This is a genomic window from Pseudomonas sp. LBUM1661 (assembly GCF_059695925.1).
The window spans coordinates 6,666,622-6,781,964 of record NZ_CP166794.1 but is presented as its reverse complement, the minus strand read 5'-3'; the positions used below and the strand labels follow the sequence as shown (position 1 = coordinate 6,781,964).

Here is a 115,343-nt window from a genome sequence, read left to right as displayed (position 1 = left end):
GGTACAGGGCGACCCGGACAACGTGCAGCGCTTCATGCGTGCCGTGCAAAATCAGCCGGACGAAGCGGCGCGGCAGATTCGCACCTTCGTCGGCTCGGCGCTGGAAACCACCGCCAGCAGTTTTGACCTGGCCAACCTGGTGAACACCGATGCCAATCAAGTGCATATCGCCGATTTCGAGGCGCAACTGCGTCAGCAAATTGATCGGCAGTTGCTGACCACTTACGGTGTGCGAGTGCTGCAAGTGGGGATCGAACGTCTAACCTTGCCTTCGGTAACCCTCACCGCGACGGTCGATCGTATGCGCGCCGAGCGTGAAACAATTGCCACGGAGCGCACGGCCATCGGTAAGCGTGAAGCCGCGCAAATCCGTTCCGCCGCCGAGCGTGATGCGCGGATCGTGCAAGCGGACGCGACGGTAAAAGCGGCTGACATTGAAGCGCAGTCTCGAGTCGAGGCGGCACAGATTTATGGCCGCGCTTACGCCGGCTCACCGCAGCTCTACAACTTGCTGCGTTCCCTGGACACCTTGGGCGCGATCGTCACGCCCGGCACGAAACTGATTTTGCGTACCGATGCCGCGCCGTTTCGGGTGTTGGTTGATGGTCCGCCGACGCTCGAAAACAAGTCCGGGTCGCAGCCATGAATGGGGTTCCACGTGGAACAAATGAGTTAAGCAGCCCTTGGATTCAGGCTGGGCGACTGGCGTTTCTTGCGCTTTATGCAGTGACGGTATTGGCTGCTTTGGCTTGGGCGTTTTCCAATGTGCGTCAAATCGATCCGCAGAATCGTGCGGTGGTTTTGCACTTTGGCGCGTTGGATCGTATTCAGAACGCCGGGTTGCTGTTGGCTTGGCCGCGTCCGTTTGAACAGGTGGTTTTGTTGCCCGCAGCGGATCGAGTGATCGAGCGTCGGGTGGACAATCTGCTGCGTTCGGATGCCGCGTTGCAGGCCGACCGAGTGGCGAGTTTCGCCACGCCAATCAGCGACGCACTCGCGGGCTCTGGCTATCTGTTGACCGGCGACGCGGGCGTGGTGCAACTCGATGTGCGGGTTTTCTACAAGGTGACCGAACCCTATGCCTTCGTTCTTCAGGGCGAGCACGTGTTGCCGGCGCTGGATCGGTTGGTCACCCGCAGCGCCGTGGCGCTGACTGCCGCGCGAGATCTGGACACCATTCTGGTCGCACGACCGGAGCTGATCGGCGCCGATAACAAGGCCGCCGAAAGACGCGAGCGCCTGCGCGGCGACCTGGTGCAAGGCATCAATCAACGCCTGGCCGAACTGACGTCGACCGGGCAGGGGCTCGGGATCGAAGTGGCGCGCGTGGACGTGCAATCGAGTTTGCCCGGCCCGGCGGTCAACGCCTTCAACGCCGTGCTGACGGCCAGCCAACAAGCCGACAAAGCCGTGGCCAACGCTCGCACCGAAGCCGAGAAACTCACTCAGACCGCTAACGAGCAAGCCGACCGCGCGCTGCAAGTGGCCCACGCTCAAGCGAGCGAACGCTTGGCCAAAGCCTCGGCCGACACGGCCACGGTGTTGAGCCTGGCGAAGGCGCAACAGCAGGGCACCGATCCGCAAATGCTGCTGCGCATTTACCGGGAACGGATGCCGAAGATTCTCGGTCAGGCCGGCTCGGTGACCACGGTCAACCCGAAAGACGATTCCCGCCTGATCATTCAGGGAGCTGCACAATGACCGCCCAAACTGCCGCCGCACCGAGCATGTTGTCCTCGGCTGAACAACGCAGCGCTGCACGCCAATTGACCTTGGCCATGCTCGCTCTGGGCCTTCTGGTGCTCGGCCTGATCTGGCGCTGGTGGTCGCCGGAGCAGACCGGTGTCAGCCAATTACTGCTCGGCTTTGCGTCTTTGCTGGTGGCCGTGCCGGTGATGCGTTCGGCCTGGTACAGCCTGCGTTATCCCAGCTTGCACGGGATCACCGATCAACTGATCGCCCTGGCCATGCTCGGAGCCTGGGCGACCGGCGATCTGCTGACGGCGGCGTTACTGCCGATCATCATGATCTTCGGCCATGTGCTGGAAGAGCGCAGCGTCATCGGTTCCCAGGAAGCGATTCATGCGCTGGGCAAACTGACGCGCAGTCACGCGCGCAAGGTTCAGGCGGACGGTTCCATCGTCGAAGTCGACAACGGCACACTCAAGGCCGGCGACCTCGTTGAAGTGCGCGCCGGTGATCGAGTGCCGGCGGACGGTCGGGTTTTGTCCGGCCAGGCCAGCCTGGACACCGCTTCGATTACCGGCGAGTCGGTGCCGATGGAGGCGGGCGTCGGCATGTCTGTATTTGGCGGTGCGATCAACCTCGACGGTTTGTTGCGCATTGAAGTGACCCGCACAGGCCATGAATCGACCTTGGGTAAAGTCATTGCCCTGATGCAAAGCGCTGAGCGTTCCAAACCACCCATAACGCGCTTACTGGAACGCTACGCCGGCAGCTACATGGTGCTGGTCTTGTTGCTGGCGGCAGTGACCTGGTTTGTCACCAATGATGCGCAGGCGATGCTCGCGGTATTGGTGGCGGCCTGTCCTTGTGCGTTGGTGTTGTCGGCGCCGGCCACGGCCATTGCCGGCGTGGCGGTGGCGGCACGTCACGGGATTTTGATTCGCAGTTCGGCGTTTCTGGAAGAGTTGGCGGACCTGACTTCGCTGGTGGTCGACAAGACCGGAACCCTGACCTTCGGCACGTTGCGCCTGCAGTCCATCGACAGTCCTCTAGAGGACCGCACTCGCGTTCTCAAACTGGCCGCCAGCCTCGGCTCTGCCAGCAGTCACCCGGTCAGCCGCGCACTCGCCGGGTTGGTTACGCAGGAACATTTTCTGCTGCTCTCGGACATTCACGAGCGCCAGGGTTTGGGCGTGGTGGCGATGACCGAGCAAGGCGAAGCAGCGCTCGGCCGGCCGGAGCTGTTCACCCAATTAGGCATCGCCACTTCCACCATTCCCGAGCACGACGGCCCGATTGCCGGGCTGGCACTCAACGGTGAATTTCTTGCGTGGCTGTTGCTGGCCGACACCGTTAAACCCGAAGCGCGTTTTGCACTGAGCGAGTTGCGTGAACTCGGATTGGGGCGTCAGTTGTTGCTCACCGGAGATCGGCAAAGCGTCGCCCACACACTGGCGCGTGATGTCGGGATCAGCGATGTTGAAGCGCAAGCGTTGCCCGAGGACAAACTCAATCGCGTGTTGAAAGAAATCGGTAATGGTTTCAGGCCTATGGTGGTAGGCGACGGTATTAACGATTCGCTGGCGCTCAAAGCGGGTGTGGTCGGCGTTGCCATGGGCGCGGGCGGGGCGGACATCGCGTTGGCCTCGGCCGATATCGTGCTGATCGGCAGCGATCTGCGACGGCTCGGTACCTGTGTGCGCTTGAGCCGCCAGTGCCGGCATACGTTGCAGGTCAATGTGATCATCGGTCTGGGCTGGACGCTGGCAATCGTCGCGTTCGCAGCCTTCGGCTGGCTCGGTGCGGCAGGGGCGATGATTGCGGCGTTGCTGCATAACCTGAGCACATTGCTGGTGCTGGGTAACGCCGGACGCCTACTGCGTTTTCAGGAGCCGCTACTCAAACTCAAGGACGACGTTGAGTAATCCAGTCGAATGCTCTAATTCGCGTGATCGGGGGCGAATTCAACTTTTTAGAACTGAACGCCGAATTTGTAGTCATCTAGGGTGAGGACCATCACTTTATGGGCTCACGACGGCTGGTTGGAGCGCCGCGAGTTATAGAAATCGGCTATTAAATCGATAGCCAGCTATATTTCTAAAGATGGTCTACCCTCACATCAGACGTCTGAAACAAGGGGGACTATCCATGCTCGCGCAACTTCCACCGGCCTTACAGAATCTGCAATTACCGCTTCGCTTGCGACTCTGGGACGGCCATGAATTCAATCTGGGGCCGACGCCCAGCGTCACAATTGTGGTCAAGGACCCACAAATGGTCACCCAGTTCACTCATCCAAGCCTGGACGCGCTAGGGGCAGCGTTTGTCGAGGGCAAACTGGAGCTCGAAGGTTCCATCAGCGATGTGATCCGCGTGTGCGATGAATGGACTCAGGCGTTATTGGACGAGGACGAAGGCAGTCAGCCGGTTCGTACCGTCCATGACAAGGAAACCGACGCGAAGGCGATTTCCTACCACTACGACCTTTCCAATGCGTTTTATCAACTGTGGCTCGACAGCGACATGGCGTATTCCTGCGCCTATTTCGAGACCGGCAGCGAAACACTGGAGCAAGCCCAACAAGCCAAATTCCGCCACCTGTGCCGCAAATTGCGTCTGCAACCTGGCGAATATCTGTTGGATGTCGGTTGCGGCTGGGGTGGGCTGGCGCGCTACGCCGCCCGTGAATTCGGCGCGAAAGTGTTCGGGATAACCCTGAGTAAAGAACAACTGGCCCTGGCCCGTGAGCGAGTGACCGAGGAAGGCCTCGACGATCTGGTTGAACTGCAACTGCTCGACTACCGCGATCTGCCCCAGGACGGGCGCTTCGACAAGGTGGTGAGCGTCGGCATGTTCGAGCACGTCGGCCACGCCAACCTGGCGGAGTACTGCAAGACCCTGTTCGGCGCGGTGAAAGAGGGCGGCCTGGTGATGAACCACGGGATCACCGCCAAGCACACCGATGGCCGGCCGGTGGGACGTGGTGCCGGTGACTTTATCGAGAAGTACGTGTTCCCCAATGGCGAGCTGCCGCACCTGTCGATGATCTCTGCCGAGATCAGCGAAGCAGGCCTGGAGATCGTCGATGTCGAAAGTCTGCGCCTGCACTACGCGCGTACCCTGGACCACTGGAGCGAGCGCCTGGAAGACAATCTGGAAGCCGCCTCCCGGCAGGTACCGGAGCAGGCATTGCGGATCTGGCGGCTGTACCTGGCAGGATGCGCTTATGCGTTTGCCAAGGGCTGGATCAACCTGCACCAGATCCTCGCGGTGAAAGCCCATCCCGATGGCAGCCATGAACTGCCATGGACCCGCGACGACATCTACAACCCTTAAAGAATCGGTGAAATAAGCCGGGCGATCCGCATCCCGACCTGTTGCAGGCGGTGGGTCTCCCGGCTTTCTTCTTTGGCGATTTCGTGGGCTTGGGCAAAGTCATCGTTGAGCATCTGTTCCACTTCGCCGGCAAACGCGCTGTCGACAGTCAGCAACATCACTTCGAAATTAAGCCGGAACGAACGGTTGTCCAGATTGGCGCTGCCGATGGCGCTGATTTCGCTGTCGATCAACACCACTTTCTGATGCAGAAACCCGGGCTCGTAGCGGAACACTCGCACACCGGCGCGTACCGCTTCGAAGGCGTACAGGCTGGACGCCGCGTAGACAATGCGATGATCGGGCCGTGAAGGCAGCAGCAATCGCACATCCACCCCGCGCAGTACCGCCAGCCGCAACGCCGCAAATACCGCTTCGTCGGGGATGAAATAAGGGCTGGTGATCCACACCCGTTCTGTCGCCGCATGGATAGCTTCAACAAAGAATAACGAACAGGTTTCATAGGAATCTGCCGGGCCGCTCGCCAGTAATTGGCAGAGCACGCCGTCGTCCGGGTACACGTCCGGCAAGATCAACGGGGGCAGTGTACGTGCAGCCCAGAACCAGTCTTCGGCAAAGGATTCCTGCATGCAGGCCACCACCGGTCCTCGCACTTGCACATGGGTATCGCGCCATGGCGCCAGCGGAGGTTTTTCGCCCATGTATTCGTCACCGACGTTGTGCCCGCCAACGAAACCCAACACACCGTCCACCACCACAATCTTGCGGTGGTTGCGGAAGTTCACCTGAAAGCGATTGAGCCAGCCGCTGCGCGTCGCGAAGGCTTTGACCGCTACGCCGGCATCGCGCAACGGTTGTACATAACTGTGGGGCAGGGAGTGGCTGCCGATGCGGTCGTACAATAAATAAACCGCCACGCCTTCGGCGGCTTTCTTCAGCAATAGAGTTTGCAGGCGTTGGCCAAGGCGGTCGTCGTGAATGATGAAGAACTGAATCAGTACGGCTTCTTTCGCGTTGCTGATGGCTTCAAAAATCACCTCGAAAGTGGCTTGGCCGTTGATCAGCAAACGCACTTCGTTGTTCGCCAGGCACGGCATGCGTCCGAGTTTCGGCATGGCTCTCAAGGAGGCGTAAGCGTTGGAGGCGCGGGCAGTCAGCGCTTCCTCTACCCACGGGCGCCAGTTCAGTTCGGAGATGGCCTTGCGCATTTCTTCGTTGGCTGTGCGTCGGGCCTTGATGTAACCATCGAACGTGCTGCGGCCGAACACCAGATAGGGGATGAGCGTGAGGTAGGGGATGAACAACAACGACAGGGCCCAGGCGATCGAGCCCTGAGCGGTCCGAACGGTCAACACGGCATGAACGGCGGCAATCATGCCTAACGAGTGCAGCAGTGCGATCAGATAACCGAAAACATGCGGTCCAAAATAATCCATGGGGCAGCCTTGCTCCTGAAGATTCAATGCTTAACAGACCATGTTCCGTGCAAAATGTCGCTATTTAATTGGCCCATGAACCGAAGCCCGTGGCTGACGTCTAACGGCCACTACTGATCAGGAGTTACTCGATGAACGTTCGTCTGCTGGGTTTGGCCGTGGCTTTTGGTTTGGCACTTCCTGTGGCCGCTCAGGCACAGATGCTGCAGCCAGGTTTGTGGGAATTGACCTCAAGCAACATGAAGGTCGATGACCAGAACATGCCGGATCTGCAATTGATCCTCGGCCAGCTAAAGAACCAGATGACGCCTGAACAGCGCGCGCAGCTGGAGAAGCAGGGCATCACTATGGGCGGCAAGGGGATTCGTGCGTGCCTGACGCCGGAACAGGTGAAGTCCGACAACATCCCGCTGACCGACCCGCAATCAGGCTGCAAACAGGAAATCACCGAGCGCACTGGCAACCAGTGGAAATTCCGTTTCAGCTGTCCGAAAGCGCAAGGTGCGGGCGTCGCCACTTTCCTCAGCGATCGTGAGTTCACCACCAAGGTCAACGGTACCTTCAACGCCACCGGCATCCAGCAGAAGGGTAGCCTTGATACTCGCGCTGTGTGGCTGGGGCAGGATTGCGGCACCGTTAAACCAAGAGCCTAAAAGCATCACAAGCAAGCCCGCTCCCACGCCGATCACATGTGGAAGCGGTCTTGCTCGCGAAGGCGTCCTGACAAATACCTGATGCCAGGCTGACTCCACGCTTACGGATCAAGGCTTGCTTAACGCCTCGTAAAGGGTGTTGAGGTTGTACTCGAACAGCCCGATAAAGGTGCTGGCCGGACCGCTGGTTGCAAGCGCGTCGGAGTACAACGTACCGCCAATGTGCGCGCCGCTTTCGTCGGCAATCTGCTTGAGCAAACGGGCGTCCTTGATGTTTTCCATGAACACCGCTTTGACCTTGGCCTGGCGTATCTGGGTGATCAGCGCCGCGACTTCAGCAGCCGAAGGTTCGCGTTCGGTGGAAAGCCCCTGGGGGGCCATGAAGTCAATGCCGTAGGCCTGGCCGAGATAGCCGAAGGCGTCATGGGACGTCACGATCTTGCGATTACCCGGTGGCAACGAACCGAGCTTGGCCTTGGCTTCGGCGAGCAGGGCGTAGATCTGTTTCAGGTAGGCCTGGCTGTTGCGTTCGTAGTCGCCTTTGTTCGTCGGGTCGGCGGCGATCAGCGCCTTGGTGATGTTGCCGATGTACAATTCGGCGTTGGCCAGGTTGTGCCAGGCGTGCGGGTCGGGAACGGTTTCTCCGTCCTCATCGAGGGCGCGTGGAATGACGCCGCGGCTTGCGCTGATCACCGGTGCTTTGGTCTCGGTGCTGGTCACCAATCGATCGAGCCATGGCTCAAAACCCAAGCCGTTCTTGATGATGAGCCTGGCCTTGAGCAAGGTTTTGGCATCGTCCGGAGTCGGTTCGTAGGTGTGGGCATCGGCATCCGGCCCGACCATGTTGGTGATCTGGATATGGTCGCCGCCGACCTGCCGGGTCATGTCGGCGAGGATGCTGAAGCTGGTGACCACTTGGAGTTTCTCTGCGGCAGACAATGACATCGACAGCATCAAACTGAACAGCACGAGTAAAGCGCGCATCGGGTAACACCTCATGGGGATGTGAGCAAAGGCGGGCGGCGCAACAAACCATGTACCGGCCCGAACACCACGGACAGCGCATACGAACCGCCAGCCACTAGCACGATGGCGGGGCCGCTGGGCAGCGAGTAGTAGAACGACAGCAGCAAACCGAACCACACCGAGAGGCAGCCGAGCGCAGCAGCGATGGCCATCAACACCGGCAAACGACGACTCCAGAAGCGAGAGGCGGCCGCCGGCAACATCATCAAGCCGACCACCATCAACGCGCCGATGGCTTGGAAACCGATCACCAGGTTCAGGACTACCAAGGTCAGGAATACGCCGTGCGCCAAAGGGCCGAGACGGCTGACGGTTTGCAGGAAGAGCGGGTCGAGGGTGTCCAGCAACAGCGGTCTGTAGATGAGTGCCATGGCGATCAGGCTGAACCCCGAGACCCAGAGCATGCCCGTCAGCGTCGGACCGTCGACGGCCAGCGCCGAGCCGAAGAGCAGATGAAGCAGGTCAAGACGTTTGCCGGCGATGCCCAGGATCAGCACGCCACTGGCCAGGGAAATCGGGTAGATCGCGGCGAGGCTGGCGTCTTCTCGAAGGCCAGTTCGACGGGTGATCCATGCGGCAAGTCCGGCCATGCTGAGGCCGGCACCCAGACCGCCGAGCGTCAGCGCGGGCAGGCTCAATCCGGCGAACCAGAAACCCAACGCGGCGCCGGGCAAGATGCCGTGAGCCACGGCATCGCCGATCAGACTCATGCGTCGCAGGATCAGAAACACGCCCAGTGGTGCCGTGCTGCACGCCAGGACCAATCCGCCAAGCAGTGCTCGGCGCATGAATACGAACTCGTGGAAAGGTTGCCAAAGCTGCGCGGCGGCGATCATCAGGCCACCCGCGTTTGCGGTTGTTGATGGATCAGATCGACGCTCGCCCCGAGCGTGCAGCCGCTGCTTTTGATCAGCAGGGTTTTTGGAATATGTTGGCGAACGGCAGCCAGGTCATGGCACACAATCACCAGGGTTCGGGCTTCGGCATGCCAGGCGTGGATGTGTTTCCACAACAAAGCCTGACCGAGTTCGTCGAGGGCGGCGTGGGGTTCGTCGAGCAGCAGCAACGGTGCTTCAGCAAGGCTCAAACGGGCGAGCAGGGCGCGTTGCAATTCTCCGCCAGAGAGCGCCATCAGTGGGCGATGTTCCAAGCCGTTCAGACACCAGTTTTCCAGGACTGCAGTGATGCGTTGACGGCGTACCTCTGGCGAGTGCTTGCTGCCCCAGAAACCGGCGGCCACCAATTCCTGGAGGCTGATCGGAAATTGCCGGTCGAGGTGTTGCTGCTGGGGCAAGAACGAGAGACCGCCCTTGCGTGGAACGTCCAGTATGACGCTTCCCGACAATGGCTTTTGCAGGCCGGCGATGACTTTCAACAGGCTGCTTTTACCGGAGCCGTTAGCGCCGATGACAGCCGTCAGGCTTCCTTCAGGGAGATCGAAATCCACGGCAGGTGTCAGCGGCTGGCCCGGCGCCCCCCAGCGCAATGCCTGGCAACGGATCATACGGCCTCCCAATTCCAGCGACTTTCGGCGACGGCGTCATGAGCGTGGAGGCTCTCGGCGTGGATGACTTTTAGGTGAAATGCGCTGATGCCAGGGGAGCGTTTCAGGGCGAGGTTCAAGCGTCGCGCGGCGTCTTCGCAGAACATCAGATTCTGCCCGTTGGCCAGTGCGAAGGCTTGCTCGTCGGCGCGTTTTACCGCGGTTTGAACGGCGGTGCCGAGGGCTGCTTCAGCGTCGTTGATGATCGCGATCAGCGGCAGGTCATCCAGATAATCGTCCAAGCGAACGCTTAATTTCGCGGTGCTGCGTTGGCTGTGCGGCGTCGCGACGATGCCTTTTGGCGATCCGAGCCAAGCTAAAACATCGGCGTGTTGCAGTGGCTGGTTGGCGAAGTCATCGATGAATTGCTGCTGAATCAGTTGCCGTGAGAGCGCGGCTGAACATGGGCACGTTGAGGAATAAGCGATGTCGATTTTTAGTTCCACGTGGAACATTGCGTTTTTCAGACGTGCTTCGATGCTCACTGGATAGGTCTTCCAGCCGGCCAACGGACTGATCAGTGCAGGTCTTTTAAGCAGTAAATCGACGTGAATTTTTAAGTAGGCACTGTGGGAGAGGCCGTCATGGGACTCGAGGAAATTTTGCAAAACACACCGCAACAGGGCGGGTGTCAGGTTTTCCTGTTCAAGCCTCTCCAGCGCCAGATAGAGCCGCGACATATGAATACCGCGCGCTTCTCCATCGTCGAGGCTAACGCCCGCATCGGCCTTGGCACTCAGACGTTGGCCATCGAATAAAACAGGAAGAGCAATGCCGCACATGCCCACCCACTCCAGTGGCAGGGCTTGGCGTGAGGCCTGCGCGGCGATATCCGGCAGAGTCAGCGCATTCATGAGCAGGTCCATCGTGGGAATTGATTTTACATGTTATGTTATTACATTAAAATCAACCATGCCTTTTTCATGAACGGTCTTTCATCAAGCCCGGCCCTCTGATCGGGCATCCCTTGTGAGGAACACCTGATGCCCAATCGTCTCCCCGTGACCGTCCTGTCGGGATTTCTCGGCGCCGGTAAAAGCACGCTACTCAACTATGTACTGCGCAATCGCGACAACCTGCGAGTCGCGGTAATCGTCAACGATATGAGCGAAATCAACATTGATGGCAGCGAGGTCCAGCGCGATGTCAGTTTGAATCGTGCCGAAGAAAAACTCGTGGAAATGAGCAACGGCTGTATCTGCTGCACCTTGCGCGAAGACTTGCTGGAAGAGGTCAGCAAGCTCGCCAGGGACGGTCGTTTTGATTACTTGTTGATCGAATCCACCGGCATTTCCGAACCGCTGCCTGTCGCGGAAACCTTTACCTTCCGCGACGAAGACGGGCAGAGCCTGGCGGACATAGCCCGGCTCGATACCATGGTCACTGTCGTCGACGGCATGAACTTCCTGCTCGACTACCAGGCCGCCGAGGGTCTCGCCTCCCGAGGTGAAACATTGGGCGAGGATGATGAGCGCTCGATCACTGACCTGCTGATCGAGCAAGTCGAATTTGCCGACGTGATCCTGGTCAGCAAGATCGACTTGATCAGCAGCAGTGAACGCCAGGAGCTGATTGCAATCCTCAAGCGGCTCAATGCCCAGGCGGAAATCATCCCGATGGTCATGGGCGAAATCCCTCTGGAAAAGATCCTCAATACCGGCCGTTTCGACTTCGACAAAGCCGCTCAGGCACCGGGATGGTTGCAGGAATTACGTGGCGAGCATGTAGCGGAAACCGATGCATACGGCATCGCCTCCACCGCTTACCGAGCACGCCGCCCGTTTCACCCGCAGCGCTTTTTCAGCTTCATCGACCGCCCGTGGGTGAACGGCAAACTGCTGCGCTCCAAAGGGTTTTTCTGGCTGGCGAGCAAGCACATGGATGCCGGTAGCTGGTCTCAGGCCGGCGGCTTGATGCGCCACGGATTCGCCGGGCGCTGGTGGCGTTTCGTGCCGAAAACACAGTGGCCGCAGGACGAGGAAAGCACCACCGGGATCATGGAAAACTGGACGGCCACGACCGGTGATTGCCGTCAGGAACTGGTGTTCATCGGGCAAAACATCGACTTTGCCCAACTCACCGCCGAACTCGACGATTGCCTGCTGACCGATGCTGAAATGGCGTTGGGTGTCGAGAGCTGGCGACTGCTGCCGGACCCGTTCGGCCCTTGGCATGAAGAGGCCGCCTGATGCTCATATTGAACCCTGTGAGAGCGGGCTTGCCCGCGAAGGCGTCCTTTCGAACAACACATCAACACCACGGCTCAACCCCCGAGGCGCTGGCCAAAATCCTCGAAGACGACATAAACCTGGCCGTCTGGAACCGCCAACTTCCGGTACACATCGCCGATTTCGGCAGCTTGCTGCTGTCCCTCAACGAACCATTGGCCGAAGCGCTGTCGCTGGACATGCGAAGCGACGAAGCCGAACCCAATCTCCAGGGATTGGCCTCAGGCTTCAGCGATCTTGAAGGCTACGAAGGCTTCATCGCCGACGTTTCCTGGCTAGTCAGCGCCTTCGCCTGCCTGCTGGGCGCCAAGCGCATAGGCCTGCGCCTGCGGGCTCTGGACAAGGCCATGTGCCCGCGCTTCCACGTCGATCACGTGCCGGTGCGCTTGATCACCACGTACGCCGGAATCGGCAGTCAGTGGCTGAAGGAGGGAGCCATGGCGCGTCGACAACTGGGCAAACCAGATGCCGAACCCCAGGACGATTCGCTGATCCAGCAGATCGCCAGCGGCGATGTAGCGCTGCTCAAGGGTGAGAAATGGCACGGCAACGAAGGGTTTGGCCTGATCCATCGCTCACCACACCTCGCGCCGGGTGAGCGCCGTTTAATCCTGACCCTCGACTGGCTCAGCTAGGCTCAAGGCTTGAGCCAGGTGCCCTGGCTCTGCGCTTCACAAAACGGCTTCAAATACGCCGCATCGGTGGCCACACCGTAATAGTGAATATCCTGACGGTAAGGCATATTGGCGACTTGGGCGTTGCTGCATACGCCGAACGCACCGCTTGGGCATTGGTCGACGTACTGCACCTCGACTTTCTGCCCTGGAAGGTTTGGCTGGCAAAAGCCGTCGGTGAAGAGTTTTTCCGGGATGTTGCGGTTCTGCTGGCAGACTTTTACGTCGATTCGCGCCCCCGTACTATGTACTACACACGCCTGTGCCAACGCTTCGCCGGAGCAGAGCGCCAAGAGCAACGGCAATCCCATCAACCGCATCCTTTACCTCCTCAGAAATCATCGACCATGTTGCAGAACATTCCCACTCACGTCATTGCTGGCCCATTGGGCTCCGGCAAGACCAGCCTGATCAAGAACTTGCTGATGCAGCGGCCGGTCGGCGAGCGCTGGGCGGTGCTGATCAACGAATTCGGCCAGATCGGCCTCGACGCTGCGCTGCTGACCCAGGACGCCGATGGTATCGCACTGGGTGAAGTGGCCGGAGGCTGCTTGTGCTGCGTCAACGGTGCGCCGTTTCAGATCGGCCTCGGACGGTTGCTGCGCAAAGCGCGGCCGGATCGGCTGTTCATCGAGCCTTCGGGGTTGGGACATCCGGCACAGTTGCTGAAACAGTTGAATGAAGCACCTTGGGTAGGCGTACTGGCAGTACAGCCCTGCGTATTAGTGCTGGATGCCCAAGCCCTCGCTGTCGGCAAAGCGCTGCCCGATTCGCAACAGGAAGCGTTGAGTAGCGCGGGTTTGTTGCTGCTGAACAAGGCGGAAGGTCTCGACGACAATGATCGACAGCGAATCGCCGCGCGGTTGCCTGCTTGTCCTCTGTTTTGGACGCAGCAGGCGCGGTTGCCGTTGAGCGAGTTACCGGGTCTTGGCGTTCAGGCAGTGGCGGGTGTGGATAACTTTATTGCGCCTAAGGGGGTGGCGCAGATGCCGGCCGTCTGGACTGATCCTGCACTGCCGATTTGCTTGAGCCAGGAGCAGGAGGGAGGCTGGAGCATTGGCTGGCGTTGGCATCCGAGCCAGACATTCGATACCGCGCTGATTGGGCGGTGGCTTGAAGGTCTTGCATGGCGGCGGGCGAAGCTGGTTATCCACAGCGCCGAGGGTTGGGTTTCGGCTAATGCGGTGGATAACTCGGAGTTGAGTTGGCAGGCGAGTGAGTGGCGGCGGGATTCGCGGGTTGAGCTGATCTTTAGTGAGCCGCAGGATGTTGAATTACTGCAGAAAGGCTTGGCGGGTTGCCGGAATTAAGAGAATTAGTGAGTTATCGTGTGGTTTTTGAGGGCCTTTTCGCGGGCAAGCCCGCGAAGGGTTCTAACTGGCTGACATCAACCTTACGGCCGCCACTTGGTATGTTCCTGCCGCCACTGGCTCAACTCGATCACCTCGGCGCGAGGCTTGGCCACGTCGACCACCGGCGGAGTGTCGTCGTGTGGCATTGGGTAGGGCGCCAGCTCGATTTGCGCACTGTGGGCGCCGAACTGGGTGATGGTGCCGGTGTGACGGGTTTCGCCGGTCACGGTAAATTCAAAGTTATACACACGGGCCAGGCGTCGCCGGCCACTGGCATCTTTGATAAACGCGATTTTTTTCAGCGCCACGTTGCCATCCAGCAACTCGATGCCAAGCTTGCTGCAATGCTGCTTGACCCGCTCCAGCGCGCGTTCGCGCAAGCCGTGGTTGTGCCATAGCCACGCGCCGCCCGTGGCGAACAGCATCAGCACGAAGATATTTCCGAGGGTCAGCATCAACAGGTTGCTCCAACAAGATAGTGTCAGCTTAACTGCGTCGCCGGTCTGTCGTACAGGCTGCGTTTAGTCGCATACTGCGCGGCTCGAATTTCAATCGTTTTACGGAAAACTCACCGCATGAAACGTACGCCCCATCTGCTCGCCATCCAGTCCCACGTGGTGTTCGGCCACGCCGGCAACAGCGCCGCGGTTTTCCCGATGCAGCGGGTCGGGGTGAATGTCTGGCCGCTCAACACCGTGCAGTTCTCCAACCACACCCAATACGGGCAGTGGGCCGGTGAGGTGCTGGCCCCGCACCAGATTCCCGAGCTGGTCGAAGGCATCGCTGCGATCGGCGAGCTGGGCAACTGCGATGCGGTACTGTCCGGTTACCTCGGCAGCGCAGCGCAGGGACGGGCAATTCTGTCGGGCGTGGCGCGGATCAAGTCGATGAATCCCAAAGCGCTCTATCTGTGTGACCCGGTGATGGGCCATCCGGAAAAAGGTTGCAGCGTGCCAGCGGAAGTCAGCGATTTCCTGTTGCAGGAAGCGGCTGCCGTGGCGGACTTCATGTGCCCGAACCAGTTGGAACTGGACAGCTTTTCCGGGCGCAAGCCGCAATCGCTGTTCGACTGCCTGGCCATGGCGCGAGCGCTGCTGGCGCGCGGTCCGAAGGCGGTGCTGGTCAAGCATCTGGACTATCCCGGCAAACCGTCGGACGTCTTCGAGATGTTGCTGGTGACGGCCGAGGAAAGCTGGCATTTGCGCCGTCCGCTGTTGGCGTTTCCGCGTCAGCCGGTGGGTGTCGGCGACCTGACCTCCGGACTGTTTCTGGCGCGTGTGCTGTTGGGCGACAGCTTGGTGGCAGCATTCGAGTTCGCCGCGTCGGCGGTGCATGAAGTGCTGCTGGAAACCCAGGCATGTTCCAGCTATGAGCTGGAACTGGTGCGGGCTCAGGACCGGATTGCCCATCCGCGGGTGCGGTTCGAGGCGACAGCGATCAGCCTCTGAGTCCCGGGTTGTACCCATTCGCGAGCAAGCCCGCTCCCACACTGGATCTCCTGTGAACACAAAATATGTGTACGACAGAGGCCTAATGTGGGAGCGGGCTTGCTCGCGAAGTCTATCTAACGAACGACATCAAGCTTACTGAACAGCTCAGGCGTCGCCCTTGATTTCCTGATAGCGCTTTTCCAGTTCCTGACGAATCTGCCGACGCTGCTGGGCCTGCATGAAACGGCGCTTGTCTTCGCTGTTCTGCGGTTGCAGGGGCGGTACGGCGGCGGGTTTGCGGCTGTCATCCACCGCGACCATGGTGAAGAAGCAGCTGTTGGTGTGGCGCACCGAGCGCTCGCGAATGTTCTCGGTCACCACCTTGATGCCCACCTCCATGGAGGTGTTGCCGGTGTAGTTGACCGAGGCCAGGAAGGTCACCAGTTCGCCGACATGAATCGGCTCGCGAAAAATCACCTGATCCACCGACAGGGTCACCACGTAGCGGCCGGCATAACGGCTGGCACAGGCATAGGCCACTTCGTCGAGGTACTTGAGCAGGGTACCGCCGTGGACATTGCCAGAGAAGTTGGCCATGTCGGGGGTCATCAATACCGTCATAGACAGCTGGGCATTTCCGGGTTCCATAGCATTCTCACGGTTCAAGGCAGGGTTTCGGGTACGCACCTCTGCGGATGCCTGGTCGGTTTTTTCAAACCACAGTTATCGGGACGCCGGGCGGGTGGTCGCCGTCACGCCGGATCGATCTGTTTCCATATATTGCACCGCCTTTCTGCCGGAAGTCGCGGTGTTACCCTTCAAAAGCCCACCTCAAGGTCAATTCCTACGCGGAAAGCGGATTTTTTACTTTGCTCGATCAGACCTTTCCCGCGTCTGCCACCTGAGCAATGTCACCCAAGGAGCCCACACCATGCATGCCATCAGTTTTATTCAGGATCTGGCGGTGATCATGTTGGTTGCGGGTGTGGTGACCGTGCTGTTTCATCGCTTCAAACAACCCGTGGTGCTGGGGTACATCGTCGCCGGCTTCATTATCGGCCCGCACACGCCGCCGTTCGGCCTGATTCACGACGAAGAAACCATCAAGACCCTCGCCGAACTCGGGGTGATTTTCCTGATGTTTTGCCTGGGCCTGGAATTCAGCTTGCGCAAACTGTTCAAGGTCGGCGCTACGGCGTTTATCGCGGCGTTCCTGGAAATCGTGCTGATGATCTGGATCGGCTACGAAATCGGCCGCTGGTTCGACTGGAACACCATGGACTCGCTGTTCCTCGGCGCGATCCTGGCGATTTCCTCGACCACCATCATCGTCAAGGCGCTCAACGACCTGAAGATGAAAAACGAGCGCTTTGCCCAGCTGATCTTCGGCGTGTTGATCGTCGAGGACATCCTCGGCATTGGCATCATCGCCTTGCTGTCGAGCATCGCAGTCAGTGGCACGGTGAGTTCCGGCGAAGTGTTTTCCACGGTCGGCAAGCTCTCGCTGTTCATGATCGTTGCACTGGTCATTGGCATTCTATTGGTGCCACGCCTGCTGGCCTACGTGGCCAAATTCGAAAGCAACGAGATGCTGCTGATCACCGTGTTGGGCCTGTGTTTTGGCTTCTGCCTGCTGGTGGTCAAACTTGAATACAGCATGGTCCTTGGCGCCTTCTTGATTGGCGCGATCATGGCCGAGTCCCGGCAATTGCTGAAGATCGAGCGATTGATCGAGCCGGTTCGCGACCTGTTCAGTGCGATCTTCTTCGTCGCTATCGGGCTGATGCTTGATCCGATGATCCTGCTGCAATACGCCTGGCCGATCGCGGTGATCACTGTGGCGGTAGTACTCGGCAAGATGTTTTCCTGCGGGCTCGGCGCCTTTATCGCTGGCAATGACGGACGCACTTCGCTGCGAGTCGGGATGGGTCTGTCGCAGATTGGTGAATTCTCTTTCATCATTGCGGCGCTGGGCATGACGCTGCAGGTCACCAGCAACTTCCTCTATCCGGTGGCCGTGGCCGTTTCCGTGATCACCACGCTGCTGACGCCCTATCTGATCCGCGCCGCTGACCCACTATCGATCAAACTGGCAGCGGTGATGCCGCAGCGGTTGGGGCGTGTGTTGGGCATGTACGGCGAATGGCTACGCAGCATCCAGCCGCAGGGCGAGGGCGCGCTGCTGGCGTCGATGATCCGGCGGATTTTGTTGCAAGTCGGGGTCAATCTGGCGCTGGTGATTGCGATTTTCTTTTCGGGCGCGTACTTCGCCGAGCGCATGTCCACGTACTTGCAGGGCTGGATCAGCGACCCGAGCTGGCAGAAAGCGTTGATCTGGGGTGGGGCGTTGCTGTTGTCGCTGCCGTTCCTGATCGCCGCCTATCGCAAGCTCAAGGCGCTGTCGATGCTGTTGGCGGAGATGGGCGTGAAGCCGGAGATGGCCGGCCGTCACACACAGCGAGTGCGCCGGGTGATCGCTGAAGTGATCCCGATTCTCTCGTTGTTGGTGATTTTCCTGCTGTTGGCAGCCTTGTCGGCCAGTATTCTGCCGACCAACAAGTTGCTGGTGCTGATCGTCGTGGTCGCGGCCGCCGTGGCAGCGCTGCTTTGGCGCTGGTTCATCCGTGTGCACACGCGGATGCAGGTGGCCTTGCTGGAAACCCTGGACAACCACAAGGATGCGTCCGGTCACTGACATAACACCTGTAGCAGCCTTCGGCAGCTGCTACAAAGTCGGGGATACGATAAATCAGCTTTCCAGCCAGACGTCCCGCGCCCAGTGCCATACCGATTCCCAGGTTTCTTCGGCAATCAGTTCTTCTTCGGCCAGCCACAGCACCACAGTGCCATCCTCTTCTACCAGGTAGTAGTTATCACCGTCCTGGCAGATCGGAATCATGCTGCGATCAACCCCGGCATCCCAGGCGTTGGCGGCAACTTCTGGCAGGTAGGTGTGAGATTGCGGGTCGGTGACGGTCACTGGTTCGAGGCTGCCGTAGACCACGTCGCTGACGGTCAGCAAAAATTCTCTGAAGACAAACGGGATGTCGATGAACAGCTGTTCTTCGATTTCCACCAGTTGATCTTCGTCAGGCAACTCCAAGGGGACCGGTACCGGTTCGTTGGCTTCACGCAGTTGTTCGATGATTTCTTCCACGTCCGGGATCCTCTTGCTTGATGGCGCGGTTTAGTTGGGGCGGTTTATACAGTAGCTCGCTATAGATGCAACCGCGAAATAGAAAACCCCGGCCGAGGCCGGGGTTTTTATTACAAGGTAACTTAGCGCAGAGGGGATCAGCCGTTCTGGCGGATACCGGCGACCAGCCAAGGCTGGTTTTCGCCTTGTGGGCGTTCCATGTTCCAGCTTTCGCTGAACACTTCGCCCTGATCGAAACGCGAGGTCTTCGACACGCCGCTGAAGGTCAGGGTGGCGATGGTCTTGTCGGCGCGATCATCCACACCGTCCAGTTGTACATTGAGGTTATCAATGTAGGTGGACTGGAAACCTTCGCCCAGGTCGGCACGTTCGCGCTTGAGGAACTCCAGAAGCTGTGGGGTCACGAACTCGGAGATTTTGTCCATTTCGTTGGCATCCCAGTGCTGCTGCAGGGACTGGAAGTGGTTGCGGGCCGCTTCAATGAAGTTCTTTTCATTGAACCAGGCCGGCGCATTGATCACCGGACGAGCGGCAGCCGGGGCTGCAGAACCACCGAAGATCGAACCCATGCCTGCTGGCTTCTGCTCGAACACTTCACGCTGCATCGGCGCGCCGGCTGGAGCCAGGTGCTCCTGCTGCTTGCGACGACGAGCGGCGATGAAACGGAAGACCAGGAAGGCGATGACCGCCATGATCAGGATGTCGAAGATCTGCATACCCTCGAAGCCGCCGCCCATGAACATGGAGGCCAACAGGCCACCGGCCGCGATACCGGCCAGAGGGCCGAGCCAGCGCGAAGCACCGCCGGCTTTTGCAGCAGTGCCAGCGGCACCGGCCGCACCCGCAGTGGCAGCAGCGCCGCCTGCGGCAGAAGAAGGAGCCATTTGGCTGGTCTGGTGAGTCGGCGCAGCGCCGGAGCTCTTGCCGCCACCAAAGCGCTTGGCGTTGGCGTCGAGGCTCATCGTCAGGCCGATGCACAACGCCATGGCGATGCTAAGAAAACGTTTCATAAAGGGAATTCCCATTTGTGGAAGGCACGCGCGCCATGTTGCACAGCTGAAGTGTTACTGGCTAGCGGCAGAGTGTTTCGGGCTTTTGCCTGACAGGTTGCGTTCAGCTTCAGTCAGCGCCAAAAGGCCTGTTAACTTTGGTCTGTAGGATGAATGAATAAGTTCTGTAGGAGGGCTGCCTAGCGGCGCAGCGCCAGCAGGACCACGCCGGCTGTGATCAGGCCGATTCCGCCCCATTGGCGCAGGTCGAGCCGTTCTCCCAGCAGGATCACGCCCAGTACCGCCACAAGCACCACGCTGAGCTTGTCGACTGGGGCGACAATCGAGGCCGGGCCAAGTTTCAGCGCCCGGAAATAGCAAATCCACGATGCACCGGTGGCAAGACCCGACAGCAGCAGGAATAAATAGCTCTTGGCGGAGATAGATCCTAATGACTGATATTGGCCCGTCGCGTACAAAATCAAGGCCAGGCTGACCAAAACCACCACGGTGCGCAGCAGGGTGGCAAAGTCGGAATTGACGTTTTCGATGCCGACTTTGGCAAAGATCGCGGTCATCGCGGCGAAAACCGCCGACATCAGGGCCCAGAATGTCCAGGAAGCAAAGAAGCCTGAGCCCATGATTTTTCCTTTGGTCAGCGCTTAACCCTGTGGGAGCGGGCTTTAGATCGCTTCCAGCTTCGCGTAGCCGAGCATCAGCCACTTGCTGCCTTCGCTGAAATTCACCTGCACCCGAGCCTGGGCCCCGGCGCCTTCGAAGTTCAGGATCACGCCGTCGCCGAACACCGAATGCCGCACGGCCTGGCCGAGGCTGAACCCGGTGTCCGGAATCTCGCTGCCGCCAAACAGGCTGCTGGAACTCTGCTGCTGGCCACCGCCGAACGGACGACTGACGCTGTTGGACAGCCGCACTTCCTGGATCAAGCCTTTCGGCACTTCCCGTACGAAACGCGACACCTTGTTGTAGGTTTCGCTGCCGTACAGGCGTCGGGTTTCAGCATAGGTCATCACCAGGTTTTGCATGGCGCGGGTGATGCCGACGTAGGCCAGGCGACGCTCTTCCTCGAGCCGGCCAGGTTCTTCCAGGCTCATCTTGTGCGGAAACAGGCCTTCTTCCATACCCACCAGGAACACGTACGGGAACTCCAGGCCCTTGGCGCTGTGCAGGGTCATCAGCTGAATGCTGTCTTCGTGCTCGTCGGCCTGAGTGTCCCCGGCCTCCAGCGACGCATGACCGAGGAAGGCTGCCAGCGGCGTCAGGTCTTCGTCTTCTTCAGCGTTTTCGAAGTTGCGCGCGGCGCTGACCAGTTCCTCAAGGTTTTCTACCCGGGCCTGGCCTTTCTCACCTTTTTCCGCTTCGTGGTAGGCGATCAGCCCGGACTGCTCGATGACGGTCTGGGTCATCAGGTGCAGCGGCATGTCCATGCACTTGGCGGCGAGGTTCTCGATCAACTCGATAAACGCCCCGAGCGCGCCGGCGGCACGGCCCGTCAGGCCTTTATTGGCCACCAGTTGACGCATCGCTTCCCACATCGACACATCGCTGTGGCGCGCGTGGTCGCGAATCGCTTCGACGGTTTTTTCACCGATGCCCCGGGCTGGAACGTTGATCACCCGCTCCAGCGCCGCATCATTGCCACGGCCTTCCAACAAACGCAGGTAGGCCATGGCGTTCTTGATTTCCGCCCGCTCGAAGAAGCGCTGGCCGCCATAGATGCGATACGGAATGCGCTCGCGCAACAAGGCTTCTTCCAGAACGCGCGATTGGGCGTTGGAGCGGTACAAAATCGCGATATCGCTGCGAGCCAAGCCCGTTTTCAGCGCGCTTTCGATGGTTTCGACAACATAACGCGCTTCATCGTGTTCATTGAACGCGGCGTACAGGTTGATCGCTTCGCCTTCGCCACCCTCGGTCCACAGCTCTTTGCCCATGCGCCCGGTGTTATTGGCGATCAAGGCGTTGGCGGCCTTGAGGATCCCGGCGGTGGAGCGATAGTTCTGCTCCAGGCGAATGGTTTCGGCGTCCGGGAAGTCGTCGGAGTACTGATAGATGTTTTCGATTTTCGCGCCACGCCAGCCGTAGATCGACTGATCGTCGTCGCCCACCACCATCAGGCTGTCGCCGCCCTTGGCCAGCAAACGCAACCAGGCGTACTGCACGGCGTTAGTGTCCTGGAACTCGTCCACCAGAATGTGCCGGAAGCGCTTTTGATAGTGCGCCAGCAGGCCCGGGTGATCGCGCCACAGGTCGAGCGCGCGCAACAGCAGCTCGGAGAAGTCGATGACGCCGGCGCGCAGGCACGCCGCCTCGTAGGCTTCATAGATGTTGCGCATGGTCGCCAGGAACAGGTCGCCGCTGGCTTGAATGTGTTTTGGACGCAGACCTTCGTCTTTCTGCCCATTAATGAACCATTGGGCCTGACGGGCCGGCCAGCGTTGCTCATCCAGGCCCAGCTCGCGGATCACCCGCTTGACCAGCCGTTGCTGGTCGTCACTGTCGAGAATCTGGAAGGTCTGGCTCAGGCCGGCTTCCTGCCAGTGCGCCCGCAGCAAGCGGTGCGCCAAGCCGTGGAAGGTGCCGACCCACATGCCGGCCGGGTTGATACCCATCAGCTGCTCGATGCGATGACGCATCTCCGCAGCGGCCTTGTTGGTGAAGGTCACCGACAGGATGGAGTGGGGCGAGGCGTTTTCGACCTGGATCAACCAGGCGATACGGTGCACCAGCACTCGGGTTTTACCGGAACCAGCACCGGCCAGGACCAACTGACGACCCACGGAGGCAGCTACGGCCTGGCGTTGGGCATCGTTGAGGGAGTTCAGCAGAAGGGAGAGATCATCGCGCATCGGGGCATTCTAGGGGGCGGCGCCACACCGGGCAAACCCCGCATCGCTTTAGCCGATGAAAGATAGTTGGAGGACGACCGGTCGGTCACTGGCTGCAAGCGTTGGCGGGCCTCACTTGGCTGCTTTTACACGGGCTGGGGTAGTCAAGACTTTCGTCTACTTTATGACTTGGGGCAGTTTGGTCCGGGCACTGGCTTGTGTATGCTCCGTCGACGTTTCGGGCTCATGCTCATCATTATAAGAACAAGAACATTGCCTATGACCCTCAGCTCCGACCTGTCGGGCCCCACTGTGGAGCCCCGGGTTATCCGTAAACAGTACGCTATGGAAATGGCGGTTGAACGCACGCGCCTGCTTTACCAGGGCTCGCTGCTGCCCACGCTCTTCATGTTGATCAATGGTCTGGTCTGCGCCGGGTTGCTCTGGAGTCCGCAGCGCTACTTCCTGGTCAGCGTCTGGCTGGTGTGGTTGTTATCGCTGGTGGCGCTGCGGGTGATTCAGGTGGCGGCCTTCGATTCCGCGATCCCCAACCGGCAGGCCCATCCGATCTGGCGTCGCATGTTTCTGCTCGGCTCAGGTCTCACCGGCCTGACCCTGGCCGGTGCCGGCATTGCGCTGGCCCCGGCAGACAACTTCATGCAGCAAGCCTGGGTGTTCGGCCTGATCGGCGCCGCGGCCCTCTCGGCCAGCGTTGCCTACGCCGTCAGCCTGCCAGCCTTCCTGTCCTTTACCTTGCCCTGTCTGTTGCCGGCCATTGGCTATCTGTTCTGGGGCGGCGATGAGCAGGGGCAGGGTTGGGGCTGGTTCGGCCTGATTCTGCTCGGCGCATTGAGCGTCGTCGCCTGGCAAGTCAACCGATTGATCGATAGCGGGCTGTTGCGGCGGTTCCAGAATCAGGCGCTGATCGAGCATTTGCAGCAAGCGCAAAACTGCAGCGACCAGCTCAATCAAAAGCTGGCCAAGGAAATCGACCAGCGTCGTCGTGCTGAAGACGAACTGCGTGAAATTCAGATCGGTCTGGAAAGCCGTGTCGCCCAGCGCAGCCTGGAACTGGACGCCGCTAATCAGGCGCTGAGCAAAAGTGAAGCGCGTCTGGCGCTGGCGTTGAAGGCCAGTGAACTGGGCTTGTGGGACTGGAACCTGCAAACCGATGAAGTCCATCACACTCAGCTTCAGGAGCTGTTCGGCCTGGAGCCGGACTACGTGACGGCGATGCTGCGCCACCTCAAACCACGCCTGCACCCCGAGGACTTGCCAGCACTGAAGCGCGCGCTGGTCGAGCATTTGAAGGGGCGCACCGAGGATTACCAGATCGAATACCGCGTGCGCCATGGTGACGGTCATTGGGTCTGGATTGAAGACCGCGGCCGAGCGGTTGAGCGCAGCGAAAATGGGCGGGTGATACGCATGGTCGGTACCCGCCGCGACATCAGTGCCAGCAAAAGCCTGGAAGCACAGCGGCAACTGGCGGCGACCGTTTTTGAAGCGGCCAGCGAAGGCATCGTGATTTTCGACCCCAACTACGCGCTGATCGCGGTCAATCAAGCCTTTAGCCGGGTCACTGGCTATGACATCGAAGACATGCTCGGGCGCAACGTGGTCGAGTTGCCGTGCAGTCGCGATGCCCGTCGACACTACGGGGCGATTCATCAGGCGCTGGAACAGCACGGCAGCTGGCAGGGCGAACTGGTGGAAACCCGCAAGAATGGCGAGTTGTATCCGCAGCTGTTGCAACTGAATATGGTGCGTGATGCTCGGGGAAACGTGAGCCATATCGTGGGCTTCTTCGCCGATCTGTCGGCTCGGCGCGAATCCGAAGAGCGCATGCGCTACTTGACTCATTACGACGAACTGACCGGCCTGGCCAACCGTTCGCTGTTCCGCGAACGGTTGAACGAGGCTCATCAGCGAGTGCGCCAGGGCGTCCACCGCAGCCTCGCGTTGCTGCACATCAATCTGGATCGCTTCAAACTGCTCAACGACAGCCTCGGCCATGAAATCGCCGACCAGCTGTTGCAGAAAATGGCCCGGCGGCTGGTCAACGCGCTGCCTGAGGCGGACACCATTGCACGGTTGTCCGGCGATGAGTTCGCGGTGTTGTTCAACGCCTACGGCAACCTCTCAAGCCTGGCGCGGGTGGCGACACGCTTGTCCAGCAAGCTGCGCTTGCCAGTGACCGTCGATGGCCATGAACTGGTGGTCAGTGCGTCCATGGGCATCAGCCTGTTGCCGGACAATGCGCGGGAGATTTCGGCGTTGGTCAGCCAGTCGAACATGGCCATGCAGCATGCCAAGCATTTGGGTGGCAACAATTTCCAGTTCTACACCGACAGCTTGCAAGCCAGCACGCTGGAGCGTTTGCAGCTGGAAAACCAGCTGCGCAAAGCCATCGAAGAGAAGCAGTTGAAGGTGTTTTACCAGCCGAAACTGTGCCTCGCCACGGGTCGGCTGAATGCCGCCGAGGCGCTGGTGCGCTGGGATCATCCGACCCTGGGCCAAGTGCCGCCGGGAGATTTCATCGGGCTGGCCGAGGAAACCGGGTTGATCGGCCCTATTGGCGAGTTCGTATTGCGTCAGGCCTGCTGGCAAGCGTGCGAATGGCAACGCCAAGGGCTGGCGCCGATTCGGGTGTCGGTCAATCTGTCTGTGCATCAACTGCGTCAGGGCAAACTGGTCAGTCTGGTACGCCAGGTGCTGGAAGAAACCGGCCTGGCGCCGCACTACCTTGAGCTGGAACTCACTGAAAGCCAGTTGCTGGACAGCGTCGAGCACATCATCGCGACGTTCCAGCAGTTGCGCGATCTGGGGGTAAAACTGGCCATCGATGATTTCGGCACCGGCTATTCGTCCCTGAGCTACCTCAAGCGTATTCCGGTGGATTACGTGAAGATTGACCAGGCGTTTATCCGCGGTCTGGGCGAGGGCAGCGTGGACACGGCCATCACTCGGGCGATAATTGCCATGGCGCATGGCCTGTCGTTGAAAGTGGTAGCGGAAGGGGTAGAGCGGGCAGAGCAGCTTGAGTTTCTGAAGGCCGAACACTGCGATGAGGTGCAGGGGTATTTGATCAGCCGGCCGATTGAGGCGGATGGGCTGGCAGCTCTGCTACGAGAGCAGGGCGCGGACTGAGCGCGGGGGAAACTTCCCGTCAGATTTTGTAGTGGTCTGACGGGAAGCCTTGAAGCGATATGCTGTTAGTTGGTAATCAGCACTTTATCAATATGGTGCAGCAACTTACCTTCGTAGAAAATACTGACGCCAGTGACGTTGGAGTCGCCCAGTACTTTATATTCAACCCGTTTGTCCGTTTCAACCTGCAACGAGATCTCATTGGAATTTTCAAGTTTCAACTCCAGACGCAGATCAAAGGATTTGTCTTGAATTGCACTCATTTCCAGTTTTGGCGTAAGGCCCGTGTGGGCTACGGTCACGGTGCCAAAGGTGCGGAAAGAAGGTGCAACGGGCATGCGGTCGATTTGTGCGGTCCAGTCTTTGGTTTTAATGCTCATAGTGTGTAACTCCTTTAAGTTAAGTGATGTTGCTTCCTGCCCGAGCAATATACCCAACTAAATTTATTTGTGGTGGGTGTATACGGTTTGCATTTGTAAAGTTGTATGTTTAATGTTGTTAATCGCTTGGCAACTAACAAGAGAAACTTAAAGTGATTCGCCAAGTTGCCGTTATTACCCTGAAGGGCGTGAATCGATGACTCGCCCTAGCACAGACAATGAGCGCTACATCGAGCGCGCGCACCTGTAGTCGAGGGATATGGTTACGCATTGAGCAGGCAAAAAGCCGATTCATGTAGTATAACTACAAGCTTGCTACATCCCCGGCACCTGCCAATAACAAAGAGTCCAGCCCCTTGAATCTGCTGCAACACATCGCCCAGTCACGCCACCTGTTACGCAAGTCGGAGCTCAAGGTCGCCGATCACGTGCTGCTTGACCCAGCGGCGGTGATGCACAGCTCCATGGCCGACCTGGCCCACAGCGTGGGCATCAGCGAGCCGACTATCGTGCGGTTTTGCCGTGCCATTGGTTGTTCCGGTTTCCAGGATTTGAAGTTGAAGCTGGCGCAGAGCCTTGCGGCTGGCGCGAGCTTCGGTCAGTTCGCGATCCATGAAGACGATTCGGTGGCTGACTACAGCCTGAAAATCTTCGACACCACTTTGCACACGCTGATGGAGGTTCGCGAGAAGCTCGATCCCGTGGAGTTGCAGCGGGCGGTGTCGCTCATGTCCCAGGCCCAGCGTGTCGAGTTCTATGGCTTTGGCGCCTCGGGCGCGGTGGCGGCGGACGCCCAGCATAAATTCTTCCGTTTGTTGCTGACCGCTGCGGCGTACTCCGATCCGCACATGCAGGCCATGTCGGCGGTAACGTTGAAGCCCACTGACGTGGCGATCTGTATTTCCCAGTCCGGGCGTTCCAAGGATTTGTTGATCACCGCGAATCTGGTGCGTGAAAGCGGCGCTTCGCTGATCACGCTGTGCCCGAGCCAGACGCCGTTGGCGGAGCTATCGACCGTCAACCTGGCGATCGATGTGCACGAAGACACTGAAATCTACACGCCGCTGACCTCGCGTATCGCCCACCTGGTGGTGATCGACGTGTTGGCGATGGGCGTGGCCATGGCGCGCGGGCCGAGCCTGGTCAATCACCTCAAGAGCGTCAAACGCAGCCTTCGCAGTTTGCGCTTGTCGCCCAAATCGGTGAAAGCGCTGGACGACTGACGTCGTCGTAAGGTCGTTCCGACCTTAATCGCGAGCAGGCTCGCCCCCACATTTGATCGCGTTCTCCTGTGGGAGCGAGCCTGCTCGCGAAGGCGTCTTCATCAGCGCCGAATATTCACATCCCTGTAACCCACCCGCCGCCAAACCGTCATCCCCGACGTTCATCGTGTAACTCCCGTACTCGCCTTGGGAGACTCGAAATGGCCCAGCCCTACGAAGAACGCAACAGCGCTGTCAGAACCCGCCGTCAGCAAGAAGACCAGCGCCGCATGGAATTTCGCCGCGCTATCGAAGATCGCTGCGAACGCCGTCAGCTTTTGGCCGAGATTGGTGATTTTCCTGAGTTGGAACTCAATTACTGGCAGGCAGCGCCGGCAACTTCCCGTCGAAACGCTCAACCAGCGCGCTGATCTGCACCCGTTCGCTGCGAATAAACGCAAGGAACGCGTGCGCCACCGGTGACAGCCGTTTAGCCTTGGCCTGCACCAGGCACCAGCTGCGGTACAGCGGCAGCTCTTCGACCGGCAGTTCGATCAGCCCACCGGTCGCCAATTCAAGGTTCAGGGCGTGGCGTGTCAACAGCGCCACGCCCAGACCCGCCACCACACATTCACGCTGAGCTTCGGCAGACGAGACTTCCTGGGTCTGGTTGAAGTGCACGCGTTTCTCTTTGAAGTACTCTTCACACGCCAACCGCGTCCCGGAGCCGAGTTCACGCATCAGCAGTGTGTACGGTTCAAGATCCTGCAAGCGCAGCGGGCCCATGTGGCACAGCGGATGATCGGGCGGCGCCACGGCAACGATCGGGTTGTTGAGGAATGGCAAGAACTCCAGCCCCATGTCCTGCGGCACCATGGACATGATCACCAGGTCATCACGGTTGTCCGACAGGCGTCGAATCACTTGCCCGCGATTGACCACCGTCAGTTGCAGGTTCACTTCCGGGTGCTGGCGCTTGAACGCGGCAAACAGGTGCGGCACGAAATACTTGGCGCTGGATTCCACCGCCAGTTTCAGCTGACCCTGCAACGATCCCTGCATGTCCGAGAGCTGCATATCAAGGTTTTCCAGGCGCCCGAAAATGTCCCGGCTGGCGCGCTGAAGTGCTTCGGCCGCTTCCGTCATGTAGAGTTTTTTGCCGACGTAATCGAACAAAGGCTGACCAATCAGCTCCTCAAGTTGACGAATCTGTAGGCTGACAGCCGGTTGTGTGAGCGACATTTCGTCAGCCGCACGGCTGTAGGAGCGCAAATCACAGACTTCGTTGAAAATCTGCAATTGACGCAATGTCATACGCATCAAGGACTTACGCATTTTTAAGAAGCTCTCGCCGCAAGCTGAAGCATCAACTATAAGTCTTTACTTATGCCTGACCCAATAATTAATCATTTTTGTTAATCCCTTGTGGGGGCTAGTGTGGAGCTGCGACTAAATCGAAACATTTGGTCACGCGTCGACCTGGTCTAGCAGGTCGTGGGTACCACCGGCTCAAGGGAACCTCCAAGTGATAAAAAAGATCCTGATCGCCAACCGTGGTGAGATTGCCGTACGAATCGTGCGTGCCTGCGCCGAGATGGGCATTCGCTCGGTCGCGATCTATTCCGACGCCGACCGCCATGCCTTGCATGTGAAGCGCGCGGACGAGGCTCACAGCATCGGTGCCGAGCCACTGGCGGGTTACCTGAATGCGCGCAAGCTGGTGAACCTGGCGGTGGAAACCGGTTGTGATGCCTTGCATCCCGGCTACGGTTTCCTCTCGGAAAACGCCGAACTGGCGGACATCTGCGCCGAACGCGGCATCAAATTCATCGGTCCATCGGCTGAAGTGATTCGCCGCATGGGCGACAAGACGGAAGCCCGTCGCAGCATGATCAAGGCGGGCGTGCCCGTCACCCCAGGCACTGAAGGCAATGTCGCGGACATCGCCGAAGCCTTGGTTGAAGGCGACCGCATCGGTTATCCGGTCATGCTCAAGGCTACCTCCGGTGGTGGCGGCCGCGGTATCCGTCGCTGCGACAGCCGCGAAGAACTTGAACAAGCGTTCCCTCGGGTCATTTCCGAAGCCACCAAGGCCTTCGGTTCTGCGGAAGTGTTCCTGGAAAAATGCATCGTCAATCCAAAGCACATCGAAGCGCAGATTCTTGGCGACAGCTTTGGCAACGTGGTGCACCTGTTCGAGCGTGATTGCTCGATCCAGCGTCGCAACCAGAAGCTGATCGAAATCGCCCCGAGCCCGCAACTGACCCCGGAACAGCGCGCCTACATCGGCGACCTGTCGGTGCGTGCGGCCAAGGCTGTGGGTTACGAGAACGCCGGCACCGTGGAGTTCCTGCTCGCCGAGGGCGAGGTGTACTTCATGGAGATGAACACTCGGGTGCAGGTGGAACACACCATCACCGAAGAAATTACCGGCATCGACATCGTTCGTGAGCAGATCCGCATCGCCTCCGGCCTGCCGCTTTCGGTGAAACAGGAAGACATCCAGCACCGCGGTTTCGCGTTGCAGTTCCGGATCAACGCCGAAGACCCGAAAAACAACTTCCTGCCGAGCTTCGGCAAGATCACTCGTTACTACGCCCCCGGCGGCCCCGGCGTGCGCACGGACACGGCGATCTATACCGGCTACACCATTCCGCCGTTCTACGACTCCATGTGCCTGAAACTGGTGGTGTGGGCGTTGACCTGGGAAGAGGCGATGGACCGTGGCTTGCGCGCCCTCGACGACATGCGTCTGCAAGGGGTCAAGACCACCGCCGCGTACTACCAGGAAATCCTGCGCAACCCGGAATTCCGTAGCGGCCAGTTCAATACCAGCTTCGTTGAAAGCCACCCTGAACTGACCAACTACTCGATCAAGCGCAAACCCGAAGAGCTGGCCCTGGCCATCGCCGCCGCCATCGCCGCCCACGCAGGCCTGTGAGGAATAAAACAATGTCCAAGAAGATCCATGTAACCGACACCATCCTGCGCGACGCCCACCAATCGCTGCTCGCCACGCGCATGCGCACCGAAGACATGCTGCCGATCTGCGACAAGCTCGACAAAGTCGGCTACTGGTCGCTGGAATGCTGGGGCGGCGCGACCTTCGACGCCTGCGTACGCTTCCTCAAAGAAGACCCGTGGGAGCGTCTGCGCCAACTGCGCGCCGCACTGCCTAACACGCGCCTGCAAATGCTCCTGCGCGGCCAGAACCTGCTGGGCTACCGTCATTACAGCGATGACGTGGTCAGGGCGTTCGTCGCCAAGGCCGCGGTCAATGGCATCGACGTGTTCCGCATTTTCGACGCAATGAACGACGTGCGTAACCTGCGCGTGGCCATCGAAGCGGTGAAAGCAGCGGGCAAACACGCCCAGGGCACCATCGCCTACACCACCAGCCCGGTGCACACCATTGACGCGTTCGTGGCGCAAGCCAAGCAAATGGAAGCCATGGGTTGCGACTCGGTGGCGATCAAGGACATGGCCGGCCTGCTAACCCCGTACGCCACTGGCGAGCTGGTCAGGGCGCTGAAAAGCGAGCAGTCGCTGCCCGTGTTCATTCACTCGCACGACACCGCTGGCCTGGCCACCATGTGCCAACTCAAGGCCATCGAAAACGGCGCCGACCATATCGATACCGCGATCTCCAGCTTCGCTTCGGGTACGAGCCACCCAGGCACCGAGTCGATGGTCGCCGCCCTTAAAGGCACCGAGTTCGACACCGGCCTGAACCTGGAACTGCTGCAAGAGATCGGCCTGTACTTCTACGCCGTGCGCAAGAAGTACCACCAGTTCGAAAGCGAATTCACCGCCGTCGACACCCGCGTTCAAGTCAACCAGGTACCGGGCGGGATGATTTCCAACCTGGCCAACCAGCTCAAAGAGCAGGGCGCCCTGAACCGCATGAGCGAAGTGCTGGCAGAGATCCCGCGCGTTCGTGAAGACCTCGGCTTCCCGCCGCTGGTGACCCCGACCTCGCAGATCGTAGGCACCCAGGCGTTCTTCAACGTGCTGGCCGGCGAGCGCTACAAGACCATCACCAACGAAGTGAAGCTCTACCTGCAAGGCGGCTACGGCAAGGCGCCGGGCACCGTGAACGAGAAGCTGCGCCGCCAGGCGATCGGCAGCGAAGACGTGATCGACGTGCGTCCGGCCGATCTGCTCAAGCCTGAAATGACCAAGCTGCGTGCCGAAATCGGCGCCGTGGCCAAGTCCGAAGAAGACGTGCTGACCTACGCCATGTTCCCGGACATCGGCCGCAAGTTCCTCGAGGAACGTGCCGCCGGCACCCTGACGCCTGAAGTGCTGTTGCCGATTCCTGAAGCCGGTGGCGTGACCTCGGCCGGTGGCGAAGGCGTGCCGACCGAGTTCGTCATCGACGTCCACGGTGAAACCTACCGCGTCGACATCACCGGTGTTGGCGTCAAGGCTGAAGGCAAGCGTCACTTCTACCTGTCCATCGACGGCATGCCGGAAGAAGTGGTGTTCGAGCCGCTCAACGAGTTCGTCAGCGGCGGCAGCAGCAAGCGCAAGCAAGCCACTGCACCGGGCCATGTCAGCACCACCATGCCGGGCAACATCGTCGACGTGCTGGTCAAGGAAGGCGACACCGTCAAGGCTGGCCAGGCCGTACTGATCACCGAAGCGATGAAGATGGAAACCGAAGTCCAGGCCGCCATCGCCGGCAAAGTTACTGCCATTCATGTGGCGAAGGGCGACCGGGTGAATCCGGGCGAAATCCTGATCGAGATCGAAGGCTGAGTTAACCGCCGCGATCACACCGTTTTAAACCTCGGGGGGGCATGTGCTCCCCTTTTTTTTGTGCGGTGTTTGGGGGATCGCTTTCCCGAACACCTCGACTCTAATGTGGGAGCGAGCAAGCCCGCTCCCACAGGTATCGAGTCGAATCAGTGAGAGAGGTGTGGCTTCATCAGAACGCTATCCGCCACTGTCCCATTACGCCGTAGCTGCGGCTGTCACTGCCCGCCTCACCGGTTAGGCCAACCCCCACGCTGTGATTTGCCGAGACCCCAAGATCCAGGCCGGCATCCACTAACAGGCTGTTGCGATCCAGTTCCGCACCGTAAACGGTGTAGTTGTTGCCACCAGTAACCAACCGTTGGCGGGTGTGGGTGTAAAGCTCGCCGTAAGTGTGTTTCCAGCCGGCGCTTAACCTCGGCGTCAGTCGCATGCCGTTATCCAGGGTCTCGACCTTCGCCAGGCGCAAACCAAACGTACTGTTCATGTTGCTTTGGGCTTGCTCATGAACCTTCAACGCCGCGGCCCCACCTTTTTCGGTGTAGCCATCGCGCTGATAGCGTTGGTAACCGATGCTGGCGAACGGTTCGAAGCTGACATTGTAGCGGCCAAGGTTGTAACCCACCTCCGCGAAGGCTTGTTGAGTACTGGCATCGTAGCTGCCTTTTGGGCGATCGCTGAAACCGCTGAAGGCGACCCGGCGTGCAGTGCTTCCGTCGTGGCTGCTGTAAGTCGCGCCCAGCCGAAGTGACATCGGACCGTTCTGCCTCAATGCGTAAGCGCCGAGATGCCAGCTATCGAGATTGCCGTCGAGTTCGCGGCTATCCAATCGTGTACCGGACTTACCGCCCATGACCCCCAGGCGCCATTCCTCGTCGATGTTCCAATCCGCTCCCAGCAACAGTCCCTTGGTCGAATGTTGCAAGGGCTCAATGTCACGATCCAGTTTCCCGCCGTGTCCCAGTGCTTGCAGCCAGACCCTGCCATTGTCTTCGCTGCCGGCAGCCAGGCGTGGTGCATTGTTTCGCGTGCTCTGGTTGTCGGTACCCAATTGGCGCATGGCCGAAAGCAGGCTGCCGCTGACCGGATCGACGCTGCTCAAGGTCGCTTTGGCCAGGTTGGCGTTGCTGGAACCGGCCAGTTGTTCGAGGGCGTATGAGGCCGTTTCTTTGTTGGAAGCGAGGAGGGTGGTGACGGCAGCGTTCGATACTGGTTTTTGGGTTGTAGCGGAAGCGCTTGCGGCAGTCGAAGGCTGCGACGCTGCGGGCGGTGTGTCAGTGCTGGTGGTTGGCGTCGCTTCGACGACGACAGTGTTTTCACTGTCCGAGGGTAATTGAACTTCCGGGCTATTGTGAGGTGGCTCGATGACGCTATTGCCGAACTCCCGTCCGTTGTCAGTATCGGCAAGACTCTCGATAGGCACTTCATTTCGGGCATAGGTCAGGCCGACGTTCTTTTCGTTGTACTGCAGGGTTGGCGTCATGAAAGCCAAATCACTAATGACCTTGCCGAATTCGCCTTCAACGTTGTTGGCTTCAATGATTGTGTACTGGCTGCTCTGCGGAAATTCGCCCTCTGTCGTGACGACTTTCAGCGTTGCGCTATCGAGTTTGGCAGTGCCATCGACTTTGATGGTTTCGCTGGAACCGTCGGGATTGACCTCATAGGACAAGACCGCCGTTTTGGACAGGCTCATGTCGCCTTTCACCGTCGGTGCGCCTTGCAATCGGTTGACCGTCATGAGGCCCTGAACGTGGAGGGCACCCACGCTGCCGTTGCCACTGAACGCCGCTTTTTCGAAGACGTCGACGCGGCCATCGATATCACCCTTATTGATCAGAGTGCCCTGGACCCACGCATCGCCGGCGATTCGTCCTGCATTGGCAAGGGTCGCTTTCGGACGAACCAGGGCACCCGTACTGAAGTCTCCTTCACCGGTCAGTGCCCAGGAACCCTGCTTGACGTCCAATCGCTGGAATTGGCGGGTCTCACCGAGACTGCCACCTTTTGCGGCATCGAGTTGTACGGCGTTCTCACCGCTGCCGCCATCCAGCAGTCCGGTGATACTTCCGCGAGTCCCAATGGTGATCAAGTCATTGCGATCATCCAGTTGCAGGGTGCTGCCGTCCGTTGCTTTCTTGATCGTTTGGGAGAGGGTGTCGGTCGCTTTAAGGAAAGTATCAAAGTCGGCGATCTGTGCCTCCGACATTTTAACCGTGGGAGACGCAATCTCGGCCGTGGTCTGCTGAGCAATCGCAAAATCAGCGCCACCCAAGGCAAGCGCAATCGCCAAGGCGAGATGTTGTGGTCGGTAAGTGTGTTGAGCGGACATCTGAGTCTGGCCTCTTTTGACAGGAGGCCAAACTCTAAAAGGCAGCCACAAATACCGATGTCAGGCGCGTCCGCAGGTGCTGCGGCTGATGTCGGCGTATGGCGCGGAAAAGGGACAGCCGCTTAAAGGCGGCTGACTTTATCGGAGAGAGAAGACGATTTTTCTTACAAAAAATCGAGATCGGCGTCGCTATCGCTCTGTCAGAAACTCATCTGCCATTGCCCGATCACCCCATGATTGCGGCTGTTGCTGCCGATCTCTCCGCTATAGCCAACACCGACGCTATGCCGCGCCGAGATGCCCACGTCCAGCCCGGCTTCCAGCACCAGGCTGTCACGGTCCAGTGAGCTGCCATCGACACTGAACGCCGTGCCACCGACCACGAAGGCCTGGCGCGTCGAATTGCTGACATCGCCGTAGGTGTGTTTCCAGCCGGCCGTCATGCGCGGGGTCAGGCTCATGCCGTTGTCCAGGCTGCTCAGGTGCGCAAGGCGCAGGCCGAAGGTGGTGCTGAAGTTGTCCTGGGTTTGACCGTCGACCTGCAGGGCCGCGGTGCCGCCTTTTTCCTGGTAACTGTCGCGGTGATAGCGCTGGTAGCCAAGGTTGGCGAACGGCTCGGCGCTGAGGCGACCGCTGCCCATGGCGTAACCGAGTTCGGCGAAGGCCTGTTGGCTATCGGCGTCGTAATCGCCTTTGGGCCGGTCGCTGAAACCGTTGAAGGCCACGGTACGTTTGCTTTCACCCTGATGACCGCTGTACGCCGCGCCGAGGCGCACGGCCAACGGGCCGCTTTGGCGCAGGGCGTAGACGCCGGCGTGCCAGCTCTCGACATTGCCATCGACGCCGGTGGCATCCAGATCGGTCTTCGAGTAACCGCCAAGCACGCCCAGCCTCCATTGCGGATCGAGTGACCAGTCGACGCCCAGCACCGTGCCTTTGCTGCGTTGCTCCAGGCCGTTGCTGCCGTGTTCGCCGTCGAGCTTGCCGTAGCCGCCGATGGCTTGCAGCCAAAGTCGGCCCTGGGCATTCGGATCGTTGAGGTCGCGTGCTGCGTTGGGGACGCCATTAGCGGCGAGGACCGGCGTGTCCCGTTGTTCGAGGCCCACCAGCAACGCGGAACCACTGCCCATCTGTTGCATCGCCGACAGCATGCTGCCACCGATCTGGTTGCTGACACCCAGGGTCGCGCTGGTCAGGTCGGCGTTGCTGGCGCCGCTGAGCTGCTCGATGGCCGCGCCGGCCGTGGCGCTGGTGGTATTGAGCAGGACGTTGTACAGCGCATTGTTTTGACCGAGGGAGGCCAGGCTGTTGGCGGCGCGGCTGCCGTTGCCAGTGACGGCGAATTCGTTGAAGGCGACATCATTGCGGGTGTACGTCAGGTCGACCTGGGTCGGGGTGTAAGCCAAGGTTGGCGTGATGAAGGCGTAGTCGCTGGTGACTTTGCCGAAGGTGCCGTTCACGCTCGTCGCCTGCAACACGGTGTAGTGGCTTTGCCACGGATAAGTGCCGGCGCTTGGGTTCACCGCCAGCGTCGCGCCATTGAGATTAGCCGTGCCGCCGACCTGGATCGGCGCGCTGCTGCCATCGGCATTGACGCCATAGACCAGGGTCGAGCCGCTGCCCATGGTCAAGTCGCGGGCGATGGTCGCGGTGCCGAGTCGGGTGTTGGTCCGCAAGGTGCCATTGACCAACAGATTGCCCACCGAACCACCGCCGGCATACACGCCGCCCGCGTCGACCGTCAGGCTGCCGGCAATGCCGCCCTGGTTGATCAACGTCGCACCATTGCGCACTGCGCCGCCGTCACTGAAATCGCCGCTCCCCGTCAGCGTCCAGGCGCCTTGCTTGACCTCCAGCCATTCGAAGTGGCGACTGGCGCCAAAGCTGCCGCCCGCCGCGTCATCCATCACTACACGGTCGACGCCGCTGCCGCCGTCGACTACGCCGATGAAGCGACTACCGTTGCGCAAAGTCAGGTTGTCGTTGCCACCGCCAAGGTCCAGCGCCAGGCCGTCGCTGCCGCTGAGGGTCCCGCCGTTGATCACGCTGTCGGCAAACTCGCCGACGAACTTCACGCCAAAACCATCGAGGCCTTGAATGACGCCGAAGTTTTCCAGCGTCGTCGCCGCCACGCCGGAACCACCGCTGCCGTCGTCGACCAAAATGGCACTGTTGGCGCCGCTGATCAGCGCGTCCTTGGCGTTCAGCACATAGCCACCGCCGAGCGCGATGCCTTCGCTGCCATTGGCGAAGCCGTTCTTATCGACGCCACCCGCACCGATGCCTTGGATGGTGCCGTAGTTTTCGATGTGGGCGAGCTTGTCGATGTCCACGCCGTCGCCGTCACCGTTGGGCTGCAACCCGGAATAGGCACCGGTGATGATGCCGTGGTTGATCACGGTGCCATCGCCGTCGGAGCCGAAACCCGAGCCGTTGCGCCCGGTGATTTGTCCATAGTTGGTCAGCGTCGCGCCAAGATCGGTGGTGATGCCGTGGCGGCCACCGGAGATCGTGCCGTAGTTGGTCACCGACACGCCGATTGCCGAATCGATATCGATGCCGTCGAATTTCTCGTCAGCGTTGTGGGCATCGCCCGTGGAGATCTCGCCATAGTTAGTAATGGTCGCGTTGGCACCGGTTTTCATGCCGTCGCTGGCATCGCCGCGAATCAACCCGCCCGCGCGGTTGATAATGGTGGTCGTGGCCCCGGCGCTGCGTAGTGAATCGAGGTCCAGGCCCTGGCCAGTGGTGGAGCGGATGATGCCGCTGTTATCGATCAACAGACTGCCGCTTGCGAAATTGCTGTCGATGCGCAGGGCGTCGTTGAACCCGAGAATCTGCCCGCCGGCCCGGTTGTAAATGCTGTAGTTGCGCGCCTGGGTCAGGTCGCCGCTGCTGTCGATCGCCCGCCCGCCAGTGGAAATGATCTTCCCGGCGTTATCGATCTTCACCCCGACACCGGCGGTAGCGTCCTTGAGGCTGACCGTCTTGCCGGCGCTGGTAATGCTGCCCGGCGCCGAAATCGTCAGCGTGTCCGCCCCGCCGAGGGTTTGAGCGGCGGTGGTCGCGGTGTCGATCTGCACGTTTTTGTACGGCGCGGCGCTGACGCCAGTGCTGATCAACAAAGCGATGCTGAGCGCCAGGCGCTGGGGCGAGAAGGGCATGGGTGGACGTCCGTGTTGTTATAAGCGGGGCGTCCTGTATAGCGAAGGGTTTTTACAGAATGATGTCGTTTGAGATATGCCCTCGCTACAGATACTGCATTTGATCTGGTGTGTAGGACGGATCTGAAGTTGTGGGTCGGGGTTTAAATCGAGTTGATGCCTGCCTATAGTCAAGCTGTCACCGCCAATTCGATGACCGATCTTAGCCGGTCGAAACAAAGGAGAGTCCTCACTTCAGTAACCGGAGTTTGACCCATGGCTAAGTATCATCCCTTGCACGGCAGTTTCAGCGCTGGCGACACGCTGTACATTGACACCGAAGCCCGCGCTGCCGATCTTCTTGAAACCGCCGTCCACCGAATAAAAGCCGCGCGCAATCTACTCAATAGCGTCGCCTGCCTGTGCGTCAAAGAAGCCGAGGGACACGACCTTGAGCATTTCGCCAATGCAGCGCACATCCTGATCCAGGATGGGTGTGATGCGTTGGGTTGGAAGCTTGATAAATCCATACGTTAACGAAAAGCATCGCGGGCAAGCCCGCTCCCACAGTTTCTGAGGCGAACTCGGCATTGGTGTTCGCTGAAAATCCCTGTGGGAGCGGGCTTGCCCGCGAAGGCGTCCGTCCAGGCGCTGAAGATCAGCCGCGGCACTCCGCCAACGTCTTCACCTGCCCCGAATCCGTCTGGTTCTCGTCGCTCAACCACTTCTCGAACCCAGCGCCAATCGCCGGCCATTCCGAATCCAGAATCGAATACCACGCCGTATCGCGGTTCTGGCCCTTGACCACCATGTGCTGGCGGAACACCCCTTCAAAACTGAAGCCCAATCGCTCGGCTGCATACTTGGAGCGCGCGTTGCCGTTGTTGCACTTCCATTCCAGGCGCCGGTAACCCAGGGCAAACGACTCCTTGGCCAGTAGATAAACCGCTTCGGTACTTTTTGGCGAACGCTGCATCGGTGCGCCGAAGGTGACGTGGCCAATCTCGATGCGGCCCTGGGCCGGGACGATCGACATCAGGCTGAGGATGCCTTGCACGTCGCCGCTGGCACGGTCGATGACGCTGAAGAAGTACGGGTCGCTGTTGGCCGCGTGGTTGTTCAGCCAATCGTTGAAGGCGCTGCGCTCGGGAAAGGGCCCGTAAGGCAAATAGTCCCACAGCTTGGGATCGGAACCGGGGCCTTGCAGGGCTTTCCACAAGCCGTCGGCGTGGCGTGCCGGGTCGAGTTTTTCCAGGCGGATGAAACGCCCTTCGAGCGTTTGCACCGACGGTGCCTGGACGCCTTTCCAGTCGGCGAGTGAAGTCGACATGTTGTTCTCCTTGAACCTTAAATGGCTTTGCGAAACTGGATGAAACCGGGACGTTCGGCGATGCGCTCGTAGAGCTGGATCGCGGTGGCGTTGCTTTCGTGGGTCAGCCAGTGGACCTTGCAGCAACCGTCTTCTTTGGCGGTGGCGTAGACGAATTCGATCAACTTGCGGCCGACACCGGTGCCACGGGTTTCGGGCGTCACCAGCAAGTCTTGCAGGTAGCAGGAGTTTTCGATGCTCCAGTTCGAGCGATGGTAGATGAAATGCACCAGGCCCAGAGCTTTGCCGTCGGCCCAGGCGAGGGCGGCGTGGGTGGGTTCGCTCGGGTCGAGCATACGCTGCCAGGTGCTTTGGGTAACGGCCTCAGGCAGTTCGGTGTTGTAGAAGCGCAGGTAGGCTTGCCACAGCGGCAGCCACGCGGCGTAGTCGTCGGCGTTGACCTGGCGAATCTCGATCTGACTCATGTTCATTCCTTAAGCATCAAGTGGGCGAGGGCCTGGTCGTGCGCATCCGGGCTGGCGGCGAGCCCTTCACGCACACCGGCGATGTCTGTGGCATTGCGGTTCTGGCTGAGCTTGCGTTTGCCTTCCAGGCGCTGGATCGGCAAGGCAAAACCGACGATAGCCCTGAGCATCCCGTCGATGTAATCAGCGGGGGCATCGGCGACTTTCCACGGCTGGGCGCGGCCGGTTTCATGGCGATCGGTCAAGGCGCTGACCAGCGTGAGCAGGCGATCAGCGTCGGTGAAAACGTCAGCAGTACCGTAAGCGTGAACGGCGACGTAGTTCCAGGTCGGCACGACTTTGCCGTGCTCAGCTTTGCTCGGGTAAAACCCGGGGCTGACGTAAGCATCGGCGCCGGCAAAAATCACCAGGGCTTCGGCGCCGTTCTGCAATTCCTTCCACTGCGGATTGGCCTTGGCAAAGTGGCCATAGAGGGTGCCGTTCGGCCCTTCTTCAGGGTTCAGCAGCAACGGCAGATGACTGGCTTGCAGGCCTTGTTCGCCATGGGTGACCAGCAGGGCAAGGCGGGTGCCGAGTATCTGTTGCTGCAGTTCGTGCAAGTCTTTGATGGCAAAGTGGCTTGGCGTATACATGGAAATATCCCTTGGCGAATGCCTGCATCCTAGGCAGGCTATTGGTCTGTTGTAAGAGCCATTAATGACCAATTTCATAGGTCCATTGCCATGACCAGCGAACCGCTGTCCCTGTCGTTCAACCCGGCGGGAATCGAACTCGATCGTCGCCAGGGCCTGAGTCGTCAGCTGTATCAGGCATTACGCGTGCGGGTGCTGGACGGGCGGCTGGCCAGCGGTACGCGGTTGCCGGCCAGTCGGGATCTGGCGACGGCGTTGGCTATTTCACGCAACAGCGTGGTCCGTGCCTACGACCAACTCTATGCCGAAGGCTTCATCGAAGGGCGCGTGGGCGATGGGACCTATGTCGCGCAATTGCCGCAAAGCACGGTGCCGCCGAAAAAACTATCCACAAAAGTATCCACAGGGTTGTCAACAGGGTTACCCACAGCTTTATCCACAAATTGGCTGGATTTACCTGTTGTTTCATCCAGTAAAGTTATCCACAGCGGCGCGTTGGCGCGGGTTGAGAAGAACCATTTGCCGACGCCACCCAGTGGTCCGCCTCGGGCATTTCGGGTCGGTGTTCCAGCGTTCGACCTGTTTCCCTTCGAGGTCTGGGCCAAGCTGAATGCGGCGTTCTGGCGCAAACCGGATTTGCAACAGCTGTGCTACGGCGACCCGGCCGGTGATGCGCGCTTGCGTGGGCTGATTGCCGCGTACTTGCGCAGTTCACGGGGCATGCAATGCACGGCTGAGCAAATAGTGATCACCAGTGGCGCACAGCAAGGGATTAGCCTTTGTGCACAGCTGCTGGTGGAGCCGGGCGACGGCGTGGCGATTGAGAATCCGGGGTATCGGGCGGCCGGTCATGCGTTCGCCGTGGCCGGGGCGCGATTGCACGGGGTGATGGTGGACAGTGAAGGCATCGACTGCACCGAATTGGCAGAACTGGGCGATTGTCGTCTGGCTTACGTCACGCCATCGCACCAGTACCCGACAGGCGTTGTCATGAGCCTGGCACGTCGCCTGGAGTTGCTGGCCTGGGCCGAGCGCACCCAAGGCTGGATCGTCGAGGACGATTACGACGGCGAGTATCGTTACAGCGGCGCACCGCTGGCGCCGTTGGCGGCACTCGATCGTCATGGTCGGGTGTTGTACGTCGGGACATTTGGCAAGGTTGCATTCCCGGCGTTGCGCCTCGGTTATCTGGTGCTGCCACCGGGGTTGGTGGACGCGTTCGCACAACGCCGCGCGGTCGACGTGCGCCATTCTGAAGTGAGTACCCAAGCGGTGATGGCCGAGTTCATCGCCACCGGGCATTTCCAGCGCCATATCCGGCGCATGCGCCGCGCGGCCTTGAGTCGGCGCAATTGTGTGTTGGCCCATTGGCCGGCAAACATCGAGGGCGTTGGCAGCCTGCCGAGTGTGGCCGCCGGCTTGCACCTGACGGTTCCGGTGAGCAGCGTTGCCCGGGAGCGCGAGCTGATCGAAAAGGCCGAAAGCGTCGGCGTCGAAGTCAATGGATTAAGCAGCTACTGGTTGCCCGACTCGCAGACGCCGCTGGATCAGCGCGCCGGGCTGGTACTGGGATTTGCCGCCGTCCCAGAGCCGGCAATCGAAGCGGCTCTGGCACGATTGCGCACGGTTTGGTGCGACTGATCAACGCGCTATTTTCGGCTCGGGTGTCAAAAACAGATCCCGCACCGCCGGATCAGTGATCCGGCGCAGTGCATTGTCGACCGCGTCGAAGGTGCTCATTTCCTGACGTGTCGTGGCCGGCAGTTCCTGTAAATACGCGTCGGCCAGCTTCAAGTGCGCGGCCGTGGGTTTATCGCCAGCGTCGATCAGATTGTCGTAATGAAAGTGCGCGACCCACAACACCTTGTTCTGGCGGGTCTTGTCGAGAATCCGGTATTCCTGAAAGTAGTCCCTGCGCTGTTTGGTCTTGATGCGACCGCGCTCGTCTTTGACGATCTCGACCAGGTCGTGATCGTTCAGCCATTTCAGGTACGTCTCCCTCGGTTTTCGTCCCATCAGCATGGCGCCGTAGACACTGATGCCTTCACGCCGGGCTCTCGCGGCTCCCTGACGTAATTGCGGGCTCAGGCTCGCCACAGGAAAGTCGGTACCCTTGCGTGCCAATACTGCATCAACCTCTTCGGCGGCTTGTTCGAGGCGGGTGGCCTGCAGATCGAACAGGTCTTTCATGTCCGCTGGAATACGCGAAGGGCGCTGGGCGTCGGCGCGAGTCCGTTGGATAAATGCGTCGAGATCGGCATCCAGGGCAAGCCCGTTGGCGACGATGCCAGCGTCGTCCAGGGTCGTCGGTTTCACCGCACGCCTGTTGGCCATATTGACGATGGGAACGGCTTCACTGGCCTGCGTTTCGGTCGACGGGGTCTTTTCCAGTTCCACCACCCGTGGCCGGGACTTGCTCACCTTGCCGATGGCGCGTGAAGTGGAGGGCACCGGCTCGAGCCTGGCCATCGCGGCGACCGGCACTTCTTCAGTTTCCGGAAGCAACTTGAGCAGACGGCTGCGCGCCAGTTGATGAAACTCGCCAACCAACGCCTGAACCCGCTTGAACCGGACCGGCTCCAGCTGATCGGGCGAGCTGATAAACAGATCCTGCAGACGTCTTTCGGCGTCTGCCAAACGGTCCAACAGAGCGGTGAGCTCTTCGACATTGTGCGCAGGCCGTTTGGTAACACGCGGTTCTACTAACGCGTGGGCGGCTTCAGCCGCATTCTCAAAAATCGGTATGACGGTCTGCCGAACCTGATTCAACTCGCTGTCGGGAGCATCTCGCAGGCAGAGTTCGGTCGACATGCCGATCTCATTGGCTTCAAGGTCAAAGTGAGAGAAGGATGGCAATAATCTTTGCAAATCGTCGGCGATCTTGCGGGCCGCTCCGGTATTGCTCTTCAACCGGTCCCGCGAGGCGTGCAGGCGGCCGAGGCGGTCGATTATTTCATCACTTACTGCGATGGCCTTTTGTGCGGCCTCCATTTGCACGGCGCGAGCCCTGGTTTGCGCAGGTTCCGGCAGGCTTATCTGTGGCGCAACGATCTGCGCGTATTCGCGCAGTTTCATGCGCATCCAGCCGCTGAGAAAACGGTGCTGCTCGATAGTGAAACGCATCAGTTGAGACTGATAAAACGCTCCAGCGCCTCCCGCTTCACGCCATTTTTCCAGATCTTCGAGCGCCTTGCCGTAGCCCTTGGACAACTCATCAGCTTTGGAAATGTAAGTGGCAATGGCTTCCTCGGACATCGTCGTTAACGGGTCATCGATAGCGAGGGGTTTCAACGCTTCGTCCAGGTTGGCTTTGCGAGTTGCTTCCTGTTCGATGAACAGGTGCAGTGCGGCCCACGCTTCGTCCTTTTTCCTGGCTTTTTCGCGCCGCAGGGTTTCGATCCTGCCGGTCGGCCCACCACCGCGCAGGCGCAGCTTCAGGTCCCAGTGCCATCGACCTTCGCCTGCGTCGTACTTCACACCGAAGCCGGATTGCGAGGGATCATTCGGGTCCACGATGAATAGCGGCTCGTCCGGTTCGGCGCTGACTTGAAACCAGCGCTCACCGACTTTGGCGTACAGCTTTCCCTCGAGTTCGTTGAGGTGATTAGCGTTGGGTCTTGCACCCTCTGGCAGCGTCGGTGCCGGTACCTGGAATCGATTGATCTGCTGTAAAAATTGCGCCCCTGCATTAATACGACCTAGCGTGGCGGGTGCCAGTGTCGAAAGATGCGTCTTGGGCAGCTCGGCGCTTAATGGCGTTGCTTCATGGGTGACGGTCGAAGCCTTTGTCGACGACGGCGCAATAAATGGCTGTTCGTCCTTGAACACATTGTTCGCTGCAAAGCCTTTGTCAAAGGGGCCCGAAAGCCGTATACGACGGATCGCGACTCTTTGGGTCAGCAGGATTCCCAGGGTCAGTAGCACATCGCCGATTGAGGACCATTCCACCGCGGTGTTGCCGCGCTCACTGGCGTCCAGGGCTTGTTGAATCTGATTGATGCTTTGCCAGACCCAGACCGCGGTGCCCGCCGAGCCGCTGAGGAAGTTCGCTGCCACACTGAACATGGCCCAGCCGCTGTCCGCCAGCAATGTCCAGCGGCGCTCGTTGTTGGACGTGGATTGGCGGTCGGCGAGCTCGGCCATGGCTTGGCTGTTCTGGGAGAACAGAGTCGCGAGAATGTCGCCTTCCAGCGGTGTGTTCGCCAACTCGATGGACGCGGTCAGGTCGAGGTGGATAAACGGCTCGAAGGCCAGTTCGGTAATGGTCCAGGGCGAAGGTATGCCGCAGGAAAACACATATTGGGCGTACTCGAAACTCAACGCCCGGTCGGGCAACCAGGCCAGTATCGAATCACGCAGTTCGCCTGGCTGGTAAAACGCGTACAGCATGTTTTGCTCGGAAGCGAACTGGTGCAGCGGCTGATCCAGCAACGGTTGATAAAGCAGGCACGGACCACTTTGGCCCTCGCGCGGGCCGATGATGTAGGTGTTGGCGACGGTGTCCGGCGTGTTACCAAGCCGATAGCGAGGCATGAATGCCAGCGGACGAATCTGTACCGGCCATTCGCGGGTGGGTGATTTGTTTTCGATCGACGCCATCAGCTGGCGCACCTGACGGTAACCCTGCTCATCGACATCGCCGCGACGCTGGAGTTTGCACTCCAGCGCCAGCAGCGGCAGGAGCAACGGCAGCTGGCGACAGTATCGGGACTTGTGGCGCCGGGCCTGCACCGGGTCGTCGATGAGTGTGCGCTTGATCAGTTGTGGATAGGTTTCGCCGACGTTGACTTCGTTGGCCATGCGCAACAGGAAGGTCACGGTCATCCAGTCCGGCGCGGCCGTGCCGTCGGTATAGGCGACCGTCGCGCTGTACGGGCGGGTGTTTTGCAGGGCGAATTCGGCGAGGGTCTCGACGCTGCGGTTGTGCGGGTCGGGCAGGGTGAAACCGCCGGCTTCGAAACTGTGAGTGATGGTGATCCGGAGGTCATCCAGGCGCAGTTTCGTGGCGTCTTCGCCGGATTGGGCGGCGACAATTGCATCGTGCATTTTCTGCTGGGCGTAAGCATGGATGAGGGGGATCTCGCTGATGTCGAAGATGTCACTGTTGGCTTCACCCCTGAGGCTTCCCAAGTCCTTCAGGTAGTTGCTGTAGGTCTGGATATCGTCCAGTGAACTCGCCAATAACCACTCGGGGATCGCGTTATCCAGCTGTTCGACGCGCACCTTGTCTGCGACGCTGAGCGTGGCGCTTGTATCCTGTCGGGAAGCTAATCTGACCAAGGGCGAGCGACTGTTCGGATCGAGTGCATCGATGGAATCGAGCTGGCAGCCCACCAATGCCCAGACCACGGCATCGAAAATATTCCCCTCGGGTTCGTAGAGTCGCCACTTCAGGCTTTGGCCGCTCAGATCGATGTCGACCCGTGCGGGGAGGACGGCTCCCAATTGCGCCATGGAACTGAACGTTTCATAGCCATTGGAGAGGGTGTACATCACGATCAGCTCACGGCTTCCCAGTGTCGCGGTCAATACCAATGCACCGGGCAGCATCAGGTGCCGGGTTCTATTGGCTTCTGCCTGTTCAAAGGCTATATCGAGATCCAGCAGGCAAGCGCGAATGTTCGACAGTCCGCTGCCGGAGGTCGGGCGCAATGCCTTCTCGGGGTGTTGCGAAATGAGCCGCGCCAGGGTGCATTCATGCGTGTCCAAGCCATTTACGGACTGGAGGTTCAGGGCGTCTTTCAGTGCGTCGGACAGTACCCGCCAGCGCGGCAGCTTTTCCGTGATTTCGTTCCAGTAATCCAGCTGGCTCTGTTCGAAGGCCTTGAACAGCATCGACGCGTTTTCATTCAGCAACGTGGTGATCGCGTCCATGCTGATCGGCAGATGGATCGGTTCGGGAGCATTGGGTGTGAGGGTCAGGAAGTGTTCGCCTTCGATGTAGTTGGCGACCTCCAGGGTGAAGGCTTGACGCGCCAGCGCGTGGGTCAGCGATTCGAAATGGCTGCTGTGGGTGATAAGTTCCTCACCCTGCTGGCGCCATATTGGCGACATCAGCATGGCCTTGTCGGGGTCGATCTGCTGATTGGGGAACGTCTTTTTCAGAGCCTTGCGTAAAAGTTGAGCAGCGGCTTCGTGCAGGATCGGGCCGTCGCTGGTCAGTTCTACCAGACGGCTTTTGTTCAGCAACAAGGGTGCAGTGGTCGTTGGGATTGTTTCGCTCATGAGTTCGGGACCGGTTGGGGATGGGCGTGGCGGCAGCTGCCGTGTACGACCCAAAGTACCCAGGCGCCATGGGGCTCAGGTGGTAGATATGTATAGGTCTGGAAAACTGTAGGAGCTGGATTGCCAGCGAAGGATTCGAATGCGCAACGTTTCTCCTGATGAAACGCGTCATCGTTAACGACCTTCGCTGGCAAGCCAGTTCCTATAGGGGGGCGTGTGTTCGGCCTCTGGGAAAGGGGCGGCAGATCTGAAGCCGAAGCTCAAACATGCAACCTCTGAAAAACCACCACCCCTGTAGGAGCTGGGTATACGCATGGTTAGCTCGCCTGCAGCTTTTGATCAAAGGGGCAAGAGCCCTTGGTTACTTTTAAGTGACTAAATAGCCGCCATTACCGAAAAACGGATATGCCCCCCAATCAAAACGCTCAGGAGAAAAACAGCGCACTGGCCAGCACACGGCTGATGGCGCTGCGGTGGATCTCGATCAACTCCTGATTGCTACCGCTTTCGCGCCAGTCAAAAGCGCCGCCGAGCTTGCGTTGAACAACGGTTTTCAGATGCGCTGCAGTAAATGATTCCCGCGGATCGCTGAGGTTGTCGTAGTGAAAATGTGCATACCAAAGAACCTTTTTGGATTGCTTGTCGAGAATTTCATACTCCGTCAAATAGTCTTTGCGCGGGCCTTTGAGCCGGCGGCGCTCGCTGGCTTTGCCAATCGTCACTTCGCCTTTACCGATCAGCCATTCGACCCGCGCCGCCGTCGGGGCCTGTTGTTTGGTCATGTCGATTCGGGTAGCGCGCCCCTTGGCGTAAAGCGCAGTCGCTTCACTGTCGAGTTGCCGGCGCAGGGTTGCGGCGGAGGCGCTCTTGCTTTCCGTGTGGTTGCCGGAGGTCAGGGCCTGATCGATTTTGGCCATGGCCTCACGCAAGCGATTGGCATGCAGGTAGTAGATCTCCTCGATTTCCGTTGGATTGCGCTGTGCCCGACGGATATGCGCCTGGGTGCGCTGGCTGAACGCCGGCAACTCATCGAGCAGCGTTTGGCCGGCCAGCAAACTTTTCGGCAGATCGGGTCTTGCCTTGGGCGGTGCGGGCGTTTTTGCCGGGACCCTTTCAAGCCAGACCCCCGGTGATTTTTCGTGAAAGGTCGCGATCACCTTGCCCGTCAGCGGCGCCACCACATCGACCAGATCACCTTCCTGCCCGCCATCATTGCGACGTGGCTGGCCGACAAGCGTGCCTTTGTAACGGGTCTTGATGATTTTCCTTGCCGGCGTCGCAGGCACTTTTGATGGCCGGGCGACCGGCTCCACCAAGCGTTGGTCACGTAGCAGAGTCGACAGCTGTTGCACAGCGACCTGGTGGAATTCGGCAACGCGCTGGCGCACCTGCTCAAGGCGTTCGCTGTTCAGGTACTGGGCAAACTCCGCGACAAGATCGAGGAATCGCTGGTCGATCACATCGAACTGTTCCACCAGATTGTTCAGCGCCTCGACGCGTTCACCCAGCTGATTCAGGCTTTCATCCGCGCTCAGGTCCAACGCGCTCTGAATGTTCAGCGACGCATCCTCGACCAGGCTTTCCAGCGCCGCCCGCGCCTGTTCACGGAACTCTCCAGGCTCAGCCTTGAGACACAGTTCCTGGCCCAGGGTGATTTGCAGCAGCTTCAAATCCTGCAATGAGAACGGTGGAAGTTTGGCCTGGTATTGACGGCTGACCTCGGCGGCTTCCCGACCCAACAGGCTGAGCTCCGCGAAGCGGGTTTGCGCGAACTCGACTTTGTCGATGATCCCTTGGGTCAGGTCGGTCATCTTCACAAAGGGCTCGGAGCGATCAGCCGTGGCCTCGTTGTCCACCTCGTCGAGCAATTCCAGGGTAACCCGCAGGCTCTCGCGAAACTCGGGGTAACGCTCGTCCATCCAGGCCTGCATGAGGAACAACTGCAGGGAAATCCGGTCGAGCATCGCCGTGCGATAGTTGGGCACCGCTTCGAGCAGGTTCAGGGCCTTCAGGTCTTCGAGGTGGCGGCTGTATTCCTGCACCTGTGATTCGAGGGTGTCGAGAAATTGCTGGCGTGCGCTAGCGGCCGTCTCCGGCGTGGCTTCCAGCATGGCGCGCCGGATGTTGACCAGTTGCAGCCGCTTGCCTTGCAGTCCGGCATCGAACGCTGCGATGTCCACCTTCTTTTTACGCAACTGCGCTTCATTCTGTTGCTGCAATTGCTTGCGCCGACTTCTCAGTCCGCCACCGCGCAGGCGCAAGCGAAGGTCGACAAACCATTCGCCACGGGCGCCATTGATCAGCAATGGCCCCTGTCGCGGCGGTTGTTGGCGTGAGTCGATGATCTGCACGTCGTCGTTGTCGTTGAGCTCAACCTCGAACCAACGCCTGCCGATCCGGGCATACCATTTTTTCCCGACACCACTCAGGTGTTTGTGCGAACCCTCGGTTTGCGGCGTCGTCAGTCCTTCAGGTTCGCTGACTTTCAGGCTGTCGAGCACGTCGCCCAGCCCCGGTCGCGATCGCTCCAGCGCGCCGAGGTCGTGCAGCGACAATTGATGACTGGGCGGCAGTTCATGTTCGGGAAGGTCCGGCAAGCGGGTTGCGTCGATACGGGTGGGCTCCGTGTTTTCCGTGGTCGATGGCGTCTTTTCGGCGGCAATGGCGGGCGATGTCCTTTTCGGTTTTACACGCACAGCCGCTCGGTGGGCGAGCACCATGGCGAGCGTCAGCAAGACATCGGTCAGTGCCGTCCAGGGCTGTTGCTGTTGCTCCTCGGCGTCAGCCACTTCTTGCAGGTCATCCATGATCTGCCAGATCCACGCCGCCGTACCCACGCTGCGCCCCAGAAACGGCAGTGCCACGTTGAACAGCGCCCAACCGCCACGTTTGAGGGAGGCCCAGCGCGCCTCGGCATTGGACACCGATTGGCTATTCGCCTGAGTGATCAATGCATCGGCATTGGCTTTGAACAAGGTTGTCAGCAGGTCGCTTTCAATCACGCGACTGCCCAGTGAGACCGGGCCGGTCGAGTCCGGAGACAGCGAAGGATCGATCAGCAACTGCGGCACTGTCCACACCGACGGCAGCGCGCCGGGAAAAACATATTGCGAATAATTGAAGCGCACGCTGTCCGGTAACCAGGCGAGTACCGACTGACGCAATGTTCTCGAGTTTTTGATTGCGTACAGCAGGTTGGCTGGCGAGGGGTATTGCAGCAGTGGCGGATCGAGCAGTGGACGGTAGAGCAGGCACGGTCCCGCGTCCACGGTGCGCGGGCCGATCACGAACATGTTGACCACCTCATTGGCAACGCCTGTGGAGTGCTCGCCGGTGATGAACGCCAGCGGGCGAACCACGATGTCCTGGTCGTCGACCTGCCGATCCACCCGCTCGGCAGCCAGCGCCGCCACCACATAGCGATAGCCCTGCTCATCGATGCCGGCCTCGCCGCGGATCTTCTGTTGCAATGCCAGCAACGGCAATTCGATGGGCAGTTGGCGGCTGTAGAGCTGTTGCAGGCGTGAGGCTTGTGCAGCGTCGTCGACCAGACGGTTTTGCAGCATCGCCGGGTAGGTTTCGCCGATGTTGACCGCGGTCACCAGGTCCTCCAGGTAAGCAGGGGTCATCCATTGCGGTACCGCAGCGTTGTCCCGATAGCGAACCGATTTATTCCCCAGCGGCAGCGCCACCAGGTTTTGCAATGCCAGTTCGACGAGCGAGAGGGTCAGGGTGTCCTCATGTTCCGGCGGCACGAACGTGCCCCAGACCACCACGCTGGCGACGGTGATTTCGACATCTTGCAACCTGAAGTCACGCGCCGGCGGATGGCTGATTTTCTTCTGCAACTCCTCCAGGGTGAATGTCTTGATGCCGGGCATTTCTTCTTGAAAGGTTTTCCCGGCGTTTTGCCGCTGCACGGCGACCAGGTCCAGCAAATGACGGCTGTAACGGCTCTGGTCGGCGGGAGCGGCCCTTTCCAGCCACTGTGGCAGCGAATGTTCCATATGCGAGTACTGGGCCGTTGGGCTCCCGGCCAGCGACTTCTGGCCGTTGGTCGCAGCGAGTCGCGAAAGGAAAACCGAGTCGTCCGGGCGCTGGAAAAAATCGATGGCGCCTATCGCCTGGGATTCCAGCGCAATCAGCGTGCACGCCTGATGATCGAAGAAGTTGCCTTCGGGTTCGAACAGTCGCCAGCGCACGTTGAGCGCCGTTACCTCACCTTCCACTGACCAGCGCAGCGACCGACCCAGCTCATCGAACGAATCAAAGCGCTGGTAACCTTCCGTGATCGAGTGCGTGAGGATCAGCGTGCGGTCACCCAGGGTGCCAACCAATACAGCCGTGTCGAGGATGTTGAGGTGTTTACGAGCGGCGCCGTCACCGATATCGAGGTCGATCAGGCAGGCGCGCGTGTTGTATGTGTCGGTGGGTAAACGCTGAGTCTTGTCGGGGGCATTGAACACGGCGTGAGCCATTGCCCGCTGGTCTGCATCCCAGCCGTTGTTGTCGCTGACGTTCCATAGTTGCTGCAAGGTTTGTGAGAGTTGGCTCCAACGCGGCTGGGCGAGGCTGGTGGGATTGTTCCAGTAATCGATCTGCTGTTCCTGGTAAGCGGTGAATAACAATGGGGCGAGTTCGTTGAGTCGGGCGCCGATCGCCTCGATCTCTACCGGGAACTGGGTGGGCGGTTCGATGCCGGGTTGTCCGGTGAGAAAGTGTTCGCCATCGATGTAGGCCACCGTTGCGCCAGACAACGCGAGGCGAACCAGCACATCGGTGAGGGGCTCGAACTCGCAAGGACCGGCTTCGATGTTTTCGCCGTCGATCACCCAGGTTGGTGTCGCGACCACGGTAAGGGCCGGGTCGATGTCCAGTCGTGGGTACAACGTGGTGAGCGCGGGACGCAAGGCATTAGAGGCGACTTCGGTTAGCGAAGGGCCGGTGATCAGTTGAGTCAGTACATCAACAGCACTGGGCGGGGAGGTGTCGGGCATGGCCATATCCTTGGCTGATGGTTGAGGACGCTGTCGATGGACCGCGCCGGATCAGGGCAAGGTAGTGGGCGGGCGAAGGCGATTGGCGGTAGATAAATAGTGCGCACAAAAAAAGACCCGCGAGTGTGCGGGTCTTCGATTTCAGCGGTTGTTTCAGGTCCCCGATTTGATCTTGGTCCAGGCCCGGGTCCGCGCCCGTTCGGCATCACGCGGCAACGGTTGCAGGGTGTAGAGCGTGGCCATGGCCGTTTCGGTCGGGTACAGGTTCGGGTTGTTGCGGATCGACGGGTCGACCAATTCCGTGGCGTCCTTGTTCGGGTTCGGGTAGCCGACGAAATCGCTGACCGGTGCGATCACCTGCGGTTGCAGCAAGTAGTTGATGAAGGTGTAAGCGTCTTCCGGGTTTTTTGCGCCCTTCGGAATCGAGAGCATGTCGAACCAGATCGGGGCGCCTTCTTTTGGCAGGCGCATGTCGACGGTCACACCGTTCTTGGCTTCCTTGGCGCGGTTGGCCGCCTGGGAGAAGCTGCCGGAATAACCGACCGCGACGCAGATGTCACCGTTGGCAATGTCGGCCATGTACTTGGAGGAATGGAAGTAAGTGACGTACGGACGAATCTTCATCAGCAGCGCTTCAGCCTTTTCGTAGTCAGCCGGCTTTTTGCTGTTGGGGTCCAGGCCCAGGTGTTGCAGGGCCAGCGGCAGAATCTCCGACGGCGAGTCGAGCAGCGCCACGCCGCATTGCTTGAGCTTGCTGATGTTCTCTTCCTTGAAGATCAGGTCCCAGCTGTCCACCGGCGCGTTGTCGCCCAGGGCGGCCTTGATCTTGTCCGGGTTGAAGCCGATCAGGATGGTGCCGTACATGTACGGCACGGCGAATTTGTTGCCGGGGTCATTGGCTTCGATCAGCTTCATCAGCTTCGGATCGAGGTGGTTCCAGTTCGGCAGTTTGCTGCGGTCCAACGGCTGGAACACGCCGGCCTCGATCTGTTTGGCCAGGAACACGTTGGACGGCACCACCACGTCGTAACCGGAGTTGCCCGTCAGCAACTTCGCTTCCAGTGCTTCGTTGGTGTCGAAAATGTCGTAGACCAGTTTGGTCTGGGCGTTCTGGGTCTTGAAGTCTTCCAGAGCCTTGGGGGTGATGTAGTCGAACCAGTTGTAGACGCGCAACGTTCGCTCTTCAGCATGAACGGCACCACTGAGCACCGTGGCGCACAGGGCGGGAGCGATAAAACGCTTGAGTCTGTTCATTGTTCTAATTCCTCATTGGGCGCTTTCAAAACCTTCGAGAACGTTCACGGCATTGATGCCGATTTCTTCGACCGCGTAGCCGCCTTCCATCACGAACAGCGTCGGTTTGCCGAGGCTCGCGATGCGTGCGCCCATGGCCAGGTAATCCGGGCTGTCGAGCTTGAACTGGGAGATCGGATCGTCCTTGAACGTGTCGACGCCCAGCGACACGACGACGATGTCGGCGCCGTACTTTTCGATCTCTTTGCAGGCTTGTTCCAGCGCGGCGCTCCAGCTGTCCCAACCGCTGCCGGCGGGCAAAGGGTAGTTGAAGTTGAAGCCTTCGCCCGCGCCTTCGCCAAGCTCATCTTCATAGCCGAGGAAGAACGGGAATTCGGCTTCCGGGTGGCCGTGGATCGAGGTGAACAACACGTCGCTGCGTTCGTAAAAAATCGATTGGGTGCCGTTGCCGTGGTGGTAATCGACGTCGAGGATAGCGACCTTTTTATGGCCCTGATCGAGGAAGGCCTGAGCGGCGATGGCGGCGTTGTTGAGGTAGCAATAACCGCCCATCAAATCGCTGGCGGCATGGTGTCCCGGTGGACGGCACAGGGCGAAGGCACTGCGCGCGCCGCGTTGGATCACTGCTTGCGCGGTCAACGCCACTTGCGCCGCGCTGTACGCCGCTTGCCAGGTGCCGGCGGTAATCGGTGCGCCACCGTCGAAGCTGTAATAGCCGAGTTGGCCGTGCAGGCTGGTGGGGATGATTCGGCGCAGGGTGCGGGCGGGCCAGGTGTAGGGCAGCAAGTCGCCGTCGGTGTTGAATTCGGTCCAGCGCGCCCAGGCACCTTTGAAGAAATCGAGGTAGTCGCGACTGTGAATGCGTGCGATCGGGTCGAGGCCGAAATCCTGTGGCGCTTCGACCGGGCCAAGGTCGCGGTACTGCACGCGCTGCAGAACATGGTCGGCACGCGAAGGCATTTCGAAGCAGGGCATTAGTTGCCCGTCCATCAATTCACAACGGCCGTGGTGCAGGTGGTGATCGTCCGAGTAGATCGTCAGCATTTCTTGTTCTCCGCAGGCTGATTCGGTTGAACACAGTCTTGCGGCGGACGGGGTTTGGGAGAACGGCAGGAAAGGCCAAAAGGGGATAGATATGGCCAAAATAGCTGACCGAAATTCGCCCCTTATTGGCGCGGGTGTGCCCTCTGGCGGGGCGTGGAATGCCGACTTTGTGGGGGCGGGCTTGCCCGCGAAAGCGGCGGTCCGGCCAATGGAGATGTGCCGAATGTACTGGCGTCTTCGTGGGCAAGCCTGCTCCCACAGGGTTTGTCAGTGGGGGCGGAATTGGCTGGGCGCCACACCACTCCAGCGCACAAACGCATGGCGGAAACTCGCGGTTTCGCTGAACCCCAATGCCTCGGCAATCCGGTAGATCGGCAGTTGATCCTCGCACAGCAGGTGTTTGGCCCGCTCGAAGCGCAACTCGTCGAGCAATTCCTGATAGCTGCAGCCAAGGTCCTTGAGGTGTCGGCGTAACGTCCGCGCCGAACAGTTCATCTGCTCGGCCAGGCCTTCCAGGCCGGGTGCCGCGTGCAGCTGCGCGCTGAGCAAGTGGCGAATCCGCCCCAGCCACGCCTGGCGCCCGGTGAATTCGGTGTTCTGCTTGCGACAACGTTCAGCCATGGCTTGATGGGTGATGACATCGGCCAATGGCAATGGTTGATCAAGCCAACGCTTGTCGAAAGCAAACGCGTTGTCCCGCGCGTCGAAGTGCAGCGGGCCATTGAAGTGTTCGGCGTAGGTCGCTTCATAGTCGGGGGCGGCATGTTCGAAGCGCGCAGCCAGCAGCGGCAGCGGATGGCCGAGGAGGTCGTCGCAGATGACTTTCAACGACACCAGGCAGAATTCGGCATTGAACACGGCCAGCGCCGGGTTTTCGCGGTAATCGGCAGCGACAAACCAGATCCGCTCGCCGTCCTCTTCCAGGCTCAGCTCGAAAAGTGTTCCCAACAGCGCGGGATACCGAATCGCCAGGCGTAACGCGTCACCGAAGGTGGCACTGGTGAGCAGCGCATACCCGAGCATGCCGTAAGACGAAACGTGCATCCGCCGGCCCAGCTCCAGGCCGATATCGCGCTTGAGTGCGACGGCGTTGGCACAGACCTGCATCTCCTGATTAGTGGTGATGCGCGTGTCCGCCCGGCACAGATCCGCCGCGCTGATGCCGCTTCCCGCAAGCAGTGCTGCGCTGGACAGGCCTTCGGCCTTGAACACATTGAGCACCAACGAAACCGCATTGAGCGTGGTGAGGTGGGAATGGAGCATGGGAGGTTCCAGCCTTGGGATGCTGGAACGGCAGCAAGTTGTATGCCGGAGCCCCAACCCTGTAGGAGCGAGGCTTGCCCGCGAAGCTTTTTGGCGTACTTGAGGACGCCTTCGCGGGCAAGCTTGAACTGGTCAAGTAATCTTGGACACCGATTAAGGTTTCACGCCGCCAACTTCTCCCTGGCGACTGGTGACCGATAGTCGTTGTAGCTATGCGGCCTGGTGATGTTGTAGCGCGATACATAGCGCTGCACATCCGCTCGGGCCTCATGTTCCGATCCGTAGCCTGCTTCTGGCACCCACTCTGATTTCAAACTTCCAAAGAAACGCTCCATCGGAGCGTTGTCCCAGCATTCGCCTTTACGGCTCATGCTCTGCCGGAGTCCATGTTCCAGCAGTTCATTTCTAAATTTATGGCTGGTGTACTGGCAACCCTGGTCGGAGTGAAACAGTACGTCTTTTGGGCGACCGCGTAGTTCAATCGCCATCCGCAGGGCTTCGCAGGTCAGCGTGGCATCGGAGATCATCGAAAATGACCAGCCCACGATCCGGCGAGCGAACAAGTCCAGAACTGCCGCGAAATACAGCCAGCGCTTGCCGACTTTGATGTACGTCACGTCCCCACACCACACCTGATTGACCGCCGTAACATCAAACTTGCGTTTGAGCATATGCGGTGCCACCAAAGCTTCCACGCCGGGTGACTTGTACTTATGGCGCCGGCGTTGACGGCTGACAATGCCTGCTTCTCGCATCAGGCTGCGAGCCATGAATCGCCCGACATCATACCCGCCGGCTTGCAGCTGTTTAGCCAAGGTACGAGCACCCGCAGACTCTCTCGACGCCCTGTGGTGTTTGAGCAGCATGGCCTTGAGCCTCTCTCGCTTAGGACTCACTTTGCCTTGGCGCTGACGCCATGCGTAAAAGCTACTGCGGTTTATTCCGAAGACACGACAGCAATCGTTAACGCCGTACTGCTCGCCCAGCTCACAGATCAACGAGAGTGATCTTTGGCGTCCAAAAGCAGGAGAGCACTGGCCTTTTTTAGGATTTCGATATCCCGGTCTCTTTGCCTGAGCAAGGCTTTAAGTTCCTGGATCTCTCGCTGATCCGCGGTAATCGCCTTGGCTCCCACCGGAGTCGAACCCAAGCGTTCCTTACGAACCTGATCGACCCAGCGGCGCAAGGCCGTAGGGCCAATATCCAAACTGGTGCAGACCTCGGGAACGGACTGCCCCTCGTCCAGCACCATGCTGGCAGCCTTGAGTTTGAACTCATTGGAATAAGATTTACGCATATCCAAACACCTCAGATTTGGGCGCCATCATAGCGCCCGATTGAGGTGTCCAAAATCATTAGGCCAGTTCAGCCTCGCTCCTACAGGGTTATGTGTGGTGTCAGCTGAGTTCGCCGCAGAGGTCGAGTTCTACGAAGCGCCGCACTTCAGCGGTTTCGAGCCCCGTGCCCAGCAGCGCGTGCAACTTGCCGAACGCCGCTTCACGGGTCATGCCGCCACCCGACAGCACGCCAGCGCCACGCAAGCGGCTACCTGCCTCGTATACATCCAGTTCCACACCGCCTTCGTGGCACTGAGTCACGGCGACCACCACAACACCTTTGTTCCGCGCCCGCTCCAGGCTGGTGAGAAACTCAGGATTATCGCTCGGCCCGGTACCGCTGCCGTAGCACTCCAGGACCAGACCTTGAATGCCGCTGTCGAGCAAGCCATCCAGAACCCCGGCGTCGATGCCGGGAAACAACGGCAGCACCCCGACCTTGGCGAGTTGCTTGCCCTGGTTGTAATTCAACTGTGTCGGCAGCGAAGGAGCCTTCACACCGCCACCCTGACGCTCCAGTCGCTTGAACGGATGGCGCCCGAAACTGCGCACTTTCGCGCAACGGGTCGGGTCCAGCAGTTCGCCGTGGAAATACAAATGCACGCCCGGCGCCAGGCCTTGGCCGAGGGCAACCAGTGCGCCGCCGAGGTTTTCCCAGGCATCGCTGTCGGTTACGCCGGCCGGCAGCATCGAGCCGGTAAACACCACGCGGGCAGGCAGGCCGAGCAATTGAAAGCTCATGGCCGCCGCGCTGTAGGCCAGGGTGTCGGTGCCGTGCAGGATCAATACGCTGTCGCAGCCCTGAACATCAATGGCGTCGACTACGGCTTCACGCAGTTGCTGCCAGTAGGTCGGGGTCATGTTGGCGCTGTCGATCAGCGGCGACATTTCGCGAAAGCGCCACTGCGGCACCACCAGGTCAGGTTGGCCGTGCAGATACTCGCGCATCCGCGCTTCAAAACCGGACGCCGGGGCCAGACCGTGGGCGCTGGCTTGCATCCCGATGGTGCCACCGGTGTAGAGCACCATGACGTGTTGGGCGGCAGGAAAGGAATTGGGAACCATGGGGAAGTCTCCGCAAGAGATGACAGGTGGGAGCGAGCCTGCTCGCGATAGCGGTATGTTAGACACAAGTGTGTCATCTGACAGTCCGTCATCGCCAGCAGGCTGGCTCCCACAGGTTGTGCACCCGTCGTTTACCGATCAGCGTTGCGCTGCGGGTACGCCTTGCGGCTCAGCTGCGGCTTTAGGGGCGGCGGCTGGCGGGTTGGCTGGCCAGGCGTTCAAGTCCAGGTCCAGGTCCGGGAATTTGCTCGAATCGAACACCGGCGTCTTGATCCCGGCGGCACGCTGGTCGTCGTAGTCACGCAGGATGCGCATGCCGACCTTGAACAGCAGGAACAACGCGATCAGGTTCACGAACGCGAGCAGGGTCATGGTGATGTCGGCGAAGGCGAACACCGTGCCGAGGTTTTCGATCGCACCCCAGAAGATCAACACCAGAACCAGCGCGCGGTAGCCGATCAGCGCCTTGCGGTTTTCACCGATCAGGAAGCGCAGGTTGCTCTCGCCCAGGTAGTAGTTGTAGAGGATCGAGGTGAACACGAACAACGCCAGCGCCACGGAGATGAACATCCGGCCCCAGTCACCGACCACGGCGGCCAGCGAGTTCTGGGTCAGGGCAATGCCGTCGCCTTCAAAGCCCGGGGTGTAGAAGCCCGAGAGCAAGATCAGCAGCGCGGTGCAGGTGCAGATCACGAAGGTGTCGAGGAACACGCTGAACGCCTGCACCACACCTTGTGCCACCGGGTGCTCGACCGACGCAACCGCGGCCACGTTAGGCGCACTGCCCAGGCCTGCTTCGTTGGCAAACACGCCACGTTTCACACCCATGACGATGGCGCTGCCGATCAGGCCGCCGAACGCCTGATCCAGACCGAAAGCGCTTTTGACGATGGTCATCAGCATGGCCGGGACGTGGTCGAATTGCAGCACGATCACGTAGATCGTCACGCCGATGTACACCAGGGTTTTCACCGGCACCAACAGGTCGGCGACCTTGGCGATGCGCTTGATCCCGCCGATGAACACCAGGCCGAGCAACACCGCCAGGGCCAGGCCGGTCCAGGTGGTGTCGAGGCCGAACGCGTTGTTCAGCGAGTGCGTCACGGCGTGGGATTGCAGGCCGTTGAAGGCGAACCCGAAGGTCACCAGCAACAGGAACGCCATGATCATGCCCAACCAGCGTTTTTGCAGGCCGTGCTGGATGTAATAGGACGGGCCGCCACGGAACGTGCCGTCGGAATCGCAGCGCTTGTAGAGCTGGCCGAGGGAGCATTCGAAGAAGCTGCTGGACATGCCGACCAGCGCGGTCACCCACATCCAGAACACCGCACCTGGGCCACCCAGTGTCACGGCGATGCCGACACCGGCGATGTTGCCCGCACCGACGCGGCCGGCGAGGCTGAGCATCAGGGCCTGGAACGAGCTGAGTTGACCGGCGCTGCTTTTGAGGCTGTCGCGGAACACCGCGAACATGTGGAAGAAGTGGCGCAATTGAACGAAACGCGAGCGGATCGTGAAGTAGCTACCGAGCCCGACAATGAGCACGATCAGTACTTTCCCTGAGAGGAAGTCGTTAATGACTTCGAGCATGGAGTATTCCTCGCTGTTTTTTGTGTAGGCAAATGCTGGGCGGTGGGAAACATCGCGTTACACCGGTTTGCGCACGGCAAAACAGGCGAGGCGAAGGTTCGTCCCGATTTCATATTGCGGGTTTGTTATTAGTTCGGGTTTCGCATGGGTTTGGGCCTCGTTACCGACGACCGCTCACGCGAAGAGGGGCGGCACTATACCTATGAGAGTGCCGTCCGTCTGCACGGTTGTGGTGCATCCGATGAAAACGAAGCCTTTGAAACACCTGACGTTGATGGCGCCTGGTTCTTGTGGGAGCGGGCTTGCCCGCGATGCAGGCACCGCGGTTTATCAGGAACTCCGCGTTATCGTTCATCGCGAGCAAGCCCGCTCCCACAGGTTCTGTGTTTGCTTGTAAATAGTTAAAAAAAAGGGCCTGGGGAACAAATCCCCAAGCCCTCAAAAGGTGAGAGGTGTCTAGTCCCTCGACCTGGTGAGCGGTGCTACACGTAACGCGTCGGATCAGGCTTTAAGCGGAACCAGACGCGGAGCAATCATGTTTTCCGGGCGCAGGATGTCGGCGAGCATGGCGTCGTCGAGCAAGCCTTCTTCGCGCACCAGTTCCAGCACGCCGCGGCCGCTTTCAAGCGCGATACGGGCGATGCGGGTGGCGTTTTCATAGCCGATGTACGGGTTCAGCGCAGTGACCAGGCCGATCGAATGCTCGACCAGTTCGCGGCAGCGCTCTTCGTTGGCGGTGATGCCGACGATGCAGTGCTCGCGCAGCATGTCCATGGCGCGTTGCAGCAGGCGGATCGAGTCGAAGATCTTGAACGCGATCAGCGGCTCCATCACGTTCAGTTGCAGCTGGCCGCCTTCGGCCGCGATGGTCAGGGCCAGGTCGTTGCCGATGATCTGGAACGCCACCTGGTTGACCGCCTCCGGGATTACCGGGTTGACCTTGCCAGGCATGATCGAGCTGCCTGGCTGACGCGCTGGCAGGTTGATTTCGTTGATACCGGTGCGTGGGCCGCTGGACAGCAGGCGCAGGTCGTTGCAGATCTTCGACAGCTTGACCGCGGTGCGCTTGAGCATGCCGGAGAACAGCACAAAGGCGCCCATGTCGGAGGTGGCTTCGATCAGGTCGGCGGCTGGAACCAGCGGTTGACCGCTGATCAATGCCAGGCGCTGAACAGCCAGGTGCTGATAACGCGGGTCGGCGTTGATGCCGGTACCAATCGCGGTGCCGCCCAGGTTCACTTCGGTCAGCAGTTCAGGCGCCAGGGTTTTCAGGCGTGCCAGGTCTTCGCCCAGCGTGGTGGCGAAGGCGCGGAATTCCTGGCCCAGGGTCATCGGCACGGCGTCTTGCAGCTGGGTACGGCCCATCTTCAAGACGTGGCTGAATTCTTCACCTTTGGCGGCGAACGACTGGATCAGGCTGTCGAGGCTGGCCAGCAGCGCGTCGTGACCCAACAGCAGGCCCAGGCGGATCGCCGTCGGGTAAGCGTCGTTGGTCGACTGCGCCATGTTCACGTCGTTGTTCGGGTGCAGGTATTGGTATTCGCCCTTCTGGTGACCCATGGCCTCCAGCGCGATGTTGGCGATGACTTCGTTGGCATTCATGTTGGTTGAAGTGCCAGCGCCGCCTTGAATCATGTCGACCACGAACTCTTCGTGGAAATCGCCGCGGATCAGACGTGCACACGCTTCGCTGATGGCCGCGTGCTTGGCTTCGCTCAGATGACCCAGCTCGCGGTTGGCGTCAGCGGCGGCCTGTTTGACCATGGCCAGACCGACAACCAGCTTCGGGTAATGCGAAATCGGAACGCCGGAGAGACGGAAGTTGTTCACCGCTCGCAGGGTCTGGATGCCGTAATACGCTTGAGCAGGTACTTCGAGTACGCCAAGCAGGTCTTTTTCTGTGCGGAAAGATGCAGCGGAGGACATGATAGAAATCATCTCGATAGGGACCCGGTCTGTGCCGGAACACCGCAAATGCTAGGCTTGTAGAGAATTTAGAGCCAATGCTGTTAAACACTAGCCTATGCACATTCGGCATAATGCCCGTGTGACGCCGCGTGTGCGGCGAGCGTGTGACCTAAATTGGTGCGTGTCCGGGAGGACGTGATGAATCTGGAAAGTAAATGGCTCGAGGACTTCAGCGCCTTGGCCGCCACCCGCAGCTTCTCCCAAGCGGCGGAACGACGCTTCGTGACTCAGCCGGCGTTCAGCCGGCGGATCCGCAGCCTCGAAGCCGCGCTGGGGCTGACCCTGGTCAACCGCTCGCGCACACCGATTGAGCTGACAGCGGCGGGGCAATTGTTCCTGGTCACCGCGCGAACCGTGGTCGAGCAACTGGGCGAAGTACTGCGCCATCTTCATCATCTGGAGGGCGGGCAGGGCGAGGTCATGCAGGTCGCTGCCGCTCACTCGCTGGCCTTGGGTTTCTTCCCGCGCTGGATCGCGCAGTTGCGCAACGAAGGCTTGAACATCGCCACGCGGCTGGTCGCGACTAACGTTGGCGATGCGGTGCATGCGCTGCGTGAGGGCGGCTGCGACTTGATGCTGGCGTTCTATGACCCGGACGCCGCGATGCAGATGGACCCGGAGATTTTCCCGTCGCTGCACCTTGGCCAGACCGAGATGCTGCCAGTCTGCGCCGCCGATGCTGATGGCAAACCGCTGTTCGATCTGGAAGGCGAAGCCAGCGTGCCGCTGCTGGCCTACAGCGCCGGAGCGTTTCTCGGGCGCTCGGTAAACATGCTGCTGCGCCAACGGGCGCTGCGTTTCACCACCATCTACGAAACCGCCATGGCCGACAGCCTGAAAAGCATGGCGCTGGAAGGCCTGGGCATTGCCTGGGTGCCGCAACTCAGTGTGCGCGCCGAACTGGCGCGCGGTGAACTGGTGATCTGCGGCGGCCCGCAATGGCATGTGCCGCTGGAGATTCGTCTGTATCGCTGCGCGCTGGTGCGCAAGGCCAACGTGCGGTTGCTCTGGCGCAAACTCGAAGGTGGCGCGGCTCAAGGTACAACCGGTTCCTGAGATAACTGAAGATCAAATGTGGGAGCTGGCTTGCCTGCGATAGCGGAGTGTCAGGCAACATCAATGTTCGCTGTACCGACGCTATCGCAGGCAAGCCAGCGCCCACAGAAGATTTGTGTGTAGTTGACTGACTCTGAGGTCAATAAATCCGGCACTTTGCGCCATATGACAGATGGTCGCCACGGGGGCTGTTTATCTGCCACATTGCGGTATACTGCGCGGCCTTCGGCCGGTTCGCCCGGCCATAATTCGTACAATCAAGCCACGCATTTTGCGTGGCTTGTTGTTTTTTGACGCGCCTGCGGGCGCCCAGAGAGAAGAGGCACGACGATGAGTGCACTGGTTGGCGTGATCATGGGCTCCAAGTCCGATTGGTCCACCCTTAGCCACACCGCCGATATGCTGGAAAAGCTCGGCATCCCTTACGAGGTGAAAGTGGTCTCTGCCCACCGCACCCCGGACCTGCTGTTCCAGTACGCTGAAGAAGCCGAGGCGCGTGGCATCGAGGTGATCATCGCCGGTGCCGGTGGCGCGGCCCACTTGCCAGGCATGTGTGCGGCCAAGACCCACCTGCCGGTACTGGGCGTGCCGGTACAGTCGTCGATGCTCTCGGGCGTCGATTCGCTGCTCTCTATAGTGCAGATGCCGGCGGGCATTCCGGTTGCGACCCTGGCCATCGGCAAGGCCGGCGCGATCAACGCAGCCCTGCTCTCGGCAAGCATTCTGGGCGCCAAGCACCCGCAGTTCCACGCGGTGCTGAAAACTTTCCGTGCTGAGCAGACAGACAGCGTCCTGGAAAATCCAGACCCACGCATCGCCTGAGGTTGTTGACGATGAAGATCGGTGTAATCGGTGGCGGCCAGTTGGGTCGCATGTTGGCGCTGGCGGGCACTCCGCTGGGCATGAACTTCGCTTTCCTGGACCCGGCGCCGGATGCTTGCGCCGCTGCGCTGGGCGAACACCTGCGGGCTGATTACGGCGATCAGGATCACCTGCGCCAGCTGGCCGATGAAGTCGATCTGGTGACCTTCGAATTTGAAAGCGTCCCGGCCGAAACCGTGGCGTTCCTCTCGCAATTCGTCCCGGTCTACCCGAGTGCCGAAGCCCTGCGCATCGCCCGCGATCGCTGGTTCGAGAAGAGCATGTTCAAGGACCTGGGGATTCCCACTCCGGCGTTCGCCGATATCCAGTCGCAAGCCGATCTGGACGCCGCCGTAGCTTCCATCGGTCTGCCGGCCGTGCTGAAAACCCGCACCCTGGGTTACGACGGCAAGGGCCAGAAAGTCCTGCGCACCACTGAAGATGTGGTCGGTACGTTCGCTGAACTGGGCAGCGTCGCTTGCCTGCTGGAAGGCTTTGTGCCATTCACCGGCGAAGTCTCGCTGATCGCCGTGCGTGCCCGCGATGGCGAAACCAAATTCTATCCGCTGGTTCACAACACCCACGACAGCGGCATCCTCAAGCTGTCCGTGGCCAGCACCGACCATCCGTTGCAAGCCTTGGCTGAAGACTACTCCAGCCGCGTGCTCAAGCAGCTGAATTACGTCGGCGTGATGGCGTTCGAGTTCTTCGAAGTCGACGGCGGCCTCAAGGCCAACGAAATCGCTCCGCGCGTGCACAACTCCGGGCACTGGACCACCGAAGGCGCCGAGTGCAGCCAGTTCGAAAACCACCTGCGGGCGGTTGCCGGCCTGCCGCTGGGTTCGACCGCCAAGGTTGGCGAAAGCGCGATGCTGAACTTCATCGGTAAAGTGCCGGAGACCGAGAAAGTCCTGGCCATTGCCGATTGCCATCTGCATCACTATGGCAAGGCGTTCAAGGTCGGCCGCAAGGTCGGTCACGCCAACCTGCGTTGCGCAGACCGCGAGACACTGGCCGCGCAGATCCTCAAGGTCGAAGCGCTCATCGCCGAATAAACAGTTTCATGTGGCCGCGGCGGAACCATTCAGGGGCCGCCGTTCTCTCATGGCAGTATGCGAAAGTCTGACTAGTCTTTCGCATAGCCACTTAACCAGAGGGAAATGCCATGGGAATTATCGGAACCATCTTTATCGGCTTGATCGTCGGCCTGCTGGCTCGGTTCCTGAAACCGGGCGATGACAGCATGGGCTGGATCATGACCATCCTGCTCGGTATCGGCGGTTCGCTGGCGGCCACTTACGGCGGTCAGGCCCTGGGCATCTATCACGCCGGCGAAGGTGCAGGCTTCATCGGTGCGCTGGTCGGCGCGGTGGTGTTGCTGGTGATCTACGGCTTGATCAGAAAGAACTGATTCAACGCGACAAAGCCCTCTCTGCCAAACGCGCGTGGAGGGCTAGAATGCTCGGCGACTTTTCGTCCTTCCTTACCGAGCACTCCATGCGCCGTCTTCTATTGACCTTTCTTTTACTGGGTACGGGCCTTGCCCACGCCAGCGAACTGCCGGAGACCGACTGGCTCGAGCTGATGCCCAAGTCGGACCAGAAAGCCCTCGAGGCCATGCCCGAAATCGACCACAACTCTCCCGAAGGCAATGGCACCTTTACCGAAAAGGGTGGCATGAAACAGAGCAAAGGCTTGCCGGCGGTGATGTATTCGACCAAAACCGTGCCGTCGATGAACGACAAGAACATCCGCATCGGGGGTTATCCGGTGCCGCTGGAATCCGACGCCAAGGGCCGCAGCACGCTGTTCTTCCTCGTGCCTTATCCGGGCGCTTGCATCCACGTGCCACCTCCGCCGCCTAACCAGTTGGTGCTGGTGCGTTATCCGAAAGGCTTGAAGCTGGATGACATCTACACACCGCTGTGGGTGACCGGCACGCTGAAGGTCGAGAAGGTCAACAACGACCTGGCTGATGCAGCGTATGCGCTGGATGCGGCGAAGGTGCGGGTGGTGCAGGAATCGGATCTCTAACCGCCACCCGAAACAACTGTGGGAGCCAGCCTGCTGGCGATAGCGGTGCGTCAGAAACTTTCAAGTTGACTGACACGACGCCATCGCCAGCAGGCTGGCTCCCACATTTTGTATTGCGGTAGGGCTTAGAGCGGTTTTGTGCCGACGCTGACACCCAAGGTATGGCTCGCCCCTGGCGCCAGGTTCACCACATCATCCATCACATTCGCCGTTTCGATGCACAGCATGCGTTGCCAGCCATCGTCGGCCATGTCACTGAATGCTGCGGCGCGATCAATCCATGGGTTCCAGATTACTGACGAGCGCGAACCACGGCTAGTCAGCTCGATCCGCCGTTCCCACGCCGGGTCGACAATGCTCAGCGTCGCCGGGGTATCGAGGTAGATGCGGTCGGTTTCGCCGGTAAAGCGCAGATCGCCGGCCTGTGTGACGGTTTTCCAATCGTCCAGCGTCTCGATATAGCTCAAGCCATCCAGCCCTTCGACGTGCACGTTGCGCACATCGCTGACGGCGAAATAGCTGTGCAATGCCTGGCTGATAGTGACAGTGTCCGAGCCTTGGTTGTGGCTGGTCAGGTTGATGTGCAGTTGCTCATCCAGACGAATGCTCAGCTTCAAATCCACCTGATGCGGCCAGCCTGGCAAGCCGCCTTCGGGGTAGGGCAGCACAAATTCCAGTTTCAGGCTTTCGCCCTCGGCTTCGATACCTTCCAGTTTCCAGTCCATTGCCCGGACCAGTCCGTGAGCGGTCGGCGGTTCGCTGCTGACGCGCATCGCTTGTACGCTCTGCGGGTTGCGCGAAAAATTGCCGAACCACGGCCAGCACACGGGCACGCCCGCGCGGATGCTCTTGCCGGTCTTGAACACGGCTTCGTCGTTGAGCCAGATCAGCGGCGGTTGGCCGGCCAATTGATAGCTGAGGATGTGCGCGCCTTGCTGGGCGACCAGCAATTCGGCCTGGCCGTGGCGGATACGCCAGCAGTTCAGTTCATCCAGTTTTACGGCTTCAACGTTGGGCGTGCTCATGGGACAGCTCTCGATCAGGAACAATGACTGCAATGGACCGCGAAACGGTCGCAGTGTTTAACGCGCGCGTGGTGGAACCGAGCGAGTGCGACCGCTGCCGTCGATGGCGACGAACACAAACACCGCTTCAGTCACTTTGCGCCATTCGCTGGACAGCGGATCGTCGCTCCAGACCTCGACCATCATCTGGATCGAGCTGCGGCCGATTTCCAGCGCCTGGGTATAGAAGGAGAGCTGGGCGCCCACCGCAACCGGAACCAGGAACGCCATGCGGTCGATCGCCACGGTCGCCACGCGCCCCCCCGCGACCTTGCTGGCCATGGCGGTGCCGGCCAAATCCATCTGCGCTACCAGCCAACCGCCGAAAATATCGCCAAAACCGTTGGTTTCACGCGGAAGGGCGGTGATTTGCAGGGCCAGGTCGCCTTGCGGGATTGGATCTTCTTGTTCGAGCTCTATCATGCCGGGGGTGCCTCTGACCCGTGACTCTTCATTGGTACTTCAAGGTGAATAGCCGTCTCAAAGAAAAACGATTCAGCCCCGAACATACTACGTTCGTCACGTTTTTCGTAAGGCGCCTAAAGGGAAACTCTGCGAAATCGACTGGTAGCGCCAGCAACGTCTTCGCACAGCAACCCTTGCAAGCTGTCGCAAGATAGCGAGTATATCGGTCGGTAGACCCCGAGACGACCGTCCGGTTCTCATTTTGACCGTCAAATACGCACCTCTATGTGCTTTTTCGAACAATTTGCTATCGTGCCGGACCTGCCCAAGCCTCCGCCAGCGTTGTTGGGGTTGCAGATCCGACTATAAGAGAAGCCCTTGCCATGACCACAGCGCCCTCGAGCATCGCGCAGCCATCCCAGTCCGCACGACCGCTGACCCGCAACGACTACAAGACTTTATCGCTGTCTGCCCTCGGCGGCGCGCTGGAGTTCTACGACTTCATCATCTTCGTGTTCTTCGCCACGGTGGTGGGCAAGCTGTTCTTCCCGGCCGATATGCCTGAATGGCTACGGCTGATGCAGACCTTCGGCATCTTCGCCGCCGGCTACCTGGCGCGGCCGCTGGGCGGCATCGTCATGGCGCACTTCGGCGACCTGTTGGGACGCAAGAAGATGTTCACCCTGAGCATTTTCATGATGGCCGTGCCGACCTTGATCATGGGCCTGCTGCCGACTTACGCGCAGATCGGGATGTGGGCGCCGATCCTGTTGCTGCTGATGCGGGTGATCCAGGGCGCGGCGATTGGCGGTGAAGTGCCGGGGGCGTGGGTCTTCGTTTCCGAACACGTGCCGCAGCGACACATCGGTTACGCCTGCGGCACCCTGACCTGCGGCCTGACGGCCGGTATCCTGCTGGGCTCATTGGTGGCCACGGCGATCAACAGCATTTATACCCCGGTGGAAGTTGCGGATTACGCCTGGCGGATCCCGTTCCTGCTGGGCGGCGTGTTCGGGCTGTTCTCGGTGTACCTGCGTCGCTGGTTGCACGAAACCCCGGTGTTCGCCGAGCTGCAACTGCGCAAAGCCCTGGCCGAAGAAGTGCCGCTGCGCGCGGTGCTGCGTGACCATCGCGGGGCCATCCTGATTTCCATGTTGCTGACCTGGCTGCTGTCCGCCGGCATCATCGTGGTCATCCTGATGACCCCGACCGTGTTGCAGACGGTCTATCACTTCTCGCCAACCACCGCGTTGCAGGCCAACAGCCTGGCGATCGTGTTCCTCAGCGTGGGCTGCGTCATCTCTGGTGCGCTGGCTGATCGCTTCGGCGCTGGCCGGGTGTTCGTGTTTGGCAGCGCCGCGCTGCTGATCAGCTCGTGGACCTTCTACCACAGCCTGTTCAACCACCCGCAATGGCTGTTCCCGATGTACGCCCTGACCGGCTTCCTGGTCGGCACCATCGGCGCGGTGCCGTACGTCATGGTCAAAGCCTTCCCGGCGGTGGTGCGCTTCAGCGGCCTGTCGTTCTCCTACAACCTGGCCTATGCCATCTTCGGCGGCCTGACGCCGATGGTCGTGACGCTGCTGCTCAAGGAAAGCCCGATGGGGCCGGCTTACTATGTAGCGATTATTTGCGGGGTCGGGATTCTGGTCGGCGCGTATCTCTGGAAGAAGGGGCGGTAAGCCGACTTTTCTTATCGTCTGCGCTGACGCCTTCGCGGGCGAGCCTCGCTCCTACGGATCCAGTTGACCTGTAGGAGCGAGGCTTGCCCGCGAAGAGCGATGATGCGAAATATCCTGCAAAAAAGCCGAATGCTGGCCTTTCATCCAATTGTCATATTTCAGCCATAGAGTGTTCACACGGCCTGCTGATACTTGGCCCCGACTTAACACACCCTATCTGCTAGGAGTAAGGCATGAAACTGAAGCGTTTGATGGCGGCAATGACTTTTGTCGCTGCTGGCGTTGCGACTGCCAACGCGGTTGCCGCTGTTGACCCTGCGATCCCGAGCTACACCAAGACCACTGGTGTGTCGGGCAACCTGTCCAGCGTCGGCTCCGATACCCTGGCCAACCTCATGACCCTGTGGGCTGAGAACTACAAAAAAGAATACCCGAACGTAAACATCCAGATTCAGGCTGCCGGTTCTTCTACCGCGCCACCTGCGTTGACTGAAGGCACCGCTAACCTGGGCCCGATGAGCCGCAAGATGAAGGACAACGAACTGCAAGCCTTCGAAACCAAATACGGCTACAAGCCAACGGCTATCCCGGTCGCTGTGGATGCCTTGGCCGTGTTCGTGCACAAGGACAACCCGATTCAGCACATGACCATGGAGCAAGTCGACGCGATTTTCTCTTCGACTCGTCTGTGCGGTGCTAAAACCGACGTGAAAACCTGGGGTGATCTGGGCGTGACCGGCGACCTGGCCAACAAGCCGGTTCAACTGTTCGGTCGAAACTCGGTATCCGGCACCTACGGCTACTTCAAAGAAGAAGCCCTGTGCAAAGGCGACTACAAGCCAAACGTCAACGAACAACCAGGCTCGGCTTCGGTCGTGCAGTCGATCAGCTCCTCGCTGAATGGCGTTGGTTACTCGGGCATCGGCTACAAGACCGCTAGCGTGAAGACAGTTGCACTGGCCAAGAAAGGCAGCACTGAATTCATCGAAGACACCGAAGAAAACGCCCTGAACGGCAAGTACCCGCTGTCGCGCTTCCTCTACGTTTACGTCAACAAAGCACCGAACAAGCCTCTGGCCCCGCTGGAAGCCGAGTTCGTGAAACTGATTCTGTCCAAGCAGGGTCAGGAAGTTGTAGTGAAAGACGGCTACATCCCACTGCCGGCCAAGGTTGCTGCAAAAGCACTGGCTGACCTGGGTCTGCAAGAAGGCGGCAACGTCGCAAAGAAGTAACACCCTGAGTCCGGGATGATTTCCGGACTCCAGTGGGGGCGGGTACGCCCGCCCCCACACACCGCTAATTTTCTATCCACTGCCAGTTAACGCTGGCGGCGGATTTGTTGCGTCACTGCACTGTCATCTTTCTGTCATACAGGATCGCTAGGGTGTGCGCATGACTGATCTGGCCAATTCCACCATGACTACAAATCCCCCCAAGCGAATTGATTTCAATACGCCTGAGTTGCAACGCAAGCGCCGCATTCGCGCGCTCAAAGATCGCCTGACCCGCTGGTACGTCCTCATTGGCGGCCTTGCCGTCCTTGGCGCGATCACCCTGATCTTCTTCTTCCTCGCCTACGTCGTCCTGCCCCTGTTCCAGGGTGCCGACCTGACCACCAAGGACACCATCACGCCCGCCTGGATGCAGGACGCCGGCAAGCCGCTGATGATCTCCCTGGAAGAGCAGAACCAGGTCGCCATGCGGGTTTCCGACAAAGGGCAGGCACTGTTCTTCGACATCGAGAGTGGCGCCGAACTCAAGCGCGTCGATCTGCCAGTCCCGGCCGGGGCCAGCGTAACGTCTATCGGTAAAGACCAGCCCGGTCATCCGCTTGTAGCGGTGGGCTTTTCCAATGGCCAGGCTTTGGTGTTCCGTCACACCTATAAAGTCAGCTACCCGGAAGGCAAGAAAACCATCTCGCCGGCCATCGAATACCCGTATGGCGAAACACCGATTGCGCTGAACGAGGCGGGCGGTGCTCTCGAGCACGTCAGTCTTAACGCCACCGACACGACCCTGATGCTGGTTGGCTCCACTGGTTCGCAACTCAACGTTTTGTCGCTGACCAGCGAAGAAAACATGATGACTGGCGAAATCACCAGCGAGCAGAAGCGCATCGACCTTCCGCAAATGAACGAGCCGGTGAAGAACATCTTCGTCGACCCGCGCCAGCAGTGGCTTTACGTGATTAACGGTCGTGCTCAGGCCGACGTGTTCAGCCTGCGCGACAAGAGCCTCAACGGTCGCTACAAACTGCTTGAAAACGGCGATGCCGAGATTACTGCCAGCACCCAACTGGTGGGCGGCATCTCGCTGATCCTCGGCGATTCCAAAGGTGGCCTGGCCCAGTGGTTCATGGCCCGCGATCCGGACGGCGAACTGCGTCTGAAGCAGATTCGTACCTTCCAGATGGGCACCACGCCGATTGTTGAAATCAGTGCTGAAGAGCGGCGCAAAGGCTTCGTAGCCCTCGATGCATCCGGCAAGCTTGGCGTCTTCCACAGTACCGCTCACCGCACGTTGCTGGTCGATCAGGTGGTGGAAGGCCAGGGCATTTTCGGCATGTCGCCGCGTGCCAACCGTATCATCGTCGAGGCCAACGGTAAGGTGCAGCCGCTGTTGCTGGACAATCCGCACCCGGAAGTTTCGTGGAGCGCGTTGTGGAGCAAGGTCTGGTACGAGAACTACGACGAACCTAAATACGTCTGGCAATCGACCGCTGCCAACACTGACTTCGAACCGAAGATGAGCTTGTCTCCGCTGACGTTCGGTACCTTGAAGGCCGCGTTCTACGCCATGCTGCTGGCCGCTCCACTGGCCGTCGCTGCTGCTATCTACACCGCGTACTTCATGGCCCCGAGCTTGCGCCGCAAGGTCAAGCCAGTGATCGAGCTGATGGAAGCGATGCCGACGGTGATCCTCGGTTTCTTCGCCGGTCTGTTCCTCGCACCGTATGTAGAAGGGCACTTGCCGGGCATCTTCAGCCTGCTGCTGTTGATGCCGATCGGCATCCTGGTCGCCGGTTTCACCTTCAGCCGCTTGCCTGAGTCAATCCGCCTGAAAGTGCCGGACGGCTGGGAAAGCGCGATCCTGATTCCGGTGATCCTGTTCGTGGGCTGGCTCTCGCTGTACATGAGCCCGTACATGGAAACCTGGTTCTTCGGCGGCGATATGCGCATGTGGATCTCCCACGACCTGGGCATCACCTACGACCAGCGCAACGCACTGGTGGTCGGTCTGGCCATGGGCTTCGCGGTGATCCCGAACATCTATTCCATCGCCGAAGACGCCGTGTTCAGCGTGCCTCGCGGCCTGACCCTCGGTTCCCTGGCCCTCGGTGCCACACCGTGGCAGACCATGACTCGCGTGGTGATCCTCACCGCCAGCCCGGGCATCTTCTCGGCGCTGATGATCGGCATGGGCCGTGCGGTCGGTGAAACCATGATCGTGCTGATGGCCACCGGTAACACCCCGGTCATGGAAATGAACCTGTTCGAAGGTCTGCGCACGCTGGCCGCCAACGTCGCGGTGGAAATGCCCGAATCGGAAGTCGGCGGCAGCCACTACCGCGTGCTGTTCCTCTCGGCGCTGGTGCTGCTGTTGTTCACCTTCGTCATGAACACCCTCGCGGAACTGATTCGTCAGCGTCTGCGCAAGAAATACTCGTCGCTTTAAGAAAGGTAGAAGTCTGTGAAACAGAACTCCCTGAATGGATGGTTCAAGAGCGGCGCCCCCGGCGTCTGGATCAGCGGTGGCGCGGTGTCCATCGCGGTCATCATGACCATTGGCCTGCTGGCGGTGATTGCCGTGCGTGGCCTGGGTCACTTTTGGCCGGCGGACCTGATCCACGCCAGCTACGACGTGCCGGGCCAGGCCAACCACCTCGTCATCGGCGAAGTGGTGCAGAAAGAAGAAGTGCCACGCGAGCGCCTGAAAAGTGCTGGCCTGCCGGTGCCTGATCAGGGCCCGGAATTTATGACCCGCGAGCTGATCAAGGTCGGCAACCGTGACTTGAATGGCAACGACTTCACCTGGATCGTCGGCGAGTGGCTGACCAACCAGAAAACTCCACCTGAGCTGATGGCTATCGAGCGTCGCGAGTGGGGCAATTTCTACGGTTACCTGGTCAACGTCAAACAGGAGGGCAAGGTCATCGCTGAAGGCGAGGCCGCTTGGCCTGAGTTGCAGGCGCGTGTGGCCCGCGTCAACCAGCTCGCGGCACAGCTCAAGACCCTGGAAAAGGTCGATATCGGCGCGATTAACGCCGGCCTCGAACGCATCCGTCTGCACGGTCGCAAGCTGGAGCTGGCCGGCACCCTCGACGCCACCGCACAAGCGGACATGGAATCCGAGCGCGCCGAGCTGAACGCACGGTATCAGGACATCGAAGCACGTCTTGCCGACCTGCACGCCCAGTTCAACCGCGACAGCCTGACGGCCCGCGATGCCAACGGCAAAGAGATCGTGATCGACATCGGCAAAGTGGTTCACGCCTATCAGCCGAACGCCATGGGCACGATGACCAAGATCGGTTTCTACTTCAGCAAGGTCTGGGAATTCCTCAGCGACGATCCGCGTGAAGCGAACACCGAAGGCGGGATCTTCCCGGCGATTTTCGGCACAGTGATGATGACGTTGATCATGGCGATGATCGTGACCCCGTTCGGCGTACTGGCCGCGGTTTACCTGCGTGAATACGCCAAGCAGAACGCGCTGACCCGGATTATCCGCATCGCCGTGAACAACCTGGCGGGCGTTCCAGCCATCGTTTACGGCGTGTTCGGTCTGGGCTTCTTCGTCTATGTGCTGGGCGGTTCGGTCGACCGCTTGTTCTTCCCTGAGGCGCTGCCGGCGCCGACCTTTGGTACGCCGGGTCTGCTCTGGGCGTCCCTGACCCTGGCGCTGCTGGCGGTGCCGGTGGTGATCGTGGCCACGGAAGAAGGCCTGGCGCGGATTCCTCGCACCGTGCGTGAAGGCTCGTTGGCCCTCGGCGCGACCAAGGCTGAAACCTTGTGGAAGATCGTGCTGCCGATGGCCAGCCCGGCCATGATGACCGGCATGATCCTCGCCGTGGCTCGCGCCGCCGGTGAAGTGGCGCCGCTGATGCTGGTGGGTGTGGTGAAACTGGCGCCGTCGCTGCCACTGGACGGCAACTACCCGTACCTTCACCTGGACCAGAAGATTATGCACTTGGGCTTCCACATCTATGACGTCGGCTTCCAGAGCCCGAACGTCGAGGCCGCGCGGCCGCTGGTGTATGCCACGGCGCTGCTGCTGGTGCTGGTGATCGCCACGCTTAACCTGTCGGCCGTCTATATCCGTAACCACCTGCGCGAAAAATACAAAGCGCTGGATAGCTGAGTCATGCAGCACTGATTTCTATGTGGGAGCCAGCCTGCTGGCGATGGCATCACCGCGGTTTACAGATTGACCGCGTCGCCTGAATCGCCAGCAGGCTGGCTCCCACAAAAACCGAACCGAATTTGTTAGCACAGGGAGCCTCCCATGCAGCACGAAGCACATACCCACGGCATCAACATGTCTGCCTTGGGCCGCGACAAACAGAGCTTGAGTCTTGAGCAGGAAACCGTCGCCATCGAAGTGCCGGGCCTGAGCCTGTTCTATGGCGATAAACAAGCGCTGTACGACGTCAGCATGAACATCCCGAAACAGCGCGTGACCGCCTTCATCGGCCCGTCCGGTTGCGGTAAGTCCACGCTGCTGCGCACCTTCAACCGCATGAACGACCTGGTGGATGGCTGCCGTGTCGAAGGCGCGATCAACCTCTACGGCAACAACATCTACCGCAAGGGCGAAGACGTGGCCGAGCTGCGTCGTCGCGTCGGCATGGTGTTCCAGAAGCCCAACCCGTTCCCGAAAACCATCTATGAGAACGTGGTCTACGGCCTGCGCATCCAGGGCATCAACAAGAAGCGCATCCTCGACGAAGCCGTCGAGTGGGCGTTGAAGGGCGCGGCGCTGTGGGACGAAGTCAAAGACCGTCTGCACGAGTCGGCACTTGGCCTGTCCGGTGGTCAGCAACAACGTCTGGTGATCGCTCGCACCATCGCCGTGGAGCCGGAAGTGCTGCTGCTCGACGAACCATGCTCGGCACTCGACCCGATCTCCACGCTGAAAGTTGAAGAGCTGATCTACGAATTGAAATCGAAATTCACCATCGTCATCGTGACCCACAACATGCAACAGGCCGCGCGGGTTTCCGACTACACGGCGTTCATGTACATGGGCAAACTGGTGGAATTCGGCGACACCGACACCCTGTTCACCAATCCGGCGAAGAAGCAGACCGAAGACTACATCACCGGACGATACGGCTAGCCGTACAGCCGCAAGCTTCGAGCTGCAAGCGGCAAGTAAAAGCAGTTCAGCGTAACGACTCAAATCAGCTTGCAGCTTGTAGCTTGCGGCTTACAGCTTTTGCGGAGCAATCGCATGATTAGTAAAGAAGGCCTTACCCACCACATTTCCGCGCAGTTCAACGCTGAGCTCGAGGAAGTGCGCAGCCACCTCCTGGCCATGGGCGGGCTGGTTGAAAAGCAAGTCAACGACGCGGTTACCGCGCTGATCGAGGCCGACTCCGGCCTGGCCCAGCAGGTTCGCGAGATTGACGACCAGATCAATCAGATGGAACGCAACATCGACGAAGAATGCCTGCGCATTCTGGCCCGTCGTCAGCCAGCGGCGTCTGACTTGCGCCTGATCATCAGCATCTCCAAGTCGGTGATCGACCTGGAGCGCATCGGCGACGAATCCACCAAGATCGCCCGCCGCGCTATTCAGTTGTGCGAAGAAGGCGAAGCCCCGCGCGGTTACGTCGAGGTGCGCCACATCGGCGACCAGGTGCGCAACATGGTGCGCGACGCGCTGGACGCCTTTGCCCGTTTCGACGCCGACCTGGCGTTGTCGGTGGCGCAGTACGACAAGATCATCGACCGCGAATACAAGACCGCGCTGCGTGAGCTGGCCACCTACATGATGGAAGACCCACGCTCTATCTCGCGGGTCTTGAGCATTATTTGGGTGCTGCGTTCCCTGGAGCGGATCGGCGACCACGCGCGCAACATCTCGGAGCTGGTGATCTACCTGGTGCGCGGCACCGACGTACGTCACCTGGGCCTCAAACGCATGAAAGAAGAAGTTGAAGGCACAAGTGGCGAAAGCGCTAATGTTCCGGGCAAAGTTGACGATAAGTAAGATTGCCTGAGAAAAGCGCCCGGCCTTTTGGCCGGGCGTTTTTGTTTGCGGTTTATGAAGTCGACAGCAGCACCCGCGAACGAAAAGTCCCGGCGTGACTGAAGGTTTTTGGCAATGTGCCATCAGTAAGACGGTATGCTTGCCGGGATTTTTTAAAGGGGTGATGGATGAGTAAGGTCAGTGTGTTGGTCGTGGACGATGCGTCGTTCATCCGTGACCTGGTGAAGAAGTGCCTGCGCAACTACTTCCCGGGGATCCGGATCGAAGACGCGGTCAATGGCAAGAAGGCGCAGTCGCTGCTGGCACGGGAAGCGTTCGACCTGGTGCTGTGCGACTGGGAAATGCCGGAAATGTCTGGCCTGGAACTGCTGACCTGGTGCCGCGAGCAGGACAACCTCAAGACCATGCCGTTCGTGATGGTGACCAGTCGTGGCGACAAAGAGAACGTCGTGCAGGCGATCCAGGCCGGGGTTTCCGGCTACGTCAGCAAGCCGTTCACCAACGAGCAACTGCTGACCAAGGTCAAGCAGGCGCTGAACAAGGTCGGCAAGCTCGACACCTTGATGAACAGCGCGCCGACCAAGATGAACTCGGCGTTCGGTAACGATTCCCTGAACGCATTGACGGGTGGCAAGGCTGCCGTGGTCGCGCCTGCCCCGGCACCGGCTGCCGCACCGTCCCGTGGCTTGCTCAACAGCCCGCCGGTCAAGGCGCCAGTCGCCGCCGCCGGGCCAACCAGCGGTCGTGGCCAGGGCCAGCTGCGCCTGCCGAACGGTATTCAGCAATGCGTGATCAAAGCCTTGAGCCTCAAGGAAGCGTTGCTGGTGGTGAAACGCACCGACAACCTGCCGCAAGTGCTCGACAGCGCCGTGCTCGACCTGGAGCAGGGCGACAACGCTGAAGTCGCCCGCCTTAACGGCTACCTGCACGCGATCGTCGCCCATGAGCAGAAGCCCGACAGCGAATGGCTGCAGCTGACCTTCCGGTTTGTCGATCAGGATGCCCAGAAGCTCGACTACATTTCCCGCCTGATTGCCCGTGGTACCGCGCAGAAGCACTTCGTTCCAGGCGCGTAAGTCCGGCTTCGCTTGACGCTAAGCCATCGCGGGCAAGCCCGCTCCCACAGGTACAGTGAAAACCTTGTGGGAGCGGGCTTGCCCGCGATGGGGTCAGAACAATCACCGCCCATCTCCCGCACACCCCATTTTGAAACATCTGCCGACTACTCGGGTCCATTGCAGCTGCTAGGCTCCTTCCCAGGCCTTACTCGACAGACTCTTTGCCCATGCTCGCGCGCCTGCTGTTTTTCTGTGGTCTCTTCATGGCCTCCACCTCGGCTGTGGCCATGACGATCTACAAGTCCACCGACGCCAATGGCGTGGTCTCCTACAGTGACCGCCCCACGAAGGGCTCCCAGGTGTTCGTTTTTCGCGATCGCATGGTCGAGCACCTTGAGCGTCAGGTGTACCTCGATATCAAGAAGCAGAAGGGCATGGACAGCGTGTACGTGCGCAATGACCTGTATGCACCCGTCGAGATCGAGTTGAGTTTCACCGGTTTGAAGAACGTCAGTGGCGCGCCAAGCCGACCGATTCGCCGGGTGATGCCGGCCCGCAGCAACATTCGTCTGGCGCTGCTCACGGCGACTCAGGCGGGAAGGCCGCTCGTGTACGCGCCAACGTTTGAATATTCCCTGGGCGACCCCTCAGGCGCCGCCATGGCCTATCGATACCCGTTGCCCTGGCGGGGAGGGCCGTTTCGCTTGAGTCAGGGTGCCAATGGCCAATACAGCCACTTCGGCCCTAAAAGCCGTTACGCCATGGACATCGCCATGCCTGAGGGCACGCCGATCATCGCTGCGCGTGGCGGGGTGGTGGTGAAAACCGAGAACGCCCAGACCGGGCGCGGCACCGATCCGTCCGGCAACTTCGTGCGGGTGCTGCACGATGACGGGACCATGGGCGTGTACCTGCACCTCAAGCAAGGTTCGGTGAGCGTACGCGAAGGGCAACGGGTGGCGGTGGGCAGTGCGTTGGCGCTGTCGGGCAATACCGGCAACAGCAGCGGGCCGCACCTGCATTTCGTGGTGCAGCGCAATACGGGGTTGGGGCTGGTGTCGATTCCGTACCAGTTCAATCAAGCGGTGGGGGCGCTGCCCAACTTTGCGCTGGGCAAGCAGTGATGTGTTGTCTGGTCTGACGCCTTCGCGGGCAAGCCCGCTCCCACAGGTTATGCACTGACCTTGTGGGAGCGGGCTTGCCCGCGATGGGGGCGACGCCGATTTGAATTAACCGATCAGTCGAGCATCAACACCTTGGCCAAAATGATCTTCGGCCCTTTCATCTTCTTGATGATGATCCGCAAGCCTTCGACTTCCAGCACTTCTTCCTCTTCCGGCACCCGTTTCAGGGTTTCGTAGACCAGCCCGGCGAGGGTTTCGGCTTCGATGTGGTCCAGGTCGATGCCCAACAGGCGTTCAACCTTGAACAGCGGCGTATCGCCGCGCACCAGCAGCTTGCCCGGCTGGTACGCGAGGATCCCGCGCTCAGCCTTGCGGTGTTCGTCCTGAATATCGCCGACCAGCACTTCCAGCACGTCTTCCATGGTCAGGTAGCCAATGATGTTGCCATCAGCCTCTTCGACCAGCGCGAAGTGCGAACCGCCCTTGCGGAACTGTTCCAGCAACTGCGACAGCGGCAGGTGGCGCGACACGCGTTCCAGCGGCCGGGTCAGTTCGGCGAGGTTGAACGACTCGGGAATGTGGTCCAGGGCCGCCAGTTCCAGCAGCAGGTCCTTGATGTGCAGCAGGCCGACGAATTCCTGACGATCGCTGTCGTACACCGGATATCGGCTGAACTTGTGGCGACGGAACATCGCCAGGATTTCTTTGAGCGGCGCGTTGAACTCCAGCGTCACCAGATCTTCCCGGGAGTTGGCCCAGTCGACCACTTCCAGCTCGCCCATTTCCACCGCCGAGGCCAATACACGCATGCCTTGGTCGCTCGGGTCCTGGCCACGGCTGGAGTGCAGGATCAATTTCAGTTCTTCACGGCTGTAATGGTGCTCGTGATGAGGGCCGGGTTCACCTTGGCCGGCAATGCGCAGAATGGTGTTGGCACTGGCGTTGAGCAGGTAAATGGCCGGGTACATGGCCCAGTAGAACAGGTACAGCGGCACCGCTGTCCAGAGCGACAGCAGCTCGGGTTTGCGGATGGCCCAGGATTTCGGGGCCAGCTCACCGACCACGATGTGCAGGTACGAGATGACGAAGAACGCGGCGAAGAACGACACGCCCTTGATCACTTCGGCCGACTGCACGCCGACGGCTTCCAGCAGCGGTTCGAGGATGTGCGCAAACGCCGGTTCACCGACCCAGCCCAGGCCCAGGGAGGCGAGGGTGATACCCAATTGGCACGCCGACAGGTAAGCATCGAGCTGACTGTGCACGGTGCGCAGGATGTGCCCGCGCCAGCCGTTTTTTTCAGCGATGGCTTCGACCCGGGTCGAGCGCAATTTGACCATGGCGAATTCCGCGGCAACGAAAAAGCCGTTGAGCAAAACCAGGATCAGTGCAAAAAGAATCATGCCGAAATCGGCGAAGAGTGTCGCGAGGGTCAAGCCAGGGGATGGGTCCATGATGGAGTTTTGCGGTTTCCGTGTATTCAAAAAAGAGGGAAATGCGGTGCCTGAAGGGCAGGCACAAGTCAGCCAATGTAGCGGCTGACATGTCGATTGCCTAGTGTCGCGTGCTGGCCGGTATCAGTCGGCGGCGCTAATGACGCGAGTTTTGGTCACTTGGGCCGGCGCAAAATGGCAGGTAAAGGTGCTGCCGTGGCCCGGCACACTGCTGATTTCCATCCGTGCTCTATGGCGCAGTAGCACGTGTTTGACGATCGCCAGCCCCAGGCCAGTGCCGCCAGTATTGGAGTTGCGGCTGGAGTCGACGCGATAGAAGCGTTCGGTCAGGCGCGGCAAGTGTTTGCTGTCGATGCCGATCCCGGAATCCTGCACGCTCAGGTGCGCGCCTTGCTCATCGCCCCACCAGCGAATGCGGATATTGCCTTCGGCCGGGGTGTATTTCACCGCGTTGAACACCAGGTTGGAAAACGCGCTGCGCAATTCGGCTTCGCTGCCCTTGAGCAGAATCGTCGGATCGGCTTCCAGGGTGATCTTCTGATTGCGCTGGGCCGACAACTGCTGAGCGTCGCTCTTGATCGATTGCAGCAAGCCATCGATGGCGACCGGCTGGTTGTCCGACGGGTAGTCGGTGGCTTCCAGTTTGGCCAACAGCAGCAAATCATTGAGCAACGTCTGCATGCGCCCGCCTTGCTGCTGCATTTGCTGCAGGGCACGGGTCCAGCGCGGGTTCACCTCCTCGACGTTGTCGAGCAGGGTTTCCAGGTAGCCGCAGATCACCGTCAGCGGCGTGCGCAGTTCATGGGACACGTTGGCGATAAAGTCTTTGCGCATCTGTTCCAGCTGATGGATACGCGTGACGTCGCGCACCAGCATCAAGTGTTCATTGTTGCCGTAGCGGGTGATGTACAGCTGAATGCGCAGGCGATCGTTGATCGGCGAAGGGATTTCCAGTGGCTCGGCGTAGCTGTCCTGCTCGAAATATTCCTTGAAGCGCGGATGGCGCACCAGGTTGGTGACCGGCTGGCCGCTGTCTTGCGGCGTCTTGAGGCCGAGCAGGGTTTCGGCGGCGCGGTTCCACCATTCCAGGTTGCCGTCGCTGTCGAGCATGATCACCGCATCTTTCAACGCGGCGGTGGACTCCTGGACCCGATCGATCACCGCTTGCAGGCGCCCGCGAACGCGTTGGTCGCGGCGTTGCAGGTGGTAGATGCTGTCGAACACTTCGCCCCACAGGCCATAGCCATCGGGCGGTGCTTCATCAGGTTTATGCAGGCGCAGCCATTCGTGCATGCGCAGCAATTGCTTGAGGGTCCAGGCCAGGTAAAGGCCCAGGCCGACCGCCAGGCTCCAGCCGTAATAGCCGGTGATCAGGCCGATCACGAAACAGCCGGTCACCAGCAACAGCATGTGGCGAATCAGGGTGCCATGCCAGTTTTGGTTCACTTGAACACGCGTCCTTGTCAGCTTGTCGGGCGGTAAAGGTCCAGATCAGGCTTTGGTGGAAAAGCGATAACCGGTGCCGCGCACGGTTTGTACCAGATTTTCGTAGGCATCGCCGAGGGCTTTGCGCAGGCGTCGGATATGCACGTCGACGGTGCGTTCTTCGACATAGACGTTGCCGCCCCAGACCTGATCCAGCAACTGGCCACGAGTGTAGGCACGTTCCTGGTGGGTCATGAAAAATTGCAGCAGACGGTATTCGGTCGGGCCCATCTCGGCAGGTTTGCCGTCGATGGTTACGCGGTGGCTGATCGGGTCCAGCAGCAGGCCGCCGACTTCAATCGGCGTTTCGCCATCGGTAGGTCCGGCGCGGCGCAGTACGGCCTTGAGGCGCGCCACCAGCTCACGCGGGGAAAAGGGTTTGGTGATGTAGTCGTCAGCGCCGACTTCCAGGCCCTGGATCTTGTTGTCCTCTTCGCCCTTGGCGGTGAGCATGATGATCGGGATGTCCCCGGTCAGCTCATCGCGCTTGAGGCGGCGGGCCAATTCGATGCCGGAAGTGCCGGGCAGCATCCAGTCGAGCAGGATCAGGTCCGGCTTGCGGTCGACGATGATGGCGTGGGCCTGCTGGGAGTTCTCCGCCTCCAGGCAGTCGTAGCCGGCCATTTCCAACGCAACGGCGATCATTTCGCGAATGGGCGCTTCGTCGTCGACGATCAGAATGCTCCTGCCAACCATGCCTTTAATCCTCTTGTCATTTAACTGTCTTGCGCCGCATTAGATAACGGAATTATTGCAGTCGTGTGACAGTATTTTAGTCGCCCGGCGATTGTCATGATCCTGAACTAAGCTCTAAGTCCGAATCCTGACAACCACAAAAGGAAGGTTTCCATGAAGCGATACCCGCAATCCTTCAAAGCGCTGGTGCTGGCTGCTGCCCTGGCTCTGCCGGGAATGGCCTTCGCGGCCGAGCCGGTGATGATGAAAGACGGCGTGATGGCCGACCATAAGGGCATGACCCTGTACACCTTCGACAAGGACACTGGCGGCAAGTCAGTGTGCACTGGTCAGTGCGCGGAAAACTGGCCGCCGTTCAAGGCAGAGGCGGGTGCCAAGGCCGAAGGCAAATGGTCGGTCGTCAAGCGTGACGATGGCACGATGCAGTGGGCCTATGACGGCAAGCCGTTGTACTACTTCGTGAAGGACAAAAAACCTGGAGACAAGGAAGGCGACAAAATGAAGGACGTCTGGCACGTCATCACCAACTCCGGGCCGAAAATGTAAGCGATTTCCTAAACCTCAAGCCTCGCCCCGTGTAGGAGCGAGGCTTGCCCGCGAAGGCGCCAGCCGCCTCAACGCATTCCATAATCCAGAACAATCCCCACAAAAATCGCCAACCCTGCCCAATGGTTGTGCAAAAACGCCTTGAAGCAGCGCATCCGGTCCTTGCCGCGGGTGTACCAGAACTCCCACACAAAACAGCCCGCCGCCGTCAGCAAGCCGAGGTGGAACCAGCCGCCGAGCTCGAATTTCGACCCGGCCAGCAACAAGCAGCCCAGCGCCAACCCTTGCAGGGTCAGGATGATCACCCGGTCCGCGTCGCCAAACAAAATCGCCGTGGATTTCACGCCGATCTTCAGATCGTCGTCGCGGTCAGTCATTGCGTAATACGTGTCGTAGCCCACCGTCCACAGCAGATTGGCGATCCACAGCAACCACGCCGCCGCCGGCAGCTCGCCGGTTTCGGCCGTGAACGCCATCGGCATGCCCCAGGAAAACGCCGCGCCCAGCACCACTTGCGGGTAATAGGTATAGCGCTTCATGAACGGGTAACTGAAGGCCAGCGCCAAGCCACCGAATGACAGCCAGACTGTCTTCGCATTGGTGCACAGCACCAGCAGGAAGCTCACGCCCATCAGCAGCGCGAAGAACACCAACGCTTCTTTGGAGCTGATTTTGCCGCTCACCAAGGGCCGCTGCTCGGTGCGTTTTACGTAACCGTCGACCTTGCGGTCCGCCCAATCGTTGATCACGCAGCCGCCGGCACGGGTCAACACCACGCCGAGGACGAAAATCACGATGTTGGCCAAGGACGGCGAACCTTTACCGGCAATCCACAGCGCCCACAGCGTCGGCCACAGCAATAGATAGATGCCGATCGGCTTGTCCATGCGGGTCAGCTGAATGAAATCCCAGGCCCGAGGGTTCAAGCGGTTCAGGGACTTGAGCAGGCTCTGGTACATCAACAGTTCTCCGGATGGGCACGGGTGGCGAGCCACAAGGTCGGCAAGAAAACTTCAGCCACCAGCACGCTCAAGGCGCCGCGGTCGAAGCGCGAACGGCGGCCCCACAGCTCGGGTGCTCGCGATTCCATCGGCAGCCATTCCTGAGGATAGTGACAAACCTCGATGGCGCGGCGCTGGAACGCCTGATCGCAAAACAGCAACTCGCCCAACGAGCGGCTGCCCAACTCGTCCATGTGCAAACCGTCACCCTGCAAGGCACTGCGCGCCGCCACGCTGCGGGCAAACACCCACGCCTCGCCATGACCGCGCAGGTACACCTCACGCACCCAGCCTTCGCTGCCTTCGGCCAGGTCCAGTGCCGCGCATTCATCGGCGCGCAACGGCTGCCAGCCTTCGAACAGCGGCGTGACGCTGAAACCATCATTCGACAAACGGATCAGCCGTCGCGTCAGTGAGCCTTCGTCGAACAACCAGTCGAGGGTGGACGCGTCGGGGAGGGGGGCGAGCAGGCTTCGGGAGAGCCAGTGCGGGGCCGTGCGGGAGAGCGTTGAGTGCGGCACAGTGAGTCATTATTGGCAGCAAATGAGGCGGCGAGCTTACCATGTCAGCTCATTATTTTGAGTGATAGGGCCGCGCGTTGCGTCGAACAGGCTTGCATCTGTCCGGCCCCATCAGTACAAAACGCCCTGAGCCGGACGGCAACGCTTTACCCATCGACCGTTCGCGCCTGTAAAAGCCTGAATCCTGAGGATGTACCTGAATGAAAAAGTGGCAATGTGTGGTCTGCGGCCTGATCTATAACGAAGCCGACGGCTGGCCGGACGACGGCATTGCGCCTGGCACCCTGTGGCAGGACGTACCGGAAGACTGGCTGTGCCCGGACTGCGGCGTGGGCAAGATGGATTTCGAAATGATTGAAATCAACTAAGACATTGAGAGGAGTAAGGAATGAACGCACCTGTCGTGATCGTCGGTACCGGGCTGGCGGGCTACAACCTGGCCCGGGAGTTTCGCAAACTCGATGGCGAAACCCCGCTGCTGCTGATTACCGCCGATGACGGTCGTTCCTACTCCAAGCCGATGCTGTCCACCGGATTTGGCAAAAACAAAGACGCCGACGGCCTGAGCATGGCCGAGCCCGGCACCATGGCCGAGCAATTGAAGGCCGAAGTGCGCACCCACACCCGGATCAGCGGCATCGATCCGGGTCACAAGCGTTTGTGGATCGGTGAGGAAGCGGTGATTTACCGTGATCTGATCCTCGCCTGGGGCGCAGAAACCGTGCGGGTGCCCATCGAAGGTGACGCGGCGGAGGCGGTGTTCCCGATCAACGACCTGGAAGACTACGCACGCTTTCGCGCAGCGGCGGCCGGCAAGCGTCGGGTGTTGCTGCTCGGTGCCGGCCTGATCGGCTGCGAGTTCGCCAACGACCTGATCCTTGGCGGCTACGAGGTGCAACTGGTTGCACCGTGCGAACAGGTCATGCCGACCTTGCTGCACCCGGCGGCAGCGGCTGCGGTCCAGGCCGGGCTGGAAAGCCTGGGCGCGCGTTTCCACCTCGGCCCGGTGCTCAACCGTCTGCAGCGCGTTGCGGACGGGCTGGAAGCGCACCTGTCCGACGGCCAGGTCATCCCGTGCGATGTGGTGGTGTCGGCCATCGGTCTGCGTCCGCGCATCGACCTGGCGGCGGCTGCCGGTCTGCAGGTCAATCGCGGTGTGGTGGTCGACCGTCACCTGAAAACTTCCCACGCCAATATCTACGCACTGGGCGATTGCGCCGAGGTCGATGGGCTGAATCTGTTGTACGTGATGCCCCTGATGAGCTGTGCGAGAGCGCTGGCACAAACCCTCGCCGGCAACCCGGTGGCGGTGAACTATGGCCCGATGCCCATCACCGTGAAAACCCCGGTTTGCCCCTTGGTGGTTTCGCCGCCGCCACGGGGCACGGAGGGCGTCTGGACGGTCGAAGGGCAGGGCGCCGACATCAAGGTTTTATGCCGCAATGCCAGCGGAAAACTGCTCGGTTATGCCCTGACAGGCACGGCCGTGATGGAAAAACTGGCCCTCAACAAAGAGCTTCCGGCACTGCTGGCGTAAATACCGGTCGTTCTGTCGGAATCCCCCCGCTTTTGCCCCTACAAAGGTCGCGCCGAGACTGGCGCGGCTCTCTTGTGCATGCCATTCTCACTCCCGTCTGCCGCAGAGTAGAGCACCTGCGGCGCTTTGGGCGCTGTTCCAACGAGAACAGCACGGACATAACAACAAAAAACCGTCAAAGGGGCTTCACTAATGCGTAAACCAGAACTCGCCGCCGCCATCGCGGAAAAAGCAGATCTCACCAAAGAGCAGGCCAACCGCGTTCTCAACGCCGTTCTCGAAGAAATCACCGGCGCTCTGCACCGCAAGGACAGCGTTACGCTGGTAGGCTTCGGCACCTTCCTGCAACGCCACCGCGGGGCCCGCACCGGCAAAAACCCGCAAACCGGTGAGCCAGTGAAAATCAAGGCCAGCAACACCGTTGCCTTCAAGCCAGGCAAATCGTTGAAAGACAGCGTCAACCCGTAACACGCACCGACTGCCCGCCTGGCGGGTGAGCGGAATAAAAAATGGGCACGCCAACAAGGTTGGGTGCCCATTTTTTTGACCGCAACACTGGCCCTTGTAGGAGCCGGCTTGCCGGCGAAGGCGGCGTGTCAGTCGACATCAATGTTGATAGATGCGCTGGTTTTTGTGCTCCCAGCTGTGTGGTGGGCACCGTGACGCGAATACCCCGATGGCCAGAACACTCCCATCGGGGTTATTTACTGCTTGGTGAGTTAGCAGGCTGGGCTTTGTTGTTTGGTGAGAATCGCCGCCATTTCCGGTTCGTCCAGATGATCCAGCGCTCGCTCCACCAACAAATGCACCCCGTCGGCCATGCGGCTGAGCGCCAAAGCCACGGAGCGGCGTGAACCGTCTACATCGTCGGAAAGGCCGGCGGCGATGGCGCTGATGGACAGCAGGTCTTCCGAGGCGTTGGCGAGGAGGGCTTCAGTGTTGATGTCAGGACAGACGCTGAAGAGTTGGCCGTTGCGTTTCGGTGGTTTCTTTCGGTTGGCGGGAAGTGATGGTCGAGGGCGCGTTCGGCGGCTTCGTTTAGTTTGTTTGAATCGGGGCTTTCATAGGGAGAGACCGAATCGGTGTCCGGCGGGTTTGGCGTTACTTTGCACATAGTCTTCAATTCCTTGGGTGATGCTGACAACATTTCGCCGACTAAACGAAGGGGTGGCAGCTGTACGCAGGTTAGTCGGACCGGGGAATTGAAGAAGCCGGCGCACCCGAAGGTGCCCTGCGCACAGCCGCCATTAAATACAGGTAGGAAATACCTGTTTGAATGACGCTTGTGCAACTTCAATTACCAGCAGGCGACTAAACCCGATCACTGATGGGCAGTGACAGGAACCAAGTTACCGACCGACCCCAAAGCGCACAAGACGGCGGATTCTGGCGTATCTGTAGGCAACGGCACAAGGTGTTGTAGCTTGCAGGAAGTAACCTAAAGGCTTTTTAAACAAGCGCTGTTGGGCGGTGTTTAACCATCGGAAACGTTGGCTCTCCTACCAACTTCCATAGGGAATTCCGAAATTGTCGATGTAGGCTTTGGACTCTTCTGAGAGGGGCCTATGTTTTCCATTGGACGTGCCCCCGTAGGGGCCTTTGGGATTGATCGTGCCTTGGACGCGGGTGACTTCGGTCGACAATAAACATTGACCGCCCAGCCACACCTTGGCGATTCCTCCCGGCGCAAGGCCCACTACCAGTATGTCTCTGTAATCCGTTATCCATTTTCCGTCGGCACGGCAGAAGGTTTTCTCACCTTGAAGCATGGTGTTTCGCGCCGATTCAGGGATCTCTATGTACGCTTCATAAGTCTGCGGTTCGGCCATGGTTGCCAGCGGACGTAGACTAAGCGAGGTAGATCAGCGCCTCTTACAAATCGACCTTTTCCTCCTGGATGTTCAGGCCATCCTTTTGGATCCCCCCTAAAATGGGTTGGTATGCCCTTACTAAACGGTCGTGGATAAGTACCGGCGGGTATTCCGCTACCAGCACCTCGAAACACACGCTCATTGATATCAACGACATCCGCCGTTTCGATCCAGACCTCCATGTAGTCAAGCGAAAAAAATCTGAGACTCCAATCGTCATAAGGTAATGATCTGTGACCGCCAACGGCACATCCGCCCAACAGTGGGATCAGTAGCGCAAAGCCAAATTTGAGCATCCATGAGCGCTTACTCATTGGGATGAACCACGCGTACATAGTTCTCGGCGGGTCGATTGATAAACATGATGTCCAGTCCGCTGTTGTTCCAGCCTTTGGCAGCATTCCAGTTGGCAGAAAGATGAATGTAGCGGTGACAGAGCAACTCCTGCTCGAATACGTTCAAGCCCGCGCGGCGGGTCTCGCCCAGCGCATAAGCCATCAGTTTTTCGGCAATCGGTTTCAGCTCCACCGGTAACGCGAACTGTTGATCCTCTTCGTCAATAACCTTGAACGGGACGTCGTGCCTGGCCCCCAACTCACGCATGATGCGCAGGTAAATCAAGGCCAGATCGTTGCGCACAGTTCGCTCGCTACGAACCGCTGCATAGACGCTTTTGCCTTTGGATCTATCGCCCTTGACGTTGCTAGTAGTCTCTACCGACCAGGTTTTCACCTCCAGCGTCAGCCCATACAGATTGAGCTGATCCTGAAGGCGACCCAGTTCTTGCTGAGCCCAGCGATAGGCGGTTGACACTGTAGAAGGCACGTAGAGTTCCATGTCGCGGCTACAGCGCGGCTTGGTAAGCAGAACTCGTTCAACCATGTTCGCTCTCCCAATCCCACAGTCAGCCGTCTGCCTCACGAAGGAACCCTGGGGGAGATTCATGTTCAGGTAAGCGAGTGAGAAATTTGGGGGCAGATCATTGATCGAAGATTTCATTGAAATCTGCCCCTGATACCTGCCTCAGAGGTCTGAAAAACTATAGGGCTGAAGCTCGGCGATCTGAGACAGCAGGGTCAGATGCTCTACTGCCTTCACCTTCTCTAAATGGTCGAGGGTGTCGGGGCCGCCGAACATCAGTGCTGGAACGAAACCGTACATTTCGTCGTGACGCAGGGGGCCGAGCTTTTTCTTCGCTGGCTTGAACAGGTCGCCATAATCGTTAGAGTCCACGTTCCTGGAAAGCAGAAAACCTTGTAGCTCTCTGTCCATCTCCTCACTCGTAAAAAAATCGAAGTCTTTGATAACAACCCGAGAAAGAACGCTGGTTACCTTAAGCGAAAACCCCGTTTTTTCGCCCCAGAGGTACAAATCGCCAAAGGCGCTACGAGCAATCAGGTGGTAAGTGTCAAACGCCTCAAACTTCGTCCCCTCAAGCCAGGATGCCACCACCCCTTCGTATTCTTGCGGATTCACTATCCAGAAAATGCCGTCACCGTAACCGCTCCAGCCGTGTTCAGCCCAGTATTCCAGCAACTGATTGGGTAGCTTGCCTTGATAGCGCTCGATACTCGACGTCGGTACTTCCTGCCGATCAACTGGCTTGCCAAACGTCTCCAGAAAAATTGAAAACACCTCATCCATGGTTCTTCCCCTTAGCATTTGTGAAGTTTTACATTGAGATATGTGTCGACGCGTAGAGTCGATGGCACTGTCTCCGCAGCTTTTTTCAAATTCGCAATTTTTGGCCGCCACTGAGGACCAATACTGGAGTTGACTTGGCGATCACCAAAGTCTGCAATGATATCTTTACCCCCCGCGCCAAGATCTGGATTGTGCAGTCCTGCTAGGTTTGACATCGTTTCCTTGGCTTTCTTCATACTCTCTTCTCTTGCAGACTTGGCGCTCATGGTTTTCAAATACTCCTTTTGAAAACGCTCTTGCAACGTGTCTTGTAAATCCTTTCGAGCCTGTCTGGCGGCCTTTGGGCTACGCTTCACGGGATTAGCAATATTCTCCAGATACTCATCAACCGTCAGCCGATTCAGCCCGTCCTCTTGCCCCTTCAACTGCCGCTCGAACTCCCCGATTTTAGACGCTGGCATCTTATCCGCTTTGAAACATTCGACTTTATGCAGCGGCATGGCGTTCGGTTTGTCACGCGGGGAATCTTTGTCTTTTCCTGGTGGACGATGTGCTGGCGGTGCCGGCTCCTGCTGACCAAATGGGCTTTTACTCCGCTCAGGCGGTTGCAGATCGGGTCGTTTTTTCAGCGCGTCTTCATGCTTGAGCATCCATTCGCCTAACCGCGCCCCTTTGGAACTGGCTCGCATTTCCTGGGCGAGGACATTGGCATTGCCTCGACCGCGCGTAAGGTATTCAACGATGGCTCCCAGCAGCAGGACGATAACCTCTACATGCCCCAGTGCGATGTGGTGGACGGCTCTGTCCTGAGCGAAAGGATCGTCCTGGCTGAACGGGTTCAACCCGTCGTCGCCGCGCGGGCCTTTCCACGCGATGTTGATGCCCGTCAGGTAGTACTCGCCAATGCGCGGCAAGCCCTCGACAAAAAACTCGGCGATGGACGTCAGGCCGAGTACTCCCAATATCCAGGTGCTGACGTGCAACCCCATTGCGGCGCCAGCGGCCCCCATGGGAATGGCACCTGCGCCTGCGAAAAATGCGCCTACACCCGCCCCGATGGCCCCTCCGGTCAACACACTGCCAGCGACGATCATCGCCATTTGCGTGACGACGTCGAGCAACTCGTTGAGGATGCTGGAGATGTCGAGATCAGAAAAGCGCTGCCTCAACAAACGACCAGCTTCCCACTCAGCCCGGTTGAACGCAGACCTGACACTGCTGATACGACGGATATTGAGAGATAAGGAAGGGACAACTTCGTTGAGATGCGTGCGAAAGCTAGCGCTTCCCTGGTAACCCATCTCATGACGTATTCGGTCTTCTATCTCATGCCACGTAGGCACGAAGTTCCATAAAAACATTCGAATGTCTCCCTGACATTTCGCCCGCTAGTGGACCCCATTACCCTGGCGGCCGTTACCGAAATAACGCTAACAAGGTGTTGGGCGGGTTGATGTAGGAAAACTCTCTTACCTCGGACAGACACTTCCCCATTTCAGAATGTTGCATCTTTGACAAACAATGACACGTCTTAAGTCTGCGCTTGGGTGCATGCCTATCTTACGAGTGCGCTCCACATGATTTGAAGCCGAACACTGTGATGCTGAGCCAAAGAAAAAACCCGATTGATCATGACACCAATCGGGTTCTGTTTTTCTGGCTTTGCGAGTCAGCTGACTCGGTTTTGTTGTTTGGTGAGAATCGCCGCCATCTCGGCCTCATCCTCGTCTTACATTACTGAAGGATCAGTCGCAGCGAAGCGGCGAATTCTCCTACAGACATGATCTTCGACTCCAGAGTAAGTTCTCGAACCTTGAACGGAAGCTCTTTTGCTTAACACGGAGTCGAGCACCCTTGCCTAGAATTCCAGCCGTAGATTGGCGTCAGCTTGAAACAATACTTGTGCGCGCAAGTTGTAAATTCATATGACCTATGCCAACAAGCTCTCGGCGCATTATCTCGATCTTGCCCAGTCACCCGTTTCTGACGAGAATTTCGCAGGCGAGGACGCTCGCTATTCGATCGACTATGAAGCGTTGGAAAGTGAGCTGAGCAAAGCCCAATCCATGCACGAAAGCGGTCAGATCGACTGGCTGAAAATCCGCGATAACAGCGAAAAACTGTTGCGAAGCCAATCCAAGGATTTGCGTGTTGGCGCCTGGCTGACATGGGCTCTGTACCAGCGTGAATCCTTCCAGGGGCTGCTGGCAGGTCTCGGTTTGCTGCACCATTTGTGTGAACACCACTGGACCGAGATTTACCCGAGCAAGGGCCGCACCCGCTCCGCTGCGATCAGTTGGTTGGTGCCGCGTCTTGAGCAGGTCCTGAACGAAAACATCGCGATCAAGGAGCAATTGCCCCTGTTCCGCCGTCTGGTGGAGCATCTGGAAGGCCTCGATGCTGCCTGCACCCAGCACCTGGGTGACGATGCGCCTTTGCTGCTGCCGATCTCCCGCCGCTTGAAAAACCTGGTCCAGCGCGCCGCCGACAACCAGCCGGAGCCCGGTGTGGTGAGCGCCGCTGTGGCTCAGGTCAAGCAGGCCGCTACGCAGTTGTTCACTCCCGGTGCACCGATCGATAACGAGAAAGAGGCGCACAAGGCCTTGCGCGCCCAACAGGAAAACGCCCGCCCTCTGTGCGCCTGGTGGCTCAAGCAGAAAGCCACCGACCTGCGTGCACTGCGACTGAATCGCACGCTGCTTTGGTTGCCCGTCGATGCCGTGCCCGAGCGTAACGCCGAACAGATCACCGTTCTGCGTGGCTTACCGGGCGACAAACTCAAGTCCTTTCAGGACCGTTACGACCAAGCGAAGTATGCCGACCTGTTGGTGGAACTCGAAGCCAGTCTAGCCAAGGCGCCGTTCTGGTTTGACGGTCAACGAATGGTCTGGGAATGCCTCCAGAATCTGAATGCCGAAATGGCCATGCGTGAAGTGGAAATTCACTTCTCGCTATTGATTCAGCGCCTGCCCGGCATCATCGAATTGCGTTTTCATGACGGCGCCCCATTCGCCGATCCGGCCACTCGCGCATGGATCAGCGCCCACGTCATGCCGCATCTGCAAAGTGCCAGTGCGCCGCGCAAGGCCGAAGTCGTCGACACCCAAACGGCCTGGGAACTGGCCCTGGAATCAGTCTTGCCGATCCTGCGCAAGGACGGTCTCAAGGCGGCCGTACAAATCCTCAAGCAGGACCTGCAAAGCGCCCAAAGCGGGCGCGTTCGATTCTTCTGGCAGTTCGCCCTCGCGCGGCTGTGTTTCATGGCCAAGAAATATGAACTGGCCAAGGCCCAACTCGAAACCCTCGACCAAACATTACAGGACTCAGGCCTGAACGCCTGGGAGCCCGATCTTGCGCTGGAGGTGCTGCATTTGCTGCATAGCTGCTGCGAGTTGTTACCGCAGAACCATGCCGTCCGTGAACGCAAGGAAGAGATATATCGCAGGCTGTGCCATCTCGATCTCGAAGTGGTACTCGAATAGGCCCACGGGCCACAACCGCAAGGAAATTAGCCATGGCCAAAGAAGGCTCGGTAGCCCCCAAGGAACGCATCAACGTCACGTTCAAACCTGCCACCGGCGGTGCTCAGGAAGAGATTGAACTGCCGCTGAAACTACTGGCAATCGGTGACTACACCCACCGCAAGGACGAACGCAAAGTCGAAGAGCGCAAGCCTATCAGCATCGACAAAATGACCTTCGACGAGGTGCTGGCCAAGCAAGAGCTGCAACTGACGCTGAGCGTACCGAACCGTCTTCAGGAAGAGGGCAGCACTGATGAGTTAGGCGTGCAGTTGCGCGTCAACTCGATGAAGAACTTCAACCCGGCCAGCCTGGTCCAGCAAGTGCCTGAACTGAAAAAACTGATGGAATTGCGCGACGCATTGGTCGCCCTCAAAGGCCCGCTGGGTAACGCGCCTGCGTTCCGCAAAGCCATCGAAGGGGTTCTGGCCGACGACGATTCCCGCGGACGCGTACTGGGTGAGCTGGGCCTGAACGCCGCAGCGCAGAACGCTTGAGTCACCATCAGCCAAGGAAGCCAACACTATGAGCACCAGCGCAGCGCAGCAAAAGAGTCACGAGAACGGCGAATACAGCATTCTCGACAGCATCATTGCCGAAACCCGCCTGACCCCGGACGACGAAGCCTACAACATCGCCAAGCGCGGTGTGTCGGCCTTCATCGAAGAGCTGCTCAAGCCGCAGAACCATGGTGAGCCGGTCAAGAAAGCCATGGTTGACCGCATGATCGCCGAGATCGATGCCAAACTCAGCCATCAGATGGACGAAATCCTCCATCACCCGCACTTCCAGTCCCTGGAGTCCTCGTGGCGTGGCTTGCAGCTGCTGGTAGAGCGCACCAACTTCCGCGAAAACATCAAGATCGAAATCCTCAACGTCTCCAAAGAGGATCTGCTGGACGACTTCGAAGATTCGCCGGAAGTGATGCAGGCGGGCCTGTACAAGCACATCTACACCGCTGAATACGGTCAGTTCGGTGGCCAGCCGGTGGGCGCGATCATCGCCAACTACTTCATGTCCCCAAGCTCGCCGGACGTGAAGCTGATGCAGTACGTGTCCAGCGTTGCCTGCATGGCCCATGCGCCGTTCATTGCCGCTGCCAGTCCAAAATTCTTCGGCCTGGAAAGCTTCACCGGCCTGCCGGACCTGAAGGATCTGAAAGATCACTTCGACGGCCCGCACTTCGCCAAATGGCAGAGCTTTCGCGAGTCGGAAGACGCTCGTTACGTTGGCCTGACCGTGCCGCGCTTCCTGCTGCGTAACCCGTACGACCCGGAAGAAAACCCGGTCAAATCGTTCGTGTACAAGGAAACCGTCGCCAACAGCCACGAACACTATCTGTGGGGCAACACTGCTTACGCGTTCGGCACCCGGTTGACCGACAGTTTCGCCAAATTTCGCTGGTGCCCGAACATCATCGGCCCGCAGAGCGGTGGCGCCGTTGAAGACCTGCCGCTGCACCACTTCGAAAGCATGGGCGAAATCGAAACCAAGATCCCGACCGAAGTGCTGGTGTCCGACCGTCGCGAATACGAGCTGGCCGAGGAGGGCTTCATCTCCCTGACCATGCGCAAGGGCAGCGACAACGCGGCGTTCTTCTCCGCCAGCTCGGTGCAGAAGCCCAAGTTCTTCGGCATCAGCGCTGAAGGCAAGACGGCCGAGCTGAACTACAAGCTCGGTACACAGCTGCCCTACATGATGATCGTCAACCGCCTGGCTCATTACTTGAAAGTGCTGCAGCGCGAGCAACTTGGTTCGTGGAAAGAACGCACCGACCTCGAACTGGAGCTGAACAAGTGGATCCGCCAGTACGTGGCCGACCAGGAAAACCCGAGCGCCGAAGTCCGTGGCCGGCGTCCGCTGCGCGCTGCGCAAATCGTCGTCAGCGATGTTGAAGGCGAGCCTGGCTGGTACCGCGTCAGCCTGAATGTGCGCCCGCATTTCAAATACATGGGTGCCGACTTCACCCTGTCGCTGGTGGGCAAGCTGGACAAAGAGTAAGCGGAGCCAACTCATGACCGGATACGGCAGCCTATTCGAACGCCTGGGGGGCGACGCAGATAAACGCGTTGGCTGGAGCCTTGAAGTTTCCGCCATGGCGTCCGTGGCTGCCCATCTGGCCAAGATGCTCAGCACCCGTGCGGGCAGCGTGCAAACGCTGTCCGATTACGGGCTCCCGGATCTCAATGACATGCGCCTGAGCCTGCACGACTCCCTGAGTCAGGCCCGCCTGGCCATCGAACGTTTCATCGAAGCCTATGAGCCACGCCTGAGCAACGTGCGTGTGATCTCCCTGCCGCGTGAACACGATCAGCTTCGCCTGTCCTTCAGTATCGAAGGCTTGCTGGAAGTCGAGGGTTTCAAGCGCCAGGTCAGTTTCGCCGCGCGCCTGGATGGCAGCGGCCAAGTCAACATCAGCTAATGACCAACAGGTATCGCGCGTGTCCTTAAACCACTACTACCAAAGCGAACTCACGGCACTTCGCCAGTTAGGTCGTCGATTCGCCGAGCGTAGCCCGGCGTTGGCGCCATTCCTGGGGCAGGCGGGGCGAGATCCGGACGTGGAGCGGTTGCTTGAAGGCTTTGCATTCCTGACCGGTCGCCTGCGCGAGAAGCTCGACGACGAGTTGCCGGAGCTCAGCCATTCGTTGATGCACCTGCTGTGGCCCAACTACATGCGGCCGCTGCCGGCGTTCAGCATTTTGCAGTTCGATCCGTTGACGCGTTCCGGTCCGGCGTTGAGGGTGGAGCGTGAAACGCCGGTTGAAAGTGTGCCGATAGACGGCGTGCACTGCCGTTTCCACACCTGCTATCCGACTGAGGTTTTGCCACTGGAGCTGGCCGCACTGACGTACTCGGTGAAGGGGGACGGTTCGCTCCTGAGCCTGCGTCTGGAGATGCGCGCCGACGGTCACTTGGGCGAGTTGGAACTGAGTCGCCTGCGCCTGCACTTCGCGGGTGAACGTTATATCAGCCAGATGCTTTACCTCAGCCTGTTACGTCATCTGGAAGGTATCGAGCTGATCCCGCTGGACGGTGCGGGTCAGCCCATCAATGGCGTCAACGATACGCCGATGGCGTTCAAGATCCCCGGCGACCGGGTGCAACCGGTGGGGTTTGCTGAAGAAGAGGCGTTGATCCCGTACCCACTGAACACGTTCCGCGGCTATCGTTATTTGCAGGAATACTTTGCCTTTCAGGACAAGTTCCTGTTCGTCGACATCAACGGCCTGGACCTGCTCAAGGCCTTGCCGGAAGACACCCTCAAGCAGATGCGTGGCCTGGAACTGCGCTTCGATATTCGCAAGAGTGGCATTCAGCGACTGCGGCCGACCCTGGACAACGTGAAGCTCTACTGCACGCCGATCGTGAACCTGTTCAAGCACGATGCAATGCCGATCCGCCTCGACGGCAAGCAGGACGAATACCTGCTGCTGCCGGCCAAATACAACCTGGAAAGCTGTGGTGTGTTCTCGGTGGAAAGTGTCACTGGCTGGAAACCCGGCGGCCACGGTTACCAGGCATACGTGCCGTTCGAATCCTTCGAGCACGATCCGAGTTTCGACGTCCCTGCCAGTCGTCCCCACTACAGCATTCGCCCGCGTCCGTCTTCGCTGCACGACGGCCTGGACACCCATCTGAGCTTTAGTCTGCGCCAAACCGTAGCCCACGAAACCCTGTCGATCGAGTTGATGTGCACCAACCAGAACCTGCCGCGCAAGCTCAAGCTCGGCGACATCAACCGAGCCTGCGACAAGACGCCGGAGTTTTTGAGTTTCCGCAACATCACCCCGGCCACCTCGAGTTTCGCGCCGCCGCTGAACCGTGACTTTCTGTGGAAGCTGATCAGCAACATGTCGCTTAACTACCTGTCCCTGGCCGACGTCAACGCGTTGAAGGTGATTCTCGAAACCTACGACCTGCCGCGTTACTACGACCAACACGCGGCGAAAGTCAGCAAACGCCTGCTGGGCGGGCTCAAGTCGATCAAGCACCAGCACGTTGACCGGTTGCACCGAGGGTTACCGGTACGCGGGTTGCGCACCGAGCTGACCATCGACCCGCAAGGGTATATCGGCGAAGGCGATGTGTTCGTGTTCGCGTCGGTTCTCAACGAGTTTTTCGCGCTTTACGCCAGCCTCAATTCGTACCACGAGTTGCGGGTAAAAAGTACACAAGGAGAGGTGTACCAATGGACACCACGAATGGGCCTGCAGCCCCTGCTTTGAGTGGGTTGAGCCGGGTAATACGCGAGTACTCGCTGTTTCAGGCCGTGCTGCTGGTGGTTGACCGGTTGCGCGAGGCGCACCCGCAACTGAGTGAAGACGACCTGTACGACCAGTTGGAATTCCAGGCCAATCCGAGCCTGGGTTTCCCCGGCAGCGATGTCGATCGCGTGGAGTTTTTCGAAGAGCACGGACAACTGCGCGCGCGCCTGCGGTTCAACCTGATTGGCCTGGTGGGTTCCGGTTCGCCACTGCCGGCGTTTTACGGTGAACAAGCGCTGGGCGATAGCGAAGACGGTAACCCGACCCGCAACTTCCTTGACCTGTTCCACCATCGCCTGCAACGGCTGATGCTGCCGATCTGGCAAAAGTACCGCTACCGCGCCAGCTTCCAGAGCGGCGCCCTCGACCCGTTTTCCTCGCAGCTGTTTGCGTTGATCGGACTCGGCGGCGAGGAGATCCGCAGGGCCCAGGAATTGAACTGGAAACGCCTGCTGCCCTACCTCGGCCTGCTCAGCTTGCGGGCGCACTCGGCGGCGTTGATCGAAGCGGTGCTGCGTTACTACTTCAAGCATGCCGAACTGACCATCGAGCAGTGCATCGAGCGTCGCGTCGAAATCCTCGACGAACAACGCAATGGTTTGGGGCGTGCCAACAGCCTGCTCGGCGACAACCTGGTGCTGGGCGAACACGTGCGCGACCGCAGCGGCAAATTCCGCATTCACATCCGCGAACTCGACTGGCGGCGCTTTCACGAATTCCTGCCGATCGGTTTCGGCTACCAGCCGCTGTGCGCGCTGGTGCGATTCACCCTGCGTGACCCGCTTGATTACGACATGCGCCTGGTCCTGCGCCAGGAAGAAATCCGTGAACTGCGCATCGGCGAGCAGAACGCCTGTCGCTTGGGCTGGACCAGTTGGCTCGGCCGCGAAAAAGCGGACGGCGTGGTGACCCTGGGCAGCAAAATTCATTAAGGACAGATGACCAATGATCAACGTAGACCTGCAACAACTGATCCAGGCGCTGGACGCCGAAACCCGGCGTGACCTGGAAAGCTCTGCCGAACGCTGCGTCGCCCGGGGTGGCAGCAAGATCCTTGTCGAAGACCTGCTGCTGGGCCTGTTGGAGCGCCCGCAAGGCTTGCTCGCACGCGCACTGCAAGACGCCGAAGTGGATGCCGGTGAACTATGCGCAGCGTTGCAATCGCGGGTCGAGCACAGCGCTTCGCGCAATCCGGTGTTCGCCCCGGAACTGGTGCAGTGGCTGCAAGATGCGTTGCTGGTGGCCAACCTTGAACTGGGCCAGAGCCAGGTCGAGCAAGCCGCTTTGATCCTAGCGTTGCTGCGTAACCCGATGCGCTATGCCGGCAGCCGCTACCAGTCGTTGCTGGCCAGGTTGAACATCGACCGCCTGAAAGAGTTTGCCCTGTCGCAGAAAGCACAACCGGCCACCGGCAAACCGGCCGTACCTGGCGAATCATTGCTTGAACGCTTCACCCACAACCTGACCCAACAGGCCCGCGATGGCAAACTCGACCCGGTGCTGTGCCGCGATGGCGCGATCCGGCAGATGGTCGACATCCTCGCCCGTCGCCGCAAGAACAACCCGATCGTGGTCGGTGAAGCCGGCGTCGGCAAAACAGCGATCGTCGAAGGCCTGGCGTCGCGCATTGCGGCCGGGGAAGTGCCGCAGGTGCTCAAGGGCGTCGAACTGCTGTCGCTGGACATGGGCCTGCTGCAGGCCGGTGCCAGCGTCAAAGGTGAATTCGAACGCCGCCTCAAAGGTGTGATCGACGAAGTCAAAGCCTCACCAAAACCGATCATCATCTTTATCGACGAAGCCCACACGCTGATTGGCGCGGGCGGCAATGCCGGTGGTTCCGATGCGGCCAACCTGCTCAAGCCGGCGCTGGCCCGTGGCGAGTTGCGTACCATCGCCGCGACCACCTGGACGGAGTTCAAGAAATACTTCGAAAAAGACCCGGCGCTGGCCCGTCGTTTTCAACCGGTGCAACTGCACGAACCGACTGTCAGCGAAGCGGTGACCATCCTTCGTGGCCTGGCTCAGGTGTATGAAAAAAGCCACGGTATTTACTTGCGTGATGACGCTGTGGTGGCGGCGGCCGAGCTGTCCGCCCGTTACCTCGCGGGCCGTCAGCTGCCGGACAAAGCCGTCGATGTGCTCGACACCGCGTGTGCCCGTGTGCGCATCAGCCTCGCCGCCGCCCCGGAAAGTCTTGAGCGTCTGCGAGGCGAGTTGGCCGAAGGTGGCTGTCAGCGTCAGGCCCTGCGCCGCGACGCTGAAGCAGGCTTGCTGATCGATCATGAGGCGCTGGACGCTTTAGAAGATCGACTGGCCGCCGCCGAAGACGAAAGGGGCGCGCTGGAAACTCTCTGGGTCGAACAGAAAGACCTGGCCGAGCGCCTGCTGGATCTGCGTCAACAACTGGCCAAGGCCCGTGAAACTGTTGTCATCGATGAAACCCAGAGCGTCAAATCCCTGGAAGCCGCGCTGAACGAAACCCACCGAGCCCTGACCGATGCCCAGGTCAAAGAACGGCTGGTGAGTTTCGAAGTCTGCCCGCGTCTGGTGGCTGAAGTGATCAGCGCCTGGACCGGCGTGCCGCTGGCGCAACTGGCCCGCGAACACAATGCCAAGGTCGCGAGCTTCGCTACTGATCTGCGCTCGCGCATTCGCGGTCAGGAGCAAGCCGTTCACGCCTTGGATCGCTCGATGCGCGCCACCGCTGCCGGCCTGAACAAACCGGATGCGCCGGTTGGGGTGTTCCTGTTGGTCGGCCCGAGCGGCGTCGGCAAGACTGAAACAGCGCTGGCCCTCGCCGATTTGCTGTATGGCGGCGATCGTTTCATCACCACCCTCAACATGTCCGAGTTCCAGGAAAAGCACACCGTCTCGCGCCTGATCGGTGCGCCGCCGGGTTACGTCGGTTATGGCGAAGGGGGCATGCTCACAGAGGCCGTGCGACAGAAACCGTACTCGGTGGTGTTGCTTGATGAAGTCGAGAAAGCCGACCCGGACGTGCTCAACCTGTTCTACCAAATCTTCGACAAAGGCGTGGCGAATGACGGGGAAGGGCGCGAGATCGACTTCCGCAATACGCTGATCCTGATGACCTCGAACCTGGGCAGCGAGCGCATCAGCGAGCTCTGCGAAAACGGCGCGCGTCCCACCGCCGAAGTGCTCGAGGAAACCATCCGCCCGGTTCTCAGCAAGCATTTCAAACCGGCGCTGCTGGCGCGGATGCGCGTGGTGCCGTACTACCCGGTGGGCGGTCCGGTGCTGCGTGAGCTGATTGAAGTCAAACTCGGCCGTTTGAGCGAGCGGCTGAACCGTCGTCAGCTGGATTTCACTTACTCCCAGGACCTTGTCGATCACTTGGTCGAACGCTGCACCCAAAGCGACAGCGGCGCACGCCTGATCGACCACTTGCTGGACCTGCACGTGCTGCCACGGGTAGCCGATCGTTTGCTCGATGCGATGGCCGCCGGCGAAAGCCTCATACGCGTCCACGCAACCCTCGACGGCAATGCCGGTGTCATCTGCGAGTTCGCTTGAGGTGGGCGTGATGTTCACTCAAGTGCCACAACCGCTGGTGTATGCCGAAGCGTTGCTGGCGCAGTTCGCCAGCCTGTCGAGGGCCACGGACACCGAAGCCCTGCTAGGGGATTTCGTGCGCGGGTTGGCTGAGCTCAGCGGTTGTGAGCTGACGCAGCTCTACCTGCTGGACGCCGCTCACGCGAGCCTGGGAATGAACGCCGAGTGCCTGAACGGTATCCTGCAACCCCGGGAAGCGGCGAGCCTGCCGACGGATTACAACGGCGAACAACTGCTGCAATTCGCCCTGTGTAAAAAACGCGTGGTGTGCCTCAGCGAGTTGAGTGGCAGCCTGCATGAAACCGGCTTCTTGCCGCCGCAGGCCACGCCTTGGCAGTCGCTCCTGTGCGTGCCGCTGATCAACCAGCAGGAGGCCGTCGAAGGGTTACTGCTATGTGCCAGTCACCGGCATACGGAGCTGCAAGGCTATGCTGATTCCCTGGGTCAATTGGGTTCGTTCGTGCTTGGCCAATTGCGTCTGCAGCAACGGCACCATCGACCCTCCGGTGACGCACGACCGGCACCGACCAGCATTCCGAGCGCGAACGGTTTTGGTCTGATCGGCAAGAGCTTCGCCATGCGCCAGACCTGTTCGCTGATCAGTAAAGTGCTGAACAGCCCTTACACCGTGTTGTTGCGCGGCGAGACCGGTACCGGCAAGGAAGTGGTTGCACGAGCGATTCATGACGGCGGCCCGCGACGCTCACAGGCATTCATCGTGCAGAACTGCGCGGCGTTCCCCGAGAACCTGCTGGAGAGTGAGCTGTTCGGCTATCGCAAAGGCGCATTCACCGGCGCCGACCGCGACCGCGCCGGGCTGTTCGACGCGGCCAACGGCGGCACCTTGCTGCTGGATGAAATCGGCGACATGCCGTTGTCCCTGCAAGCCAAATTACTGCGTGTCTTGCAGGAAGGCGAAATCCGTCCGCTGGGTTCCAACGCCACCCACAAAATCGACGTGCGCATCATCGCCGCGACTCACCGGGATTTGTCGCTGCTGGTCAGCGAAGGCAAATTCCGCGAGGACTTGTACTACCGCCTCGCGCAATTCCCGATTGAGCTGCCGGCCCTGCGTCAGCGTGAAGGCGACATCCTCGATCTGGCCCGGCACTTTGCCGACAAGGCCTGCACGTTCTTGCAACGGGACGCAGTGCGCTGGTCGGATGCCGCGCTGGATCACCTGAGCGCGTATGCCTTCCCCGGTAACGTACGGGAGCTCAAAGGTCTGGTCGAGCGTGCGGTTCTGTTATGCGAAGGCGGCGAGCTGCTGGCCGAGCATTTCTCTCTGCGCATCGACGTCATGCCCAAAGATAACAGCCTGAGCCTGCGTGAACGGCTCGGGCAGGTCGAACGCAGCCTGTTGCTCGATTGCCTGCGCAAAAACGACGGCAACCAGACCCACACAGCCCGTGAACTCGGGCTGCCACGTCGCACGCTGCTCTACCGCCTCGGGCGTCTGAATATCAATCAAGGTGCCTTCAATGGCTAAGCAACAGACCTTCGATTTCACCTCATCCGCTTATTACAGCGTTGCCCGAACGGGCCGGCGTCCTGTGCATCGTCTACCCCTGGAGACCCTCTGATGTCTGTTCGTCACTGGCAAGCCGTCCTGCTGACCTTCGTCGTTCTATGCGGCCTCGGTGGCTGCAGCGGCAATTACAAATTCAACGACGACACCTATCGCCCCTTGGGTGATCCGCAGGCGGTCAATCGCGGCAAGTGACCGCAAGGAGTATCACCATGGAATTGGTTTTCGAAATGCTCAACACCAAGCAGTTCGTGCCCACGGACTTGTGCCAGAAGACCTTCAAACAGGCGGGCGGCGTGATTGGCCGGGGCGAGGATTGCGACTGGATCATCCCGGATCGCAAGCGTCACCTGTCCAACCACCACGCGTTGATCAGTTACTGCGACGGCGCGTTTTTCCTGACCGATACCAGCAGCAACGGTATTCAAGACAGCGCAAGCGGCGCGCGCCTGCGCAAGGGCGAAGCGATGCGCGTCGAACACGGCAACGTCTATGTACTGGGTGATTTCGAGGTCCGCGCGCGGCTGGTGCGCGACCCGGCGACCTTCGATGTTGAAGCCGGTCGGCCGCAAGCCGCGGGCAGCACCATTCCGGACGACGCGTTCCTCGAACTCGACCCGCTGAACGCCCTCGACCAGCAAGAGCACGTGTACTCGGAAATCGATGAGCTAAGCGCGCTCAACGAACCACGTCAGGCGCCGAAACAGCGCGCCGACTATGCGCGCATCGACATGGAATGCCTGATGGTGCCGGAGCTGATCGACGCGCCGGCCGAGCCCGTCGCGGCGCCAACACCGAAGGCTGTCGAGCGTCAGAGCGAAGGTTTCTGGGAGCAATTCAGCGCCGCTTTAGGCGTGAACCTCAATGGCCTCGACCACGACGCCCGTCAAGCCTTGGCAGTGAATGCCGCACGCCTGCTCAAACAGAGTGTCGGCGGTTTACAGCAGAGCCTGCGCACCCGCAGCGAGCTGAAAAACGAACTGCGTCTGGCGCAGACCACATTGCAAGGCAGCCACATGAATCCGCTGAAGTACGCGGTCGACGCCAGTGACGCGTTGGGCATTTTGCTGCAACCGGACAAGCCGGGTCAGTTGCCGGCCGAGCAGACAATCTCTCGTGCCTTCCGTGATTTGCAGGCGCATCAGGTGGCGTTGCTCACCGCCACTCGCGCGGCTGTTCGCGGCACGCTGGAGCACTTCTCGCCACAGCAATTGACCCTGCGATTCGAGCGCGACACCAAGCCGTTGCTCGCCACGTCCGGCAGCCGCTGGAGAGCTTACGGTCGCTATCACCAAGCCCTGCGTCAGGACGATGACTGGAGCGAACGCCTGCTGGCTCGCGACTTCGCTCAGGCCTACGAAGAACAGATCCGTTTGATTTCCGCCCTTCACTCTGACCACCAAGGATGATGCGCATGTCTCGCTGCTCGACCGCTTTTTTCAAGACGCTGACTGCGCTTACGGCCTTGTTGGTGCTGGCTGGCTGCTCGTCGCTGTCACCTTTTTCTCACGTGACCAAATTGAACGTGAAGCTCACCGCCAGCGATCAGCTGAACCCGGACCTCAACGGTCGTCCGTCTCCCATCGTCGTGCGCCTGTTCGAACTCAAACACCCGGTGGCCTTCGAGAACGCCGACTTTTTCAGTCTTTATGAGCGTGCCAGGGAATCCCTGGCCCCGGACCTGGTGGCCAGCGAAGAGCTCGCGCTACGCCCGGGAGAAACCGTCGAGCTCAAGCTCAGTGTGCAAGAGGGCAGTCGTTTTGTAGGCATCCTCGCGGCCTTTCGCGACCTGCCGGAAACCAAATGGCGCTACACGGTGCAAGTCACCCCGGTGGATGTCACGGAGGCGGACCTGACCCTCGACCAGGCCGGTATCCGCCACAGCAACGAAGCGCTCGCCAAGGCGGATGACTGATCATGAATACCCATAAAGTCATTTGGCAGGAAGGCATGCTCCTGCGTCCGCAGCACTTCCAGCACAACGATCGCTACTACGACCATCAGATGAAGACCCGCACCCAGTTGCTGGGCAGCTACACCTGGGGCTTCCTGAACCTGGACGTCGACTTGCAGTTTCTCAACATGGGCAAACTGGTGATCAGCCAGGCCTCGGGGATTCTGCCGGACGGCAGCCTGTTCGAACTGAGTGGCAGTACTGAGCCATTGGCGCTGGATGTGCCGCCGAACACCGGCAAAACGCCGATTTACCTGGCGCTGCCGCTGGTCACCGGCAACCACATCGAGTCGCGCCGTCCAGAGCAATCCGACGTGTTGGCGCGCTACACCACCTACGAAACACAAGTGGCCGACTCCAACGCGGGCGACGACTCCGCCCGCCAGGTCAGCTGCGCCCGCCCAGACTTTCGCTTGTTGCTCGGCGAGCAGCAGAGCGATCAGGCTTACGTGAAGCTGAAGATCTGCGAAGTGCTCGATACCACGCCCGACGGCGTGATCAGCCTCGACCCGGACTTCGTGCCGACCTTCATTCAAGCGCATTCGTCCAGCTATCTGCTGTCGTGCCTCAAAGAAGTCATCAGCATGCTGGGTCATCGTGGCGACACCATCGCCGAGCGGATTCGCTCCAATGGCAAGGTCGGTGGCGCGGAGGTCGGCGACTTCATGATGCTGCAACTGATCAACCGCACCGAACTATTGCTGCGTCACTACCTCGGCCTGGAGCAGGTTCACCCGGAAGCGTTGTACCGCACACTGCTGACCCTGCTCGGCGAACTGGCGACGTTTTCCAGCGACAGCAAACGCCCGCGTCTGGACAGCCGTTATCAGCACAGCGACCAGGGCGCGAGCTTTCGTAAATTGATGGAAGCGATTCGTCAGGTACTGTCGATGGTGCTCGAACAGCACGCCATCGAGCTGGTACTGCAAGCGCGTCAGTACGGCATCATCGTCTCGCCGTTGCTCGACCACAAACTGCTCGGGTCGGCGTCGTTCGTGCTGGCGGCCAGTGCCAATTGCGACCCCGAAGAACTGCGCCATCGCTTGCCGGCCCATCTGAAGGTCGGCCCGGTGGAGCTCATTCGTCAGCTGGTCAACCTGCATCTGCCTGGCTTCAAGGTCAAACCTCTGCCAGTGGCCCCACGGCAGATCGCGTTTCACTCCAACAAAACCTATTTCATTCTCGAACTCAGTGCCGAAGACCTGGCGCAACTCGAGCGCTCAGGCGGCTTTGCGTTCCACATGTCCGGGGAATTCGCCGAGCTTGAACTGAAATTCTGGGCCATCAGGAACTGACCGACATGATCAAGGACAGGGAACACAACCAGGACGACAAAACCGTTCTGCTCGACCGCCAGGGTCACGGTCCGGCGCAAAGTCCGCTGACGGATTTCGCTACGCCGCCGCGTATCGAGCAGTTGGCAGAGCGGATGATCTACACCGCACGTTTGGGGCCGGCGCAATCCTTCAATATCAGCCTCAACCCGCTGGTGGCGGCGGGGGCCGATCTGTTGTCGGAAGTAGTGCGCCTCAAGCGCGGCGATACCCGCGAAGACCTGCACGCGCTCAAAGAGCGACTGAGCGCCGCGCTGAAACTGTTTGACGTGCATGCGCAGCACAACGGTGCCGAAAGCAGCCAGGTGATTACCGCCCGTTACTTGCTCTGCACGGTTGTCGACGAAGCGGTCGTGACGACACCGTGGGGCAACGAAAGCGAGTGGTCGCAGATGAGCCTGCTGAGCAGTTTCCACAACGAAACGTTCGGCGGTGAGAAGTTTTTCCAGCTGCTGGATCGCCTGTCGAAAAACCCGGTCAAGCACCTGCCGATGCTTGAGCTGATGTACCTGTGCCTGTCCTTGGGCTTCGAGGGCAAGTATCGCGTGCAAACGCGCGGCATGCTCGAACTCGACGGCATCCGCGATGCCTTGTATCGCCAGATTCGTCAGTTGCGCGGCGACGTGCCTCGTGAACTGTCGCCCCATTGGCAAGGCTTGAGCGATCGGCGCCGCAGCCTGGTGCGCATCGTGCCGGCGTGGATGGTCGTGCTGTTCACCGCGGCTTGCCTGGCGGTGATGTATTCGGGTTTCGCCTGGGTATTGGGCGAGCAACGCGAAACCGTTTTGCAACCTTATCAGCCGCTTGATCCGGCGGCGGTTCAGCCGCTGCCGTAAACAGGGATGTGTGATGAAAAAGTTTTTCAAGAAGGTCGGCACATTCTTGCGTCAGACCTGGCTCTGGACCTTGCTGTTGGTGTTGTTGGTAGTGCTGCTGGTGTGGTTCGTCGGGCCGCTGCTGGCGGTCGATGACTACAAATTCTGGGAGGGGTCGAGCTCCCGCTTGCTGACCATCAGTGTGCTGTTCCTGATCTGGGGCCTGGCCATGGTCTTCGTCAGCTGGCGTGCTGGCATCCGTAAAAAAGCGCTCGAAGACAGCGAAGTTGGCCAGGATCATCTCCGCCGTGAAGCGCAGATCGACAAAGAGCAAAAAGTGCTTCGCGTGCGTTTCAAGGCGGCATTGAAAACCCTGAAGACCTCAAGTCTTTATCGCGGTCGCAGTGAGCACTGGCGCAGTGATTTGCCGTGGTACTTGCTGATCGGCCCGCAGGGCAGTGGCAAGACCAGCTTGCTGGACTTCTCCGGTCTTGAGTTTCCGATCAACAAGATCGGCCGCAAACTGACCCGCGACACCCTCGGTACCGCTCATTGCGACTGGTACTTCGCCGATCACGGTGTGCTGATCGACACCGCCGGCCGTTACCTCACCCAGCCGGATGCCGAAGTCGACAGCAACGCCTGGAACACCTTGCTTGAGTTGCTGCGCAAGCGTCGTCGCGACCGCCCGTTGAATGGCGTACTGGTGACCATTCCCGTGGAAATGTTGCAGGGCCCCGCCGAGCCGAGTCTCGAAGCGCTGGCTCACCAAGTGCGTGCTCGCCTGCAAGAAGTCCATCAGAAACTGCACGTCGATCTGCCGATTTATCTGGTGTTGAGCAAGGCTGACCAACTGCTCGGTTTCGACGAATTCTTCGATCAACTGACCCGCGAAGAAAGCGATCAGGTCCTCGGGACCAGCTTTCGCAATGAGCAGAGCGGCAGCGACGTCGCTGTCCTGCGCATCGAGTTCGAGGCACTGCTGCGGCGCCTGAACAGCCAGGTCATCATGCGCATGCACCAGGAGCGCGACACCCAGCGTCGTGGCCGTATCCTCGATTTCCCGCATCAACTGGGGCAGATCGGCGAGCGCTTGTGCCTGTTCGTCGACATGGCGTTCACCGGCAACCGTTACCAGCGCTTCAGCCAGTTGCGCGGTTTCTACCTGACCAGCGCCCCGCGCCTGACCCAACAGTTGGACCCGACCACTGCGGGCATCGGCGCCAGTCTGAGCATTGACGCCGGTGTGCTGCCAACGCTGCGCAGTGGGCGTTCGCGGTTCATTCACCATGTGCTCAGTCGGGTGATTTTCCCCGAAGCCGATCTGGCCGGTCTGGACAAGCGCGAACGCCGTCGAATTCATTGGGGGCAACGTGCGCTGTACGTCGGTGCGTTGGCGGCGCTGGGCGTGTTTGGTGTGATGTGGGCGGGTGGTTTCTCTGCCAACTACGAGCGCCTGGAAAGTCTGCGTAATCTTTCTCAAACCTGGACTCAGCATCACTCGACCCTGACCGCGCGCGATGACTCGATGTCAGTGCTCAAATCCCTCGATACCCGCTATGCGGCGACTCAGGTCTTCCCGAAAAAAGGTGACGTGTCTTACCTCGAGCGTGGCGGTCTGTATCAGGGTGAAGCGGCTAATCCGGTGGTCAAGGCCGCCTACGAGCGTGAGCTTGAGGCGCAACTGCTGCCACGGGTCGCGACGCTTCTGGAAGAGCAGATCCGCGCCAATATCAAGGACCGCGAACGCCTGCTCAACAGCTTGCGCGCGTACTTGATGTTGAACATGGAAGATCGTCGCGATGCAACGTGGCTCAAGGATAGAGTCGCCAGCGACTGGTCCCTGCGTTACCCCGGCAACACCGCGGTGCAGAACGGTTTGAACACGCACTTCGAGCGTTTGCTGAAGCAACCGTTTAGCTACCCGCTGAACGAGCCACTGGTGGCGCAGGCGCGTCAGGTCTTGCGCAGCGAGTCGCTGGCGAACGTGGTTTACCGGATGCTGCGCGAGCAGGCCCGCCATCTGCCGGACTACCGTTTCAGCCAACACTTGGGTCCCCAGGGTGCGCTGTTTGTCGGTACCGATTACGTGATCCCGGGGTTCTACACCCAGCAGGGCTATCAACAGTATTTCTCGGTCCAGGGCTCGGCGCTGGTCACCGATATCCTGCGGGACAATTGGGTGCTGGGCGAAGGGGCGGGTATCAGCGGCATGGACTTGCGTCGCCTGATGGTTGAACTCGAGCAACTGTACTTCCGCGACTACGCCAATTTCTGGAGTGAAGCGGTCGGCCAGGTTGCCCTGCAACCCATCAACGATGCCGGCGAAGGCGCGGAGCAACTGGCGGGGCTGATTTCGGCCAACTCCCCCGTGCTGCAATTGTTGGTGGAAGTGCGTGAGAACACGCGCTTCCAGGTGATCGCGGACAGCGCTGATGTCGCCGCCACTGCTGCTGAAAAGCTCGGAGAGAAGGGCGGAAAGCTGGGAAAACTCGCGGCGGCCGCTGCTGATAAAGCATCGGACATGGCGATGAAGCTGCCGGACACCGCGAAGAAATCCCTGCAACGGCGCTTCCAGCCGCTGCACCGTTTACTGGATGAAAACAACGGCCCGACCGCTGAGTTGACCCCGGCACTGACGGCGCTCAACGAATTGCACATGCAGCTGGCGAGCCTCGCCCGTGCCAGCGCGCCGGAGCACGCCGCGTTCGAAATGGCCAAGATCCGCATGGGCGGCCAGCGTGATGCGCTAAGCAATTTGCGTAATGCCTCCAGTCGCCTGCCGCGGCCCGTCAGCGTCTGGTTCAACGTGCTGGCCGAAGACACCTGGCGCCTGGTGCTCAACGATGCCTACCGGTACCTGAATCAGCGTTATCAGCGCGAGTTGTACAGCTTCTATGGGAAGGCGATCAACAAGCGTTATCCGTTCAGTGCCCACAGCACCAGCGACGTTGCGATCAGCGACTTTCGCGAGTTCTTCAAGGCTCAGGGCATCGCCGATCGGTTTTTCGAGAACTACCTGCGTCCGTTTGTGAGCGGTGATCCAGGTCACTACCGCTTGCGCAGCATTGACGGCCACAGCCTGCCGGTGTCCAAGGTTTACCTCGATCAGATGGCTGCCGCGCACGTGATCCGCCAGAGCTTCTTCTCGATCAACCCGGTCGAGCCACACGCGCAGTTCAAACTGGAGCCGTACACCCTCGACCCGGCCGTCAGCCGTTCCGAGTTCAAGTTTGGAGACCGGACCATCGAATACCGCCATGGCCCGATCGTGCCGGTGTCGTTCAATTGGCCGACCGACGCCGAAGACGGTCGCAGCAGCCTGGTCCTCGACAAAATAGTCGGCCGCCCGATCGGCATCGAGAAAAACACCGGTCCATGGTCGCTGTTCCGTCTGTTCGACTTGATGCAGACCGAATACCTGAGTGGTCGCGACGTGCTGGTATTGAAAGCTGATGTGGGTGGCCTGCGCGCCAACTACTTGCTGTCGAGCCAGCGCACACCGAACCCGTTCGACATGGGCGCCCTGCGCACCTTCCGTATGCCGGTGCAGCTCTGATGCACGTTGCCAGGTCTTGGCGCAGCGCCGCGCGCACCGACGCTGGCAAGGTCCGGGTGCGCAACGAAGATGCTTTTCTGGATTGCCCACAGCAGGGGCTGTGGGTGGTCGCGGACGGCATGGGCGGTCATCAGGGCGGCGACATTGCTAGTCAGTTGATCGTCGCCAGCCTGGCGGAATTACCGGTGCAGGAGGATTTTGACGCACGACTTACAGGCGTGCGCCAGTGCCTGCATTGGCTCAATCGCCGTTTGGCTCAGGAGTTGACCGTCACGGCCGGGCGCCATGACAGCATCATGGGCAGCACCGTGGTGGCGCTACTGCTGGAAGACAATCGCGCAGCCTGTGTCTGGGCCGGCGACAGCCGCTGCTACCTGTGGCGTGGTCAGCGTTTGTATCAGCTGTCCAAGGATCATTCGCTGCAACAGCAACTGATCGACGAGCAACAGATGAGCGTCGAGCAAGCCAAGGCGCATCCTTCTGCCCATGCCTTGACCCGTGCGGTCGGGGCGGCCGAGCAACTGACCCTGGCTGTACTCGAAATCGAGGTCTACCCCGGCGATGCGTTTCTGTTGTGCAGCGACGGTTTGTACCAAGGGTTGAGCAGCGACGCCTTGGGCAACGCCCTGAGCCTGACCGCGCCGCACATCGCGCTGGAACGTCTGTTCGATGGCGCCCTGCGCGGCCCGGCACGGGATAACCTGACCGCCGTGGTAATCCGAAAATGACCCAACTCATGCCTCCGCTCGACGACCTGATGGGGAGCGAAGAGCACGCCGATAACCTGACTTACTTTGCGTTCGCCAAGTCGCATAAAGCAGAGCCCGAACTAGCACTGACCAAGGTCGGTATCGGCAAAATGCCGGACGTGCTCGCAGGCCGTTACCGCATCGAGCGTCTGCTTGGCGCCGGCGGGATGGGCGCGGTGTACCGTGCGCGGGATTTGCTGAGCGAGGAGTTCGGCGATCCCGATCCTTACATCGCGCTGAAAATTATCAGCGAAGAATTTGCCGAATCACCGGACGCCAGCGTCTTGCTCTTCAGCGAGTTCGCCCTGACCCGACGCCTGCGCCACAACAACGTGCTGCGTTTGCACACCTTTGAAGTGGACACCGACTGCCAGCGCGCCTTCATCACCATGGAACTCATGCGTGGGCTGACCCTGGACAAATTGCTGTGCGAGCGGCCTCTGGGCTTGCCGTGGACAGAGTTGCGCGACATCGCAGTGCCGCTGCTTGACGCGCTGACCTACGCCCACAGTCGCGGCGTGCTGCACGGCGACGTAAAGCCGAGCAACGTGATGCTCAGCGAAGAAGGCGTGCGTCTGTTCGACTTCGGTCTGGGCCAGGCAGAAGCAGGAATCCTGCCCGGTCTGCCACACCTGAGCCGCAGCCGTTTTAACGCCTGGACCCCAGGCTACGCCGCGCCCGAATTGCTCGACGGCCAACCGTTGTCGGCCGGTGCCGACGTCTACGGCGTGGCGTGCGTGCTGTATGAATTGGCGAGCGGTAAGCACCCGTTCCGTCGCTTGCCTTCGACCGAGGCTCGGAATGGGCATCTCGACCGCGATCTCCAGGCGCCAAAAAATTTACCGAAACACTGCTGGCCAGCCCTGCGAACGGCGCTGGATTTCGATGCGGCCAAGCGCACCATTACCACCGCCCAATTGCGTGACGCTATGGGCGCCTCTTCGTCTTGGTTGCAAAAACTGCGACGTCGGGCGTAACGCAAACCTTGTAGGAGCTGGCTTGCCAGCGAAGGCGGTGTGACAGCCAACGTCGATGTTGGATCTGATGGCCTCTTCGCTGGCAAGCCAGCTCCTACAGATTGCTTTTGGCCTCATTGACCGATTTCAGATGCGTGACTTGGCAGTCATCATGCGAGAAAAGACCAGCATCGTCCTCTAACGTAACCAGACAGTAGCGTTCTCGCTCGAAGCCGCTACACTGCGCCGGCCGTTCATTTTTCTCTTGAGGCTGTGCGCATGAAATTTCGTTTTCTGCTGTGGATGCTGGGTCTGTTGATGGGCAAGGCCAGTCGGACCAACCCTGCGTTTCAGCAACAGTTGGGTGACAAGGAGTTGGTGTTTCAACTACAGACCCTGGACGGGAAAGTGGCGCGGCATTTCTTCGTGAAGGACCAGCGCATCACCAGCAAGTCGGGCGTGTATGCCGAGCCTGCTTTTGCGATTGCCTTTAAAGATGCGGCGTATGGCTTTGCCACGATGCAGGCGAAGAACAAGCAGTTGGCGTTTATGACGGGGATTCAGGACAAGTCGATTCAGATCAAGGGCAACCCGGCGCTGGTGATCTGGTTCCAGGGCTTGACCAAGTATTTGAAGCCGCGCAAGGCCAAGGCAAAAGCCAAGGTTTGAGGCCTGTCAGTAACGCCGAGCTGAATTCATCGCGGGCAAGCCCGCTCCCACAGGATTTAAGTGATCCCTGTAGGCGCGAGGCTTGCCCGCGAAGCTTTTAGGCCTGGGTGAATTGCGAAGCGAGTTCGCGCAGCAGCACTTCGGCTTCAAGCACTTTGCTGACGACGTCGTTGGCTTTGTCGCGTGTCAGGCCAACACGTTCCAGCAGGGCGTCGGGGATGTCTTCATCCGGGCCGGAGCCGATGCCGCGGCTACGCAGCAGGCGCACGGCCAGGCACACCAGGTTCGGGTATTCGGCGTAGGCGCCGTCGTAGCCCGGGTCGTGTTGGAAGCGCAGGGCGGTGGCCAGCTCTTCCGGCATGTCCCAGTAGCGCATCAGCCACGAGCCGATCTGTTCGCGGCTGATGCCCAGCAGGTGCTGCTCGACGTAGCTGTGGCACAGGTGCGGGTTGACCTCCAGGTGGCGGCAGATCAGCGAGAAGTGCGGCGGGAACACGTGGGCCAGCAGCAAGTAACCGAAGTTGTGCAACAGGCCAGCGAGGTAAGTCAGGCCGGCTTCCGGGCGCTGGGCGCGCGGCATGGCGCGGGTCAGGCCTTCGATGACGGCGGCGGTGTAGATCGACTGCTGCCAGTACGGCGTGGTCTGTTGCGGGTGGTCTTTGGGCAGGCTCAGGGTTTTGCCCAGGGCCAGGCCCAGCGCCAGGTTGATCACCAGGTCGAAACCCAGCACCCGGACGATGGCGTCTTCCACTGAACGAATCTTGCCCGGCGAGGCGTAGTACGGCGACGCCGCCCAGCTCACGACTTGCGCGGCCAGGGCCGGGTCGGTTTCGACCACGCCGGTGATGTCGTCGATGGTGGCGTTGGGGTCGACCCGCAGCTTGATGATTTTCTGCGCGGTCTCGGCCAGCGGCGGAATTTCGATGGTCGCTTCCAGGCGTTGCTGGATGCGCCGCGCGGTGAACGCTTGAACGGCCTGGGTGATTTCCTGGCGGTCATCGTCGGGGCGGTCGAGGTTCGGGCGGATGCTGGTCAGGGCCTCGCCGAAGTTGGCGGCGCTGGCCTTGATCAGCAGGGTTTTGAACGCTTCGCTGGTGACTTCCAGCAACACGCCCGGCTCGCCCGAATTGATCAACAATTTCGGCTCGCGCAGCAGGCTTTCTTCGTACAGGCACGGCGAACTGGTCAGCGCCGGCAGGCCGGGCAACAGGCTCAGGTTGTGCTTGCCGAGCATTTTTACCAGGCGTTCGCTGGACACGGCGGTGAGACGGCGACCCGTCAGCTCGGCGAGGCGGTTGAGGTCGAGCAATTGGCTTTGGGGAAACAGCACCATCAAGGCGCCTACGGCATCGTCCACCAGAACGGCCTGCACTTTGCGCGCGGCGTTCAGACCGTGGTGGTCGAGGACTTCTTCGTAGGCAATGCCCAATTTGCCCAGCAGCAGCCGAATAGCCGACGGAGCGTGCGGGGTAGCGGGTGCGAGGGCAACTTCGGTCATGGTTTGTATCCGTATTCAAACAATTGCAGGAGTATAACCAGCTTGCTCAGTGCGATGGATCAGAAACTGCGACGGTGCTCACACTTGGCCGTATTGCTGCCCATGGCGCAGCCAGCGGTCGAGTAACGGGCTGACGTGATCCGGCCAGCGTTCCAGTAATGCCTGGGCAGCGTCGCGCACGGCGGGCAGCAGATCGGCGTCACGCATCAGGTCGGCGACCTTGAATTGCAGCAGGCCGGTCTGGCGGGTGCCGAGCATTTCGCCGGGGCCGCGCAGTTCGAGGTCCTTTTCGGCGATGACAAAACCGTCGTTGGTTTCGCGCATGATGCCCAGCCGCTGACGACCGATCTGTGACAGCGGCGGATGGTAGAGCAGCACGCAATGGCTGGCGGCACTGCCTCGACCGACGCGGCCGCGCAATTGGTGAAGTTGCGCCAGCCCGAGGCGCTCGGGGTTCTCGATGATCATCAGGCTGGCGTTCGGTACGTCGACGCCGACTTCGATCACCGTGGTGGCGACCAACAGTTGCAAGTTACCGGCCTTGAATTCAGCCATGACGGCGGCTTTCTCGACGGGTTTCATGCGGCCGTGGATCAGCCCGACCTTCAATTCACCAAGCGCGGCGGTGAGGTCTTCGTAAGTGGTTTCGGCGGCCTGGCAGGTCAGCTCTTCCGACTCTTCGATCAGCGTGCACACCCAATAGGCCTGACGCCCCTCGGCGCAGGCGCCGCGTACGCGTTCGATGACTTCGACGCGCCGGGTATCGGTGATCAGCACGGTGTTGACCGGGGTGCGGCCGGGCGGCAGTTCGTCGAGGATCGAGGTGTCGAGGTCGGCGTAGGCGCTCATCGCCAGCGTCCGCGGAATCGGCGTGGCGGTCATGATCAGTTGGTGCGGACACATCCGCCCGCCGACACCTTTTTGCCGCAACGCTAACCGCTGCTGCACACCGAAACGGTGTTGTTCGTCGATGATCGCCAGCGCCAGGTTCTTGAACTGCACTTCGTCCTGAAACAGCGCGTGGGTGCCGACCACCATTGGCGCGCCGTTGGCGATTTGTTCCAGCGCGGCCACGCGGTTCTTGCCTTTGAGCTTGCCCGCCAGCCACGCGACTTCGATGCCCAGCGGTTCGAGCCAGCGTTTGAAGGTGATGAAGTGCTGCTCGGCGAGGATTTCGGTGGGCGCCATCAACGCAACCTGATAACCGGCCTCAAGCGCCTGAAGCGCGGCGAGGGCGGCGACCACGGTTTTACCCGCGCCAACGTCGCCCTGAATCAGCCGCAGCATCGGCTCGTGCTGGCTCAGGTCGTAAGCGATTTCGTTACCGACGCGTTGCTGCGCGCCCGTCGGCGTAAACCCCAGGTTGGCCAGGTATTGAGCCGGCAACTTGGTGGCTTTCGGCATCGCCGGCGCGCGCAGAGAACGCATGCTTTCGCGCAGGCGCTGCTGGGACAGTTGATGCGTCAGCAGTTCTTCGAAGGCGAGACGATGTTGCGCCCAGTGATGACCGAGGGCGAGTTCGTCGACATCGGCATCGGCGGGCGGGTGATGCAGGTAGCGGATCGCATCGGCCAAGGGCGCCAGTTGATAATCCCGGGCCAGTTCGGTCGGCAGCCAATCGGGCAGGCTGGTGGGGCCGAGCATGGTCAGGGTTTGCATGCACAGTTGGCGTAAGCGCTGCTGAGTCAAACCTTCGGTGAGCGGATAGACCGGAGTCAGGGTTTCGTCCACCGGCGGCGGCTCGTCGCCAGTGATGGCGCGGTATTCGGGGTGGTAAATCTCCAGCCCCGATGCACCGGGCCGCGCTTCACCGTAGCAGCGAATGCGCGTGCCGCGTTTGAGGCCTTCTTTCTGCGCGTTGCTGAAGTGATAGAAGCGCAGGCTCAGCCCGCCGGTGCCGTCCTGGATGCGGACCACGAGACTGCGGCGACGGCCCATGACCACGTCGGCGCCGCTGACAGTGCCTTCGATCACGGCGTCTTGCCCGGGTCGCAAGTGACCGATCGGGACCACGCGGGTGCGGTCCTGATAACGCAGCGGCAGGTGAAACAGCACGTCCTGGAGATTCTCCAGGCCGACCTTGGCCAATTTTTCGGCCATGGCTTCGCCGACACCTTTGAGTGCCGTCACTGACACTTGCGACAACTCGGTCATGGCTGCGGCTTAACCTGCGGCCACTGGCACCGGCGGCTTGGCCACCGAGCACAGGCGAATGGAGTCAGCGAGGATCTCGATGGCTTTCGGGCGCGGGAAGCTTGCGCGCCAGGCGATGGCCACGGTGCGGAACGGCACCGGCGGCGACAATGGGCGCACTTCGATCACGCCGGGAGCGTAGTGATGGCTGTCCACTGCCGAGAGCGGCAGGATTGAAATGCCGAGACCGGAGGCGACCATGTGGCGGATGGTTTCCAAGGAGCTGGATTCCACCGTGGTGTGCTTGGCGCCGTCGTTGCCTTTGGCCAGGGTCGGGCAGGCTTCCAGCACTTGATCGCGGAAGCAGTGGCCTTCGCCGAGCAGCAGCAGGCTCTTGTCGTTGAGCAGGGCGGCGTCGATGGTTTCTTTTTGCGTCCACGGATGCCGGGCCGGCATCAGGACGTAGAACGGCTCATCGTAGAGTTGCAGCGTCAGCACGTCGGCTTCGTTGAATGGCAGGGCGATGATGATCGCGTCCAGTTCGCCGTTGCGCAGTTTGTCGCGCAGCACGTGGGTGAAGTTTTCTTCGATGTACAACGGCATCTGCGGGGCGACCCGGTGCAGTTGTGGAATCAGGTGCGGGAACAGGTACGGGCCGACGGTGTAGATCGCGCCGACTTTCAGCGGAGCGGTCAGCTGGTTCTTGCCGGCCTGGGCCAGTTCGCGGATGCCTTGGGCCTGTTCCAGCACTTTCTGGGCCTGGGCAACAATGCCTTCGCCAACCGGCGTCAGGCGCACGGCGCTTTTACTGCGCTCGAAAATCAGCACACCGAGTTCGTCTTCAAGCTTTTTCACGCCCACCGACAGGGTCGGCTGGCTGACGTGGCAACGCTCGGCCGCGTGACCGAAGTGCTGCTCTTGGGCGAGGGTAACGATGTAGCGTAATTCTGTGAGAGTCATAGCAAGCGTCCATGAAGTTGCGGGCCAAGCATACCGGCTGCAATCGATAGACGCACGTTATCAGAGTGCGAGTGGTGGGCGA

At 59.9% G+C, this 115,343-nt stretch carries 93 protein-coding genes and 2 pseudogenes (1 of these 95 running past the window's edge); 51 read left to right on the top strand and 44 right to left on the bottom strand.

What is annotated here, in order from left to right:
- From hflC to cfaB, 4 genes are all read left to right on the top strand, one after another.
- Nucleotides 1–646 carry the 3' portion of a protease modulator HflC gene (gene hflC / locus ACA057_RS31200; RefSeq protein ID WP_497344917.1) on the top strand. 395 nt of this gene lie to the left of the window's left edge, so only the last 646 of its 1,041 coding nucleotides appear in the window; its start codon lies off the left edge, out of view; it ends in the stop codon at nucleotides 644–646.
- Nucleotides 643–1,701, top strand: coding sequence for a protease modulator HflK (gene hflK, locus ACA057_RS31195; RefSeq protein WP_497344915.1), 1,059 nt, complete (start codon nucleotides 643–645; stop codon nucleotides 1,699–1,701). The genes hflC and hflK overlap by 4 nt, the downstream gene beginning before the upstream one ends.
- Nucleotides 1,698–3,611, top strand: coding sequence for a cation-translocating P-type ATPase (locus tag ACA057_RS31190; RefSeq protein WP_497344913.1), 1,914 nt, complete (start codon nucleotides 1,698–1,700; stop codon nucleotides 3,609–3,611). Before hflK ends, ACA057_RS31190 begins: the two co-directional genes overlap by 4 nt.
- Nucleotides 3,612–3,834: 223 nt before the next feature.
- Nucleotides 3,835–5,022 carry a C17 cyclopropane fatty acid synthase CfaB gene (gene cfaB, locus ACA057_RS31185; protein WP_497344911.1) on the top strand — a complete coding sequence of 396 codons (1,188 nt, stop codon included), beginning with the start codon at nucleotides 3,835–3,837 and terminating at the stop codon, nucleotides 5,020–5,022.
- On the opposite strand, the gene cls is transcribed toward cfaB, so the two are convergent.
- Nucleotides 5,019–6,458 (bottom strand): cardiolipin synthase, encoded by a 1,440-nt coding sequence (cls, locus tag ACA057_RS31180; protein ID WP_497344909.1) that lies wholly within the window; start codon nucleotides 6,456–6,458, stop codon nucleotides 5,019–5,021. The two genes, cfaB and cls, sit on opposite strands and share 4 nt — an antisense overlap.
- 131 nt (nucleotides 6,459–6,589) lie before the next feature.
- Between cls and ACA057_RS31175 the strand changes: the two genes are divergently transcribed.
- The gene (locus tag ACA057_RS31175; RefSeq protein WP_497344907.1) at nucleotides 6,590–7,111 is read left to right on the top strand and encodes a DUF3617 domain-containing protein; all 522 of its coding nucleotides are present in this window, start codon (nucleotides 6,590–6,592) and stop codon (nucleotides 7,109–7,111) included.
- 108 nt (nucleotides 7,112–7,219) lie between these two features.
- On the opposite strand, the gene ACA057_RS31170 is transcribed toward ACA057_RS31175, so the two are convergent.
- The 4 genes from ACA057_RS31170 to folE2 are packed head-to-tail and all read right to left on the bottom strand — an operon-like array spanning nucleotide 7,220 to nucleotide 10,534.
- Nucleotides 7,220–8,095: a metal ABC transporter substrate-binding protein gene (locus ACA057_RS31170; RefSeq protein WP_497344905.1), complete on the bottom strand. Its 876-nt coding sequence runs from the start codon at nucleotides 8,093–8,095 to the stop codon at nucleotides 7,220–7,222.
- Between the two features lie 11 nt (nucleotides 8,096–8,106).
- On the bottom strand, nucleotides 8,107–8,973 hold the full coding sequence (locus tag ACA057_RS31165; RefSeq protein WP_497344903.1) for a metal ABC transporter permease: 867 nt from the start codon (nucleotides 8,971–8,973) through the stop codon (nucleotides 8,107–8,109).
- A complete protein-coding gene (locus tag ACA057_RS31160) occupies nucleotides 8,973–9,641 on the bottom strand; it encodes a metal ABC transporter ATP-binding protein (RefSeq protein ID WP_497344901.1) in 669 nt (222 codons plus the stop codon). The genes ACA057_RS31165 and ACA057_RS31160 overlap by 1 nt, the downstream gene beginning before the upstream one ends.
- The gene (folE2, locus tag ACA057_RS31155; RefSeq protein WP_497344899.1) at nucleotides 9,638–10,534 is read right to left on the bottom strand and encodes a GTP cyclohydrolase FolE2; all 897 of its coding nucleotides are present in this window, start codon (nucleotides 10,532–10,534) and stop codon (nucleotides 9,638–9,640) included. The genes ACA057_RS31160 and folE2 overlap by 4 nt, the downstream gene beginning before the upstream one ends.
- A gap of 129 nt (nucleotides 10,535–10,663) precedes the next feature.
- Between folE2 and zigA the strand changes: the two genes are divergently transcribed.
- Together zigA and ACA057_RS31145 are read left to right on the top strand one after the other, a co-directional pair.
- Nucleotides 10,664–11,869 (top strand): zinc metallochaperone GTPase ZigA, encoded by a 1,206-nt coding sequence (gene zigA, locus ACA057_RS31150; protein ID WP_497344897.1) that lies wholly within the window; start codon nucleotides 10,664–10,666, stop codon nucleotides 11,867–11,869.
- Complete coding sequence (locus ACA057_RS31145) at nucleotides 11,869–12,543, top strand: DUF1826 domain-containing protein (RefSeq protein WP_497344895.1); 675 nt, start codon at nucleotides 11,869–11,871, stop codon at nucleotides 12,541–12,543. The genes zigA and ACA057_RS31145 overlap by 1 nt, the downstream gene beginning before the upstream one ends.
- 2 nt (nucleotides 12,544–12,545) lie before the next feature.
- Here ACA057_RS31145 and ACA057_RS31140 read toward each other — a convergent pair whose 3' ends face one another.
- Entirely contained in the window at nucleotides 12,546–12,902 is a 357-nt protein-coding gene (locus ACA057_RS31140) for an NADH:ubiquinone oxidoreductase (protein ID WP_497344893.1), read from the bottom strand.
- A gap of 27 nt (nucleotides 12,903–12,929) precedes the next feature.
- Here ACA057_RS31140 and ACA057_RS31135 point away from each other — a divergent pair, with 27 nt between their 5' ends.
- On the top strand, nucleotides 12,930–13,892 hold the full coding sequence (locus ACA057_RS31135) for a CobW family GTP-binding protein (protein ID WP_497344891.1): 963 nt from the start codon (nucleotides 12,930–12,932) through the stop codon (nucleotides 13,890–13,892).
- Between the two features lie 83 nt (nucleotides 13,893–13,975).
- Here ACA057_RS31135 and ACA057_RS31130 read toward each other — a convergent pair whose 3' ends face one another.
- Complete coding sequence (locus ACA057_RS31130) at nucleotides 13,976–14,389, bottom strand: DUF3301 domain-containing protein (protein ID WP_497344889.1); 414 nt, start codon at nucleotides 14,387–14,389, stop codon at nucleotides 13,976–13,978.
- A gap of 120 nt (nucleotides 14,390–14,509) precedes the next feature.
- Here ACA057_RS31130 and pdxY point away from each other — a divergent pair, with 120 nt between their 5' ends.
- Nucleotides 14,510–15,382, top strand: coding sequence for a pyridoxal kinase PdxY (pdxY, locus tag ACA057_RS31125; RefSeq protein ID WP_497344887.1), 873 nt, complete (start codon nucleotides 14,510–14,512; stop codon nucleotides 15,380–15,382).
- Between the two features lie 147 nt (nucleotides 15,383–15,529).
- Here pdxY and ACA057_RS31120 read toward each other — a convergent pair whose 3' ends face one another.
- Nucleotides 15,530–16,012 (bottom strand): acyl-CoA thioesterase, encoded by a 483-nt coding sequence (locus ACA057_RS31120; RefSeq protein WP_497344885.1) that lies wholly within the window; start codon nucleotides 16,010–16,012, stop codon nucleotides 15,530–15,532.
- Nucleotides 16,013–16,295: 283 nt separating this feature from the next.
- Between ACA057_RS31120 and ACA057_RS31115 the strand changes: the two genes are divergently transcribed.
- Nucleotides 16,296–18,059, top strand: coding sequence for a cation:proton antiporter (locus ACA057_RS31115; RefSeq protein WP_497344883.1), 1,764 nt, complete (start codon nucleotides 16,296–16,298; stop codon nucleotides 18,057–18,059).
- 54 nt (nucleotides 18,060–18,113) lie between these two features.
- On the opposite strand, the gene ACA057_RS31110 is transcribed toward ACA057_RS31115, so the two are convergent.
- The 4 genes from ACA057_RS31110 to uvrD form a co-directional block, all read right to left on the bottom strand.
- Nucleotides 18,114–18,521 (bottom strand): SMI1/KNR4 family protein, encoded by a 408-nt coding sequence (locus ACA057_RS31110; RefSeq protein ID WP_497344881.1) that lies wholly within the window; start codon nucleotides 18,519–18,521, stop codon nucleotides 18,114–18,116.
- 137 nt (nucleotides 18,522–18,658) lie between these two features.
- The gene (locus tag ACA057_RS31105; protein WP_497344879.1) at nucleotides 18,659–19,531 is read right to left on the bottom strand and encodes a Tim44 domain-containing protein; all 873 of its coding nucleotides are present in this window, start codon (nucleotides 19,529–19,531) and stop codon (nucleotides 18,659–18,661) included.
- Between the two features lie 179 nt (nucleotides 19,532–19,710).
- Nucleotides 19,711–20,151: an EamA family transporter gene (locus ACA057_RS31100; protein WP_497344877.1), complete on the bottom strand. Its 441-nt coding sequence runs from the start codon at nucleotides 20,149–20,151 to the stop codon at nucleotides 19,711–19,713.
- A 42-nt stretch (nucleotides 20,152–20,193) separates the two neighbouring features.
- Nucleotides 20,194–22,377, bottom strand: coding sequence for a DNA helicase II (gene uvrD / locus ACA057_RS31095; protein WP_497344875.1), 2,184 nt, complete (start codon nucleotides 22,375–22,377; stop codon nucleotides 20,194–20,196).
- Between the two features lie 258 nt (nucleotides 22,378–22,635).
- Between uvrD and ACA057_RS31090 the strand changes: the two genes are divergently transcribed.
- On the top strand, nucleotides 22,636–25,506 hold the full coding sequence (locus ACA057_RS31090; protein ID WP_497344873.1) for an EAL domain-containing protein: 2,871 nt from the start codon (nucleotides 22,636–22,638) through the stop codon (nucleotides 25,504–25,506).
- A 65-nt stretch (nucleotides 25,507–25,571) separates the two neighbouring features.
- Here the strand turns inward: ACA057_RS31090 and ACA057_RS31085 are convergent, their stop codons facing one another.
- The gene (locus ACA057_RS31085; protein ID WP_497344871.1) at nucleotides 25,572–25,886 is read right to left on the bottom strand and encodes a hypothetical protein; all 315 of its coding nucleotides are present in this window, start codon (nucleotides 25,884–25,886) and stop codon (nucleotides 25,572–25,574) included.
- Between the two features lie 356 nt (nucleotides 25,887–26,242).
- Between ACA057_RS31085 and hexR the strand changes: the two genes are divergently transcribed.
- Together hexR and ACA057_RS31075 are read left to right on the top strand one after the other, a co-directional pair.
- Nucleotides 26,243–27,109, top strand: coding sequence for a transcriptional regulator HexR (gene hexR / locus ACA057_RS31080; protein ID WP_008027445.1), 867 nt, complete (start codon nucleotides 26,243–26,245; stop codon nucleotides 27,107–27,109).
- Nucleotides 27,110–27,309: 200 nt separating this feature from the next.
- Nucleotides 27,310–27,519 carry a PA3496 family putative envelope integrity protein gene (locus tag ACA057_RS31075; protein ID WP_008156646.1) on the top strand — a complete coding sequence of 70 codons (210 nt, stop codon included), beginning with the start codon at nucleotides 27,310–27,312 and terminating at the stop codon, nucleotides 27,517–27,519.
- Here ACA057_RS31075 and ACA057_RS31070 read toward each other — a convergent pair.
- Complete coding sequence (locus ACA057_RS31070; RefSeq protein WP_497344868.1) at nucleotides 27,461–28,423, bottom strand: LysR family transcriptional regulator; 963 nt, start codon at nucleotides 28,421–28,423, stop codon at nucleotides 27,461–27,463. The genes ACA057_RS31075 and ACA057_RS31070 overlap by 59 nt on opposite strands.
- Before the next feature lie 190 nt (nucleotides 28,424–28,613).
- Between ACA057_RS31070 and ACA057_RS31065 the strand changes: the two genes are divergently transcribed.
- Together ACA057_RS31065 and oadA are read left to right on the top strand one after the other, a co-directional pair.
- A complete protein-coding gene (locus tag ACA057_RS31065) occupies nucleotides 28,614–30,029 on the top strand; it encodes an acetyl-CoA carboxylase biotin carboxylase subunit (RefSeq protein ID WP_046030798.1) in 1,416 nt (471 codons plus the stop codon).
- An 11-nt stretch (nucleotides 30,030–30,040) separates the two neighbouring features.
- On the top strand, nucleotides 30,041–31,849 hold the full coding sequence (oadA, locus tag ACA057_RS31060; RefSeq protein ID WP_497344866.1) for a sodium-extruding oxaloacetate decarboxylase subunit alpha: 1,809 nt from the start codon (nucleotides 30,041–30,043) through the stop codon (nucleotides 31,847–31,849).
- Nucleotides 31,850–32,018: 169 nt separating this feature from the next.
- Here oadA and ACA057_RS31055 read toward each other — a convergent pair whose 3' ends face one another.
- On the bottom strand, nucleotides 32,019–34,178 hold the full coding sequence (locus ACA057_RS31055; protein ID WP_497350062.1) for an autotransporter outer membrane beta-barrel domain-containing protein: 2,160 nt from the start codon (nucleotides 34,176–34,178) through the stop codon (nucleotides 32,019–32,021).
- 200 nt (nucleotides 34,179–34,378) lie between these two features.
- Complete coding sequence (locus ACA057_RS31050; RefSeq protein WP_497344864.1) at nucleotides 34,379–37,342, bottom strand: autotransporter outer membrane beta-barrel domain-containing protein; 2,964 nt, start codon at nucleotides 37,340–37,342, stop codon at nucleotides 34,379–34,381.
- A 255-nt stretch (nucleotides 37,343–37,597) separates the two neighbouring features.
- Between ACA057_RS31050 and ACA057_RS31045 the strand changes: the two genes are divergently transcribed.
- Nucleotides 37,598–37,858 (top strand): hypothetical protein, encoded by a 261-nt coding sequence (locus ACA057_RS31045; protein WP_497344862.1) that lies wholly within the window; start codon nucleotides 37,598–37,600, stop codon nucleotides 37,856–37,858.
- 121 nt (nucleotides 37,859–37,979) lie between these two features.
- Here ACA057_RS31045 and ACA057_RS31040 read toward each other — a convergent pair whose 3' ends face one another.
- From ACA057_RS31040 to ACA057_RS31030, 3 genes are read right to left on the bottom strand one after another with little or no spacing between them, the layout of a single operon-like run.
- Entirely contained in the window at nucleotides 37,980–38,651 is a 672-nt protein-coding gene (locus ACA057_RS31040; RefSeq protein WP_497344860.1) for a GNAT family N-acetyltransferase, read from the bottom strand.
- A gap of 17 nt (nucleotides 38,652–38,668) precedes the next feature.
- Nucleotides 38,669–39,115 carry a GNAT family N-acetyltransferase gene (locus ACA057_RS31035; protein WP_497344858.1) on the bottom strand — a complete coding sequence of 149 codons (447 nt, stop codon included), beginning with the start codon at nucleotides 39,113–39,115 and terminating at the stop codon, nucleotides 38,669–38,671.
- A gap of 2 nt (nucleotides 39,116–39,117) precedes the next feature.
- Complete coding sequence (locus ACA057_RS31030; protein ID WP_497344856.1) at nucleotides 39,118–39,747, bottom strand: FMN-binding negative transcriptional regulator; 630 nt, start codon at nucleotides 39,745–39,747, stop codon at nucleotides 39,118–39,120.
- 90 nt (nucleotides 39,748–39,837) lie between these two features.
- On the opposite strand from ACA057_RS31030, the gene pdxR reads away from it, so the two are divergent.
- Entirely contained in the window at nucleotides 39,838–41,388 is a 1,551-nt protein-coding gene (gene pdxR, locus ACA057_RS31025; RefSeq protein ID WP_497344854.1) for a MocR-like pyridoxine biosynthesis transcription factor PdxR, read from the top strand.
- Here pdxR and ACA057_RS31020 read toward each other — a convergent pair whose 3' ends face one another.
- The 10 genes from ACA057_RS31020 to aspA all read right to left on the bottom strand — a co-directional run bounded on the left by ACA057_RS31020 (nucleotide 41,389) and on the right by aspA (nucleotide 60,448).
- Nucleotides 41,389–45,972, bottom strand: a complete 4,584-nt coding sequence (locus ACA057_RS31020; RefSeq protein WP_497344852.1) for a dermonecrotic toxin domain-containing protein — start codon at nucleotides 45,970–45,972, stop codon at nucleotides 41,389–41,391. It lies immediately after the preceding gene.
- Nucleotides 45,973–46,397: 425 nt separating this feature from the next.
- Complete coding sequence (locus tag ACA057_RS31015; protein ID WP_497344850.1) at nucleotides 46,398–50,969, bottom strand: dermonecrotic toxin domain-containing protein; 4,572 nt, start codon at nucleotides 50,967–50,969, stop codon at nucleotides 46,398–46,400.
- 153 nt (nucleotides 50,970–51,122) lie between these two features.
- Nucleotides 51,123–52,223, bottom strand: coding sequence for a polyamine ABC transporter substrate-binding protein (locus ACA057_RS31010; RefSeq protein WP_497344848.1), 1,101 nt, complete (start codon nucleotides 52,221–52,223; stop codon nucleotides 51,123–51,125).
- A 12-nt stretch (nucleotides 52,224–52,235) separates the two neighbouring features.
- Nucleotides 52,236–53,267, bottom strand: a complete 1,032-nt coding sequence (locus tag ACA057_RS31005) for a histone deacetylase family protein (RefSeq protein ID WP_497344846.1) — start codon at nucleotides 53,265–53,267, stop codon at nucleotides 52,236–52,238.
- 267 nt (nucleotides 53,268–53,534) lie between these two features.
- Nucleotides 53,535–54,530 carry an AraC family transcriptional regulator gene (locus ACA057_RS31000; protein ID WP_497344844.1) on the bottom strand — a complete coding sequence of 332 codons (996 nt, stop codon included), beginning with the start codon at nucleotides 54,528–54,530 and terminating at the stop codon, nucleotides 53,535–53,537.
- A 161-nt stretch (nucleotides 54,531–54,691) separates the two neighbouring features.
- Nucleotides 54,692–55,528, bottom strand: a complete 837-nt coding sequence (locus ACA057_RS30995) for an IS3 family transposase (protein ID WP_497342245.1) — start codon at nucleotides 55,526–55,528, stop codon at nucleotides 54,692–54,694.
- Nucleotides 55,525–55,827, bottom strand: a complete 303-nt coding sequence (locus ACA057_RS30990; RefSeq protein WP_497342247.1) for a transposase — start codon at nucleotides 55,825–55,827, stop codon at nucleotides 55,525–55,527. The genes ACA057_RS30995 and ACA057_RS30990 overlap by 4 nt, the downstream gene beginning before the upstream one ends.
- Before the next feature lie 100 nt (nucleotides 55,828–55,927).
- Nucleotides 55,928–56,932 (bottom strand): asparaginase, encoded by a 1,005-nt coding sequence (locus ACA057_RS30985; RefSeq protein ID WP_497344842.1) that lies wholly within the window; start codon nucleotides 56,930–56,932, stop codon nucleotides 55,928–55,930.
- Nucleotides 56,933–57,070: 138 nt separating this feature from the next.
- Nucleotides 57,071–58,522: an alanine/glycine:cation symporter family protein gene (locus tag ACA057_RS30980; protein WP_497344840.1), complete on the bottom strand. Its 1,452-nt coding sequence runs from the start codon at nucleotides 58,520–58,522 to the stop codon at nucleotides 57,071–57,073.
- A 501-nt stretch (nucleotides 58,523–59,023) separates the two neighbouring features.
- Nucleotides 59,024–60,448, bottom strand: a complete 1,425-nt coding sequence (gene aspA, locus ACA057_RS30975; protein ID WP_059403822.1) for an aspartate ammonia-lyase — start codon at nucleotides 60,446–60,448, stop codon at nucleotides 59,024–59,026.
- A 180-nt stretch (nucleotides 60,449–60,628) separates the two neighbouring features.
- Between aspA and ACA057_RS30970 the strand changes: the two genes are divergently transcribed.
- From ACA057_RS30970 to ACA057_RS30950, 5 genes are all read left to right on the top strand, one after another.
- A complete protein-coding gene (locus ACA057_RS30970) occupies nucleotides 60,629–61,546 on the top strand; it encodes a LysR substrate-binding domain-containing protein (RefSeq protein WP_497344838.1) in 918 nt (305 codons plus the stop codon).
- Nucleotides 61,547–61,876: 330 nt separating this feature from the next.
- The gene (gene purE / locus ACA057_RS30965; protein WP_017341565.1) at nucleotides 61,877–62,368 is read left to right on the top strand and encodes a 5-(carboxyamino)imidazole ribonucleotide mutase; all 492 of its coding nucleotides are present in this window, start codon (nucleotides 61,877–61,879) and stop codon (nucleotides 62,366–62,368) included.
- A gap of 11 nt (nucleotides 62,369–62,379) precedes the next feature.
- Nucleotides 62,380–63,462 carry a 5-(carboxyamino)imidazole ribonucleotide synthase gene (locus ACA057_RS30960; RefSeq protein WP_497344836.1) on the top strand — a complete coding sequence of 361 codons (1,083 nt, stop codon included), beginning with the start codon at nucleotides 62,380–62,382 and terminating at the stop codon, nucleotides 63,460–63,462.
- A gap of 110 nt (nucleotides 63,463–63,572) precedes the next feature.
- Entirely contained in the window at nucleotides 63,573–63,818 is a 246-nt protein-coding gene (locus tag ACA057_RS30955) for a GlsB/YeaQ/YmgE family stress response membrane protein (protein WP_010465333.1), read from the top strand.
- 86 nt (nucleotides 63,819–63,904) lie between these two features.
- Entirely contained in the window at nucleotides 63,905–64,441 is a 537-nt protein-coding gene (locus ACA057_RS30950; protein WP_497344834.1) for a DUF3299 domain-containing protein, read from the top strand.
- Nucleotides 64,442–64,566: 125 nt separating this feature from the next.
- Here the strand turns inward: ACA057_RS30950 and ACA057_RS30945 are convergent, their stop codons facing one another.
- Complete coding sequence (locus ACA057_RS30945; protein WP_497344832.1) at nucleotides 64,567–65,466, bottom strand: D-hexose-6-phosphate mutarotase; 900 nt, start codon at nucleotides 65,464–65,466, stop codon at nucleotides 64,567–64,569.
- Between the two features lie 57 nt (nucleotides 65,467–65,523).
- Entirely contained in the window at nucleotides 65,524–65,928 is a 405-nt protein-coding gene (locus tag ACA057_RS30940; RefSeq protein ID WP_007896491.1) for an acyl-CoA thioesterase, read from the bottom strand.
- 365 nt (nucleotides 65,929–66,293) lie between these two features.
- Here ACA057_RS30940 and ACA057_RS30935 point away from each other — a divergent pair, with 365 nt between their 5' ends.
- The 8 genes from ACA057_RS30935 (at nucleotide 66,294) to ACA057_RS30900 (ending at nucleotide 76,989) form a co-directional block, all read left to right on the top strand.
- Nucleotides 66,294–67,592 carry an MFS transporter gene (locus ACA057_RS30935; protein ID WP_059403828.1) on the top strand — a complete coding sequence of 433 codons (1,299 nt, stop codon included), beginning with the start codon at nucleotides 66,294–66,296 and terminating at the stop codon, nucleotides 67,590–67,592.
- A gap of 233 nt (nucleotides 67,593–67,825) precedes the next feature.
- Nucleotides 67,826–68,824 (top strand): phosphate ABC transporter substrate-binding protein PstS family protein, encoded by a 999-nt coding sequence (locus ACA057_RS30930; RefSeq protein ID WP_497269450.1) that lies wholly within the window; start codon nucleotides 67,826–67,828, stop codon nucleotides 68,822–68,824.
- 160 nt (nucleotides 68,825–68,984) lie between these two features.
- Nucleotides 68,985–71,267 (top strand): ABC transporter permease subunit, encoded by a 2,283-nt coding sequence (locus ACA057_RS30925; RefSeq protein WP_497344830.1) that lies wholly within the window; start codon nucleotides 68,985–68,987, stop codon nucleotides 71,265–71,267.
- A 15-nt stretch (nucleotides 71,268–71,282) separates the two neighbouring features.
- Entirely contained in the window at nucleotides 71,283–72,953 is a 1,671-nt protein-coding gene (gene pstA, locus ACA057_RS30920; RefSeq protein WP_497344828.1) for a phosphate ABC transporter permease PstA, read from the top strand.
- A gap of 144 nt (nucleotides 72,954–73,097) precedes the next feature.
- Complete coding sequence (pstB, locus tag ACA057_RS30915) at nucleotides 73,098–73,931, top strand: phosphate ABC transporter ATP-binding protein PstB (protein WP_008150054.1); 834 nt, start codon at nucleotides 73,098–73,100, stop codon at nucleotides 73,929–73,931.
- A 114-nt stretch (nucleotides 73,932–74,045) separates the two neighbouring features.
- Nucleotides 74,046–74,807: a phosphate signaling complex protein PhoU gene (gene phoU / locus ACA057_RS30910; RefSeq protein WP_059403833.1), complete on the top strand. Its 762-nt coding sequence runs from the start codon at nucleotides 74,046–74,048 to the stop codon at nucleotides 74,805–74,807.
- 167 nt (nucleotides 74,808–74,974) lie between these two features.
- Nucleotides 74,975–75,883, top strand: coding sequence for a response regulator (locus ACA057_RS30905; protein ID WP_497344825.1), 909 nt, complete (start codon nucleotides 74,975–74,977; stop codon nucleotides 75,881–75,883).
- Between the two features lie 209 nt (nucleotides 75,884–76,092).
- The gene (locus ACA057_RS30900; protein WP_497344823.1) at nucleotides 76,093–76,989 is read left to right on the top strand and encodes a peptidoglycan DD-metalloendopeptidase family protein; all 897 of its coding nucleotides are present in this window, start codon (nucleotides 76,093–76,095) and stop codon (nucleotides 76,987–76,989) included.
- A 113-nt stretch (nucleotides 76,990–77,102) separates the two neighbouring features.
- On the opposite strand, the gene ACA057_RS30895 is transcribed toward ACA057_RS30900, so the two are convergent.
- From ACA057_RS30895 to phoB, 3 genes are all read right to left on the bottom strand, one after another.
- On the bottom strand, nucleotides 77,103–78,443 hold the full coding sequence (locus ACA057_RS30895) for a hemolysin family protein (RefSeq protein ID WP_497344821.1): 1,341 nt from the start codon (nucleotides 78,441–78,443) through the stop codon (nucleotides 77,103–77,105).
- A gap of 123 nt (nucleotides 78,444–78,566) precedes the next feature.
- The gene (gene phoR, locus ACA057_RS30890; RefSeq protein WP_497344819.1) at nucleotides 78,567–79,889 is read right to left on the bottom strand and encodes a phosphate regulon sensor histidine kinase PhoR; all 1,323 of its coding nucleotides are present in this window, start codon (nucleotides 79,887–79,889) and stop codon (nucleotides 78,567–78,569) included.
- Between the two features lie 45 nt (nucleotides 79,890–79,934).
- On the bottom strand, nucleotides 79,935–80,624 hold the full coding sequence (phoB, locus tag ACA057_RS30885) for a phosphate regulon transcriptional regulator PhoB (RefSeq protein ID WP_008150066.1): 690 nt from the start codon (nucleotides 80,622–80,624) through the stop codon (nucleotides 79,935–79,937).
- A 153-nt stretch (nucleotides 80,625–80,777) separates the two neighbouring features.
- Here phoB and ACA057_RS30880 point away from each other — a divergent pair, with 153 nt between their 5' ends.
- Nucleotides 80,778–81,170, top strand: a complete 393-nt coding sequence (locus ACA057_RS30880) for a COG4315 family predicted lipoprotein (RefSeq protein ID WP_497344817.1) — start codon at nucleotides 80,778–80,780, stop codon at nucleotides 81,168–81,170.
- A gap of 68 nt (nucleotides 81,171–81,238) precedes the next feature.
- On the opposite strand, the gene ubiA is transcribed toward ACA057_RS30880, so the two are convergent.
- On the bottom strand, nucleotides 81,239–82,129 hold the full coding sequence (gene ubiA, locus ACA057_RS30875; RefSeq protein WP_497344815.1) for a 4-hydroxybenzoate octaprenyltransferase: 891 nt from the start codon (nucleotides 82,127–82,129) through the stop codon (nucleotides 81,239–81,241).
- Nucleotides 82,129–82,692: a chorismate--pyruvate lyase family protein gene (locus ACA057_RS30870; protein ID WP_497344813.1), complete on the bottom strand. Its 564-nt coding sequence runs from the start codon at nucleotides 82,690–82,692 to the stop codon at nucleotides 82,129–82,131. Before ACA057_RS30870 ends, ubiA begins: the two co-directional genes overlap by 1 nt.
- 200 nt (nucleotides 82,693–82,892) lie before the next feature.
- On the opposite strand from ACA057_RS30870, the gene ACA057_RS30865 reads away from it, so the two are divergent.
- The 3 genes from ACA057_RS30865 to ACA057_RS30855 all read left to right on the top strand — a co-directional run bounded on the left by ACA057_RS30865 (nucleotide 82,893) and on the right by ACA057_RS30855 (nucleotide 84,697).
- Complete coding sequence (locus ACA057_RS30865) at nucleotides 82,893–83,060, top strand: rubredoxin (protein ID WP_007954349.1); 168 nt, start codon at nucleotides 82,893–82,895, stop codon at nucleotides 83,058–83,060.
- A 20-nt stretch (nucleotides 83,061–83,080) separates the two neighbouring features.
- Nucleotides 83,081–84,229, top strand: coding sequence for an NAD(P)/FAD-dependent oxidoreductase (locus ACA057_RS30860; RefSeq protein ID WP_497344811.1), 1,149 nt, complete (start codon nucleotides 83,081–83,083; stop codon nucleotides 84,227–84,229).
- A 192-nt stretch (nucleotides 84,230–84,421) separates the two neighbouring features.
- Nucleotides 84,422–84,697: an HU family DNA-binding protein gene (locus tag ACA057_RS30855; RefSeq protein WP_003213368.1), complete on the top strand. Its 276-nt coding sequence runs from the start codon at nucleotides 84,422–84,424 to the stop codon at nucleotides 84,695–84,697.
- 251 nt (nucleotides 84,698–84,948) lie between these two features.
- Here the strand turns inward: ACA057_RS30855 and ACA057_RS30850 are convergent.
- The 5 genes and pseudogenes from ACA057_RS30850 to ACA057_RS30830 form a co-directional block, all read right to left on the bottom strand.
- A pseudogene (locus tag ACA057_RS30850) lies at nucleotides 84,949–85,343 on the bottom strand (DUF6124 family protein).
- A 385-nt stretch (nucleotides 85,344–85,728) separates the two neighbouring features.
- Nucleotides 85,729–86,414, bottom strand: a pseudogene (locus tag ACA057_RS30845) (DUF2931 family protein).
- Nucleotides 86,407–87,099, bottom strand: a complete 693-nt coding sequence (locus ACA057_RS30840; protein ID WP_497344809.1) for a hypothetical protein — start codon at nucleotides 87,097–87,099, stop codon at nucleotides 86,407–86,409. Before ACA057_RS30840 ends, ACA057_RS30845 begins: the two are co-directional and overlap by 8 nt.
- 24 nt (nucleotides 87,100–87,123) lie before the next feature.
- Entirely contained in the window at nucleotides 87,124–87,744 is a 621-nt protein-coding gene (locus ACA057_RS30835; protein WP_497344807.1) for a GAD-like domain-containing protein, read from the bottom strand.
- Between the two features lie 11 nt (nucleotides 87,745–87,755).
- A complete protein-coding gene (locus ACA057_RS30830; RefSeq protein ID WP_497344805.1) occupies nucleotides 87,756–89,105 on the bottom strand; it encodes a DUF6861 domain-containing protein in 1,350 nt (449 codons plus the stop codon).
- 564 nt (nucleotides 89,106–89,669) lie between these two features.
- Between ACA057_RS30830 and tssA the strand changes: the two genes are divergently transcribed.
- From tssA to ACA057_RS30745, 17 genes are all read left to right on the top strand, one after another.
- Nucleotides 89,670–91,226, top strand: coding sequence for a type VI secretion system protein TssA (tssA, locus tag ACA057_RS30825; protein WP_497344803.1), 1,557 nt, complete (start codon nucleotides 89,670–89,672; stop codon nucleotides 91,224–91,226).
- A gap of 32 nt (nucleotides 91,227–91,258) precedes the next feature.
- Nucleotides 91,259–91,762 carry a type VI secretion system contractile sheath small subunit gene (gene tssB / locus ACA057_RS30820; RefSeq protein ID WP_497344801.1) on the top strand — a complete coding sequence of 168 codons (504 nt, stop codon included), beginning with the start codon at nucleotides 91,259–91,261 and terminating at the stop codon, nucleotides 91,760–91,762.
- Between the two features lie 28 nt (nucleotides 91,763–91,790).
- On the top strand, nucleotides 91,791–93,266 hold the full coding sequence (gene tssC, locus ACA057_RS30815) for a type VI secretion system contractile sheath large subunit (protein ID WP_497344799.1): 1,476 nt from the start codon (nucleotides 91,791–91,793) through the stop codon (nucleotides 93,264–93,266).
- Nucleotides 93,267–93,279: 13 nt separating this feature from the next.
- Nucleotides 93,280–93,687 carry a type VI secretion system baseplate subunit TssE gene (gene tssE / locus ACA057_RS30810; RefSeq protein ID WP_497344797.1) on the top strand — a complete coding sequence of 136 codons (408 nt, stop codon included), beginning with the start codon at nucleotides 93,280–93,282 and terminating at the stop codon, nucleotides 93,685–93,687.
- Between the two features lie 19 nt (nucleotides 93,688–93,706).
- Nucleotides 93,707–95,494 carry a type VI secretion system baseplate subunit TssF gene (tssF, locus tag ACA057_RS30805; protein WP_497344795.1) on the top strand — a complete coding sequence of 596 codons (1,788 nt, stop codon included), beginning with the start codon at nucleotides 93,707–93,709 and terminating at the stop codon, nucleotides 95,492–95,494.
- Nucleotides 95,458–96,465 (top strand): type VI secretion system baseplate subunit TssG, encoded by a 1,008-nt coding sequence (gene tssG, locus ACA057_RS30800; protein WP_497344793.1) that lies wholly within the window; start codon nucleotides 95,458–95,460, stop codon nucleotides 96,463–96,465. The genes tssF and tssG overlap by 37 nt, the downstream gene beginning before the upstream one ends.
- Before the next feature lie 13 nt (nucleotides 96,466–96,478).
- Nucleotides 96,479–99,067, top strand: a complete 2,589-nt coding sequence (gene tssH / locus ACA057_RS30795) for a type VI secretion system ATPase TssH (RefSeq protein ID WP_497344791.1) — start codon at nucleotides 96,479–96,481, stop codon at nucleotides 99,065–99,067.
- A gap of 10 nt (nucleotides 99,068–99,077) precedes the next feature.
- Nucleotides 99,078–100,595, top strand: coding sequence for a sigma-54 interaction domain-containing protein (locus ACA057_RS30790; protein WP_497344789.1), 1,518 nt, complete (start codon nucleotides 99,078–99,080; stop codon nucleotides 100,593–100,595).
- Nucleotides 100,596–100,688: 93 nt separating this feature from the next.
- Entirely contained in the window at nucleotides 100,689–100,829 is a 141-nt protein-coding gene (locus tag ACA057_RS30785) for a type VI secretion protein (protein WP_401355800.1), read from the top strand.
- Nucleotides 100,830–100,846: 17 nt separating this feature from the next.
- Nucleotides 100,847–102,043: a type VI secretion system-associated FHA domain protein TagH gene (gene tagH, locus ACA057_RS30780; RefSeq protein ID WP_497344787.1), complete on the top strand. Its 1,197-nt coding sequence runs from the start codon at nucleotides 100,847–100,849 to the stop codon at nucleotides 102,041–102,043.
- 5 nt (nucleotides 102,044–102,048) lie between these two features.
- Complete coding sequence (tssJ, locus tag ACA057_RS30775; protein ID WP_497344785.1) at nucleotides 102,049–102,549, top strand: type VI secretion system lipoprotein TssJ; 501 nt, start codon at nucleotides 102,049–102,051, stop codon at nucleotides 102,547–102,549.
- Nucleotides 102,550–102,551: 2 nt separating this feature from the next.
- Complete coding sequence (gene tssK / locus ACA057_RS30770; RefSeq protein ID WP_497344783.1) at nucleotides 102,552–103,883, top strand: type VI secretion system baseplate subunit TssK; 1,332 nt, start codon at nucleotides 102,552–102,554, stop codon at nucleotides 103,881–103,883.
- A 5-nt stretch (nucleotides 103,884–103,888) separates the two neighbouring features.
- The gene (icmH, locus tag ACA057_RS30765; protein WP_497344781.1) at nucleotides 103,889–104,758 is read left to right on the top strand and encodes a type IVB secretion system protein IcmH/DotU; all 870 of its coding nucleotides are present in this window, start codon (nucleotides 103,889–103,891) and stop codon (nucleotides 104,756–104,758) included.
- 13 nt (nucleotides 104,759–104,771) lie between these two features.
- Nucleotides 104,772–108,296, top strand: coding sequence for a type VI secretion system membrane subunit TssM (tssM, locus tag ACA057_RS30760; RefSeq protein WP_497344779.1), 3,525 nt, complete (start codon nucleotides 104,772–104,774; stop codon nucleotides 108,294–108,296).
- Complete coding sequence (locus ACA057_RS30755; protein WP_497344777.1) at nucleotides 108,296–109,024, top strand: PP2C family protein-serine/threonine phosphatase; 729 nt, start codon at nucleotides 108,296–108,298, stop codon at nucleotides 109,022–109,024. Before tssM ends, ACA057_RS30755 begins: the two co-directional genes overlap by 1 nt.
- Nucleotides 109,021–110,022: a serine/threonine-protein kinase gene (locus ACA057_RS30750; RefSeq protein WP_497344775.1), complete on the top strand. Its 1,002-nt coding sequence runs from the start codon at nucleotides 109,021–109,023 to the stop codon at nucleotides 110,020–110,022. Before ACA057_RS30755 ends, ACA057_RS30750 begins: the two co-directional genes overlap by 4 nt.
- Nucleotides 110,023–110,280: 258 nt before the next feature.
- Nucleotides 110,281–110,670, top strand: a complete 390-nt coding sequence (locus ACA057_RS30745; RefSeq protein ID WP_008030620.1) for a hypothetical protein — start codon at nucleotides 110,281–110,283, stop codon at nucleotides 110,668–110,670.
- Between the two features lie 97 nt (nucleotides 110,671–110,767).
- Here the strand turns inward: ACA057_RS30745 and ACA057_RS30740 are convergent, their stop codons facing one another.
- The 3 genes from ACA057_RS30740 to ACA057_RS30730 form a co-directional block, all read right to left on the bottom strand.
- Entirely contained in the window at nucleotides 110,768–112,168 is a 1,401-nt protein-coding gene (locus ACA057_RS30740) for an aminoacyl-tRNA deacylase and HDOD domain-containing protein (RefSeq protein ID WP_497344773.1), read from the bottom strand.
- A gap of 78 nt (nucleotides 112,169–112,246) precedes the next feature.
- On the bottom strand, nucleotides 112,247–114,322 hold the full coding sequence (recG, locus tag ACA057_RS30735; RefSeq protein WP_497344771.1) for an ATP-dependent DNA helicase RecG: 2,076 nt from the start codon (nucleotides 114,320–114,322) through the stop codon (nucleotides 112,247–112,249).
- 9 nt (nucleotides 114,323–114,331) lie between these two features.
- Nucleotides 114,332–115,261 (bottom strand): hydrogen peroxide-inducible genes activator, encoded by a 930-nt coding sequence (locus ACA057_RS30730; protein ID WP_497344769.1) that lies wholly within the window; start codon nucleotides 115,259–115,261, stop codon nucleotides 114,332–114,334.
- Nucleotides 115,262–115,343 lie beyond the last annotated feature (82 nt).

What these genes read in the sequence shown, in the direction of transcription:
- hflK (WP_497344915.1), top strand. Translation starts at nt 643, where the DNA reads ATGAATGGGGTTCCACGTGGAACAAATGAGTTAAGCAGCCCTTGGATT.
- ACA057_RS31190 (WP_497344913.1), top strand. Translation starts at nt 1,698, where the DNA reads ATGACCGCCCAAACTGCCGCCGCACCGAGCATGTTGTCCTCGGCTGAA.
- cfaB (WP_497344911.1), top strand. Translation starts at nt 3,835, where the DNA reads ATGCTCGCGCAACTTCCACCGGCCTTACAGAATCTGCAATTACCGCTT.
- cls (WP_497344909.1), bottom strand. Translation starts at nt 6,458, where the DNA reads ATGGATTATTTTGGACCGCATGTTTTCGGTTATCTGATCGCACTGCTG.
- ACA057_RS31175 (WP_497344907.1), top strand. Translation starts at nt 6,590, where the DNA reads ATGAACGTTCGTCTGCTGGGTTTGGCCGTGGCTTTTGGTTTGGCACTT.
- ACA057_RS31170 (WP_497344905.1), bottom strand. Translation starts at nt 8,095, where the DNA reads ATGCGCGCTTTACTCGTGCTGTTCAGTTTGATGCTGTCGATGTCATTG.
- ACA057_RS31165 (WP_497344903.1), bottom strand. Translation starts at nt 8,973, where the DNA reads ATGATCGCCGCCGCGCAGCTTTGGCAACCTTTCCACGAGTTCGTATTC.
- ACA057_RS31160 (WP_497344901.1), bottom strand. Translation starts at nt 9,641, where the DNA reads ATGATCCGTTGCCAGGCATTGCGCTGGGGGGCGCCGGGCCAGCCGCTG.
- folE2 (WP_497344899.1), bottom strand. Translation starts at nt 10,534, where the DNA reads ATGAATGCGCTGACTCTGCCGGATATCGCCGCGCAGGCCTCACGCCAA.
- zigA (WP_497344897.1), top strand. Translation starts at nt 10,664, where the DNA reads ATGCCCAATCGTCTCCCCGTGACCGTCCTGTCGGGATTTCTCGGCGCC.
- ACA057_RS31145 (WP_497344895.1), top strand. Translation starts at nt 11,869, where the DNA reads ATGCTCATATTGAACCCTGTGAGAGCGGGCTTGCCCGCGAAGGCGTCC.
- ACA057_RS31140 (WP_497344893.1), bottom strand. Translation starts at nt 12,902, where the DNA reads ATGCGGTTGATGGGATTGCCGTTGCTCTTGGCGCTCTGCTCCGGCGAA.
- ACA057_RS31135 (WP_497344891.1), top strand. Translation starts at nt 12,930, where the DNA reads ATGTTGCAGAACATTCCCACTCACGTCATTGCTGGCCCATTGGGCTCC.
- ACA057_RS31130 (WP_497344889.1), bottom strand. Translation starts at nt 14,389, where the DNA reads ATGCTGACCCTCGGAAATATCTTCGTGCTGATGCTGTTCGCCACGGGC.
- pdxY (WP_497344887.1), top strand. Translation starts at nt 14,510, where the DNA reads ATGAAACGTACGCCCCATCTGCTCGCCATCCAGTCCCACGTGGTGTTC.
- ACA057_RS31120 (WP_497344885.1), bottom strand. Translation starts at nt 16,012, where the DNA reads ATGGAACCCGGAAATGCCCAGCTGTCTATGACGGTATTGATGACCCCC.
- ACA057_RS31115 (WP_497344883.1), top strand. Translation starts at nt 16,296, where the DNA reads ATGCATGCCATCAGTTTTATTCAGGATCTGGCGGTGATCATGTTGGTT.
- ACA057_RS31105 (WP_497344879.1), bottom strand. Translation starts at nt 19,531, where the DNA reads ATGAAACGTTTTCTTAGCATCGCCATGGCGTTGTGCATCGGCCTGACG.
- ACA057_RS31100 (WP_497344877.1), bottom strand. Translation starts at nt 20,151, where the DNA reads ATGGGCTCAGGCTTCTTTGCTTCCTGGACATTCTGGGCCCTGATGTCG.
- uvrD (WP_497344875.1), bottom strand. Translation starts at nt 22,377, where the DNA reads ATGCGCGATGATCTCTCCCTTCTGCTGAACTCCCTCAACGATGCCCAA.
- ACA057_RS31090 (WP_497344873.1), top strand. Translation starts at nt 22,636, where the DNA reads ATGACCCTCAGCTCCGACCTGTCGGGCCCCACTGTGGAGCCCCGGGTT.
- ACA057_RS31085 (WP_497344871.1), bottom strand. Translation starts at nt 25,886, where the DNA reads ATGAGCATTAAAACCAAAGACTGGACCGCACAAATCGACCGCATGCCC.
- ACA057_RS31075 (WP_008156646.1), top strand. Translation starts at nt 27,310, where the DNA reads ATGGCCCAGCCCTACGAAGAACGCAACAGCGCTGTCAGAACCCGCCGT.
- ACA057_RS31070 (WP_497344868.1), bottom strand. Translation starts at nt 28,423, where the DNA reads ATGCGTAAGTCCTTGATGCGTATGACATTGCGTCAATTGCAGATTTTC.
- oadA (WP_497344866.1), top strand. Translation starts at nt 30,041, where the DNA reads ATGTCCAAGAAGATCCATGTAACCGACACCATCCTGCGCGACGCCCAC.
- ACA057_RS31055 (WP_497350062.1), bottom strand. Translation starts at nt 34,178, where the DNA reads ATGTCCGCTCAACACACTTACCGACCACAACATCTCGCCTTGGCGATT.
- ACA057_RS31050 (WP_497344864.1), bottom strand. Translation starts at nt 37,342, where the DNA reads ATGCCCTTCTCGCCCCAGCGCCTGGCGCTCAGCATCGCTTTGTTGATC.
- ACA057_RS31045 (WP_497344862.1), top strand. Translation starts at nt 37,598, where the DNA reads ATGGCTAAGTATCATCCCTTGCACGGCAGTTTCAGCGCTGGCGACACG.
- ACA057_RS31040 (WP_497344860.1), bottom strand. Translation starts at nt 38,651, where the DNA reads ATGTCGACTTCACTCGCCGACTGGAAAGGCGTCCAGGCACCGTCGGTG.
- ACA057_RS31035 (WP_497344858.1), bottom strand. Translation starts at nt 39,115, where the DNA reads ATGAGTCAGATCGAGATTCGCCAGGTCAACGCCGACGACTACGCCGCG.
- ACA057_RS31030 (WP_497344856.1), bottom strand. Translation starts at nt 39,747, where the DNA reads ATGTATACGCCAAGCCACTTTGCCATCAAAGACTTGCACGAACTGCAG.
- pdxR (WP_497344854.1), top strand. Translation starts at nt 39,838, where the DNA reads ATGACCAGCGAACCGCTGTCCCTGTCGTTCAACCCGGCGGGAATCGAA.
- ACA057_RS31020 (WP_497344852.1), bottom strand. Translation starts at nt 45,972, where the DNA reads ATGAGCGAAACAATCCCAACGACCACTGCACCCTTGTTGCTGAACAAA.
- ACA057_RS31015 (WP_497344850.1), bottom strand. Translation starts at nt 50,969, where the DNA reads ATGCCCGACACCTCCCCGCCCAGTGCTGTTGATGTACTGACTCAACTG.
- ACA057_RS31010 (WP_497344848.1), bottom strand. Translation starts at nt 52,223, where the DNA reads ATGAACAGACTCAAGCGTTTTATCGCTCCCGCCCTGTGCGCCACGGTG.
- ACA057_RS31005 (WP_497344846.1), bottom strand. Translation starts at nt 53,267, where the DNA reads ATGCTGACGATCTACTCGGACGATCACCACCTGCACCACGGCCGTTGT.
- ACA057_RS31000 (WP_497344844.1), bottom strand. Translation starts at nt 54,530, where the DNA reads ATGCTCCATTCCCACCTCACCACGCTCAATGCGGTTTCGTTGGTGCTC.
- ACA057_RS30990 (WP_497342247.1), bottom strand. Translation starts at nt 55,827, where the DNA reads ATGCGTAAATCTTATTCCAATGAGTTCAAACTCAAGGCTGCCAGCATG.
- ACA057_RS30985 (WP_497344842.1), bottom strand. Translation starts at nt 56,932, where the DNA reads ATGGTTCCCAATTCCTTTCCTGCCGCCCAACACGTCATGGTGCTCTAC.
- ACA057_RS30980 (WP_497344840.1), bottom strand. Translation starts at nt 58,522, where the DNA reads ATGCTCGAAGTCATTAACGACTTCCTCTCAGGGAAAGTACTGATCGTG.
- aspA (WP_059403822.1), bottom strand. Translation starts at nt 60,448, where the DNA reads ATGTCCTCCGCTGCATCTTTCCGCACAGAAAAAGACCTGCTTGGCGTA.
- ACA057_RS30970 (WP_497344838.1), top strand. Translation starts at nt 60,629, where the DNA reads ATGAATCTGGAAAGTAAATGGCTCGAGGACTTCAGCGCCTTGGCCGCC.
- purE (WP_017341565.1), top strand. Translation starts at nt 61,877, where the DNA reads ATGAGTGCACTGGTTGGCGTGATCATGGGCTCCAAGTCCGATTGGTCC.
- ACA057_RS30960 (WP_497344836.1), top strand. Translation starts at nt 62,380, where the DNA reads ATGAAGATCGGTGTAATCGGTGGCGGCCAGTTGGGTCGCATGTTGGCG.
- ACA057_RS30955 (WP_010465333.1), top strand. Translation starts at nt 63,573, where the DNA reads ATGGGAATTATCGGAACCATCTTTATCGGCTTGATCGTCGGCCTGCTG.
- ACA057_RS30950 (WP_497344834.1), top strand. Translation starts at nt 63,905, where the DNA reads ATGCGCCGTCTTCTATTGACCTTTCTTTTACTGGGTACGGGCCTTGCC.
- ACA057_RS30945 (WP_497344832.1), bottom strand. Translation starts at nt 65,466, where the DNA reads ATGAGCACGCCCAACGTTGAAGCCGTAAAACTGGATGAACTGAACTGC.
- ACA057_RS30940 (WP_007896491.1), bottom strand. Translation starts at nt 65,928, where the DNA reads ATGATAGAGCTCGAACAAGAAGATCCAATCCCGCAAGGCGACCTGGCC.
- ACA057_RS30935 (WP_059403828.1), top strand. Translation starts at nt 66,294, where the DNA reads ATGACCACAGCGCCCTCGAGCATCGCGCAGCCATCCCAGTCCGCACGA.
- ACA057_RS30930 (WP_497269450.1), top strand. Translation starts at nt 67,826, where the DNA reads ATGAAACTGAAGCGTTTGATGGCGGCAATGACTTTTGTCGCTGCTGGC.
- ACA057_RS30925 (WP_497344830.1), top strand. Translation starts at nt 68,985, where the DNA reads ATGACTGATCTGGCCAATTCCACCATGACTACAAATCCCCCCAAGCGA.
- pstB (WP_008150054.1), top strand. Translation starts at nt 73,098, where the DNA reads ATGCAGCACGAAGCACATACCCACGGCATCAACATGTCTGCCTTGGGC.
- phoU (WP_059403833.1), top strand. Translation starts at nt 74,046, where the DNA reads ATGATTAGTAAAGAAGGCCTTACCCACCACATTTCCGCGCAGTTCAAC.
- ACA057_RS30905 (WP_497344825.1), top strand. Translation starts at nt 74,975, where the DNA reads ATGAGTAAGGTCAGTGTGTTGGTCGTGGACGATGCGTCGTTCATCCGT.
- ACA057_RS30900 (WP_497344823.1), top strand. Translation starts at nt 76,093, where the DNA reads ATGCTCGCGCGCCTGCTGTTTTTCTGTGGTCTCTTCATGGCCTCCACC.
- ACA057_RS30895 (WP_497344821.1), bottom strand. Translation starts at nt 78,443, where the DNA reads ATGGACCCATCCCCTGGCTTGACCCTCGCGACACTCTTCGCCGATTTC.
- phoB (WP_008150066.1), bottom strand. Translation starts at nt 80,624, where the DNA reads ATGGTTGGCAGGAGCATTCTGATCGTCGACGACGAAGCGCCCATTCGC.
- ACA057_RS30880 (WP_497344817.1), top strand. Translation starts at nt 80,778, where the DNA reads ATGAAGCGATACCCGCAATCCTTCAAAGCGCTGGTGCTGGCTGCTGCC.
- ubiA (WP_497344815.1), bottom strand. Translation starts at nt 82,129, where the DNA reads ATGTACCAGAGCCTGCTCAAGTCCCTGAACCGCTTGAACCCTCGGGCC.
- ACA057_RS30865 (WP_007954349.1), top strand. Translation starts at nt 82,893, where the DNA reads ATGAAAAAGTGGCAATGTGTGGTCTGCGGCCTGATCTATAACGAAGCC.
- ACA057_RS30860 (WP_497344811.1), top strand. Translation starts at nt 83,081, where the DNA reads ATGAACGCACCTGTCGTGATCGTCGGTACCGGGCTGGCGGGCTACAAC.
- ACA057_RS30855 (WP_003213368.1), top strand. Translation starts at nt 84,422, where the DNA reads ATGCGTAAACCAGAACTCGCCGCCGCCATCGCGGAAAAAGCAGATCTC.
- ACA057_RS30840 (WP_497344809.1), bottom strand. Translation starts at nt 87,099, where the DNA reads ATGAAATCTTCGATCAATGATCTGCCCCCAAATTTCTCACTCGCTTAC.
- ACA057_RS30835 (WP_497344807.1), bottom strand. Translation starts at nt 87,744, where the DNA reads ATGGATGAGGTGTTTTCAATTTTTCTGGAGACGTTTGGCAAGCCAGTT.
- ACA057_RS30830 (WP_497344805.1), bottom strand. Translation starts at nt 89,105, where the DNA reads ATGTTTTTATGGAACTTCGTGCCTACGTGGCATGAGATAGAAGACCGA.
- tssA (WP_497344803.1), top strand. Translation starts at nt 89,670, where the DNA reads ATGACCTATGCCAACAAGCTCTCGGCGCATTATCTCGATCTTGCCCAG.
- tssB (WP_497344801.1), top strand. Translation starts at nt 91,259, where the DNA reads ATGGCCAAAGAAGGCTCGGTAGCCCCCAAGGAACGCATCAACGTCACG.
- tssC (WP_497344799.1), top strand. Translation starts at nt 91,791, where the DNA reads ATGAGCACCAGCGCAGCGCAGCAAAAGAGTCACGAGAACGGCGAATAC.
- tssE (WP_497344797.1), top strand. Translation starts at nt 93,280, where the DNA reads ATGACCGGATACGGCAGCCTATTCGAACGCCTGGGGGGCGACGCAGAT.
- tssG (WP_497344793.1), top strand. Translation starts at nt 95,458, where the DNA reads ATGGACACCACGAATGGGCCTGCAGCCCCTGCTTTGAGTGGGTTGAGC.
- tssH (WP_497344791.1), top strand. Translation starts at nt 96,479, where the DNA reads ATGATCAACGTAGACCTGCAACAACTGATCCAGGCGCTGGACGCCGAA.
- ACA057_RS30790 (WP_497344789.1), top strand. Translation starts at nt 99,078, where the DNA reads ATGTTCACTCAAGTGCCACAACCGCTGGTGTATGCCGAAGCGTTGCTG.
- ACA057_RS30785 (WP_401355800.1), top strand. Translation starts at nt 100,689, where the DNA reads ATGTCTGTTCGTCACTGGCAAGCCGTCCTGCTGACCTTCGTCGTTCTA.
- tagH (WP_497344787.1), top strand. Translation starts at nt 100,847, where the DNA reads ATGGAATTGGTTTTCGAAATGCTCAACACCAAGCAGTTCGTGCCCACG.
- tssJ (WP_497344785.1), top strand. Translation starts at nt 102,049, where the DNA reads ATGTCTCGCTGCTCGACCGCTTTTTTCAAGACGCTGACTGCGCTTACG.
- tssK (WP_497344783.1), top strand. Translation starts at nt 102,552, where the DNA reads ATGAATACCCATAAAGTCATTTGGCAGGAAGGCATGCTCCTGCGTCCG.
- icmH (WP_497344781.1), top strand. Translation starts at nt 103,889, where the DNA reads ATGATCAAGGACAGGGAACACAACCAGGACGACAAAACCGTTCTGCTC.
- tssM (WP_497344779.1), top strand. Translation starts at nt 104,772, where the DNA reads ATGAAAAAGTTTTTCAAGAAGGTCGGCACATTCTTGCGTCAGACCTGG.
- ACA057_RS30755 (WP_497344777.1), top strand. Translation starts at nt 108,296, where the DNA reads ATGCACGTTGCCAGGTCTTGGCGCAGCGCCGCGCGCACCGACGCTGGC.
- ACA057_RS30750 (WP_497344775.1), top strand. Translation starts at nt 109,021, where the DNA reads ATGACCCAACTCATGCCTCCGCTCGACGACCTGATGGGGAGCGAAGAG.
- ACA057_RS30745 (WP_008030620.1), top strand. Translation starts at nt 110,281, where the DNA reads ATGAAATTTCGTTTTCTGCTGTGGATGCTGGGTCTGTTGATGGGCAAG.
- ACA057_RS30740 (WP_497344773.1), bottom strand. Translation starts at nt 112,168, where the DNA reads ATGACCGAAGTTGCCCTCGCACCCGCTACCCCGCACGCTCCGTCGGCT.
- recG (WP_497344771.1), bottom strand. Translation starts at nt 114,322, where the DNA reads ATGACCGAGTTGTCGCAAGTGTCAGTGACGGCACTCAAAGGTGTCGGC.
- ACA057_RS30730 (WP_497344769.1), bottom strand. Translation starts at nt 115,261, where the DNA reads ATGACTCTCACAGAATTACGCTACATCGTTACCCTCGCCCAAGAGCAG.